The organism is Erwinia sp. LJJL01, from assembly GCF_047300805.2.
Taxonomy (GTDB): Bacteria; Pseudomonadota; Gammaproteobacteria; order Enterobacterales; family Enterobacteriaceae; genus Erwinia; species Erwinia aphidicola.
The window spans coordinates 805984-920602 of the sequence record NZ_CP178576.1; the positions used below are offsets into that span (position 1 = coordinate 805984).

Below are 114619 nucleotides of genomic sequence, written 5' to 3' on the forward strand. Positions count from 1 at the left end.
CAAGCTCTCTGTGCTACCGTTCGACTTGCATGTGTTAGGCCTGCCGCCAGCGTTCAATCTGAGCCATGATCAAACTCTTCAATTAAAAGTTCGATTTGCTGAAACAAGTTCAGCGGTGCTCATCTGTAAAACGTCATAATGAATTTCATTATGTGTTCACTCGTGAGGCTTGATATTTTTTACGTCCGGAGACGCTGATATCAATCCTGCGAGTGCCCACACAGATTGTCTGATAAATTGTTAAAGAGCGTTGCGAACAGTGCCGAAGCTTCCTGTCGCGAGGTGGCGTATATTACGCTTTCCTCCTTCGGAGTCAACTTCTTTTTGAGAAGTTTTTCCGGCGGTTCAGATACTTCCTGAACCTCTTAACACGCTGGCCTGTAAGCCGTTGTTCCGTGTCAGTGGAGGCGCAGTATAGGGATTTTCTGGAGAGTGGCAAGGGCAAATCGCAAAAAACTTTTCAAGCGCTCACTTTCCAGGCAAAAGACCCTTTAAGGCCCGTTTTTTGCCTCTTTAATAAACAAAAATGGGCCAGAGGCCCATTTTTGTCACTTACCGTTATTACTGATGTGCGACGATGATATCGTTTTCCACATCCATTTGGATGGTTTTGCCCGGCACTAACTCCCCGGACAAAATCTGCTGCGCCAGCGGATTCTCTATCTGCTGCTGAATCGCACGTTTGAGCGGCCTTGCCCCGTAAACCGGGTCGTAACCATTCTCCGCCAGTTTCTGCAATGCTGCTTCTGCGATATGCAGTTCATAACCGCGCTCTTCGAGGCGCTGATACAGACGCGTCAGCTGAATACGTGCAATAGAGGCAATATGCTGCTCGCCCAGCGGGTGGAACACCACCAGCTCATCAATACGGTTGATGAACTCAGGGCGGAAGCTTTGGCTAACTACGGCCATCACCATCTCTTTCATCGCATCGTAACTCAGCGCGCCGAAACGCTCCTGAATCAGGTCGGAACCGAGGTTCGAAGTCATGATTACCACGGTGTTACGGAAATCGACCGTTCTACCCTGGCCATCCGTCAGGCGACCGTCATCCAGTACCTGCAGCAGAATGTTAAACACATCCGGATGCGCCTTCTCGACTTCATCCAGCAGGATCACCGAGTAAGGACGACGACGAACCGCTTCTGTCAGGTAGCCACCCTCTTCATATCCGACATAGCCGGGAGGAGCACCAACCAGACGCGAGACAGAGTGTTTTTCCATAAACTCGGACATATCAATGCGCACCATGGCATCGTCACTGTCGAACATAAAATTCGCCAGCGCTTTGCAGAGCTCAGTTTTACCCACCCCGGTTGGACCGAGGAACAGGAATGAACCGATCGGGCGGTTAGGATCGGCCAGGCCTGCACGGCTGCGGCGAATCGCATTTGAAACCGCTTCAACCGCTTCATTCTGACCAATCACCCGCGTATGCAGCTGCTGTTCCATACGCAACAGCTTGTCGCGCTCACCTTCCATCATGCGGTCCACTGGGATGCCGGTCCAGCGCGCCAGTACGTCGGCAATTTCGACGTCGGTCACGCGGTTACGCAACAGGCGCATGGTTTTGCCTTCAGACTGAGTGGCGCTCTCCAGCTGTTTTTCCAACTCTGGAATTTTACCGTACTGCAGTTCTGACATCTGGGCCAGGTCGCCCTGACGGCGCGCCTGCTCCATCGCCAGCTTGGCATTTTCCAGCTCTGTCTTGATATGCTGAGTACCGGACAGAGAGGCTTTCTCCGCCTTCCACTCTTCTTCCAGCTCTGAATACTCGCGCTCTTTCTGGCTCAGCTCAGCTTCCAGCATATCCAGACGCTTGATGCTGGCATCGTCAGACTCTTTCTTCAGCGCCTGCTGCTCCAGCTTGAGCTGGATAATCCGGCGTTCCAAGCGGTCCAGTGATTCCGGCTTCGAGTCAATCTGCATACGGATGCTTGAAGCAGCTTCATCGATCAGGTCGATGGCTTTGTCCGGCAGCTGGCGGTCAGCAATATAGCGGTGCGATAAGGTCGCGGCCGCCACAATTGCCGGGTCGGTGATCTGCACATGGTGATGCAGCTCATAGCGCTCTTTCAGCCCGCGCAGAATAGCGATGGTGTCTTCCACGCTCGGCTCGGCAACAAACACTTTCTGGAAACGACGCTCCAGCGCGGCATCCTTCTCTATATACTGACGATACTCATCCAGCGTAGTGGCGCCCACGCAGTGCAGCTCACCGCGCGCCAATGCCGGTTTCAGCATATTACCGGCATCCATTGCGCCGTCGGCTTTACCGGCGCCGACCATGGTATGTAGCTCGTCAATAAACAGAATGACGTTCCCTTCCTGTTTCGCCAGGTCGCTCAATACTGCTTTAAGGCGCTCTTCGAACTCACCGCGGTACTTCGCCCCGGCAATCAATGCACCCATGTCCAGCGACAGAACGCGGCGGCCTTTCAGCCCTTCCGGCACTTCGCCATTGATAATGCGCTGCGCCAGCCCTTCCACGATCGCGGTTTTACCCACGCCTGGCTCACCGATCAGCACCGGGTTATTTTTGGTACGGCGCTGCAGAACCTGAATCGTACGGCGGATCTCCTCGTCACGGCCGATGACAGGGTCGAGTTTGCCCAGCTCAGCACGCTCGGTCAGATCGATGGTGTATTTCTTTAATGCCTGGCGCTGATCTTCAGCTCCCTGGTCGTTCACGCTGTCGCCTCCACGCATCTGGTCTATGGCTTTGGTTAGCTTGTCGCTGGTTGCTCCGGCAGATTTCAATAAATCAGCCAGCGAACCGCGCGAATCGAGCGCCGCCAGAACGAATAATTCTGATGAGATAAAGTTGTCGCCGCGCTTCTGCGCCAGCTTGTCGCACAGATTAAGTACCCGCACCAGGTCAGCAGACGGCTGAACATCACCCTCGGTACCTTCCACCTGCGGCAGACGGCTGAGTGCTTGTTCAATCGCGTTACGCAGGGACGAAACGTCCACGCTGGCTGAAGTCAGTAAAGGGCGAACGGACCCACCTTCCTGAGTGAGCAGTGCGCTCATCAGATGCAGAGGTTCAATGAATTGGTTGTCGTGGCCAAGAGCCAGTGACTGGGCGTCGGCGAGTGCCAGTTGGAATTTGTTAGTAAGACGATCCAGACGCATAATTTCCCCCTATCAGGTCAAGTTGCTACTGGAGATTAAATGAGGTCATCCCTCAAATTTTTCAAGGTTAATGACCTGACATTTTGGAGAAAAAAACATCAATCCGGACCGTCTTATCGCGCTAGGTTATATCAGCCAGATCAAACTTGCCATACGGCCGGTGACGCCATCGCGTCGGAAGGAGAAAAATTGCTCAGCCTGAGTATGGGTACATTGGCCGCCACCCCAGACCTGGCGCACTCCGCAGGCCTGTAGCCGCTGTTTTGCCAGCAGCCATAAATCCGCATAAAACTTTTCGCCTGCCGGGCGGAAAGCTGCTGAATCGCCTGGATTTTGCGCAATGAACGCCTCGCGCACCTCCGGGCCAACTTCAAATGCATCGGGGCCAATCGCCGGACCAAGCCAGACAGAAATCTCAGCAGGGGGCGCCGAAAAAGCGTTTAAGGTCTCCTCCAGCACGCCATTACACAGACCGCGCCAGCCAGCATGAGCAGCCGCCACTTCCTGACCATCCTGCGAACAAAACAGCACCGGAAGACAGTCAGCCGTCATCACCGCGCACACGACGCCCGGCGTACGGGTATAGGCCGCATCCGCACGCAGTGAAGCGGGAGTCTGCCAGCTGAGCGGCAAAACGTCCGTACCGTGAACCTGTTCCAGCCATTGCGGCATCGAAGGCAGATCGCCCAGCTCAAGCAGCCGCTGGCGATTCACCCGCACGTGCTCAGGGTCATCACCGACGCGATCGCCAAGATTAAGGCTGTTCCACGGCGCCTGACTGACTCCACCTTTGCGCGTACTGCTGCACGCGCGAACGTTAACGGGAACCGACCAGTTAGGTACGATCAGGCTCATTACCAGTCCATCTGCTCTTTGAATTCTTCGGTATCGGCCTTCAGGGCATTGATCAGGTCGACCATATCCTGCGGCAGCGGCGCATGCCATTCCATCTCAATCCCGGTGATCGGATGGTAAAGGCGCAGCATGGTGGCGTGCAGTGCCTGGCGGTCAAAGCCTCGCAGCGTACCGATAAAGGCTTCAGATGCACCTTTTGGCGGACGCGGGCGGCCACCGTATAACGGATCGCCCACCAGCGGATGATTAATATGTGACATATGCACACGGATCTGGTGCGTACGTCCGGTTTCAAGGCGCAGACGCAGACGCGTGTGCGCGCGGAAATGCTCCATAATACGATAGTGCGTAGTAGCCGGTTTACCCATCGGATGAACGGCCATATGGGTACGCTTGGTCGAATGGCGGCTGATCGGCTCGTTAACCGTTCCGCCCGCCGTCATGCGACCAATTGCCACGGCTTCATATTCACGGGTGAATTCACGCAGCTGCAGAGACTCCACCAGGTGAGTCTGGGCAGGAACCGTTTTCGCCACGACCATCAGACCGGTCGTGTCTTTATCAAGGCGGTGAACGATGCCCGCGCGCGGCACATCGGCAATCGCCGGGAAATGATGCAGCAAGGCATTTAGCACCGTGCCATCCGGATTACCGGCGCCAGGGTGCACCACCAGATCGCGTGGCTTGTTGATCACCAAAATGTCGTCATCTTCATAGACGATATTGAGTGGGATGTCCTGCGCCTCCCAGCGAGCTTCCTCTTCGATCTCTGCATCGATGACGATTTGCTCACCGCCGAGCACTTTTTCTTTGGGTTTGTCGATAATTGCACCGTTTACGGTGACGCGACGGTCCAGAATCCACTCTTTTATGCGAGAACGTGAATAATCAGGGAACAATTCGGCCAAAGCCTGATCTAACCGTTGTCCGAGTTGCGATTCGGATACCGTTGCGTTGAGTTTTACTTGTTGTGCCATAAATAAACAGCTTCTTCGTTAACGTTGGGTTTTCACGGCGATGCCGTTTAATATAATGTGCTATCGTACCTGGTCACTACCGGAGGCTTAACGGACAGCTTCCTGAATAACACTCTGAGGATAAGCAAATCGTCATGACGCGTATGAAATATCTGGTGGCTGCAGCCACGTTGAGCCTGGCATTAGCTGGATGTTCCGGCTCCAAGGATGTGGTGCCAGACAGCCCACCTTCCGAGATTTATGCCACTGCCCAGCAAAAACTGCAGGACGGTAACTTTAAAGGAGCAATAACGCAACTGGAAGCGCTCGATAACCGCTATCCTTTCGGCCCTTACTCCCAGCAAGTTCAGCTAGACCTGATCTACGCTTACTATAAAAATGCCGATTTGCCGCTGGCGCAGGCCGCTATCGACCGCTTTATGCGCCTGAACCCGACCCATCCGAACATTGATTACGTGATCTATATGCGTGGCCTGACGGACATGGCGCTGGATGACAGCGCATTGCAGGGCTTTTTTGGTATCGACCGCTCAGACCGCGATCCAACCCATGCGCGTGATGCATTCAAAGACTTCTCGCAGCTGCTGCGTGGCTATCCAAACAGCCAGTATGCGACGGATGCACGCAAGCGCCTGGTGTTCCTGAAAGATCGCCTGGCGAAATATGAGCTATCCGTGGCGGAATTCTACACTAAACGCGAGGCATATGTCGCTGTGGTTAACCGTGTAGAGCAAATGCTGAAAGATTATCCGGATACTCAGGCAACCCGAACAGCTCTGCCACTGATGGAAAATGCTTACCGTCAGCTGCAGTTGAACGCGGAAGCCGAGCGCGTAGCAAAAATCATTGCCGCTAATCAGGCCTGATTCTGACGCAATAAAAAAGGCAGCCTGCGGGCTGCCTTTTTTTTGACTAAAAACCCAGCTAAACGCCAAATTTCCTGTCCGGTTAACCCATCAACAATGCCAGTTAACATGCCCGCGTACAACCCCTGAAACGCCATTTACCTGCCCTGCTCGCAATTTTCGTGCACTTGACAAAAAGTGACAAAAAAACGTGATCTTTATCACACATTTATCGATTTTACGCGCTATGCTGGACCTACCAAGACGGAAATGACAGAGAGGTAAGCACTATGGTTCTGAACATTACCAGTAAACAAATGGAAATTACTCCGGCAATTCGCCAGCATGTCGAAGACCGTCTAGCCAAGCTTGAAAAGTGGCAAACCCACCTGATAAACCCGCACATTGTTCTTTCGAAGGAGCCGAAGGAGTTTGTTGCCGATGCGAACATCAACACGCCCAACGGTCCGCTGATTGCCAGTGCTAAACATGAAGATATGTATACCGCAATCAATGACCTGATCAACAAACTGGAGCGTCAGCTGAACAAGGTTCAGCATAAAGGCGAAGCGCGCCGCGCTAACGCCAGCGTGAAAGACCTCAGCGTGGTTGAGGCTGACGAAGAATAAATTCGTTAAAATGAGGATAACGCGCCTGCGGGCGCGTTTTTTATTGACAGAAGGAAATTGCAGCGGTTACTTTAACCTTTCAAGACACAGTGGATACCCCAATGAAATCAGCTCCGTTTTTCTTCGCATTCTTTTTTACCTTCCCCTGACTGGGAGGCAATTCGTCGTGTGAGAATGAATGCGAAGACGAACAATAAAGCCTCCCAACCGGGAGGCTTTTTTTTTTAGCGAAATCTGGACAGGTAGCACATATGAACTCCGAAAACCCTTTGCTTGCTCTGCGCGGTAAGATCAGCGCACTGGACGAACAACTGCTGTCGCTGCTGGCACAGCGCCGCGCGCTGGCGGTAGAAGTTGCCGAGGCCAAAATGGCCACGCACCGCCCGATCCGTGACATCGACCGCGAGCGCGATCTGCTCGAACATCTGATCACCCTGGGTAAAGGCCACAAGCTGGATGCGCATTACATCACGCGCCTGTTCCAGCAAATTATTGAAGACTCCGTTTTGACCCAGCAGGCGCTGCTGCAAAAACAGCTGAACAATACTAACCCGCATTCGGCACGCATCGCCTTCCTTGGGCCAAAAGGTTCATATTCTCACCTGGCGTCACGCCACTATGCCGCCCGCCATTTCGACAGCTTTATTGAGAGCGGCTGCCTGAAGTTCCACGATATCTTTAATCAGGTCGAAACCGGCCAGGCAGATTACGCGGTGCTGCCGGTGGAGAATACCACCTCGGGTTCCATTACCGATGTGTATGACCTGCTGCAGCAGACCAGCCTGTCTATCGTGGGTGAAATTACTATCCCTATCGACCACTGCGTGCTGGTATCCGGCAATACCACGCTGCAGGAAATCGAAACGGTTTACAGTCATCCACAGCCTTTCCAGCAGTGCAGCCAGTTTGTTAACCGCTATCCGCACTGGAAAATTGAGTACACCGAAAGCACCGCAGCCGCGATGGAAAAAGTGGCCGCGATGAACTCACCCAAAGTCGCCGCTCTGGGCAGTGAAGCCGGTGGCGAGCTTTACAGCCTTCAGGTGCTGGAGCGTAATCTGGCCAACCAGCGTCAAAACATCACCCGGTTTATTGTGCTGGCGCGCAAGCCGATTGAAGTGTCGCTCCAGGTTCCAGCCAAAACCACGCTGATTATGGCCACTGGCCAGCAGGCGGGTGCGCTGGTTGAAGCCCTGCTGGTATTGCGCAAGCACAATCTGACCATGAGCAAGCTGGAGTCGCGCCCGATTAACGGCAACCCGTGGCAGGAGATGTTTTACATCGACTTCCAGGGCAACCTGCGCAATGACGACGTGCAGGAAGCACTGCGCGAGCTGGCCCCAATCACCCGCTCGCTGAAAGTGCTTGGCTGCTATCCGGGCGAGAACGTGGTCGCCGTCGACCCGCAGTAAACCGCCAGCCTCAGGCAGCGGCGGCTTTCAGTCAGCGCCAGCAGGTAACCGAATGCCTGCAACCCGTGCCGCTGCCGCATCGTATCCGCGTTTATATGGTGAATCCTGACCTGACAACCTGACGGTTGCGGTAAATATACCGGGCTGATGATGGCGCATGACGGGGCGCTGAACGCCGCGGTTGCTACGGTTAAGGGCTATAAGCAGGTATCAACGCTTAAACTCACGGGACGACCGAAAAAGAGGGTCGTCCCCTACGGCATAGCCACGGTTAAACTAATGGGACGACCGGAAAAAAGGGTCGTCCCCACGGTTGGGCTACGCTCTGCTGTCGTTAGCCTGACGCAGCAGCGTGCGGCTTTCCGCCTGGAAGCGTTTAGCGTAGTCGCCAAACCAGTGTTCCACGCGGCGGAAGCTGTCAATAAATGCCTGCTTATCGCCATGCTCCAGCAGCTTAATCGCCTCGCCAAAGCGCTGATAATATCGCTTAATCAGCGCCAGGTTGCTTTCCGACGACATAATGATGTCAGCGTAAAGCTGCGGGTCCTGCGCAAACAGCCGCCCGACCATCGCCAGCTCCAGGCGGTAAATCGGTGACGAGAGCGCCAGTAACTGCTCCAGCTGCACGTTCTCTTCGGCCAGGTGCAGGCCATAAGCAAAGGTCGCAAAGTGGCGCAGCGCCTGAATAAACGCCATATTTTGATCGTGCTCCACCGCGCTGATGCGGTGCAGGCGTGCGCCCCAAACCTGAATCTGTTCGAGGAACCACTGGTAGGCTTCCGGCTGGCGGCCATCGCACCAGACCACAACCTGCTTAGCCAGGCTGCCGCTGTCCGGCCCAAACATCGGGTGCAAGCCCAATACCGGGCCAGAGTGTGCTGCCAGCATCGCCTGCAGCGGTTTATTCTTCACCGAAGCGAGATCAACCAGAATGCAGTCCGGCGCCAGCGGCGGCAGTTCGCCAATCACCTGCTCGGTGAGGTGGATAGGCACGCTGATAATCACCATCCCGGCATTCGCCAGCATCGCCGCAGCATTGTCCCAGTCCCCTTTGTCGAGGATCTGCACCTGGTAACCGGAGAGCGTGAGCATCTTTTCAAACAGCCGCCCCATCTGCCCTTTACCGCCGACGATCACCACCGGACGCAGCTCAGGACACAGGGTTTTAAAGCCCTTATCATTTTCACTGGTGTAGGATTCACGCATCACGCGGCGCAGCACATCTTCGATCAGGTCCGGCGGTACGCCAAGCTTTTCAGCCTCGGCGCGGCGCGAGGCCAGCATCGTGGCCTCACGTTCCGGGACATAAATCGGTAATCCGTAGCGGCTCTTCACCTCGCCCACTTCCGCTACCAGCTCCAGCCGTTTTGCCAGCAGGTCCAGCAGCGCTTTATCCACTTCGTCGATTTGATCGCGTAGCGCGGTCAGTTCAGCCACCATAACTCGTTAACCCTCTTGCGACAGACGCGCCGCCAGCACTCCGTTCAGATCCTGATGAATTTCACGCAGCAGGCTTTCGGTGGTTTCCCAGTTGATGCAGGCATCGGTGACGGAAACCCCGTAGCGCATATCACTGCGCGGCTGCTCGGAAGACTGATTGCCTTCGTGAATGTTACTTTCCAGCATCAGGCCGATAATTGAGCGGTTGCCATCTTTGATCTGCGCAACCGCAGACTCGGCAACGCCCGACTGGCGACGGAAATCTTTATTAGAATTGCCATGACTGCAATCTATCATCAAGGCGGGGCGGAGTCCCGCCTGCTGCATCTCTTTTTCACACTGCGCCACGTCTTCCGGGCCGTAGTTAGGCTTTTTACCACCGCGCAGGATCACATGCCCGTCCGGGTTGCCCTGAGTCTGTAACAGGCACACCTGCCCTGCCTGATTGATACCGACAAAGCGGTGTGGCATGGCCGCAGCGCGCATGGCGTTAATCGCGGTACCCAGGCTGCCGTCGGTGCCGTTTTTGAAGCCAACCGGCATTGACAGGCCAGAAGCCATTTCGCGGTGCGTCTGGGATTCAGTGGTACGGGCGCCAATCGCAGACCAACTGAACAGATCCCCCAGGTACTGTGGGCTGTTTGGATCCAGCGCTTCGGTTGCCAGCGGCAGGCCCATCTCCACCAGATTGAGCAGCAGCTGGCGCGCAATATGCAGGCCGGCTTCCATATCAAAAGTGTTATCCATATGAGGATCGTTGATCAGCCCTTTCCAGCCCACGGTGGTACGTGGCTTTTCAAAGTAGACGCGCATCACGATGTACAGCTGATCGCCAACCTGATCCGCCAGCGCTTTCAGGTCACGCGCATAGGCGAGAGCCGCTTCGGTATCGTGAATGGAACACGGACCGCACACCACCAGCAGGCGATGATCTTTCCCGCTGATGATGTCAGAAATAGTCTGGCGTGAAGCGGCAATCTGCCCCTCCAGCACGCTATTCAGCGGGAACTGCTTTTTCAGTTCTTCCGGGGTAATCAGCACCTGTTCGTTGGCAATATGTACATTATTCAGCGCATCTTTTTGCATGATCGTCATCCTGGCAATTCGTTAATAGGGATCCTCAGCGAGGTTGAAATCAACTGTACCAGAATGCGTACATAACACAACAGCCATATGTACACAATTATTACCACCTTTATTAAAAACACCCTAAAATCACCCACTTTAACTATATAAAACAATGACTTGAATAACGCAAATCATGAAAGCGGAATGTACATATAAGTTTACATTGCAGCATCAGCATTGAAAAATACCAATTATTTCCGTTACCTGCGCGACCCTCAGGATCTATACTCAGCCTCACTCAGGGAAAAGAACAGGAGCCGAGCGTGAATTTAGTCATTCGCCCCTTTGCAGAGCACGATGCAGCCGCTTTTGCGAGTGCGGTTAATCACTCTCTGGATACGCTGATCCCATGGATGGCGTGGGCACATGAGGATTATCGGGAGGAAGAGGCCCGTCAGTGGTTCCGCTATACCCATCTGCAACGTCAACAGGGCACTGCGGACGAGCTGGGCCTGTTTGCAGAAGATGGTCGCCTGCTGGGCGGCGCGGGGATACGCTATCCGGCTGGCGCGGAGAGCCCGGCGGCGCTCGGCTACTGGGTGCGCAGCAGCGAACAGCGTAAGGGAATTGCCCGCAGCGCCGTAAAATGGCTGGTTGAACGGGCGTTCTCCCAGCCGGATATCGACGTCATTGAGATCCTTGCCGCTGAAACCAATCTTGCCAGCCGTGCTGTCGCGGTAAGTGCCGGCGCGGAATTAGTCGCTGTGCGTTACGGGCTAATCGTGCTGAACAGCGGCCCGGTCAATACCGCCATCTACCACCTTCGCCGCCCGCATTAGCGCGCTGAGCGATTGTCGCTGCTGCCCCTGCGCATCGATGTTCTGCGGGGACAGCCAGTCAGTCAGCACCTTGTCGATCGCTGGCCATTCGCCATCAATAATGGAAAACCAGTCGGAGTCACGCGTACGCCCTTTACGTGCCATCATCTGGCGGAAAGTGCCCTCCCAGGTGAACCCTAAGCGTAGCGCCGCGTTGCGTGATGGCAGATTCAGCGCATCACACTTCCACTCACAGCGGCGATAGCCGAGGTCAAAAGTGTGCTTAATCATCAGCCACAGGGCTTCAGTGCCAATCACCGTGCGCTTCATAAATGGCGACCAGGTGACACCCCCGATCTCCAGCGATCCATTAACCGGGTCGATGCGCATATAGGAAACCAGTCCTACCGGAATTTCGCGCTGCGTACAGAAGATGGTAAAGGTGACAAAGGTTTTCTCCGCGGCGCGCTGCTCGAGCCAGATATGAAAATCAGCCAGGGTTTCCGGGCGTTCCTCCGTTAAATAGGTCCAGTCGCGGCCATCGGGAGCCGAAGCATAAGCGGCATAAAGGCCAGCCGCATCGCGGGCGGCATCAAGCGGTTCCAGGCGGCAAAAGCGGCCGGTTAGCGCCTGTGGAGCGGGAATAGCAACGGGCTGCCAGTCCGGCAGTGCTGCGCCAATGGGCTGTCCAAACTGATTGATACGCTGTGTCACATCTCTCTCCTTGCGTGCGGTAGACACCCAGCATACGAATAACCTGCGGTGCTTGCCAGCGTGAAACCGTTGCAGTAGCATCCTTTTTTACCTGCACAGGAAACGACAATGACCTACCTTCGTTTAGCTCTGGTTGGCGACTACCGTCCCGATGCCGTTGCGCATCAGGCCATCCCCCTGGCCATTTCCCTGGCTGCGCAAGCCCTTAATCTCGACGTTACCCCACAATGGCTACCCACTGAAACCCTGACCGACCGCAGCATGTTGCAGGATTTTGATGCCATCTGGCTGGTGCCGGGCAGCCCGTATCACAGCGATGATGCCGCGTTTATGACGATTACTTATGCGCGAGAGAACAACGTGCCGTTTCTCGGTTCCTGCGCCGGATTTCAGTACGCTATCGTGGAATATGCTCGCAATGTGATGGGCTGGACCGATGCCGGCCATGCCGAAACGGCCAGCGGGGGTCGACTGGTTATTGCGCCGCTGAGCTGTTCGCTGGTCGAGAAAAACGGGGATATTTTGATTAAGCCCGACACGCTGCTGGCGCGGGCCTATGGCAAATCTGAGATAACAGAGGGCTATCACTGTAATTTTGGCGTGAACCCGGATTTTGTTGTCGAGCTGAGCGGCTACCCACTACGCCTCAGCGCGCACGATCGCGATGGCGATGTGCGCGCGATGGAGCTCCCGGGGCATAAGTTTTTCGCCGCCACGCTGTTCCAGTCCGAGCGCGCCGCGCTGCGCCATGAGCTGTCACCACTGCTGGTTGAGCTGCTGCGCGCAGCAAGCCAGTAATCAATTGAGGCGGGCGCGGGTCCCGCCTCAGATTATCCGCCGACGTTGAGCGGCGTGATCCCCCGCCGACTGCGCCGTTCAAAATAGAGAGAGATCGCTCCCCCGCTGACCACCAGCCCCGCGCCAATCATTGTTGCCGACTGCGGTAATGTGTCCCAGAACAGATAGCCGATAAACACCGACCAGAGTAGCGTGGTGTAATCAAAGGGTGCCAGCAGCGAGGCATCGGCATATTTCAGGCTCAGCGTTAGCAGGATCTGCGTTATCCCGCCTAATAGTCCGCAGCCCAGCAGCAACATCAGCTGCCTGCCGTTGGGCAGTGACCAGCCAAAACCCAGGGTCAACAGCGAGGTCAGCGTGGTGGTAATGGCGAACCAGAAGGCAATTGCGCCAGGTTTTTCAATGCCGTTGAGGTAGCGGATCTGAATCGAGGCGCCGGCGATGCACACCGCCGCCAGCAGCGCCAGGATCATGCCCAGCGTAGACAGCCAGCTCAGCGTGCTGAATGCCCCTTCTCTTGCAAAGAACAGCTGCCCGGACATCATCACGATGATCCCGGCAAACCCGGCAATGACCGCGACCCAGCGATGAGACTTCACCTTCTCACGCAGGAAGAGTGCCGCCATGACCACCGTGATTAGCGGCGCGGCATAATTGATCGCGGTGACCTCAGTCAGCGAGATATACAGCAGTGCCAGATAGCTGAAATACAACCCCCCTGTACCGGCCAGCCCGCGCAGGAAGTGTCCTTTAACATTGCGCGTACGGATACCGTCAAGGATATTGCCCTGGCACCACAGCCAGATAAACAGCGGGATAAGCGCCACTGAAGAGCGAAAGAAGATCACCTCTCCAACCGGGATAGCGCCGTCTAATCCTTTCACGCAGGCCATCATCAGCGTAGAGGTCAGGGCACCGCCGATTTTCATCGACACGCCGGTTGAAGGGCTGGGCGTAAAACGCATAGCGAATATCGTTCCTGCAAAGGATAGGGTTCTATCAAACATACGCGCTAATTTTTACATATCCGGTTAAATATCAGCAGGGAACGGCTTTTTATTTCGTTTCGGCGGGCGCGACAGGCAGAAAATTTCGCGGGGATATTAGAGGAATTTTGCGGATAAAAAAAGGGCCAGCCCGCAGGCCAGCCCTTTGTTTGCTATTAACTATTAAGAGGCCGCTTTAGCGCCCAGACGTTCTTTGATACGTGCAGACTTACCAGTACGCTCGCGCAGGTAGTACAGTTTGGCTTTACGCACAGCACCACGACGTTTCACAGTGATCGAGTCGATTACTGGGGAGTGAGTCTGGAATACACGCTCAACACCTTCGCCGTTAGAAATTTTGCGAACAGTGAATGCAGAGTGCAGACCGCGGTTACGAATAGCGATAACCACGCCCTCGAATGCCTGCAGACGCTTTTTAGCACCTTCAACGACCCATACTTTCACTTCCACGGAATCACCCGGACGGAATGAAGGTACGTCCTGTTTCATCTGTTCTTGTTCGATCTGCTTAATAATGTTGCTCATAATTAAATCTCTTATCCTGGGTAAACTGATAGTTAAGGCGGATGGCGTTATGCCTTTCCAGCCGTATCATGTTTTGTTGCCTGGCGATGTTCCCGTTGGAACTCAGCCAGCAACTTTGCTTGCTCTTCAGTCAGAGCCAGGTTTTCCAGAAGTTCAGGTCTTCTAAGCCAGGTACGGCCCAGCGACTGTTTCAGGCGCCACCGGCGAATATCAGCATGGTTGCCCGACAGCAGAACTGGCGGTACTTCCATCCCTTCTAACACTTCAGGGCGGGTGTAGTGTGGGCAATCCAGCAAACCCTCCGAGAACGAATCCTCTTCGGCTGACGCCTGTTTCCCCAGCACTCCCGGAATAAACCGGGAAACCGAGTCAATCAGCGTCATCGCTGGCAGCTCGCCACCGCTGAGTACGTAATCCCCAATCGACCACTCTTCGTCAATCTCGGTTTTGATTACGCGCTCATCGATCCCTTCATAACGACCACACACCAGAATTAACTTATGGTTGGTCGCCAGCTCGCAAACCCCATCTTGATCGAGTTTACGCCCCTGAGGTGACAGATAAATCACCTTTGCGCCTTCTCCTGCCGCCGCTTTTGCTGCGTGGATGGCATCCCGTAAGGGTTGAACCATCATTAGCATTCCCGGTCCGCCGCCGTAAGGACGTTCATCCACGGTACGGTGCCGGTCATGAGCGAAGTCACGAGGACTCCAGCTCTGAATGCTGAGCAGGCCATTTTTTACTGCCCGGCCAGTTACTCCGTAATCGGTAATTGCGCGAAACATTTCAGGAAACAGGCTGATTACGCCAATCCACATACTTTGCGCCGGAGTATTACCGTTTTGTTCGGAGCTCAAAAACCAGGATCCCAATCTACTTTGATGGTGCGAGTAGTGAGATCGACATTCTTGATAACCTGTTCATCGAGGAACGGAATTAACCGCTCCTGCGCACCAAATGCATCCTTCAGGTTAGCCTTGACGACGAGAACGTCGTTTGAACCGGTTTCCATCATATCGATGACTTTACCCAGCTCGTATCCTTCAGTGGTGACTACCTGGCAGCCCATCAGGTCTTTCCAGTAATAGTCGCCGCTTTCCAGTTCCGGCAGTTGCTCTGAATCCACGACAATTTCGCAATTGGTCAGCAGACCCGCAGCATCACGATCGTCAATGCCTTTGACTTTGATGATCATGTCCTGATTGTGGCGCTTCCAGCCTTCCAGCTCGACAAGCTGCCATTGACCCGCACGTTGGATAAACCACGGCTGATAGTCAAAAATGCTTTCAGCGTCTTCGGTGGAGGAAAACACTTTGAGCCAACCACGAATACCGTAGGCCGAGCCCATCTTCCCCAGAATTAACGGGTTAGCGGGAGGCTGGGCGGTGAGTTGCTTGCTCATGTTGACCACCGTGACAGATTAAGCTGCTTTCTTAGCTTGTTTGATCAGCGCGTTAACGCGATCAGACAGAGTAGCGCCCTGGCCAACCCAGTGCTCAATGCGGTCCAGATCCAGACGCAGTGGCTCAGCCTGACCTGAAGCGATCGGGTTGAAGAAGCCAACGCGCTCGATGAAGCGACCGTTGCGAGCATTACGGCTGTCGGTTACGACTACCTGATAAAACGGACGCTTTTTAGCGCCGTGACGTGCCAAACGAATTGTTACCATAACATCCTCTTTAGTTAATAAAACAACCGGGCCCCATTGAGGGAACGGGGCCCGGGTGCAATATAAAAAGCCCGAAAATTTTACTCATTTTGGCGCAAAAAGCAATCTAATTCGCCTGAGCCATTTTCCAGCTTGCTTAACGGCCTGGGAAACCTGGCGGCATCATACCTTTCATGCCGCGCATCATTTTCGCCATGCCACCTTTCTTCATCTTCTTCATCATGCGTTGCATATCGTCAAACTGCTTTAATAAGCGGTTAACGTCCTGCACCTGCATGCCTGAACCTGTCGCGATACGGCGCTTGCGTGAGCCTTTGATAATCTCCGGCTTTTCACGCTCTTTGCGCGTCATGGAGTTGATCATCGCTTCCATACGCACCAGCACTTTATCGTCCATCTGCGATTTAACGTTGTCCGGCAGCTGTCCCATGCCCGGCAGTTTGCCCATCAGGCTGGCCATGCCGCCCATGTTACGCATCTGCTTCAGCTGGTCGAGGAAGTCGTTGAGGTCGAAACCGTCGCCCTTCTTCAGCTTGCTGGCCAGTTTCTCGGCCTGGGCGCGGTCTACCTTACTTTCGATATCTTCGATCAGCGACAGCATGTCGCCCATGCCGAGGATACGTGAGGCGATACGCTCCGGGTAGAACGGCTCAAGGGCTTCGGTTTTCTCACCGACACCCATAAATTTAATCGGTTTACCGGTGATATGACGAATCGACAGTGCAGCACCGCCGCGGGCATCACCGTCGACTTTAGTCAGAACCACGCCGGTCAGCGGCAGCGCTTCGTTAAACGCCTTCGCGGTGTTCGCGGCATCCTGACCGGTCATGGCATCGACCACAAACAGCGTTTCTACCGGATTAATCGCGGCATGAACCTGCTTGATTTCGTCCATCATCGCTTCATCGACGTGCAAACGACCGGCGGTGTCCACCAGCAGCACGTCGTAGAATTTCAGCTTAGCCTGCTGTAATGCATTTTTAACGATGTCGACCGGCTTCTGGCTGAGGTCTGACGGACAGAAGTCGACGCCCACCTGCTCGGCCAGGGTTTCCAGCTGTTTGATCGCTGCCGGGCGATAAACGTCGGCAGAGACCACCAGCACTTTCTTCTTGTGCTTTTCACGCAGGAACTTACCGAGCTTACCGACGCTGGTGGTTTTACCCGCACCCTGCAGGCCCGCCATCAGCACCACGGCCGGTGGCTGCGCCGCCAGGTTCAGAGTGTTGTTCTCCTCGCCCATGGCAGCAACCAGTTCGTTTTTAACGATCTTTACGAACTCCTGACCCGGTGTCAGGCTTTTGTTCACTTCGTGACCGACGGCGCGCTCTTTGACGCGTCCGATAAAGTCACGGACTACCGGCAGCGCAACGTCCGCTTCCAGCAACGCCATGCGCACTTCGCGCAGCGTGTCCTTGATATTGTCTTCTGTCAGCCGCCCGCGGCCACTGATATTGCGCAGGCTTTTCGACAGTCTGTCGGTTAAATTATCAAACATCGTCTCTCGCTCAACGTAATGAGAGGCCGCCTCGGCGACACAATGGCGCGGATTATAACATAGTGACGCAGCGATCTCAGCCATATGCGTTGAGATCGTTTGGAGCCAGCCGTCGCTGGCGCTATACTGGTTTTTTTCTCAGTCTTGTCGGTAACTAACGAGATCTATGTCCGTATTTGCGATTCTGGCGCTACTCGCCTACTCATTCAGCCTTGCCCTGATCGTTCCCAGCCTGCTGCGTAAGAACAGCACATGGCGCCGTCTGGCGGTGCTGTCCGCCGTGGCAGCGCTGGTGTTTCACGCTGTGGCGCTTGAGCAGCGCATATTTGGGCCTGATGGCGGGCAGAACCTCAGCCTGCTGAACATCGGTTCGCTGGTGAGTCTGCTGATCTGCGCGATTATGACCATTGTCGCCTCACGTAATCGTGGCTGGATCCTGCTACCGATAGTCTACAGCTTCGCGTTGATTAACCTGGCTTTTGCGACTTTCGTTCCCAATGCCTTTATCACTCACCTGGAAACCACCCCGGGAATGATGGTGCATATTGGCCTCGCCCTTTTCGCCTACGCCACCCTGATTATCGCCGCGCTGTACGCTCTGCAATTGGCGTGGATTGACTGGCTGCTGAAGAACAAGAAACTGGCTTTTAGCACCGACATTCCGCCGCTGATGACCATTGAGCGTAAGATGTTCCATATTACGCAGATTGGCGTGGTGCTGCTGACGCTGGTGCTCTGCACCGGTCTGTTCTACTTACCGGATCTGTTCAGTCGTGAGAACATTGATAAAGCCGTGCTGTCGATACTCGCCTGGTTTGTCTATATCGTACTGCTGTGGGGCCACTATCATGAAGGCTGGCGTGGGCGCCGCGTCGTCTGGTTCAACTGCGGCGGGGCATTTTTGCTCACTATGGCTTATTTTGGTAGCCGCATGCTGCAGCATTTATTAACCTCCTGAATTTCCAAAGCAAGGACCTCTCTTGGAACACGTTTCAACTACGACCCTGATTATTACGCTGGTCATCATGATTCTGGTGTCGGCGTACTTCTCCGGTTCCGAAACCGGCATGATGACGCTCAACCGCTACAAGCTGCGCCACCTCGCTAAAAACGGTAACCGCGCCGCGCGTCGGGTCGAAAAATTACTGCGCCGCCCGGACCGCCTGATAAGCCTGGTGCTGATTGGCAACAACCTGGTGAACATTCTGGCCTCAGCGCTGGCGACTATCGTCGGGATGCGCCTGTACGGTGATGCAGGGGTAGCTATTGCCACGGGTATTCTGACTTTCCTGGTGCTGGTGTTCTCAGAGGTGCTGCCAAAAACTGTCGCCGCGCTCTACCCGGAGAAAGTCGCCTTCCCGAGCAGCATCTTGCTGGGGCCGTTGCAGATCGTCATGATGCCGCTGGTGTGGCTGCTTAACACCATTACGCGCATTCTGATGCGCATGGTCGGTATCAAAAGCGACGGCGCTATCAGCGGCGCACTGAGTAAAGATGAGCTGCGTACCATCGTCCACGAATCGCGCTCGCTGATGTCGCGCCGTAATCAGGACATGCTGCTGTCCGTGCTTGACCTGGAAAAGGTCAACGTGGATGACATTATGGTGCCGCGCAATGAGATTGCCGGTATCAACATCAACGATGACTGGAAGTCGATTGTTCGCCAGCTGACGCATTCACCGCATGGCCGCATCGTGCTGTACCGCGACTCCCTGGATAATGCGATGAGCATGCTGCGCGTGCGCGAAGCCTATCGTTTGATGACCGAGAAGAAAGAGTTCACCAAAGAAGTGCTGCTGCGCGCCGCCGATGAGATCTACTTCGTGCCGGAAGGCACCCCGCTCAACGTGCAGCTGGTAAAATTCCAGCGCAACAAGAAGAAGGTCGGGCTGGTGGTGGACGAGTATGGTGATATCAAAGGGCTGGTGACCATCGAAGATATTCTCGAAGAGATTGTCGGGGACTTCACCACCTCCATGTCGCCAACGCTTGCCGAAGAAGTGGTGCCGCAGAACGATGGTTCGGTTCTGGTTGAGGGCAGCGCCAATATCCGCGAGCTGAACAAAGCCTTTAACTGGACGTTGCCGGAAGAGGAAGCGCGCACCGTGAACGGCATGATTCTGGAGGAGTTGCAGGATATCCCGCTGCCGGGAACCACGGTCCATATCGGGCATTACGCCGTTGATATTCTCGATGTGCAGGACAACATGATTAAGCAGGTACGCATCACGCCGAAGACATCATTGAAGGAATCGGTCGGGTCGTAAACGTAGGGGCCAGGCATGCCTGACCCTGGCGAGGCACGCCTCGCCACTACGATTTAGATGTGCAGCTCTTTCAACTTCTCTTTTGGCAGCGCCAGATCTTCATTGCGGTTCACACCAATCTCTTTAGAGATGACGTTACGCGCGATCTCCTGAGCCTGCTCCAGCGAGTGCAGCTCACAGCTTCCGCACTGGTAGATATTCAGTTCAGGAATATCACTCTGCTGCTTCACTTTCAGCACGTCTTCCATCGCCGCTTTCCACGCTGTCGCAACGCGCTTTTCGTCCGGCACGCCAATCAGGCTCATGTAGAAACCGGTGCGGCATCCCATTGGTGAAATATCGATGATTTCGACACCGTCACCGTTCAGGTGGTTACGCATAAAGCCGGCAAACAGGTGCTCCAGCGTATGGATCCCGCGCTCGGTCAAAATCTCAATGTTCGGACGGCAGAAACGCAGGTCGAATACGGTAATGGTATCGCCCTGTGGCGTTTTCATGGTCTTCGCAACGCGCACAGCAGGCGCATTCATGATGGTATGATCGACGGTAAAGCTATCCAGCAATGGCATACGGTTACCTCAACTAATGAATTTATTTTTGCAATGATGAAACTTTTACGCGTAGGGCGCGTCTGAATATATGAAAGACGCGCATTTGTTATCATCATCTCATCCCTGACAACAGAGATGTTAATTTGGCCACAGTGATTGTGGCCTTTTTCTTTTCTAACGCTAGCCTTTGTCTTTCAAAAAGGCATCCAGACTAAGCGTATCACTTTCTTCAATCTCCTGCTGACTTACCTTAGAGCGCAGAGCCTCATCGCTAAGCTGCTGTTCAGTCAGCACTTCCAGCGGCTCTTCGCTCAGCTGCTGGCGATACTGCTCGGCCAGCGCCAGTCCGGCACCGCCAATGCCATTGGCTTTCAGGTTTTGCAGGAAGCGCGCTGAGTAAGTCAGATCGGGGTCATCAAACGAGGCCACCAGGCGATCGCAGACTTCCTGATAGTGATGTTCGCCGCTCTGCCCGTCCAGCGTTTCCGCTACGCGCCGCAGGTCGCTAAACAGCGCTTTACCCACGTCTACCAGCGGATGCTGTGCTTCTTCACACCCCATTGCGATAGTCTGGCCAGGTTTACGCCCTTCAAGGATCACCCGATTCCAGTTTTTACGCGTGCAGGCCAATTCTGCGCTGCTCATCTCAGGCGCATCAGCCAGTGCACACCAGATCAGGAACAGATCCAGGAAACGCACCTGGTTGGCGTCTACGCCGATGGGCGAGAACGGGTTGATATCCAACGAGCGCACTTCGATATACTCGATACCGCCGCGCTGCAGTGCATCCGAAGGCGCTTCGCCCGATCGGGTGACGCGCTTCGGCCGGATTGGCGCATACAGCTCATTTTCAATCTGCAGCACGTTAGTATTTAGCTGCAGCCAGTCGCCGTTTTCATCCTTCACGCCCATGCTGGCAAACTCTTCAGACGGGGTTTTAATCGCCGCCTTCAGGCCCTTAATGTATTCCGCCAGGTTGTTGAAGGTAATGTTAAGGCTGCTTTGTGACTTGTTGGTGTAGCCCAGGTCACTCAGACGCAGTGAAGTGGCATAAGGCAGTGACAGCATGCCTTTATCGCTGCGTTCGAACGGCAGCGCGCTCTCTTTCCCCTGCATGAAAGAAGAGCAGATTGCTGGCGATGCGCCAAACAGGTAAGGGATCACCCAACCAAAGCGGTAGTAGTTACGGATCAGGCGCAGATAGCCATCGGAGATCGCCTCTTTACCGCTTTCCGCATCCTTCACCCCTGCCCACTCCTGCCAGAATGAGAGTGGCAGCGAGAAGTTATAGTGCACGCCAGAGATAATCTGCATCAGTGCGCCATAGCGGTTTTTCAGCCCCTGGCGATACAGCGTTTTCATCTGGCCGATATTCGAACTGCCGTACTGCGCCAGTTCAATATCCTGGCCGGGATCGATCATGCACGGCATGCTCATCGGCCACATGCGCTCTTCACCAAGCTCGCGCGCAACGTGACGATGGATATCGCGTAAAAACGCCAGCAGACGATCAATGTCCTGATCGACCGGCGTAATAAATTCTAACAGCGTTTCGGCAAAGTCAGTGGTGATCCACTTATGCGTCAAGGCTGAGCCAAGGGAAGCTGGGTGCCCGGTCGTGGCCAGATGACCATCCGGTTTAACGCGCAGAGTTTCGCGCTCAATACCGCGGCCAATACCTTTAAGTGCGTCAGGATGAGCTTCCAGCCAGGAAAGCGCCTGTGATACGTCCGGGATCAAATTGACCTCCCGCTCAGAGAAAAACTTATTATTGTTAAGCATAATGTTAACCGTAGCGCCGCCCTAAAGCGAATCAATGCCACCATTCCATGCCCTGAAGTGTTGCGGCTGCCAGTACTACGTAACGCAAGGTCTTGCCGATAGCGAGAAAAATCACCACCGGCAACCAGGCAAAACGTAACCACCCGGCAACAACGCACAGCAGATCACCAATCACTGGTAACCAGCTGAAAAGCAGCGCAGCAGGCCCCAAACGGTGCAGCCACGCCGTTGCTGTGTCATGCCATCGCCCCTGATTTTTCTGTGGAAGCAGGCGACCTATTACAATGTTGGTTAATCCGCCCAGGGTGTTTCCCAGTGCGGCAGTGAAAACCAGAGCGCCAACAGAAACTTTCCCTGCCAGCAAGAGCCCTACCAGTAGCGCCTCTGAGCTGCCCGGTAACAGCGTGGCGCTGAGAAAGCTACTGGCAAACATCGAACCATACGAAAGCCATTCACTCACAGCAGACGGACATCCACCGCATCCATGCCTGCTGCTTTTGCTGCCTGTATACCAAAATCAGCGTCTTCAAACACCACACAGCGCGCGGCCGGTACACCGATCAATTCGGCGCAGCGCAGAAATGTATCAGGTTCCGGCTTGTGGCGTTTAACATCATCTGCTCCGACAATGGCGTCGAAATGTGCCAGAAGGCCGAGATGCTGCAACAGCCCCACCGCCATCGCATGCTCGCTGCCGGTGCCTACCGCCATCGGGCGGCGCCCCTTGTACGATTTGACAACGTCAATCAGCGGCAGCGGCTGGACGGTATCAAACAGCATCGTTTTCAGTAAGGCGGTTTTCTCTGCGGCCAGTCGATGAGGATCGAGGTCGCTGTGATGATCGGCAATAATCACCTGTGCAATGCGCCAGGTCGGTGAGCCATTAAGGCCAATAATCGCCGTTTCGTCGAAGGTCATGCCGTACTGCGCCAGCACCTGGTGCCAGGCTTTACGGTGTGTCGGCTCGGTGTCGAGGATGGTGCCATCCATATCGAAAATCAAGCCATCATAAGCATCGTACATTCTCGTATCCATCCTGATAACGGAACGATTACTTTAGCGTAAAAGCACACTGGTTGTCGCTGCTAGCATGGATCCGCAAATGCCTTGAAAGATATAGGGATTTTGAGATTCAGATAAATACGTGGGATAAAGCTCAGGTAGAATTTGGCTTAAGACCATGAAGTTAAGGGGGAATTCGAGGATAGGTGGATCTGATAAGATATAATGATTAATGAAGTGATAGTGCATCCAGGAGGATTATTCGGCTTCGCCTCACCCTGACGGGCCGTCGCACGCGACGTTATCCTACTTTGGGATTGCTGGAACAACGCAACAACATACGGGTACAGCGGTGCGGTTAATTTGGAGAGATATGGTGCATCCAGGAGGATTCGAACCTCCGACCGCTCGGTTCGTAGCCGAGTACTCTATCCAGCTGAGCTATGGATGCATAGGTAAAACGTATGAAGAGGTTTACTGAAAATATGGTGCATCCAGGAGGATTCGAACCTCCGACCGCTCGGTTCGTAGCCGAGTACTCTATCCAGCTGAGCTATGGATGCATTTGATAAAACATTGGGGGAGATAATGCGACAAACCTGAGGAGATACTAAAGAATGGTGCATCCAGGAGGATTCGAACCTCCGACCGCTCGGTTCGTAGCCGAGTACTCTATCCAGCTGAGCTATGGATGCATTGTTAATTCTTGTATAACGCAGGGTGCTGACTACTCACCGTGATGAAGGCTGTAAGCATTCATCAATACTACCTGAAATTAAAGCCGCACTAAGCAACTTTAAAAGAGCTGGAACAGAGGTATTTCCAACTTCCTAAAATATGGTGCATCCAGGAGGATTCGAACCTCCGACCGCTCGGTTCGTAGCCGAGTACTCTATCCAGCTGAGCTATGGATGCAAAATGGCGGTGAGGCGGGGATTCGAACCCCGGATGCAGCTTTTGACCGCATACTCCCTTAGCAGGGGAGCGCCTTCAGCCTCTCGGCCACCTCACCACTAGCACTCTTTCGAGTTGTGCTTCAGAACGTTGTTTCTGCTCATCGGCACTGCGTGGCGCACATATTACTTTCTGGGCGTTGTAAGTCAAACAATTTCTCCCCCTTTTTTCGTCACTCGTGTTTGTTTGCACAAAAGCCACGCAATACGGCCAAATTGGCGACAAAAAGAGTGATTAATCAACAATGAAACTGCGAAAAGCAACGCTAAGTCTGTACGTTATAAATCTGTCAGAGGGATAAATTTTTGGCAAAAGAACAGCGTGAATGGGTAACAAAATGGGAAAAGTAGTGGGGAGGAAGGGAAAAAGGGAACTGAAAACCGGTAGCGCCTCGCTACAGGGAGCGAGGCGCTGGATCCGTTAGTAACTTGTCTGCTGAGTTTTTTCGGCCTGGATGCGCTGATAAATCTCTTCGCGATGCACCGAAACTTCTTTAGGGGCGTTCACACCAATACGTACCTGGTTACCTTTGACTCCCAGCACAGTTACAGTCACCTCATCACCGATCATGAGGGTTTCACCAACTCGACGAGTTAGAATAAGCATTCTTTGCTCCTTGAAAGATTAAAAGAGTCGGGCTAACTGCTTCCCGGCATTATCCATCATATAACGCTAAACGTAGATTATGACAAATACACTAAGAGTGCACCTGCTTACCAATACATTCTGCTGATAGTTAGTTTAGCCGAAAACCGGATTATCAACCTGACTTTATGATTACAGGGTTGTAGCGCGGAAGTAAAGCGCCCCGGATTTACGCCCGGTGCGCCTGCTCGCGACACGTTTTTTATAGTGTTACAGTTTTGCCGCTACCCATGACTCAACGCCAGACAGCGCAGCAGGCAGCGCCTGTGCATCTGTACCGCCTGCCTGAGCCATATCCGGGCGACCGCCACCCTTACCACCGACCCGCTGAGCCAGTTCGCCCACCAGTTCGCCCGCTTTCACGCGGTCGGTCAGGTCTTTGGTCACGCCAGCAATCAGAGAGACTTTGCCGTCGCTAACCGTTGCCAGCACGATAATTGCGGAGCCGAGCTGATTTTTCAGATCGTCTACCATCGTACGCAGCATCTTCGGTTCGACGTTGCTCAGCTCACTGACTAACAGTTTGGTGCCTTTCAGTGCAATCGCTTGACTACTTAACGATGCACTTTCTTGCGCAGCCTGCTGATCCTTCAACTGCTGCAACTCTTTTTCCAGCCCGCGCGCATGGTCGATCAGCGCACGCACTTTCTCATTCAGATTACTGTTATTGGCTTTGACCAGGTGTGCGATATCCAGCAGCTGCTCGTTCTGGCTGTAAACCTGTGCCAGCGCCCCTTCCCCGGTGACGGCTTCAATACGGCGCACGCCAGCGGCGGTGCCGGACTCAGAGGTAATACGGAACAGGCCGATATCACCGGTACGCACGGCGTGCACACCGCCACACAGCTCGGTTGAGAAGTCGCCCATGCCGACAACGCGAACGTGGTCATCATACTTCTCGCCAAACAGCGCCATGGCGCCGTGAGCTTTCGCCGCTTCGAGCTCCATGATGTTGGTTTCAATCGGCAGGTTGCGGCGGATCTGCGCATTGACAATCTCTTCAACCTGGCGGATTTCAACCGGCTTCATCGCCTCGAAATGCGAGAAGTCGAAACGCAGGTATTTGTCGTTCACCAGTGAGCCTTTCTGCGCCACGTGCTCGCCAAGTACCTGACGTAACGCCGCGTGCAGCAGGTGCGTTGCCGAGTGGTTTAGACGAATGCGCGCACGGCGTGCCTCATCCACCTGTGCCGCCACGCGATCGCCGACGCGCAGCTTGCCTGCCGACAGTTTGCCGATATGACCAATCGCCTGCGCGTACTTCTGCGTGTCGTTCACGCTGAAGCTGGCCTCGCTGGTTTTCAGCTCGCCGGTATCGCCAACCTGACCACCGGATTCACCATAGAATGGCGTTTCATCGAGAACGATCACCCCTTCCTGACCGGCATTGATCTCATCAGCTGCCTGCCCGTCAACGAAGATGGCCGTCACTGCTGCATTCAGCGCCAGCTCTTCATAGCCTTTGAAGGCAGAGGCCTGGTCAATGCGGATCACGTTGTTGTAGTCCGTTCCGAAACCGCTGGCGCTGCGGGCGCGCTGTCGCTGCTGCTCCATCGCCTGCTCGAAACCGGCTTCGTCAATTTTCAGGTTACGCTCGCGGCAGACGTCCGCCGTCAGGTCGACCGGGAAGCCAAAGGTGTCGTAGAGGCGGAAGACGGTTTCACCATCCAGCGTGTCGCCCTGCAGGTTTTCCAGCTCTTCATCCAGCAGCGCCAGACCGCGCTCCAGGGTTTTCGCAAACTGCTCTTCTTCGGTTTTCAGGATCTGCTCGACCTGCGCCTGCTGGCGTTGCAGATCTTCACCCGCTGCACCCATAACGGCAATCAGCGGAGCAACCAGTTTGTAGAAGAAGGTCCCTTCTGCCCCCAGCATGTTGCCATGGCGCACCGCACGGCGAATGATGCGGCGCAGCACGTAGCCACGGTTCTCATTCGACGGGATCACACCATCGGCAATCAGGAAGGCACAGGAACGAATATGGTCGGCGATCACGCGCAGCGATTTATTGCTGAGATCGGTCGCACCGGTAACCTGCGCCACTGACTGAATCAGTTTGGCAAACAGATCGATTTCGTAGTTGGAGTTCACATGCTGCAGGACCGCACTGATGCGCTCCAGGCCCATGCCGGTGTCCACGGATGGCTTCGGCAGGGGCAGCATGGTGCCGTCGGACTGGCGGTTGAACTGCATAAAGACGATGTTCCAGATCTCGATATAGCGGTCGCCATCCTCTTCCGGGCTGCCCGGAGGGCCGCCCCAGATGTGATCGCCGTGGTCGAAGAAGATCTCCGAGCACGGGCCGCACGGGCCGGTATCGCCCATCTGCCAGAAGTTATCGGAAGCGTAGGCGCCGCCTTTGTTGTCGCCGATACGGATGATGCGCTCACGCGGCACGCCGATCTCGTTTTCCCAGATGCCGTAAGCTTCGTCATCGGTCTCGTACACGGTGACCCACAGCTTCTCTTTTGGCAGGCCGAACCACTCAGGGCTGGTCAGCAGCTCCCAGGCAAAGCCAATGGCCTCTTTCTTGAAGTAGTCGCCGAAGCTGAAGTTGCCCAGCATCTCGAAGAAGGTGTGGTGACGCGCGGTGTAACCGACGTTTTCGAGGTCATTGTGCTTACCACCGGCGCGCACGCAGCGCTGCGACGTGGTGGCACGAGAATAATTACGCTTGTCCTGGCCGAGGAAAACGTCTTTAAACTGGTTCATCCCGGCGTTGGTGAATAATAGCGTCGGGTCATTGTTTGGGACGAGGGAGCTACTGGCTACAACCTGATGTCCCTTGCTCTGGAAAAAGTCGAGAAACGCTTGACGAATCTCCGCAGTGCTCTTGCTCATATTTGTCCTGGAATCACGCTAACGTACGTTTCGTGGGTCATGTTACGCCGGATCGGCTGCTGCCTGCGGCGACACACGAACAAAAAGTGGTGAATAAGATAAATTTTCTTCAGAGGGAAGTAAAATCCCATCGAAGGTCAATCATCAAAATTTGCAAAAATAGCCCGTATATCTTCGGTAAAGAAGCCCTTCGTCATCAGATAACGCTGTACCCTGGCTTTTTCCTTCCATTCGGTAGGAAATGGCAGGCCGAACTTCCTTTCCGCCAGATCAAACGCCTGCTTTGACCAGTCAATTTCGCTGGCGGCCAGCGTCTCATCAATCAGGTTTTTATCGATGCCTTTCTGGCCCAGCTCCATGCGAATGCGCTGCGGCCCATAACCCTTTCGGCTGCGGCTGGCCAGATAGCGCTCAGCAAAGCGCGTATCGTCCAGCCAGTTATGCTGATAGCACCACTCAACAACCTGGTCGATCTCCTCCGGGTGCAGCGGCTCTGGTGGCGTTTCCGCCTTTGAGAACTGGGCCGCACGCTCGCTGGAGACCACCAGCTTACGGCGAAATTCCGCCTCGCTGTGGTCGCGCATCGCGAGGATACGCGTTGCCCGCTCCAGCAGTTTTGCATGCCGGTTTCGTTCGGTGGTTTCTGACATAGTGCTCCACACCGTTTTCGGTTAGATGTACACGAGTTAAGGGTAACGTCTGTAGAGGTGCCGTGCGAGGAAAAAGCGTTGAGAATGGGCTGATTAAAGGGATAAAGCAGGTTCAGGCTGGGATAAAAAGGGGAATGTGAAGATAAAACCAGGGTCAGGCATGCCTGACCCCTGCAGAATATACCGCTATCAGAACTTTTCGTCTGCGTCGCTGGTTTCGTCCACTTCATGCGCAGCAGGGACAAAATCAGGCTTGTCATCCTGGTTACCCAGCAGCATTTCACGCAGCTTCGCGTCGATTTCGTTGGCAATCGCCGGGTTCTGCTTCAGGAAGCTACCCGCGTTGGATTTACCCTGACCAATTTTTTCGCCGTTGTAGCTGTACCATGCACCGGCTTTTTCAATCAGCTTGTGCTTAACGCCCAGGTCCACCAGCTCACCGAAGATGTTGATACCTTCGCCGTACATGATCTGGAACTCAGCCTGCTTGAACGGGGCAGCGATTTTGTTTTTCACCACTTTCACGCGGGTTTCGCTACCGACCACTTCGTCACCTTCTTTAATCGCACCGATACGGCGGATATCCAGACGGACAGAGGCGTAGAACTTCAGTGCGTTACCACCGGTCGTGGTTTCCGGGTTACCGAACATCACACCGATTTTCATACGGATCTGGTTGATGAAGATCAGCAGGGTGCTGGAGTTTTTCAGGTTACCGGCCAGCTTACGCATCGCCTGGCTCATCATACGTGCCGCAAGGCCCATGTGGGAGTCGCCGATTTCGCCTTCGATTTCCGCTTTTGGCGTCAGCGCCGCAACGGAGTCAACGATAATCACGTCAACCGCACCGGAACGCGCCAGCGCATCACAGATTTCCAGCGCCTGCTCACCGGTATCCGGCTGAGAACAGAGCAGGTTATCGATGTCTACGCCCAGCTTCTTGGCATAGACCGGGTCAAGGGCGTGCTCGGCATCGATAAACGCACAGGTTTTACCTTTGCGCTGTGCGGCAGCGATAACCTGCAGCGTCAGCGTGGTTTTACCGGAAGATTCCGGGCCATAAATTTCGACGATACGGCCCATAGGCAAACCGCCTGCACCCAGTGCGATATCCAGGGATAACGAACCGGTAGAGATAGTCTCCACATCCATGGTGCGGTCTTCACCCAGGCGCATGATGGAGCCTTTACCAAATTGCTTTTCAATCTGGCCCAGCGCTGCTGCCAGTGCTTTTTGCTTGTTTTCGTCAATAGCCATTTCTACTCCTAATCATGCGGGTAAAGCACACGCGGACGCTGCTTTGTCTCTAAAATATGCGCTGATTATACTGTATGGTCATACAGTATCAAGTTTAATTTTTGAGAAAATGATCGTGCAGGGTCTGAAGTGCCCAGGCGGTTGCCTGGCGACGAACGGCCTCGCGGTCACCGTGAAAACGCTCAACCAGCGCCAGGACTTCTCCCGTCGCGGCGGCAAAGCCAAACCACACGGTGCCCACCGGTTTCCCCTCACTGCCCCCATCCGGCCCGGCGATGCCGCTGACCGACAGCGCATACTGCGCCCCCGCCTCGCTGAGCGCGCCCTGCGCCATCTCACGCACCACCTGCTCACTCACCGCACCAAACTGCGCCAGCGTAGATTCACTGACGCCAACCATCTGCTGTTTTGCCTCATTGCTGTAGGTGACAAAGCCGCGCTCGAACCAGGCTGAGCTACCGGCAATGTCGGTCAGCACCTTGGCTATCCAACCGCCGGTACAGGACTCCGCCGTGGTGACGCTGGCATTGCGCGCCAGCAGCTGCTGCCCTACCCGGGTGCTCAACTGGCTTAATTCACGATCTGTCATAGCGCTCTCCCCCGCCCGATGTTTAAGAGCAAGAGAGTAGCACTTTTCTTTCAGGCAAGAGTAAGGGGACGCGCGTTTTGCGGCGCGTCTTCCAGCGTGGGGTCAGATTTTTCGCGCTACGATAAACAGGCGCGGGAAAGCCAGCAGCAGATTGCCATCGTGGCGAACGGGATAAGCCGCGCTGATTTCGGCCAGATAATCAGCGAGGAACTGCGCCTGCTGCGCATCGCTAAGCCCGGCCAGGAAGGGCCGTAAGCCGGTGGCACGCAGCCAGTCAACGATCGACTGCGGCGCAGGCATCACGTGATAGTAAGTGGTGCGCCAGATATCCACCCGGCAACCCGCCGCGCTCAGCAGGTCGTAATACTGCCCGGTGGTCAGCAGCCGTTTACGGTCCGCGGCCTGTGGCGATATCTTGTCCTGCCATTGCGGGCGTGCGGCCACTTCGCGCATCAGGCGATGGCTGGGCTGATCGAGATTATCCGGCATCTGCACGGCCAGCACGCCGTTGGCAGCCAGCTGGCTAATGAGATGGGGGAACAGCTGCGGATGATCGGTCAGCCACTGCAGTGAGGCATTCGCATAAATCACCTCCTGCGGCAGGCTGGCCTGCCAGCTGCGGATATCCGCCAGCTCAAACGCACAGCCCGGTAAGCGCTGCTGCGCCTGATCGAGCATTGCCTGCGAACTGTCCAGCCCGGTGATACGGGCAGCGGGCCACGCGCGATGCAGCAGTTCGGTACTGTTGCCGGGGCCACAGCCAAGGTCGGTCGCGCAAGAGACGTTGGATAAAGGGATGCGGTTAAGCAGTTCCTGCGCCGGGCGGGTGCGCTCCGCTTCGAACTGGCGGTAGAGATCGGGGTTCCACTCTTTCATTATTCCTCGCTAAAAGATCGGTGACAGCCAGGGCTACTGTAAGCCTGACTGCCAGCGCGATAAATAACAAAATTGCAACAGAATCGCGTTACGCCCTAGCGCGCATCGCGCACGGCTTCACCCAGCTGCCAAACCGCCATCGCGTAATGGTTGCTGTGGTTATAGCGGGTGATGGCATAGAAGTTCGGCAGCCCGTACCAGTACTGATAGCGGGTGCCCATATCAAACTTCAGCAGGCTGACCTGCTGGTTGTTATCCAGCGGGATGGTGGGTGACAGACCGGCAGAGGCCAGTTGCGCCACGGTGTAACGGGTTTTAAAGCCGCTCACCAGCCCGGGAGCCTGCCCGTTAGCCTGCACGGCCACCGTGCCGTTTGTCAGCCAGCCGTGCTGCTGGAAGTAGTGCGCCACGCTGCCAATCGCATCGACCGGATCCCACAGGTTGATATGGCCGTCGCCGTTAAAGTCGACCGCATACTGCTTAAATGCCGACGGCATAAACTGGCCATAGCCCATTGCACCGGCAAACGATCCGCGCAGGTCCAGCGGATCATCATCCTCTTCACGCGCCATTAGCAGGAAGGTTTCCAGCTCACCGCTGAAGTATTCGGCGCGGCGCGGATAGTTAAATGACAGCGTCGCCAGCGCATCCAGAATGCGGGTTTTACCCATCACGCGGCCCCAGCGCGTTTCCACACCGATAATGCCGACAATGATTTCTGGCGGCACGCCATAGGTTTTCTGCGCCCGCTCCAGCGCATCGCGATACTGGTTCCAGAACGCTACGCCATTCTGCACGTTGTCCGGCGTGATGAATTTGCTGCGGTAGCGGATCCACGCGCCGTTTGGCCCGGTTGGCCCCTGGGTGGTTGGCGTGGGTGCCTGGCGGTCCATCAGGCGGATCACCCAGTCGAGGTTCTTTGCCTGCGCCAGCACATCGTGCAGCTGCTGGCGCTCAAAACCGTGCTTGCGCACCATTTTGTCGATAAATGCGTTGGCCGCCTGATTATTGGAGAAATCGCCCCCCAGCACGGTGCCGCTGTGGGCAGGCTCAAGCAGGAAGCCGCCGTTGCCTTTAAACGGATTGCCGTGGGGTTCAGCCGGGGCCGTTTTCGGCTGGCTACTACAGGCGGAAAGTAAAGCGACGACAGGAAGAAGAGTTGCCAGATAACGCATCAGATATCCATATTGCAAGGCCGGGAGGTCAGAAATAGAGGATAAAGCATTGAGCGGGAGGAATTAAAGCGGATTTACTCAACGGCGCTTCGCGGTGGTGATGCAAAGCGCCGTTTAATAACAGGCTGGCTTAGTGCTTGTAGTAGATTTCACCGGATTCAGCTTTCAGGATCTTACCTTCGGCGTTGGTGATTAACACGTAGTTACCGCCCATATAGGTCCAGTGGCTGTCGGCTTCCGGCGCAGGCAGATGGCGCACGTTCCACTGGCTCACTTCATACTTTTTGCTGCGGTAAAGGTCCGGTGCGATATCACCAATGGAAAAACGCTTAAAGTCAGCAAAGAAGGTTTTTACTTCATACGGGTCGGCAGGATTAGGCTGATCTGCCTGCTGCGCATCGCCCGGTGCCTGTGACAGCGAGTTCTGGGATTCCGGTGTCTGAACCGGCGGGGTCTGGCTCTGCACTTCTGGCACGGCCGGAACCGCAGTTTCTGCCGGCTGTTCACCTTCCGCATAAGCGGTGGACATGCCGGACAACGCTGCAGCCGACAACACGGCTGAACACAACACCACTTTCAACTTACGCATAGTTTCTCCAAAATGACGCCATCCGGCAGTGAACGACTGCAAAACTGGCATAAAGAAAGACAATAAAGACATGATTAAAAGCATCAGATATCACTTAGATAACACAATCATACGATGGTTCCCGGTGGGATGCCCGCGATGATCGTGTGCTGGCTGCCTGAGCCAGGGGAATTTTTGTTAACAGTCATGACGCGTAATGCCTCTTACCGGGTGGATTGAGCGACTCGCGCCCGGTTTTTTCGCCGAATCTGCGAGCCGCCTTCCCGATCGCCATAACCCATGTCGAGCTGATACTTATCCATTCATTTAGAGAAGGATACTGACGCTAATCGCGACTATTAACCGAAGTGATGGCGGTTCAGGGGGTAAAAACGCCGAAGTATCATAGCTGGGAGCAAAACAAAACCCAATATGTCGGCTAGTCATGCAGGCATGCCTATGGGTTACGAGCCGATGAAATACTGGGTTAGTAAGGCTTTAAGAAGGGATTAAGCAAGGCGTAAATGGGAGAATTTTTTTCGCGTCGCTTCAAGGGAAGCTTCGATCTTCGCTGATGACTGCCCTGTTTCGACAGCTGTAGACGTCACCACTGAACGAACAATGTCAGCACGAGATGGCCTGGCGTAGCTTGCCTGAGTTTTTTTGTTGTTGCTCATATTTACTCCTGAAAGCAGAATCTGGGCGGAAATTCATCGCACAAAAATCATACTAAAATTTCCACGCGAATTCACTAAAGTCTCTCAGAGACTCACTCACTACCCCTGCCCCGGTAGACGATTCTGCATTATAACTTGCGCATAAGAGGAGCGTAATGGCGCACCACGATTTACACCTGAATTGAAGGGAGGAGCCGTCCGTCAGATAACGGAACGCGGTTATTCCGTCGCTGAGGTTTCTGACCGGCTGGGCTTTCCGCACACAATCTCTTCATAGGTTTTCTCCGACACCCGCTTTATCTCTATCACCAGATTCCATTGTTTCGAGCGCCCTCGAAGAAAGTCGCTTCCCCGCCGGTTTTCCTGTCAAACAGACTCCGTTATCATATTCACCACGTACTCGTGAAAAGAGATGTAGGTTGTGGCCAGTAAAGCTACATTTTACCCTGCTACAGTTTGGCAAATGACACCTAAGCCTGCCGTGGACTGTAGGATTTCATGAGATCCAGCGAGACTACGTGAGAACAAATGATAATCATAAAATCACTTAACTCTCTAATTTTTATGATAATGGACATCTCAAGACTATGAGTACATTAGAAAATTTCAGCTCGCACACCCCTATGATGCAGCAGTATCTGCGCCTCAAGGCTGACCATCCTGAGATCCTGCTGTTCTACCGCATGGGAGATTTCTACGAGCTGTTTTACGACGATGCGAAACGCGCCTCGCAGCTGCTGGAAATTTCACTGACCAAGCGCGGCGCGTCGGCCGGTGAACCCATTCCGATGGCGGGCGTGCCCTATCATGCGGTAGAAAACTACCTGGCGAAGCTGGTGCAGCTCGGCGAATCGGTGGCGATTTGCGAACAGATTGGCGACCCGGCACTCAGCAAAGGGCCAGTCGAGCGCAAAGTGGTGCGTATCGTTACCCCGGGCACCATTAGCGATGAAGCGCTGCTTAACGAGCGCCAGGATAACCTGCTGGCGGCTATCTGGCAGAGCCAGCGCGGGTTTGGCTACGCCACGCTGGATATCAGCTCCGGCCGCTTCCGCCTTGCCGAGCCAACCGACCTGGAAACCATGGCGGCTGAACTGCAGCGCACCAATCCGGCAGAGCTGCTTTATCCGGAAGATTTTGCCGCGATGGCGCTGATTGAAAACCGTCGTGGCCTGCGCCGCCGCCCGCTGTGGGAGTATGAGCTGGACACCGCGCGCCAGCAGCTGAACCTGCAGTTTGCCACGCGTGACCTGAGCGGGTTTGGCGTTGAGCAGGCGCACCACGCGCTGCGCGCCGCAGGCTGCCTGTTGCAGTATGTGAAAGACACCCAGCGCACCTCGCTGCCGCACATTCGCTCGCTCACCATGGAGCGCCAGCAGGACGGCATTATTATGGATGCCGCTACCCGCCGTAACCTGGAGATCACCCAAAATCTCGCCGGCGGCATAGAGAACACCCTCGCGTCGGTGCTGGATAAAACCGTCACGCCAATGGGCAGCCGCATGCTGAAACGCTGGCTGCATATGCCGGTGCGCAATTCGCAGACCATCGCTCAGCGCCAGCAGAGCATCAGCGCGCTGCAGGACCTGCATGAATCGGTAACGCCCCTGCTGCGTCAGGTCGGTGACCTGGAGCGTATTCTGGCGCGCCTGGCGCTGCGCACTGCCCGCCCGCGCGACCTGGCCCGCATGCGTCATGCCTTCCAGCAGCTGCCGTTGCTCAACGCCGAGCTGGAGCATAACGAAACTGCCCACCTGCAGACCCTGCGTGGGCAGATGGGCGAATTTACCGAGCTGCGCGAGCTGCTGGAGCGGGCGATTATTGAAACCCCGCCGGTACTGGTGCGCGACGGCGGAGTGATTGCCCCCGGCTACAACGCCGAGCTGGACGAATGGCGCGCGCTGGCGGATGGCGCCACTGACTATCTCGACCGCCTAGAGATCCGCGAGCGTGAAAAACTGGGGCTGGATACGCTGAAGGTCGGCTTCAACGCCGTGCACGGCTATTACATCCAGGTCAGCCGCGGGCAGAGCCATCTGGTGCCGATCCACTATGTGCGCCGCCAGACGCTGAAAAACGCCGAGCGCTACATTATTCCCGAGCTGAAAGAGTATGAGGACAAGGTTCTCACCTCAAAAGGCAAAGCGCTGTCACTGGAAAAAGGCCTGTACGACGAGCTGTTCGACCTGCTGCTGCCGCACCTGGAAGCGCTGCAGAACAGCGCCTCGGCGCTGGCGGAGCTGGACGTGCTGAGCAACCTCGCCGAACGCGCCTGGACGCTGAATTACAGCTGCCCGACGCTGAGCGATAAGCCGGGTATTAAGCTGACCGGCGGGCGTCACCCGGTCGTTGAACAGGTGCTAAAAGAGCCGTTTATCGCCAACCCGCTCTCACTGTCACCCCAGCGCCGCATGCTGGTGGTTACCGGCCCGAATATGGGCGGTAAAAGTACTTACATGCGCCAGGCAGCGCTGATTACGCTGATGGCCTATATCGGCAGCTTCGTGCCCGCCGAGCAGGCGGTGATAGGCCCGATTGACCGAATCTTTACCCGCGTGGGCGCGGCGGACGATCTCGCCTCAGGCCGCTCGACCTTTATGGTGGAGATGACCGAGACCGCCAATATCCTGCATAACGCCACCGAATACAGCCTGGTATTAATGGATGAGATCGGGCGCGGTACCTCGACCTATGACGGCCTGTCGCTGGCGTGGGCCTGTGCCGAGAGCCTGGCCAGCCGCATCAAAGCGATGACGCTGTTTGCCACGCACTACTTCGAGCTGACCACGCTGCCGGAACAGATTGAAGGCGTGGCTAACGTACACCTTGATGCGGTTGAGCACGGCGATACCATCGCCTTTATGCACAGCGTGCAGGACGGCGCCGCCAGCAAGAGCTATGGTCTGGCCGTTGCCGCGCTGGCAGGGGTGCCGAAAGAGGTGATCAAGCGCGCGCGCCAGAAGCTGAAGGAGCTCGAAGCCCTGTCCGGTAGCGCGGCCGCCACCAAAGCCGACGGTTCGCAGCTGCCGCTGCTGGTAGAAGAGACCTCCCCGGCGGTAGAAGCGCTTGAAGCGCTGGATCCGGATTCGCTGTCGCCACGCCAGGCGCTGGAGTGGATTTACCGCCTGAAGTCGCTGGTGTAGCACCGGTCTCAACGCGGGCGAGGCATGCCTCGCCCCTACTTCTTAAGAATCCTGACATGCCTCGCCGCGACCTCTCAAGAACCCGTAATCGCAGGCAATAAAAAAGCGGTGACCGAAGTCACCGCTTTTCGCATTACCCTGTTCAGTATTTATTGAAGCCGTTTATTCTCGCGTGTTATTCGCGGAACAGCGCTTCAATATTCAGACCCTGCGCCTGCAGAATTTCACGCAGACGACGCAGGCCTTCAACCTGAATCTGACGTACACGCTCGCGGGTCAAACCAATTTCACGACCCACATCTTCCAGCGTGGCCGCTTCGTAACCTAACAGGCCGAAACGACGTGCCAGCACTTCACGCTGCTTGGCGTTCAGTTCGAACAACCACTTGACGATGCTTTGCTTCATATCATCGTCCTGCGTGGTATCTTCCGGGCCGTTGTCTTTTTCATCGGCCAGGATATCCAGCAGCGCTTTCTCAGAATCTCCGCCCAGAGGCGTATCGACTGAAGTAATGCGTTCGTTGAGGCGCAGCATCCGGCTCACGTCATCAACAGGCTTATCTAACTTTTCTGCGATCTCTTCCGCACTTGGCTCATGGTCGAGCTTGTGGGAAAGTTCACGCGCAGTACGCAGATAAACATTCAGCTCTTTAACGATATGAATCGGCAGACGAATGGTACGGGTTTGATTCATGATCGCCCGTTCAATAGTCTGACGAATCCACCAGGTGGCGTAAGTAGAGAAACGGAACCCTCTTTCCGGGTCAAATTTTTCTACTGCACGGATCAGGCCGAGGTTACCTTCTTCAATCAGGTCCAGCAGCGCCAGACCACGATTGCTGTAACGACGGGCAATCTTCACCACCAGACGCAGGTTGCTTTCGATCATGCGGCGACGCGATGGCACGTCACCACGGAGTGCACGGCGGGCAAAGAAAACTTCTTCTTCTGCCGTGAGCAATGGAGAATAACCAATCTCTCCTAAGTAGAGCTGCGTAGCATCAAGAACGCGTTGTGTTGCGCCTTGCGACAGCAGCTCTTCTTCTGCTAAATCGTTATCACCAGGTTCATTTCCGACGAGAGCCTTCTCATCAAAAACCTCAGCTCCGTTTTCGTCGAATTCCGCGTCTTCATTTAAATCGTTAACTTTCAGCGTATTCTGGCTCATAAGCGGCTCCTACCCGTGATCCCAAGGGCAGAACACCAAGGTTCTGCCGGATTAACGTTGCGGTAAATAACGCAACGGATTTACGGATTTCCCCTTGTAACGAATTTCAAAGTGCAATCTAACCGAGCTTGTGCCGGTACTGCCCATGGTTGCAATCTTCTGGCCCGCTTTCACTTCTTGTTGTTCACGGACCAGCATCGTATCGTTATGGGCATAAGCACTCAGGTAGTCATCATTATGTTTGATGATAATCAAATTACCGTATCCGCGTAGCGCATTACCGGCGTACACCACGCGACCGGAGGCGGTGGAAACGACGGACTGACCACGAGATCCCGCGATATCGATACCTTTGTTGCCCCCTTCGGAAGCAGAGAAGTTATCAATGATCTTACCATCTGTTGGCCAACGCCAGCTTCCCACAGGGGTAGTGCTGTCCGTCGTGCTACTTACGGTCGGGGCGGTAACCGGCACTGTTGTCGTTGCAGCAGTTTTACCGGACGAAGGCAGCATTTTGCCTCCACTTTGTGTACCTGAATCCTCAGAATACGTAATTACCGGCTGGTGTGCAACCGTTGCGGTTGTCATTTGCGCACCGGACGGAGGCGTGCTGACACCGCCAGCGGTCGCATCGGCTGCCGTAACCGCATTGCCGCCGGTAATAGGCGTACCGGTACCGTTAGCGACCTGCAGCTGCTGGCCGACGTTGAGGCTGTAAGGCGCGGCGATATTGTTGCGCTGTGCAAGGTCGCGGAAATCGTTGCCGGTAATCCAGGCAATATAGAACAAAGTATCGCCACGTTTCACGGTATAGCTGTCGCCGCCGTAGCTACCTTTCGGAATATTCCCATAACTACGGTTGTAGACGATGTGGCCATTTTCGGTAGTTACGTTCTGCTCAGGGGCGGCAGAAGGGGTCACCATACCGCCAGTAGACGGAGGGCGAGCCGGGGGAATAAACCCGCCGTTGCTGCCGCCGGAACTGGCGCCTGATGCGCTGCTCATCGCGGAATTGCTGCTCATCATGCCGGAGTCATTTCCGCCAACGGAGCTGATGGGGGCCTGCGTGTTATCGCTGCTGGAACAACCTGCCAGCCAAAATCCAACCAATGAAACGGCCGCAATACGGCGCAATTTAAATACTGGGCTTCCCGTGCTCATTAATCCCCCACTTACGGCAATACTTTAACTTCAGAGACGCAACATAGCTGACGGCAGCAAGGCCCGCATGCGCAAATTTAATCAGATACTAACAATATCAATGATGGCGTGCCACGGAACAGTTGTATAGAAATGTCCTGGTTTAATCTGACTCAGGCCAGATCGCCTTTTACCAGCGGCACAAAGCGCACCGCTTCAACATTCTCAATCAGGAACTCATCGCCCTTACGGCGAATACGCTGCAGCACCTGCTGCTCTTCCCCTACCGGCAGCACCATGATGCCGCCCTCGTCGAGCTGTGACATCAGCTCCATAGGGATCTCCGGCGGCGCGGCGGTGACGATAATCGCATCGAACGGGCCGCGCGATGGCCAACCCAGCCAGCCATCGCCGTGGCGGGTAGAGACATTATGCAGATCGAGCTGCTTAAGGCGGCGCTTGGCCTGCCACTGCAAACCTTTAATGCGCTCAACCGAGCAGACATGCTCCACCAGATGCGCCAGAATCGCCGTTCTGATACCCCGAGCCGGTACCGATTTCCAGCACGCGGGATGCCGGCGTCAGTTCAAGCAGCGCGGTCATTCTCGCCACCGTATAGGGCTGGGAAATCGTCTGCCCGGAACCAATCGGCAGCGCGGTATTTTCCCAGGCTTTATGTTCGAAAGCCTCATCGACGAAACGCTCGCGCGGCACCTCTTCAATCGCCTTTAGCAACCGTTCGTCATCGATGCCCTGCAGGCGCAGTTGCGCCAGCAACGTCTCTATACGACCACTCACCATTGGCGGCTGACCTCAACGTTTTCCAGCCAGGAGGAGACCACTTCCTGCGCGGCATGCGCGGTGAGGTCAACGTGCAGCGCGGTCACGGAAACATAGCCTTCATCGACGGCGGCGAAATCGGTTCCCTGGCCGGCATCCAGTTTTTCACCCGGCGGGCCAATCCAGTACATCGTATTGCCGCGCGGGTCCTGCTGGGGGATCGCCCGATCGCTGGGATGGCGGCTGCCGCAGCGCGTGACGCGGATGCCTTTAATTTGATCCAACGGCAGGTCGGGCACGTTGATATTGAGGATGCGCCCGGTGCGCAGCGGCTCACGCTGTAGCGCTTTGAGGATCGAACAGGTTACCGCCGCCGCGGTGTCATAGTGCTGATGCCCGTCCAGCGACACGGCCAGCGCAGGCAGCCCGAGGTGGCGCCCTTCCATCGCGGCAGCGACCGTCCCGGAGTAAATCACGTCATCACCCAGATTAGGGCCAGCGTTGATGCCTGAAACGACGATGTCCGGCTTCGGCTGCATCAGGGTATTCACCCCGAGATAGACACAGTCCGTCGGCGTGCCCATCTGCACGGCAATATCGCCATTCGGATAGTTAAAGGTCCGCAGCGGCGTCTCCAGCGTCAGCGAATTGGAGGCACCGCTACGATTACGATCGGGTGCGACCACCTGCACCTCGGCAAATTCACGCAGGGCGCTCGCCAGTGTCTGGATGCCTGGCGCATGGATACCGTCATCATTACTCAGCAATATGCGCATTTAACACCTAATTTGTTGATTTTTATTCCTTATCGGCGGTGAAGCATCGTTAACAACATGATATCGAAGTATCATGAACGATCAATCCACGAAGTCGCCGGTGGGTCAGTTGATGCATTTTAGCTGGATGATTCAGCTTGTGGTAGGTGTAAGTTTCTGGTTTCAGTTGGGACAGGGGGCGGATAAGGGGTGAATCAGCTCGCCGCGCTGTAGGCGCTTCCTGCAGTGATATCCCGCCAGATAAAGGCGGGATATATCATTAAGGCTGATAGTCTTCATATTCCCAGGCAAAAAACCTTGATAGTTTTTGCGCTATCTCCATCCAGTCTTCGCCTTCGCACCGATCAATATGATCCGTAATGGTCTTTGTGATCTCATCCAGATCATATGTGCGCACCAGAAGCGTATGTCGCATCAGTTCCGGCAGCCACTGATGCTTGCAGAGCCATTCGGGGGTACAAACAAAAAGGTCAAATTTATCCGCCCCACTACTACTTTCCGTTCCAATACGAAGCAGCAAGCGAAGAGAAAATACATTCTCATCTTCTGGATAAAACTCATTCAGAAGATAATCATCGTTCGAAATACTCTTTAAAATAGCTTTCACGTTTATTACCTAATTTATATCCATATGGCCATTGCCAATCTTAGTTTTATCTCCTGTGGCAGGATCTATTTTGAAAGTCTCAAAATTGGCCTGAGTACCCGTTATAGCATGCGAACTGTTATCTTTAGATGCTGGAAAACGGTATACACGAGTTCCATCTGCACTCATTAAACCTTTTCCGTCACCTGTTAATCTTGCTCCATCCCCAGCCCATATTTTACCTAACCGATCCGCTTCAGCCACAGAGCCAGAACCAACCCCATAGTTCACTTTTCCATTATCGCCTTTAACAACTGCGCCTAGCCTCGGATCCTGCTTCGCAATATGACTCATAATCTCCTGCGACAGCGCGGGCAGGTTTGCCGATGCGGCATTGGCTAATAGCAGGCACATCACCGCTGCGGCTGAAAAGTATTTCATCCCTGAAATCATCCTTTATCCATTTATTGATGCGTGACGCTTAATTCCTGACGAAAATGAGACTACATCAACTGAAGATTAAATATAGGATTAAAAACAGACACCGCATTTTATGCCAGGATAAAATCATTCAGTAAAATAACAAACACCAGTGCTTACCTGATATTTAATTGGCTGAATTTAGTTATTAGATTCGTTATTAACAGCAGAAAAAAACAGAAGGGAAATATTGGGTTACCGCAGAAGCGGTAACCCGGCAGATTATTCGTCGGCGTCGTCGTGGGCGCTTTGCGTCTGCAGCAGTTCGCGCACCACGCTGGTGGCAAAACTGCCTGCCGGTAGCCAGAAATTCATCTCCAGCGTCACATCATCCTGCCACTCCCAGCGCAAATCACGCGGGATAACCAGCATTGCGCGGCGCGCCGCATCAACGCGCTCACGTTCCATCAGCGCGATGAGCGCCGCTTCACTCGCCAGGCTGTTCTGCTCAAAGGCCAGCGCATCCTCACGCGTGCCCCATTCGCCCGATCCCGGCAGCGGTGCAGTAACGCGCAGCTCGTTGTTATCCACGCGCTGCTGCAGGCTCTCCAGCTCTGCGGCTTCCGCCACGAACCAGCTACCGCGCCCGGTCAGCTGCAGCGCATCACCCGCTAACACTTTGCCCAGCGAGCCCTGCTGCGCCAGGCGGTCGCTGACCACCTGATTAAACATCGCACTGCGCGCTGCCGACAGAATAAAGCTGCGCTTATTACGCTCGCGCACTTTGATCTCATCCGCCGCCCAGCGTTGGGCCATCGTCAGGTTATTGCCTTCATGACCAAACCGCTGGCTGCCAAAGTAGTTTGGTACGCCGCCCGCAGCGATCTGTTGCAGGCGCTGCTCCACCGCAGCGCGGTCGGAGATCTGGCGCAGGATCAGCGTAAACGCATTGCCCTGCAGCGCACCGGTACGCAGCTTGCGGCGATGGCGGGCGCTTTCCAGCACCTGCACGCCGCTCAGTTCAAAGGTGCTGAGATCGGGCGTGACCTTGCCCGGAATACGCAGGCAGAACCACTGCTCGGTGACCGCATGGCGATCTTTCATTCCGGCAAAGCTGACGTCACGCGGGTGGATCCCGGCAAACTTTGCCAGCGCTTCCGCCACGAAACGGGTGTTGCAGCCGGTTTTACGAATGCGCACCAGCAGCTGTTCACCATCACCATCCGGCGCGTAGCCAAGGTCTTCAATCACCACGAAATCTTCGGCGTTGGCTTTCAGCACGCCGCTGGCGGTGGGTTGGCCGTACAGCCAGCCCTGAGTGGTTAAATCCATGGTTATGCCTTTATCAACAGCGCAACGGCTTCGCAGGCGATGCCCTCGCCGCGCCCGGTGAAGCCGAGCTTTTCCGTGGTCGTCGCCTTGACGTTGACCTCATCCATATGGATCCCGAGATCTTCAGCGATATTGATGCGCATCTGCGGCGAGTGCGGCAGCATTTTCGGCGCCTGAGCAATAATCGTCACGTCGACGTTACCCACGCGGTAGCCTTTTTTGGCGATCTGACGCATCGCTTCGCGCAGCAGCTCGCGGCTGTCGGCGCCTTTATAGGCGTCATCGGTGTCCGGGAACAGTTTGCCGATGTCGCCGAGTGCAGCGGCGCCCAGCAGCGCATCCGTCAGCGCGTGCAGCGCCACGTCGCCGTCGGAGTGCGCCAGTAAACCTTTTTCATAAGGGATACGCACGCCGCCAATAATCAGCGGGCCTTCGCCGCCAAAGGCATGTACATCAAAACCGTGTCCGATACGCATCACGCGCACTCCTTAATCTTTGTGTATTTGGGTGAGGTAAAATTGCGCCAGCGCGAGGTCTTCCGGGCGCGTTACCTTCAGGTTATCACTGCGGCCGCTGACCAGTTCGGGACGGTAGCCACAGTACTCCAGCGCCGAGGCTTCATCGGTAATGGTGGCGCCTTCCTCAATCGCTTTCAGCAGGCAGTCGCGCAGCAGGGTGAGCGGGAACAGCTGCGGCGTCAGTGCGTGCCACAGCGCCTCACGATCGACGGTGTGATCGATATCCGCGCGGCCGTGGCTGGCGCGCTTCATGGTATCACGCACCGGCGCGGCCAGAATGCCGCCAACCTGGCTGGTCGCGGTTAGCGCCAGCAGGCGGGTTAAGTCGGTGAGGTGCAGACAGGGGCGCGCTGCGTCGTGCACCAACACCCAATCCGCGCCATCAGCCGCCTGAAGCCCGGCCAGTACCGAATCCGCGCGCTGGCCACCGCCGATCACGCTAGTGATGCGGGGATCCCGCGCAGCCGGCAGCTGAGAAAAATGGCTGTCCAGCGGACTCAGGGCAACGATGACGCGCTTTACCGCCGGGTGCGCCAGTAGCGCATCCAGGCTGTGCTCGAGCAGGGTTTTTCCATCAATGGTGAGATACTGTTTCGGGCATTCTGACAGCATACGGCTGCCGATGCCTGCCGCAGGAACCACGGCAATCACATCCGGGAAGGAGACGACATTAGTCATGAGTATCGTTACTGGTTAGCGGTTCGACCTTGCTGCGCGTTTCTTCTGTTTTGATCCGGCACAAGGCGATAGAAAGTCTCGCCGGGTTTAATCATCCCCAGCTCATTGCGTGCGCGTTCCTCGATCGCTTCCGAACCGCCGTTAAGATCGTCGATTTCGGCAAACAGCTGATCGTTGCGCGCTTTTAGCTTCGCGTTATTCGCCTGTTGCACCGCAACATCCTCATTAACGCGCGTATAGTCATGAATGCCGTTCTTGCCCAGCCAGAGCGAATATTGCAACCAGCCAAGTAGTACAAGTAACAGCAGCGTAAGTTTTCCCATCCCCGCCCCCTGAAAAACGGCTCAATCATCCCATAACTTTTGGTACGACTCCACACTACAGGTGAAATAGAACCACTTTCTCAGAATACGGCATAAAAACGCGTTAAAAAGCACCAGAAATAACCCGGCAGCCGCAGGACGACGGCAAAATTTTGTAACGCAGCGATGCGTTTGTTCATCAACGAGGAGAGGTTACCAGCCGCTGAGCAGCGTGAACAGCAGCCAGAACAGGCAAATCACCAGCAGTGCGGTGATCAGCATCGTCCATAGCAGCTGACCGCGCAGCAGCACGCTGGTGGCAATGCCGACCAGCACCGAGACCGGAAGTAACGCCAGGAAGAAGGGCCAGGTGTAGAGGAAGAAGAACAGCGTGTTGGAACCATACAGCAGGAAAGGTATCGCCAGCGCGACCCACCAGGAAACAAAGCCCACGACACCGCCGGGAAAAGACCATGAGGGCTCTTCGCGTTCGCGTTCGTCTTTTCGTGCCAGCATGGGGGTAACGTTTTGCATAAATATCCCGTTGAAGCTGGGCGGCTTCGGCCTGTTGCGCTGTCGCCGCCCGATCACCGCCCCCGCAGGGGCGTTGGCCATAGCCATCTCAGGATTTGATGATATCTCGCTGACGCAGCAGATCTAACAACTGAGCGGTTAATTGTGTTACCAATTGTTCGCCATCAAGATGAATATCCGCAGGCTCTGGCGCTTCATACACCGCGTCAATTCCGGTGAAGTTACGCAGCTCTCCGGCACGGGCTTTTTTGTATAACCCCTTTGGATCGCGCGTTTCACAGATCGCCAGCGGCGTGTCGACGAACACCTCGATAAAACGCCCTTCCCCCAGCATTTGGCGCACCATCTGCCGCTCGGCGCGGTGCGGAGAGATAAACGCCGTCAGCACGACCAGTCCGGCATCCACCATCAGCTTTGCCACTTCACCGACGCGGCGGATATTCTCTTTGCGGTCATCATCGCTGAAGCCGAGGTCACGGCATAAACCGTGGCGTACGTTATCGCCGTCCAGCAGATAGGTGCTGACGCCAATCCGGTGCAGCGCCTGCTCCAGCGCCCCGGCCACGGTGGATTTACCGGAGCCTGACAGCCCGGTAAACCACAGCACCGCGCCCTGATGACCGTGCTGCGACTCGCGCTCCTCCCGGCTTACCGGATGGGCGTGCCACACCACATTCTCATCATGCTGCGCCATATTACTTACCGCCCAGCAGGTCGCGGGCATTCCAGTGCGGGAAGTGGCGGCGCACCAGCGCGTTCAGCTCCAGCTCAAAGGCGCTGAAATCGCCGCTGTGCTGCTGCATCTCCTCTGCCAGCGGCTGGCGGATCATGCCCGCGCCCACGGTGACGTTGCTCAGGCGATCGATAAAGATCATCCCGCCGGTTACCGGGTTCTGCTGATAAGCGTCGAGCACCATTGGCTCATCGAAAATGACATCGACCAGGCCAATGCCGTTCAGCGGCAGCTGTTGAGCAACGTGCTGCGTCAGGTTATTGATCTCCACCTGATGCTGAATATTTTCGATGCGCACGCGGGTCTTCTTGCCGGCGATTTTGACGTCAAAGCTCTGACCCGGTGTCAGCGGCTGTTCCGCCATCCACACCACGTCAACCGCTGCGCCGCGTACCGGCTTAAGATCGGCATCGGCCGCCACCAGCAGATCGCCACGGCTGATATCGATCTCGTCCTTCAGCACCAGGGTAATCGCCTGGCCAGCGGCTGCCTGCTCCAGATCGCCATCAAAGGTGACGATGCGCGCAATGGAAGACTCCACGCCGGACGGCAGCACTTTCACCCGCTGCCCTGGCTGCACCACGCCGGAAGCCAGCGTCCCGGCATAGCCGCGGAAGTCGAGGTTCGGGCGGTTGACGTACTGCACCGGGAAACGCATAGGCTGCTGTTCTACCACGCGCTGCACCTCAACGGTTTCCAGCACGTCCAGCAGCGTCGGGCCGCTGTACCAGTTCATCTGCGCACTGGCTGACGCCACGTTTTCGCCTTCCAGCGCCGACAGCGGAACAAAGCGGATATCAAGATTGGCCGGCAGCTGCGCCGCGAAATCAAGGTAGTCCTGTTTGATCTGCTCAAACGTCTCCTGGCTGTAGTTCACCAGGTCCATTTTGTTGACCGCCACCACCAGGTGTTTGATACCCAGCAGCGTCGAGATAAAGCTGTGGCGGCGCGTCTGATCCAGCACGCCTTTGCGCGCATCGATCAGCAGGATCGCTAGGTCGCAGGTTGAGGCACCCGTCGCCATGTTGCGCGTGTACTGCTCGTGCCCTGGGGTGTCGGCAATGATAAATTTGCGCTTCTCAGTGGAGAAGTAGCGGTACGCCACGTCGATGGTGATGCCCTGCTCGCGCTCGGCCTGCAGGCCATCCACCAGCAGCGCAAGGTCAAGTTTCTCCCCCTGGGTGCCGTGACGCTTACTGTCGTTATGCAGCGTGGAGAGCTGGTCTTCATAAATCTGGCGCGTGTCGTGCAGCAGGCGGCCAATCAGCGTGCTCTTGCCGTCGTCGACGCTGCCGCAGGTGAGGAATCGCAGCAGGCTTTTGTGCTGCTGTGCGTGCAGCCAGGCTTCCACCCCGCCCTGATCGGCAATCTGTTGTGCAATGATAGTGTTCATGACGGCTCCTTAGAAATAACCCTGACGTTTCTTCAGCTCCATGGAGCCTGCCTGATCGCGGTCAATCATGCGCCCCTGGCGCTCGCTGGTGGTGGAGACCAGCATCTCTTCAATGATCGAAGGCAGCGTTTGCGCTTCTGACTCCACCGCTCCGGTCAGCGGCCAGCAGCCAAGGGTACGGAAACGCACCATGCGCTGCTCGATCACTTCACCCGGCTGCAGGTCAATGCGATCGTCATCGATCATCATCAGCATACCGTCACGCTCCAGCACCGGGCGCTCGGCGGCCAGATAGAGCGGAACAATTTCAATGTTTTCCAGGAAGATGTACTGCCAGATATCCAGCTCGGTCCAGTTAGAGAGCGGGAACACGCGAATGCTTTCGCCTTTATTAATCTGGCCGTTGTAGTTGTGCCACAGCTCAGGACGCTGATTTTTTGGGTCCCAGCGGTGGAAGCGGTCGCGGAAGGAGTAAATACGCTCTTTGGCGCGTGACTTCTCTTCATCACGCCGTGCGCCGCCGAAGGCCGCATCAAAGCCGTACTTATCCAGCGCCTGCTTCAGCCCTTCGGTTTTCATGATGTCGGTATGCTTCGCGCTGCCGTGGACAAACGGGTTAATCCCCATCGCCACCCCTTCCGGGTTACGGTGCACCAGCAGCTCGGCGCCTATGTTTTTCACCATGCGGTCGCGGAACTCGTACATCTCGCGGAATTTCCAGCCGGTATCAACGTGCAGCAGGGGGAACGGCAGCGTACCCGGGTAGAAGGCTTTACGCGCCAGATGCAGCATCACCGATGAGTCTTTTCCGATGGAGTACATCATCACCGGGTTGCCGAACTCTGCCGCCACTTCGCGAATAATATGGATACTCTCCGCTTCCAGTTGACGCAGATGAGTGAGTCGTTTTTGATCCATAACTTTTCCTCAAGCCAAATTCACAACGGGGGACTCGCGTCCATCCTGCTGCGCTGAATGTTGAAACCACGCCAGCTGCTGATGCAGATTGACCACTTCGCCAATCACTATCAGCGCCGGAGTTGGGGCGTTGCGTGCCAGTTCTTCAAGCTGTTGTAAGGTGCCGGTCAGAACCTGCTGGTCCTGACGGGTGCCGCGGCTGATTACCGCCGCCGGCGTGTGCGGGTCGCGACCGTGAGCGATCAGCTGGCTGGAAATCTCACCGGCTTTCATTGTTCCCATATACACCGCCAGCGTCTGACTGGCGCGCGCCAGTGATGGCCAGTCCATATCCTCACCGTCTGCACGGCAGTGGCCGGTAATAAACAGGGCGCTCTGCGCGTAATCGCGGTGCGTCAGCGGGATCCCGGCATAAGCGGTGGCGCCCGCTGCGGCGGTGACGCCCGGTACCACCTGGAAGGGAATGCCCGCCGCCATTGCGGCCTGCAGCTCTTCGCCGCCGCGACCAAAGATAAACGGGTCACCGCCTTTGAGGCGAACCACGCGTTTACCCTGGCGAGCCAGCTCTACCAGCAGGCGATTGGTCTCTTCCTGCGATACGCTGTGCGCATTAGCACGTTTGCCCACGCAGATGCGATCGGCATCGCGGCGCACCAGGTCAAGCACCTCATCGCTGACCAGATGGTCATACAGCACCACGTCCGCCAGCTGCATCACCTGCAAGCCGCGCAGCGTCAGCAGACCGCTGTCGCCCGGGCCTGCACCCACCAGGATTATCTCGCCCTGGGACGCTTCCGGGTCCGTGAGCTGCTGGTCAAGGGTGCGCTTTGCCCCCTCGACGTTGCCGGAAGCCACCTGGTTGGCAAACAGGCCGTTAAACGCCTTTTCCCAGAAGCGGCGGCGATCCGACATCATGTTAAAACGTGCTTTGACCTTGTTGCGCCACTGCCCGGCGATTTCTGCCATCTGGCCGAGGTTGGCGGGCAGCAGAGATTCCAGCTTCTCGCGCAGCAGGCGTGCCAGCACGGGCGCCGTGCCGCTGGAGGAGATCGCCACCACCAGCGGGGAGCGGTCAACAATAGAAGGGAAAATAAATGAACACTTCGGCTGGTCATCCACCACGTTCGCCAGCAGATGGCGCTCGGTGGCATCGATGAAAACCTGGCCGTTCAAATCGCCGTCGTCGGTTGCGGCAATCACCAGGAATACCCGGTCGAGCTGCGCGGCCTGATACTCTGTCGCCAGCCATTCGATACTGCCGCTGGACTCCAGTGCCGTCAGCTCTTCACACAGCTGTTGTGAGACCACCTGCACGTGTGCTCCGGCGCGGCGCAATAGCTCAATCTTGCGCGCAGCAACATCGCCGCCGCCTACCACCAGCACCGGCTTATGCCTGATATCAGCAAATAAAGGGAGATAATCCACGTGAACCCTGTCTTAAACACGTTAAGTTAAAGGGACTATACGTCCCGGCCAGCAAGCTTATGAAATTACTAATTGGAATGAGTAGTTACTGAATGGAATAACGTCCTGGTAAAGCAGCGAACAAAATGTGCTTAACGGATGATATTTGGGGGCTTTCAGAGAGATTGAAATTGTGTAACCCGCTTCACAATTTCATACTAGCCCGGCAAATATTTTCGCACATTACGTCACAGGATGACGATTAAGGATCGCAAATGTTCACTCTACTGCGTCTGGGAGCGCTGGCAGCGCTGCTCGGCTGCGGCCTCAGTTTGCCAGCTCATGCAGCCAGCCTTAAGAGCGGCAGCATGGCAGAACAGCAGTTACGTCATATCGCCACCTATTTTCCCGGCCGCATGGCGGGCAGCCCGGCAGAGATGCTCACCGCCGACTATTTGCAGCATCAGTTCAGCCAGCTGGGTTACCACAGCGACCAGCGCCGTTTTAATACCCGCTATCAGTATCAATATCAGGACGGGCATCAGGCGTGGCGTAATGTGAATGCCACCTCGGTGATTGCCGCGCGCGAAGGCAAAGTGCCGCAGCAGATTGTGATTATCGCCCACAGCGACAGCTGGATGCCGCACAGCGACAAAGAGATGCAGCAAAATCTCGGGGGACTGAGCGATCAGGGCGTTGATGATAATGCCTCAGGCCTCGGCGTGATGCTGGAACTGGCCGCACGGCTTGCCAGCACGCCGCTGCACTACAGCCTGCGTTTCGTGGCGCTCAGCGGTGAAGAGATTGGCCAGCAGGGCAGCGAAGATTACCTGTCGCGCATGACGCCGGAAGAGAAACATAACACCCTGCTGGTGATTAACCTCGACAGCCTGATTATCGGTAATCAGCTGGCGTTCACCAGCGGCAGCAAAACCCCAAAAGCAGTGATCATGCAGACGCGCGACCGGGCAATAGCGCTGGCCCACCGCCACGGTATCAGCGCCATCAAACTCAATGCCGCGCAGGAGCAGGGGCCCTTCGATCGCGCAGGCTTCCCGCTGCTGCTGGTGAAGGCCAGCGATGGGGTCAACGGAAAGGCGCCACGGGCAGTCGCTGAGAAATTCCCCACCCTGCTGCGCCATCAGGCACAGCGTGATAATTTAACCTATATTGACCGCTGGCTGCCGGGCCGCATCACGCGCCGTACGCACGACAGCGTCACCGTGCTGCTGCCGCTGATCCGCGAACTTGCTAATCCTTAAACTCTGGAGTTGCCGATGTATATCGTATTTCTGACCTACACCCGCCCAATGGAAGAAGTTGAAGCGCTGTTAGAGCCGCACATTGACTGGCTCAATCGTTACTTCACCGCCGGGGCCTTTATCAGCGCTGGACGTAAAGATCCGCGCACCGGTGGCATGATCATGGTAAGGGAAATGGATCGGAAACAGCTGGATGTGATTCTGGAAGAAGACCCCTTCCAGCAGGTCGCCAGCTATGACGTCACCAAAGTGAATATTACCCGCTCCGCGAAGAAGTTTGCCGAGCTGACGGGGATTTGATTTACGCTGGCTGGATCAGCGGGTCGGGCGTGCCCGACCCCTGCAAAAAACCGAGTGCTCAGAATATCCCGACGGGGAGCACGCGTCAGTGCGCATGCGTGAGGCATGCCTCACCCGGCCGGCATATTACTCGTGCAGCCCACACTCGCGCTTCAGGCCGAAGAAACGGGTCTCTTCTTCTGCCATACCTGGCTCCCACTTGCGCGTGGTGTGGGTGTCGCCCACCGACAGGTAGCCCTGCTCCCACAGCGGGTGATAACCCAGGCCGTGCTGCTGCAGATACTGATAAACCTGGCGGTTATCCCAGTCGATAATCGGCAGCAGCTTAAATACCCCTTTTTTGATCGCCAGCACCGGCAGATGCGCACGGCTGCCGGACTGATCGCGGCGCAGGCCAGCAAACCACGTCTGCGCTTTCAGCGTTTCCAGCGCGCGGTTCATCGGCTCGACCTTGTTGATCTGGTTGTAGCGTTCGATGCCCTCAACGCCCTGCTCCCACAGCTTACCGTAGCGCGCTTCCTGCCATGCCGGGCTGTGCTCAGCACGGAACACCTGCAGGTTAAGATCCAGCTTCTCAGTCAGCTGGTCAATAAACTGGTAGGTCTCCGGAAACAGATAACCGGTATCGGTAAGGATAACCGGAATGCCGGGTTTCTGTTTGTTAACCAGGTGCAGGCTGACCGCCGCCTGAATACCAAAGCTGGAGGTCAGCACCGCTTCGCCCGGCAGATTCTCCAGGCCCCAGATCACCCGATCCTCGGCGGAGAGTTTGTCCAGCTGGTTGTTAATTTTGGCGAGCGCCATCACGCGCTCAACCTTCGGTAACTCGTTCAGTGCAGAGAGATCGAGAACTGCCATATCACGCCTCCATCATTCCCAAAAATCACGGGCCGGATCGAGTACCGGCTTAACCACACCGGCACGGATGGTGAAGTCACCAAAGCCTTCATCGGCTTCACGCTCCTGCGACCAGCGGCCAATCAGTTCATCAAGGGTAGCCAGGATCTGCTCTTCGTTGATGTTTTCGCGATACATCCGCGGAATACGCGTCCCGATGCGGTTACCGCCAAGGTGCAGGTTATAGCGGCCCGGCGCCTTGCCTACCAGCCCGATCTCGGCCAGCAGCGCACGGCCACAGCCGTTCGGGCAACCGGTGACGCGCAGCACAATGTGCTCATCGCCGACGCCGTGCTGAGTCAGGATCCCCTCAACGCGGGTGACAAACTCTGGCAGGAAACGTTCTGCTTCGGCCATCGCCAGCGGGCAGGTCGGAAACGCGACGCAGGCCATCGAGTTTTCACGCTGGTGGCTGACGTTCTCCATCAGGCTGTGCGATACCGCCAGCTGTTCAATTTTCTCTTTCTCCGACTCCGGCACGCCCGCGACAATCAGGTTCTGGTTAGCGGTTAAGCGGAAGTCGCCCTGATGGATCTTGGCGATCTCCGCCAGGCCGGTTTTCAGCGGCCGGCCAGGATAGTCAAGAATACGGCCGTTTTCGATAAACAGGGTCAGGTGCCATTTGTTATCGATGCCCTTCACCCAGCCGAAGCGGTCGCCACGCGTGGTAAACGCATAAGGACGGGTCGGCTCAAAGGTGATACCGGCACGGCGTTCAACTTCCGCTTTAAACACCTCAGGACCGACGCGCTCCAGAGTGTATTTGGTCTTGGCGTTTTTACGATCGGTGCGGTTGCCCCAGTCGCGCTGGGTGGTCACCACGGCAGCCGCCACATCGAGGATCTTCTCAACCGGCAGATAGCCGAACTCGGTTGCGGTGCGGGCGTAAGTTGCTTTGTTACCGTGATCGATAGATAAGCCCCCGCCCACCAGCAGGTTGAAGCCGATCAGCTTGCCGTTTTCAGCAATGGCAATAAAGTTCATGTCGTTGGCGTGCAGATCGACGTCGTTATGCGGCGGCACCACCACGGTGGTTTTGAACTTACGCGGCAGATAGGTTTCGCCGAGGATCGGCTCCACGTCGGTGGTCGCGACCTTCTCCTGATCCAGCCAGATCTCAGCGTAAGCACGGGTCTGCGGCAGCAGATGCTCGGAGAGCTTCTTCGCCCACTCGTAGGCTTCCTGATGCAGCTCAGACTGAATCGGGTTTGAGCTGCACAGCACGTTACGGTTCACGTCGTTGGCGGTCGCCAGGGCGTCGAGGCCCACTTCATGCAGCATCTGGTGCGCCGGTTTCACGTTGCCTTTCAGGATGCCGTGGAACTGGAAAGTCTGACGGTTGGTCAAACGGATGCTGCCATAAATGGTGTTGTCGGCGGCGAATTTATCAATCGCCAGCCACTGGGTTGGCGTCATAATGCCGCCCGGCAGGCGGCAGCGCAGCATCATGGCATGACGTGCGTCCAGCTTCTGCTCGGCGCGCTCGGCGCGGATATCGCGGTCATCCTGCTGGTACATACCGTGAAAACGGATCAGCAGGAAGTTATCGCCATTGAAGCCACCGGTCAGACCATCATTCAGGTCTTCTGCGATGCCGCCGCGCAGATAGTTGCTCTCTTTTTTCAGACGCTCGGCGTCAACCAGCTTGCCTTCGACAACCAGCGGTCCTGGATATTTTTCATCGCTCATTAGTACACATCTCGCTGATAACGGCGCTCAATGCGCAGCTCACTCAAAAATTCATCGGCCGATTCGATGTCCATTGCACCAAATTCAGCTACCACTTCCAGTAATGCCTGTTCTACATCTTTCGCCATGCGGTTAGCATCGCCACAGACGTAAATATGCGCGCCCTCTTCAATCCAGCGCCACACTTCCGCCCCTTTGGCGCGGATCTTGTCCTGAACGTAAACTTTATGCTGCTGGTCACGCGACCAGGCTAAATCAATGTGGGTCAGCAGGCCATCTTTGACGTAGCGCTGCCACTCAACCTGGTAGAGGAAGTCTTCAGTAAAGTGCGGATTGCCGAAGAACAGCCAGTTTTTACCGCTGGCGCCATCGTTGTCGCGCTGCTGCATAAAGGCGCGGAACGGGGCGATACCGGTGCCAGGACCAATCATAATCACCGGTGTTTCCGGGTTGGCGGGCAGGCGGAAATTGTCGTTATGCTCGATAAACACGCGGATTTCCGCGTCTTCTTCAAGGCGGTCAGCAAGATAGCTGGATGCCCCACCCGCACGGGCACGCCCTTCAATCTCATAGCGCACCGCGCCCACGGTGATATGCACTTCGCTCTCGCTTTCTGCCTGGGAAGAGGCAATCGAGTAGAGGCGCGGCGTCAGCGGACGCAGCAGGCTGGTCAGCTGTTCGGCATTCAGTTCGGTCGGGGCGAAACGCACCATATCGACAATCGGCGTGTTCTGCGCGAAGTGCTGCAGTCTGGATTTATCGCCGGCCGTTTCCAGCAGCGCTTCATGACGGGAAAGTTTGGCATACTCCGCAACAATCTGCGGGGTATTCACCGTCAGTTCATAATGTTTTTGCAGCGCTTCAGCAAGCGTCAGCGTGCTGCCATCAACGGTAACGCTCTCGTCACCTTTCAGCCACAGCAGCTCCAGCAGTTCCTGCACCAGCGCGGCATCGTTCTCAAACCAGACGCCAAGCGCATCGCCCGGCTGGTAGCGCAGGCCGGAATCGCCAAGGTCGATTTCAATGTGGCGCACGTCCTTATCGGAGTCGCGGCCGGTAATTTTCTGGTTCACCGCCAGGCTGGCGGTCAGCGGCGCTTCTTTACTGTACGGGCTGCTGTGAATTTCATTCACGCTGCCCGCCGCGGCTGCCGCTGACTGGGTGGCGCTGGCATCCGGCACGCGTGCCTTGAGGATCTCAACGATCTGTTTGCGCCAGGCTTCCGCCTGCGCCGCGTACTCCACGTCGGCATCCACGCGTTCTAACAGGCGCTCACCGCCTAGCTCAGCCAGCTTGCCGTCGAAATCCTTCCCGGCCTGGCTGAAGAACTCATATGAGGTATCGCCAAGGCCGAACACCGCAAAGGCGCTGCCGTCCATTTTTGGCGCTTTTTTCGACATCAGGAATTTATGCAGCGCCACCGCCTCTTCCGGCGGTTCGCCTTCCCCCTGAGTGGAGGTCACTACCACCAGCAGTTTTTCCTGGCCAATCTGCTTGAACTTATAGTCGCCGGCATTCACCAGGTTTACGTTGAGTTTGGCGGCCAGCAGGTCATCGCGCAGCTGTTCAGAGAGCCGGCGGGCATTGCCGGTCTGAGAAGCGGAAAGAATAGTGATGGTGGGTGCTTCAACCACAGCAGGCGCCGCCGCAACAGCACTACCCGGCGCCTGGTTAACCATGCCCCAGAAATAACCGGAAAGCCACGCCAGTTGGGTCGCTGAATAATCACCGGTGGCTGCCTGCAAGCGGGCGAGCTGGTCCGGGTTTAACGGAAGCAAGTTATTGGGAGCCTGAGTCGTCATTGCGTTGAAAATTCCACAGTCGAAGTTCTATAGCAACAGGGTAAGGGCAAGCATAATAACCCTTAAATAAGGGTTGGAAATAATTAATAACCAAAATGACTAAACGGTTTTTCGGGTAAGCGTTAGCAGCAAAACAGATTAATCATCGTGTTATTTTTCAACGAGTTGGAAGCGTCACCATTTGATAACACTTTCACTTACTGCCAATAGCTGTGAAACGGGTGCGAAAAAAGCTGTTTTCCGGTATCCTGCGGCGGTTTTTAAGACAAAGACTGAGACTGCAATTATGGCGACCACGCTATTTAAAGATTTTCAATTTGAAGCCGCGCACCACCTGCCAAACGTGCCAGCCGGGCACAAATGCGGCCGCCTGCACGGGCATTCGTTTATGGTCCGGCTGGAAATTACAGGCGAAGTGGACGCGCATACCGGTTGGGTGATGGATTTCTCAGAGATTAAAGCGGCCTTTAAGCCGGTCTACGATCGTCTGGATCACTACAATCTTAACGATATTCCGGGCCTTGAGAACCCGACCAGCGAAGTACTGGCTGCCTGGATCTGGCAGCAGATGAAACCGGTGCTGCCGCTGCTTAGCGCGGTGATGGTGAAAGAAACCTGCACGGCTGGCTGCGTGTATCGCGGTTAAATGGTGGGCGAGGCATGCCTCGCCCCTGGGAACCCTCGTTGTCATCTTCTGCTATCTCTGCACCTGTTCCCCACGAAACCACTCTGCCAGAAAATCCAGCAGCGCCCGCAGCCGCGGTGGCTGATGCTGGCGTGAGGTATAAATCGCATACAGCCCCAGCTCCTCTAACTGATACTGCGGCAGCAGCGCGACCAGCTGACCGCTGGCGAGCAAGGGAGTTACGCTGTAGGTGGGCTGCATGGAGATCCCCACGCCTGCCAGCGTCGCTGACAGCAGCATCACCGAGTCATTGGCACTCACATTACCACTGACGGCCACCGCCTGCTTTTCCCTCCCCTGGCTGAAATGCCACAGGCTCTTGCCGAAGTGCGAATAGCACAGGCAGTTGTGCTGCGCCAGCTGCGCCGGAAGCTGCGGAGTTCCCGCCTGCTCCAGATAAGCGGGTGACGCGCAAATCACCGAGCGGCAGGTATCCAGCCGGCGCGCGATCGCATTCGGGTCAAGCTGCGCCGTAATGCGAATCGCCAAATCGATACGCTCCTCGATCAGATTGACCCGCTCATTGCTGATGTGCAGATCGATATGCACCTGCGGGTGCCGCTGCTGGAACACCTCGATCGCCCTCATCAATACGCTCTGCCCGAGTGACAGCGAGCAGGAGATCCGCAGGCGGCCCGACAGCGCCTGGCCCTGCGGCGGGGGGCTGTGCTCTATCTCCTGCGCCAGCGCGATAATCTGCTCACAGCGAACCAGCGCATGTTCTCCGGCCGGGGTCAGACTCAGCCGGCGCGTGCTGCGGTGGAGCAGGCGCGCCCCTGACCAGCTTTCCATCTGGGTAAGATAGCGGGTGACCATCGCTCGCGACATATCAAGGGTGAGCGCCGCGGCGGACAGGCTGCCGCGTTGAACAATGGTAATAAAGACGTGGGCTGCAGTGAGGCGATCCATGATTTGTCCGTTTTATGCAACAATCTGTTGCCTGATAGTCGGTTTATCTGCTGATTTATGCAACTTAAACTGGTTCTTTTCAGGCTTAAGGTGCCCATTATGAAAGCTCGTCTTACTCTGTTGCTGGCTATTGCTGCCAGCGCTCCACTTTATGCGGCTGAATCACTGAAGCTGGAAGTTTATAACCCTGGCGAATCGAGTATCTTTGCGGTCTCCAGCGAAATTATCTCCGGCCCGCGTGAAGTGGTGCTGATTGACGCCCAGTTTCAGCGCAATGATGCCGAAGCACTGGTAAAACACATCAAAGCAACCGGCAAGCAGTTGACTACGGTGTTTATCAGCCAGTCCGATCCGGACTACTACTTCGGCCTTGAAACCATCCATAACGCTTTCCCGCAGGCAAAAATCCTCGCCACTGCCGCCACGGTCGATCTGATAAAACAGACTAAAGATGGCAAGCTGGCATTCTGGGGGCCGAAGATGGCGGAGAATGCCCCGCGGTCGCTGATTGTCCCGCAGGTACTGGAGGGTCACACGCTCAAGGTTGACGGCGAGGTGATTGAAGTGAAAGGGATCGATGGCCCGCAGCCGCAGAATAGCTGGCTGTGGATCCCAACGCTAAAAACCGCGCTGGGGGGCGTGCTGGTTTCAGGCAACAATATTCACGTCTGGCTGGCGGATGCGCAGACGCCCGAAGAGCGTGCCGTCTGGCAGCAGAAGCTGGAGGATATCAAAGCCCTGCGACCGCTGCGGGTGATCCCGGGCCATTTCCTGCCCGGCGCGGCAGAAACGATAACCTCGGTAAACTTTACTCAGCGCTATCTGCAGGCTGCGGAAAAGAACCTCGCCAACAGCAAGGACTCCCACGCCTTTATTGCCGCGATGAACGCGCAATATCCGCAGCTGAAGGATAGATCCAGCCTGGAATTAAGCGCTAAGGTACTGAAAGGCGAAATGAAGTGGCCGATGTAGGCCGCTGATAGCGGGCCGATCGTCTTAACGATCGGCCCGAAAGAGGGTTAATCAGGCAATATTCAGATACTTATGGGTCTGCATCGACAGGCGCCAGTTGCGCGCAATGCAGGTTTCGATGCACAACCTGGTCGCATCGTCTTTCTGGCTGATCGGCTGCAGCGCGATAATCCGCGTTTTCTCATCGCTGAGCGTTGCCAGCAACTCGTCTAACGCATCAACATCACGCTGGCGAGCCACCGGGTGCTTCACCTCGTCGGCGCGGATTAAAGCCTGGTTCAGCACATCGTAACCGCCGCGCATATTCACCTTCGGCGAGACCGTAACCCAGGTTTCCGGGGTACAGAGCACCTCGTGAGTGCCGCTGGTTTCAATCTGGCAGCTAAAGCCATTCTCCTGCAATGCGGCAGTCAACGGCGTCAGATCGTGAATACAGGGCTCACCGCCGGTAATCACGACGTGCTTAGCCGTCCAACCGTGCTGACGGATCACCCCAAGCAGGGCCGCCGCATCCGCCGCGCCCCAGGCATCGGTTTCTACGGTTTTCAGCAGAATATCCCCCAGCGAGGTTTCCCGATCGGCCAGCTTATCCCAGGTGTGTTTGGTATCACACCAGCTGCAGCCCACCGGGCATCCCTGCAGGCGGATAAAAATTGCCGGCACGCCGGTGTAAACACCTTCGCCCTGCAACGTCTGGAACATTTCATTTATCGGGTACTGCATGCACATCTCGACTGGCGGCTAAATTAAGGGCGCAGATTATGGCAGATTGACGGGATAAGGCCAATCACACTGTGCTTTTTTCCGCCATCAGACGTTAAAAGGTCTCCCAGCTGCCTTCATCGCTGGCCGTTACCTGGCGCGGAGCCGTCAGCTTTAGCGGCTTTTGCACCTTAACAGCGGGCGCCGTCAGGCTCTTTGCCTGATGCTGGCTGATTTTAAACACCGCCACCGCCTGCGACAAACGGCCCGCCTGCTCCTCCAGTGAGGCTGAAGCGGCTGCGGACTCCTGCACCAGCGCGGCGTTTTGCTGCGTCACGCGGTCCATCTCGGTAACTGCCTGACCAATCTGGTCGATACCGCGGCTCTGTTCGTCGCTGGCGGAGGAGATCTCCCCCATAATGTCGGTGACGCGCACCACCGCATTCACGATGTCGTTCATGGTCTCCCCGGCGGTGGTAACCTGCTGGGAACCGGCATCCACGCGGCTTGCGGAGGCTTCAATCAGCCCTTTAATCTCTTTCGCCGCCTGAGCGCTGCGCTGCGCCAGATTACGCACTTCCCCCGCCACCACGGCAAATCCACGCCCCTGCTCACCGGCACGCGCGGCTTCCACCGCGGCGTTAAGCGCCAGAATATTGGTCTGGAAGGCGATGCCGTCAATCACGCTGGTGATATCAGCAATCTTTTTGGAGCTGTCGGCAATTTCGCTCATGGTTTTCACCACGCCATTGACCACACGCCCGCCCTTTTCAGCCGTTTCTGACGCGCTTTTTGCCAGTGATGAGGCCTGACGCGCATTTTCGGCGTTCTGCTTCACGGTCGCCGTCAGCTCTTCCATGCTGGCTGCAGTCTGCTCCAGCGAGGCAGCCTGCTGCTCGGTGCGCGACGAGAGGTCGTTGTTGCCTTGGGAGATTTCGCTGGCGCCGGTGTAGATGGCGTTAGCGCTGTCGCGCACGTTGCTTACGGTGCCGATCAGCGACTGCTGCATCTGCGTCAGACCCTCAGCCAGCAGACCCATTTCACTGCGCCCTGCCACCACCAGCGTTTCTGACAGGTCACCGGAGGCGATGCGCTGAATATGTTCCAGCAGCTGTTTCAGCGGCGTCAGCAGCACGCGTTTAATCACCATCCAGACGGCAATAACCAGCAGCACCAGACTCAGTACCACCAGCGCCAGCGTCCACACCATATTACGATAACCTTGCTGGTTATCTTCGCTGCCGGTCTGCAGCAGTTTGCCATTCTGGACGCGCCAGGTATCGTAACTTTTTTCCAGATTATCCTGGGCTTCCTGCGCTTCCAGATTGCCGTAAGCCTGATAGTTATTGGCACCCAGATATTGCACTGACATTTTTAACGTTTCGGAAAATTGCTGATAGTGCTGCTCAACGGTGTTCGCAAGCTGTTCATTTTCGCCAACCTGCATCGGGAAGCTTTTATAACGGGCGAAGTGCTGGTTCGCATCATCCAGCGTCTCCTGTGCCTGGCTCAGCAGCTTACTGATGGCGGCCAGGGACTTCTCGTCCGTCTGATTTTTCAGCATGCGGATGGCCACACGGTTAATCGTGACGCGGGTCTTAACCAGCGTCTGCCACGCGTCGCTCAGCTGCCCCTGCTGCTGGGTCAGGATAGTGGCGCGGGTAAAATTATCCTTGTCCTTGCTGATGGCATTAAACGACAGCGCGCTGGAAACCAGCAGCAGCGTGCTGAAAATGAGCAGCATAATGATAATGCTGGTAACGACTTTGATATTTTTAAGCATGATGCCCACTCTGTAATAGGAAAACTCCTGGTACAGGTAGTATCGGCATAAGATGATTCTTACTTAAATTAATTACAAAAACCCCCGACGGCTGCCGGGGGTGGCGGGTTACATAAAGTTTTTGTCGTGCATCTGAATCATCGCCTGCTTTGCCACATCTTTCGCTCCGCTGAGGGTGAAATGGCCATAATCGTTAGAGAGCGGATGGCCGTCGGAGGCGATTCCCCGGCAGACGTTACCCGGGCAAACAATCGAGTAGACCGAGATATAGCGCGTCCCCTGCGCCAGCATTGCCGCGTTCATCTGCGCATCCGTTGCACGCACCTCTTTCTTGACGGAGGAGGCGACCAGATCTTTGCGACCGTCGGTCTGATAGGCCAGCAGGTCGGGCAGGGCTTCGGTGTACTCCACGGTCGGCCCCATCACGATGATGTTATCCGAACGCGTTTTCAAATGGTCGAGCGTGGCGCGCAGCGGCGCAATATCTTCCGCTGCCCAGCGCGCGGAAATAATCACGCCATCAATTTTATGCTCGGGTATCCACTGGTCATACACGTAATCCACCAGCTCGCTGCACGGATTGCGCAGAGACTGTCGGGAGAGCGGCTTACAGCCCGCCGAGGTCGCCTGGATAACATTGATGTCACTGCCTGCCGCCAGGCTGACAGCACGCCACAGGTGCGCCGCATGGCTGTCACCGATCATCACGTAGTTCTTCTTTTCCGGCACGGTTTGCAGGCAGAACTGGCGGTCAAACGGTTTGTCCTCATGGCTTTTGCCATCGACAAAGCACTGCCCGCGACGGTATTGATAGTCAAACTCCGGCATTTTGCTGTACTGCGCATACTGCGCCAGCGACAGCGCCTGCGCTGAGAACTGCCCGGAGCCGTTGCTGAGATGGCCCTTATAGATCGCCCCGGCAGACATCAGCGCCAGGCCAACCACCGATGCGGTCACAATACGCCCGGGGGAAACCCAGGCCAGTTTGTAGCGGAAGGGTATTTCAATCAGATAGCGTGAGGCAATCGCCAGGGCAAACGTCAGGCCAAGGATCGTCAGCTCGCGCACGCCCGGCTCGAAGTTAAAGAACATGCGCGCATAGACGATAATTGGCCAGTGCCAGAGGTACAGGCAGTAGGAGATCATGCCGATATAGACGATCGGCTTCAAGGCCAGCACGCGCGAGACCACTGACTGCTGGCCGGCAAGGATAATCAGGAAGCTACCGACGCAGGGCCACAGCGCATTCCACCCCGGGAAAGGCATATCGGTATTCAGCTGGAAGAAGCCGTAGAGGATCAGCGCCAGCCCGGTCAGACTGATGCCGTGCTTCAACCCGGCGGTTAAGCGCGCCGTTTTTGCTTCCAGCCCGGCAACCGCAATAATCCCCCCCAGTGCCAGTTCCCAGGCGCGGGTTGGCAGCATGTAAAAGGTAAATGTCGGCTTGCGGGTCACGCCATAGATACTCAGCAGCAGCGAGGCGACAATGACCAGCAGCATCACCTGCGTCGTGCGGCTGCGGAACAGGCGCACTACCAAAAGCAGTACGATAGGGAAGAGGATATAGAACTGCTCTTCTACCGCCAGCGACCAGGTGTGCAGCAGGGGTTTCAGATCGGCCGGGCCGTCAAAGTAACCGGTGGTTTTCCAGAAGAAGATGTTAGAGGCGGAGAGCAGCGCCGCCAGAGCACTGTTGCTCAGGTCGCTAAACTGCGCGGGCAGCAGATGGTAATAACCAAAGACAAGCGTAGCCAGCAGCACCACAAACAGCGGCGGCAGAATGCGCAGGCAGCGGCGCTTATAAAAGTCGAGGTAAGAGAAATTTCCCGCCATCGCGTTGTTATAGATAATCCCGCAGATCAGATAGCCTGAAATGACGAAGAAAATATCCACCCCGGTGAAGCCGCCGGGTATACCACCCATCCCCATGTGGTACGCAATAACGGGCAGTACGGCAAGTGCGCGTAGCCCGTCAACATCAGCACGGTATTTCATTTTCACGTTCCCGATTACAAATAGTACCAGGAATTTACACAAAATTACCGAAGAAAACGCCCCACCCGCCGTGAACCAGGACTTTTCCGCATCGGAAGAATTCTCATCTAACTCACTGAAAATAATATAATAAGCAAAAAAAAGCCCCGTCCGCAGACGAGGCTTTTCAGATAATCCTCAGCCCATCAGGCTTCAGATATCAGCAGCTTACTGGCCTTTAACTTCTTTCAGGCCGTTGAATGGCGCACGGTTGCCCAGCGCTTCTTCGATACGGATCAGCTGGTTGTACTTAGCGACACGGTCAGAACGGCTCATTGAACCGGTTTTGATCTGGCCTGCAGCTGTACCCACCGCCAGGTCAGCGATGGTGGCATCTTCAGTTTCACCTGAACGGTGAGAGATCACCGCAGTGTAACCGGCGTCTTTTGCCATTTTGATCGCAGCCAGGGTTTCGGTCAGTGAACCGATCTGGTTGAATTTGATCAGGATGGAGTTAGCGATACCTTTGTCGATACCTTCTTTCAGGATCTTGGTGTTGGTCACGAACAGATCGTCACCCACCAGCTGGATTTTGTCGCCCAGCACTTTGGTCTGGTAAGCGAAACCAGCCCAGTCAGATTCATCCAGACCGTCTTCGATAGAGACGATTGGGTACTGTTTAGTCAGGTCTTCCAGGAAGTGAGTAAACTCTTCAGAAGTGAAGGATTTGTTGCCTTCGCCTGCCAGCACGTACTTGCCGTCTTTGTAGAATTCAGACGCTGCGCAGTCCATCGCCAGGGTGATGTCTTTGCCCAGTTCGTAGCCTGCTGCTTTTACCGCTTCAGCGATAACAGCCAGTGCTTCGGCGTTAGAACCCAGGTTTGGCGCGTAGCCACCTTCGTCACCGACCGCAGTGCCCATGCCTTTCGACTTCAGCACTTTTGCCAGGGTATGGAAAACTTCAGAACCCATACGCACAGCTTCTTTCAGCGTTTTCGCGCCAACTGGCTGGATCATGAATTCCTGAATGTCGACGTTGTTGTCTGCGTGCTCGCCGCCGTTGATGATGTTCATCATTGGCAGTGGCATAGAGAACTTGCCTGGGGTGCCGTTCAGTTCAGCGATGTGCTCGTACAGTGGCATGCCTTTAGCAGCAGCTGCTGCTTTGGCCGCAGCCAGGGAAACGGCCAGGATGGCGTTAGCACCAAACTGAGATTTGTTCTCAGTACCGTCGAGATCGATCATGATCTTGTCGATGTTGGCCTGGTCTTTCGCATCTTTACCGGTTACCGCGTCAGCGATTGGACCGTTAACGGCGGCTACCGCTTTGGTTACGCCTTTACCCAGGAAACGAGATTTGTCACCGTCACGCAGTTCCAGCGCTTCGCGAGAACCAGTAGAAGCACCTGATGGCGCTGCTGCCAGACCGACAAAGCCGCCTTCCAGATGAACTTCAGCTTCAACGGTCGGGTTTCCGCGGGAGTCGATGATTTCGCGACCGATGACTTTAACGATTTTGGACATTAGTTTTTCCTCAGTACAAGTTAACTTAAACTTAGACACAAACAGCCTGAAACGTTCAAATTTTCAGGCTGTTATGAAAACACTTATTTTGCCAAACGCTTCTGGTACTCGCTGGCGGCTTTTACAAAGCCGCTGAACAGCGGGTGCCCGTCTCGAGGTGTTGAGGTGAATTCCGGGTGGAACTGACACGCAACATACCAGGGGTGGTCAGGAAGCTCAATGATCTCAACCAGCTGGTCATCCCCTGAGCGGCCTGCGACACGTAATCCAGCCGCCTCAATCTGCTTCAGTAGCATATTGTTGACTTCATAACGATGACGGTGACGCTCAACGATGGTGTCAGAGCCATACAGCTTCTGCACCAGGCTGTTTTCGGTCAGCTGACACTGCTGGCTGCCGAGGCGCATGGTGCCGCCCAGATCGCTCTGCTCAGTGCGCTGCTCGACGTTGCCGTCTTCGTCGCGCCATTCGGTAATCAGCGCCACCACCGGGTACTTACAGTCCGGGACGAATTCAGTCGAGTTCGCGCCTTCCATATGTGCCACGTTGCGGGCGAATTCCATCAGCGCAACCTGCATCCCCAGGCAGATGCCAAGGTAAGGGATGTTGTTTTCACGCGCGTACTGCGCCGTCATCAGTTTGCCTTCCACGCCGCGATAGCCAAAACCGCCAGGAATAAGGATAGCATCCAGATCCTTCAGCAGTTCCACGCCACGGGTTTCAACATCCTGTGAGTCGATCAGTTTGATATTCACGGTGACGCGATTTTTCAGGCCGCCGTGCTTCAGCGCTTCAATCACCGACTTGTAAGCATCCGGCAGCTCGACGTATTTGCCGACCATACCGATGTTCACTTCGCCGCCTGGATTGGCTTCTTCGTAAATCACCTGCTCCCACTCGGCCAGGTTGGCTTCCGGGGCATTCAGGTTGAAGCGCTTACAGATATAGTCATCCAGGCCCTGCGATTTCAGCATGCCAGGAATCTTGTAGATGGAGTCGACATCTTTCAGTGAGATAACCGCTTTTTCCGGCACGTTACAGAACAGCGCGATTTTCGCCCGCTCGTTAGCCGGTACAGCGCGGTCAGAACGGCAGATCAGCACGTCAGGCTGAATACCGATCGACAGCAGCTCTTTCACCGAGTGCTGGGTTGGCTTGGTTTTCACTTCGCCCGCAGCAGCCATATAAGGCACCAGCGTCAGGTGCATGTACATGGTGTGCTCACGACCTACATCAACCGCCATCTGGCGAATCGCTTCGAGGAACGGCAGTGATTCGATGTCACCCACGGTACCACCAATTTCAACCAGCACAACATCGTGGCCTTCGCCGCCTTCGATGATGCGCTCTTTGATCGCATTGGTAATATGTGGGATCACCTGAATGGTCGCGCCCAGATAGTCACCGCGGCGCTCTTTGCGCAGCACTTCTGAGTAGATACGGCCAGTGGTGAAGTTATTACGACGGCTCATTTTGGTACGGATGAAGCGCTCGTAGTGACCGAGGTCAAGATCGGTCTCTGCGCCGTCATCGGTCACGAAGACCTCACCGTGCTGAGTCGGGCTCATGGTGCCCGGATCCACGTTGATGTACGGGTCCAGCTTCATGATGGTCACATTAAGACCACGTGCTTCGAGAATGGCGGCCAGGGAGGCTGCGGCAATGCCTTTACCCAGAGAGGAAACGACCCCGCCGGTCACAAATATATAGTTCGTTGTCATGCTGAACCTGAGAATGTAGGTTTAAAGACGATGGAATGAATAACCAGGACGGGAAAATAGTATACCCGAATCCCCCGGGTGCGACAATTGATCGTTTCCGGTTGTGTGCCGTCCACCGCATTTACCGCCCTGACATTACCTGAATGGCGGAAAAATAAGGTTGATGCATGTCACATTTTTGTTGAATCGTGTCAGCCAATTATTCCTGAGATTTTACCACCTGCCACGCGTCTTCCATCTGGTCCAGGGTAGCCTGCGACATTTCCATCCCCTGACTGGCGATAATCTGTTCAACCTGGCGGAAGCGGCGTTCGAATTTGGTATTGGCTTTCTGCAGCGCGGTTTCCGCCTTACTGCCGAGGTGGCGTGAAAGGTTAACCGTGGCAAACAGCAGGTCGCCGATCTCCTCTTCCAGCTTGTCCTGGTCGATAACCGCCTGCTGCGCTTCGTGCATAACCTCATCAATTTCTTCGTGTACTTTGTCCAGCACCGGCCCGATGGTGGTCCAGTCAAAGCCCACGCTGCTACAGCGCTTCTGGATTTTATGGGCGCGCATCAGCGCTGGCAGCGCGGCAGGAATATCGTCAAGCGCCGAATGCTGTGCTTTCTCCGCACGCTCGTCGCTTTTGATTTTTTCCCAGTTAACCAGCACCTCAGCGCTGCCGCTCACCTGAGCATCGGCAAAGATGTGCGGATGGCGGCGCTCCAGCTTATCGCTGATAGCGTTGCAGATATCGTCGAAGTTAAAGCGCCCCTCTTCCTGCGCCATCTGCGCGTAAAACACCACCTGAAACAGCAGATCGCCCAGTTCACCGCGCAGATCGTCAAAGTCGGCGCGGTTGATCGCGTCGATCACTTCATAGGTTTCTTCAAGGGTATAAGGCGCGATGGTGGCAAAGGTCTGCTGGCGATCCCAGGGGCAGCCGTTTTCCGGATCGCGCAGGGTTTTCATGATGCCCAGCAGGCGATCGAGAGAAGTCATAATTTATTCCTGATTTGTAGGGGCCGACCTTCTTTTTCGGTCGGCCCTGTGCATCGCCATGACGGGGCGACCAGAAAAGCGGTCGCCCCCTACGATTCACTGATGATCAATGTAATCTCTTAGCGTCGATGATATCCGGCACCTGATTCAGCCGCGCAATCACCCGGCTCAGCACCTGCTGATTATAAATTTCAATATCCATATCAATAGTCGCCAGCTGCCTCTTGGTATCGCTGTGGCTGGAAACGCCCAGCACATTGACCTTTTCGTTAGCCAGAATGGTGGTGATGTCGCGCAGCAGGCCGCTGCGATCGTTGGCGGTGACGCGCACCACCAGCGAATAGCCGCTGGAATAAGACTCACCCCAGACGGCATCGACGATGCGTTCCGGCGCGTGCGACATCAGGTCCGTCAGCTGATCGCAGTCTGCGCGGTGAATCGAGATCCCGCGCCCCTGGGTGATAAAGCCGGTGATATCATCGCCGGGGATCGGCTGGCAGCAGCGCGCAATATGGTGCATCAGATTGCCGACACCTTCGACCACCACGCGCCCGCTCTCTTTACTGCGCGGTACGCTGTTGGAGGTTTTCTGCGTCAGCTTTTGCAGCGCCTCGCGGTCTTCCTCTTCCGCACTTGGCTTGTGCAGCTTCGACTGCAGGAAGTTGCTCATCTGATTGAGGCGCACATCGCCGCCGCCAATTGCCGCCAGCAGTTCATCCAGCGTATTGAAGTTGTAGCGCGGCAGCAGCAGCTTCTCGGCATCTTTCAGATTGATATCGAGGTGGTCCAGTTCGTTGTCGAGGATCTGGCGCCCGGCGATAATATTCTTGTCGCGATCCTGCTTGCGGAACCAGGCGTGCACCTTAGAGCGCCCGCGGCTGGTGGTCACGTAACCGAGGTTCGGGTTCAGCCAGTCGCGGCTCGGGTTCGGCTGCTTCTGGGTGATGATGTCAATCTGGTCGCCCATCTGCAGCTGATAGGTAAACGGCACGATGCGCCCACCAATCTTCGCGCCGATGCAGCGGTGGCCGATATCGCTGTGAATATGGTAGGCAAAGTCGAGCGGCGTGGAGCCGGCCGGCAGGTCCACCACATCCCCTTTCGGGGTAAACACATAGACCCGATCGTCAAACACCTGGCTGCGCACTTCGTCGAGCATCTCGCCGGAGTCCGCCATCTCTTCCTGCCAGGTAATCAGCTTGCGCAGCCAGGCAATACGCCCTTCATGGCCGGAGGCGCCGCGTGCGCTGCCGCCGGCTGCCGCGCCCTCTTTGTACTTCCAGTGCGCCGCCACGCCCAGCTCGGCATCTTCATGCATCTGGCGCGTGCGGATCTGAATCTCAACGGTTTTACCCTTCGGCCCCAGCACCACGGTGTGAATGGACTGATAGCCGTTCGGTTTTGGGTTCGCGACATAGTCGTCGAACTCGCTTGGCAGATGGCGATACAGGGTATGCACAATGCCCAGTGCGCCGTAGCAATCCTGCAGACGCTCCGCCACGATGCGCACGGCACGCACGTCGAACAGCTCATCAAAGGCCAGCGCTTTCTTCTGCATCTTGCGCCAGATGCTGTAGATATGTTTCGGGCGGCCATACACTTCCGCCTTCACGCCCTCTTTCACAATCTCGGTACGCAGCGACTGCACAAAGGTATCGATATAGTCTTCGCGATCGATACGGCGCTCGTGCAGCAGCTTGGCAATGCGCTTGTACTCTTCCGGATGCAGGTAGCGGAAGCAGAAATCTTCCAGCTCCCACTTCAGCTGGCCGATACCGAGGCGGTTAGCCAGCGGAGCATAGATATTGGTGCACTCTTTCGCCGCCAGCACGCGCTCATCTTCCGGCGCGTCTTTGACTTCGCGCAGGTGGGCGATACGCTCCGCCAGCTTGATGACCACACAGCGGAAATCTTCCACCATCGCCAGCAGCATGCGGCGCACGTTATCGACCTGCTCAGAGGCCATTGAGTCATTATGGGTGGCTTTTAACTGGCGAATAGCGTCCATATCGCGCACGCCGTGAACCAGCGAGACGATAGCTTTACCGTGCTGCTCCTCAAGCCGCTGCTCGGTAACCACCCCAGCGTCGGCCAGCGGGAACAGCAGCGAGGCACACAGCGTTTCGCAGTCCATGCTGAGCATCGAGAGGATTTCAACCATCTCAACGCCGCGCCACAGCAGCAGCGCGGCATCAGGATGGTCTTTAGTGGTCGCCTCACAATAGCGCCAGGTTTCGGCCAGTCGTTCACATGACTGCTGGTTGGAGATCCCCAGACTGGTGATCCATTGGTCGAGCGCAAACTCGCCAGCCGTATTCAAATGTGCACTTCTTACCGCAACCATATCCTCTCCTGGCGTAGCCCCCGTTCAGGGACCTATTTTCGGCTAAACAGCACCATGGATTCCAGATGCCCGGTATGTGGGAACATATCGAGCATTGTCACCCGTTCCAATTGGTAGCCGGACGTCAGTAATGCCTGACTATCCCGTGCCAGCGTCGTCGGGTTACAGGAAACATAGACCACCCGCTGCGGCGCAAGTTTAATGATATGCGCCATCACGCCGGCGGCACCGGCACGCGCCGGGTCCAGTAACACCTTGTTAAATCCCTGAGCAGCCCAGGGTTGGCGGCTGACATCCTCTTCGAGGTTATGCTGCCAGAACGACACGTTATGCAAATTATTCAATTCTGCATTATACGCACCCTTCGCCACTAATGCTGCAACACCCTCCACACCTGCGACATTTTCAGCCAGTTTACCCATTGGCAGGCTAAAATTTCCCATTCCGCAGAACAGGTCAAGCACCCTGTCGTCCGCTTTCAGCTCCAGCCACTCCAGCGCACGGGCCACCATCTGCTGATTGACCTCATCATTGACCTGAATAAAGTCGCGCGGGCTGAAGGTCAGCGTCAGGTCGTGAGAACGATAGTGTGGCATCTCTCCCGAAATCTGCACAAGCGTGTCACTGTCAGGGGCAAGATACAGTGCCAACTGATGCTCATGCGAAAACTGTTCCAGTTTTTGTCGGTCGCTGTCAGCAAGGGGGTCAAGATGGGGTAAAACCAGCAGCGGGCCGTTATCCGCCAGCACCAGTTCAACGTGCCCGAGGCGCCGCACCGCCTGCAGATCATTGAGCACGGCGCGAAGTGGCTGAATCAACGCATTAAGTTCGGGCTTCAAAATGGGGCATTGCGTGATATTGACCAGCTCGCTGGAGGCCTTTTCGCGAAACCCCATCTGCAGGGCTTGGGTTTTCGGCTGATAGTTGAGGCTGAGACGGGCGCGGCGGCGGTAGCCCCAGGGCTGCCCGGCAATCACGTCGTCGACGCTCACGGCAAAGCCGCTTTCCCGCGTCAGCAGATGCGCCAGCGCTTTTGCCTTACTCTGCTGCTGGAGTTCGCTGGATGCATGCTGCTGCTGGCAGCCACCGCAGCGGCTGAAATGCGGGCAGCGCGGCACCACTCGCTGCGGGCTGGCGCTAATAATGCGCTGCGCTACTCCGCGTGAATACTGGCGCTTATCCTCCTCGATCCTGACTTCGACCTGTTCGCCGGGCAGCGCGCCCTGCACAAACAGCGCCTTGCCATTGTGGCGTGCCACGCCCTGACCAAAAGCATCCAGATCATGAACCGTTACCGTTACCGTTATCGTCTGGCGGGTCGTCACGCGCCGTTTTGCAGAGTAGAATTGCGCCATTATTTCTTTGCTTCTCAAAAGTCAGGGTTATTGCCGGAAAAAATCGGGTGTAGCCTGGCATAGCGGCAGAAAAAATTCGACTGATTCAGGATAATACGCAACACGGACGGCAGAGCTGCACGCCGCGCACAGGGAATATTATGACCAAATACAGCCTGCGGGCACGCATGATGATCTTAATTCTGGCGCCGACGCTGATGATCGGGCTGCTGCTGTCGACGTTTTTTGTCGTCAATCGTTATAACGAGCTGCAAACCCAGCTGACCGATGCCGGGATAAATATTATCGAGCCGCTGGCCGTTTCCAGCGAATACGGTATGACCTTCCACAGCCGCGAATCGGTGCGCCAGCTGGTCAGCCTGCTGCACCGCCGCCATTCGGATATCGTGCGCGCTATCTCAGTGTTTGATGACCACAATCAGCTGTTCGTCACCTCGAATTATCATCAGTCCCCTGACCTGCTGCGCCTGCCGGATAACACGCCGCTGACGGCTAGATACCTGAAGCAGCGCCAGGGTAACTCCGTTATTCTGCGCACGCCGATCCTTTCTGAGAGTTACTACCCCGATGAGTCTCCGGGGCAGGACGCCAAACCGACCGGTAATCCGCTCGGCTATGTGGCGATAGAGCTCGACCTGCAGTCGGTGCGCCTGCAGCAGTATAAAGAAGTGTTTATCTCCACCCTGCTGCTGCTGCTGTGCCTGTGTATTGCGATGCTGTTTGCCTACCGCCTGATGCGCGACGTTACCGGGCCAATTCGGAATATGGTCAGTACCGTTGACCGCATTCGCCGTGGGCAGCTCGACAGCCGCGTTGAAGGCTATATGCTCGGCGAGCTGGACGTGCTGAAAAACGGCATTAACTCGATGGCGATGTCGCTGACGGCCTATCACGAAGAGATGCAGCAGAATATCGACCAGGCGACGTCCGATCTGCGCGAAACGCTGGAGCAGATGGAGATCCAGAACGTTGAGCTGGATCTGGCAAAAAAACGTGCGCAGGAGGCGGCGCGCATCAAGTCCGAGTTCCTCGCCAATATGTCGCACGAGCTGCGCACCCCGCTCAACGGCGTCATCGGCTTTACCCGCCAGACGCTGAAAACCACTCTCAACTCGACGCAGCGCGACTACCTGCACACTATCGAACGCTCGGCGAATAATCTGTTGAGCATCATCAATGACGTGCTCGACTTTTCCAAGCTGGAGGCGGGCAAGCTGATTCTGGAAACCATTCCGTTCCCGCTGCGCGCCACGCTGGACGAGGTGGTGGTGCTGCTGGCGCAGTCGGCGCACGATAAAGGGCTGGAGCTGACGCTGAATATTCAGAGCGACGTGCCGGATAATGCCATCGGCGATCCGCTGCGCATGCAGCAAATCATCGTCAACCTGCTGGGCAACGCGATTAAATTTACCGAGCGCGGCAATATTGATATTCGCGTGGAAAAACGGGCGCTGAGCAATAACCGCATGGAGCTGGAAGTACAGATTCACGATAGCGGCATCGGCATTTCCGAAAAGCAGCAGTCGCAGCTGTTCCAGGCATTCCGCCAGGCCGATGCCAGCATCTCACGGCGCCACGGCGGCACCGGGCTGGGGCTGGTGATCACCCAAAAGCTGGTCAACGAAATGGGCGGTGAGATCTCCTTCCACAGCCGCCTGAACCACGGCTCCACCTTCTGGTTCCACATTAATCTGGCGCTGAACCCCAACGCGGCAAGCGATCCGCGCCTGATGGACTGTATTGAGGGGCAAAGCCTGGCCTACGTTGAGCCTAACGCCGCCGCCGCCAAAGCGATGATGGAGATGCTCAGCATCACGCCGATGAAAATCCACTACAGCCCAACGCTGGCCGAGCTGCCGGACCCGCACTACGATGTGCTGCTGATGGGGCTGCCGGTAGCCGATCGCCATCATCTGGAAATGACCGGTGAGCAGCTGACGCCGATTCTGCAGCGCGCCGACAGCGTGATTATGGGCCTGCCGTTCCAGATGCAGGTGTACACCGAAGAGCTAAAAGCGCGCGGCGTGACCGCCTGCCTGATCAAACCGATTTCGATGACGCGCCTGCTGCCGATTCTGGTCGATCACCATGCCAGAGATGTTCAGCAGTTGATTGAGCGCCCGCGCCTGCCGCTGCGGGTGATGGCGGTTGACGATAACCCAGCCAACCTCAAGCTGATTGGCGCTCTTCTCGAAGAGCAGGTGGCGCACATTGTCCTGTGTGATAGCGGCGAAGCGGCGATCAAGCAGGCCCGGCTTCAGCATCTCGACATTATTCTGATGGATATTCAGATGCCGGAAATTGACGGCATCCGCGCCAGTGAAGAGATCCGCGCCCTGCCGCAGCACGCGAATACGCCGATTGTCGCCGTGACCGCGCACGCGCTGGATGGTGAACGCGAACAGCTGATTAAAGCGGGGATGAATGACTATCTTGCCAAGCCGATCGACGAGAAAAAACTCAGCCGCCTGCTGGCGCGCTATTCGCCGAGTGCGCGCCAGGCGCTGCCGCCGGTGATTGAGGTCCCGGCGTCCCTCGACTGGGCGCTGGCGCTGCGCCAGGCTGCTAATAAGCCCGACCTTGCCCGCGATCTGCTGCAGATGCTGGTGGATTTTCTGCCGGAAGTGCAGTCGCTGATCGACCAGTATATTGGCGAAAATAATATCCCGGCGCTGCGCGATATCATCCATAAGCTGCACGGCAGCGCCAGCTACAGCGGCGTGCCGCGCATGAAACAGCTCTGCCTGCAGCTGGAGCAAAATCTGCGGCACCATGAGGATATCAGCGCCGTTGAGCCTGAGCTGTTTGAGCTACTGGATGAGATGCAGAATGTGGCGAGACTGGCAACGGAACGCTTAAAACATTAGCCGCGGGTTGGTCATAGCGGGTCAGGCATACCTGACCCCAACGGAATTTCCCGCACGCCAGCGGGCGAGGTCACCATTAACCAATATGCATCCCAATAGCTAGCGTGGCGGCGATATTGCGCGCGGCGATACGCACATTTTCTGCCGCTTCGTCCAGCGCCTCCTGCAGGCTGCAGATGCGGTAGATCACGCTGAATACCGCGTCCAGCCCGTGCTGATGCACCACGCCCGCATCCTGCGTCAGGCTGCCAGCAATGGCGATCGTCGGTATGTGATAGCGCTTAGCCACCCGCGCCACGCCAATCGGGACTTTACCGTGAATAGTCTGGCTGTCGATACGCCCTTCGCCGGTGATCACCAGCGTGGCATCCTGCACCAGTGCATCCAGACCTAAGGCATCAGTAACAATCTCAATGCCCGGGCGCAGGGTGGCCTGACAGAACGCGAGCAGCCCTGCGCCCATCCCCCCTGCTGCGCCGCCGCCCGCCACGCTTAACACGTCACACTGCAGGTCACGCTGAATAATGCGGGCAAACTGCGCCAGCGCTTCATCCAGCTGTTTCACCTGCTGCGGCGATGCCCCTTTTTGCGGGCCAAATACCGCCGATGCCCCCGTCTCTCCAAGCAGCGGATTGGTCACATCACAGGCGACGTCGATACGGCAGCTTTTGATACGCGCATCGAATTCACTGAGGTTAATCGAATCCAGCTGCGCCAGCGCCGCGCCACCGTAAGCCACGGGCTTACCGCTGGCGTCGAGTAATTTAGCCCCCAGCGCCTGCACCATTCCCGCGCCGCCGTCATTGGTGGCGCTGCCGCCAATACCAATAATCAGGCGCTCGACCCCCTTATCCAGCGCATCGCGGATCAGCTCGCCGGTACCCCAGCTGGTGGCGTGCAGCGCATCACGCCGATCGGCAGGCACCTGCTCCAGCCCGCTGGCGGCGGCCATTTCGATAATCGCGCAGCAGCCGTCGCCGGACAGCCCGTAAAAGGCATCAACCGGCGTGCCCAGCGGACCGGTAACGCGCAGTGGAATAATACGGCCCCCCGTAGCAGCAACCATGGCGTCAACGGTGCCTTCACCACCATCGGCGACGGGCAGTTTGACGTAGTGTGCATCGGGAAAGATGTCGCGAAAACCCAGTTCGATTTGGGTGGCAACCTGTAACGCAGAGAGGCTTTCTTTATAGGAATCCGGGGCGATAACGATTTTCATAAGTTATCCATCAGGTTGGCGGTGGGGCACCATTGGCACGGGCCGACCGAAAAAGATGATCGGCCCCTACAGATACGGCATACTTTATCCGATCAGCTTAGCCCACTGCTCAACCCACGGGGAGGTGACCTCCTCCGGTTCCGGATTTTCGCAGGCATCCACCGTCAGCATCTCGCCGACGCGCTGCGCGCCGTGCTCCTGCAGCAGTTCAGCAAACTTTTTACCGCCGCCGCAGAAATCGTCGTAGCTGCTGTCGCCCAGCGCAATCACGCCGTAGCGCAGCCCTGGCTGGTGGCCGAGCTTATCTTTAATCGCGTGGAAGAGCGGCGCGATGCTGTCCGGCAGATCGCCCTGCCCGGTGGTCGAGGTGATCACCAGCACCACTTTATCCGCGTAGTGCTGCCACTCTTCCAGCGTTGCATCTTCATATATCTTGACCTGATGCCCGGCTTCAAGCAGCAGAGTTTCGGACTCTTCGGCGACCAACAGTGCGTTACCGTAAACCGTGCCAACAAAAATGCCTACCTCAGCCATACCCTCTCTCCTTATCAGAACTCAATTTTCTCACTATCCTGCGGGCTTTCAGCAGCAAACTCAACCCGGGGGATATGCGGGAGCGTGTTTTGCCAGCCGCAGTGCGTCATCGCGCGCTGCCATACTGCATCCAGCCCGGCTCGTAACAGCAGCGGCTCGCCGCTCACCGGATGGTTCAGGCGCAGCTCGCTGGCATGCAGCATCAGGCGATTCATAGCAAAGTTGGCTGCCGCTGAGCGGTTCTGCTTCAGGTCGCCATGGGCGCTGTCGCCGATAATCGGATGACGCAGATGCCTCATATGACGGCGTAGCTGATGCTTGCGCCCCGACTCCGGCAGCATTTCCACCAGCGAATAGCGCGTGGTGGCGTAAGGTCCGACCGCGACCGGCAGCTCTGCCGTTGCCACTCCGCGCCAGTGGGTTACCGCAGGCTGCGGGGCTTTTTCCGGCTGGCTAAACTTGTCGGCGATTTTATCCAGCTCTTCGGTCAGCGGATAGTCGAGCGTCTCTTCGCCCTCCAGCCAGCCGCGCACCACGGCATGATAGGTTTTTTGTATTTTATGCTGTTCAAACTGCTGCGACAGCAGGCGCGCCACCTCGCTGGACAGCGCCATCAGCAGCACGCCGGATGTTGGGCGATCGAGCCGGTGTACTGTGAAAACATGCTGGCCAATCTGGTCGCGCACGGTCTGCATCACAAACACGGTTTCATGGCGGTCGAGCCAGCTACGGTGCACCAGCCAGCCCGAGGGTTTGTTTACCGCAACCAGCCACTCATCCTGATAAATAATCTCCAGCATTAGTTGGGCGACTCGAACAGCTGATCAAAAGCGTTTAAGCGGTGCAGCAGCGCGGCGCGCTGCGGAATTTCGCCCTCCAGCCAGACTTCATAGTAGGGGGCGATGGCCAGCGCAACGGGCAGAGGTGCAGCCGCATCCAGCAGGGCCTGCATACGTGGCAGGAACACCCACTGCAGCCACTGCAGCGGCGTCATGGTGTCAAGGCAGAAAGGTTCAGTGCTGGTAAAAGCTTCGCTGTTAGGCGCAACGGATTGCCATAGCCCCGCCTGTTTAAGCAACGATTCAATTGCCAGTAATCGTTCCTGAATCTGTTGTTCACGGCTCATAGGGATCTCCCACTGTGGTTAAGGGCGCAGAGCATAGCATTCACACGCTGCTCAGTGAAAAGTATGCACGAAAAAAAGGGGCACTGTATTAACAGTGCCCCCGGTTCGTTCGCAGCTTTCCAGCTACCTTTATGCTCCCTGCTCTTCCTTGAAAACTGTTCCTGTGCTCTCCTGAGCAAACATCATCCTGATGTTATCCGTTCACTTCCCTGCTAGCCGTCTTCCTGTACGGTTCACGTTCTCCTTCCTGGAGGTGTCCATTACCTCATCCTGAGGTTTCCCTGCTTCAATCCCGAAGCCTGTCCCTGCGACATCATCCTGATGGGTCCAACTCATTCCATGAGTACGTCACTCCTTGACGTTAATCCTGTTCCTGAATGCCCTTCCGATGAGGTAATTCTGCCTGATTGTCATAAGCAAACAAGATACTTCTCACGGCTTTTTGTGGCATAAGCTTAAGATAATTCGCAACAATCTGGCTAACTTAATGATCTACAATATTTTTACATTTGAATGCTAGCAGACATTAAGTTCATTCGTAGCGATCTCTCACAACCTTTGTGAGAGATCTCGCACAGGACGGGCAGAGAAAAGCGCATTACAGGCCATTAAGCGGCTGTAAATGAATAAGAAAGTTCTGAAGAGATGGGGCGAGAATCTGACGTTTTTGCGTGCCCAACTGCTCAAGGATCACTTCGCCGCTCAAATTACACACCGACACCACTTCCAGCTCAGAGTCTGTTGTGGCGACAAATAAAGTCGGGGAGTGCTTCAGCCGACGCTTCATGACCAGATGACCAATCAGGTTCTCCTGCACGCGCTGAAAATCATCTTCACTCCAGACCTGTACCAAAGACACGCGCTGACCGGAAAAAGTTCCCGACATATCTGCGGCAAATTGTGCGGTATAAAAGCCGCTAACGGACGGCTGCAGCTGGATATCCAGCGCACGCTCTACCGACTCCAGATTTTTGGCCAGCGTAAATGGCTGCGGCTGCCACCAAACGGCATCGCCCTGCGTAGCCACGACACACGGCGAAGGGATGCCAAGCAGCTCCTCGCTGGCGGGAAGGTGGCCGCTCTCTTGCTGCCAGAGGTCACAGTAGCGTTGGCTAAAATCGCGTAGTGCCTGGGCGGTTTCTTCGATCATTCTTTTTTCACTCTTAGCTGGCTGGGTTACACTTACAGGCCATTGTAGCCTGAATGCTAATCAGGCTAACGAATTCGTCATCTCGCCTGTCCCGACGGGCGCAATAAGGTATCAGCATGTCTTCATACGACCATCATCAGGCACTGGAAGGCCTGACACTGGGGAAACCCACAGAATACCACGACAGCTATCAGCCTGCGCTGCTACAGGCAGTGCCGCGTAGCCTGAATCGTGAACCGCTGGGGCTCTATCCGGATACCCTGCCGTTCACCGGAGCCGATATCTGGACGCTGTACGAGCTCTCCTGGCTCAACAGCAAAGGGCTGCCGCAGGTGGCGGTGGGTGAAGTGGCGCTGGATGCCGACAGCGTGAACCTGATCGAGTCGAAAAGCTTTAAGCTCTACCTCAACAGCTTTAACCAGACAAAATTTGCCGACTGGGGCGAAGTGCGTCAGACGCTGGAGCGCGATCTCAGTGCCTGCGCCGCAGGCAAGGTCAGCGTGGCTCTGTTCCGCTTGCAGGAAATTGAAGGGCAGCCCATTGGCCATTTCGACGGCAGCTGTATTGATGAGCAGGACATCGTGATTGATGATTATCAGTTCAATGCTGACTACCTGCGCGACGCGGCCGCTGGGGAGATCGTGGAAGAGCAGCTGGTGAGCCACCTGCTAAAATCTAATTGCCTGATCACTAATCAACCCGACTGGGGTTCGGTGCAGATCAGCTATCGCGGCCCGCGCATTCAGCGCGAAGCCCTGCTGCGTTACCTGGTCTCATTCCGCCATCACAATGAGTTTCACGAGCAGTGCGTAGAGCGTATTTTCAGCGATATTCTGCGCTACTGCCAGCCGGAAAGCCTGAGCGTTTACGCGCGCTACACGCGCCGCGGCGGGCTGGATATCAACCCGTGGCGCACCAATGGCCAATTCAAGCCGGGACGCTCGCGCCTGGTTCGCCAGTAATCTCCGGTTTATCTCTGTTAATCTGTTGTTAAATCAAAGGCGAAAAGGCTAATCTGGACACGGGCAGCAGCAGCACGCTGCCCAGGGAAATTTTGCCCCGTTGACCGCCATATCACGGGGTTACTGCACACCCAGGCGGGTGTAAAGGAGTTCACTTGATTACACATATCAGCCCTCTTGGCTCGATGGACCTGCTTTCACAACTGGAAGTCGACATGCTGAAGCGCACGGCCAGCAGTGATCTCTACCAGCTGTTTCGTAACTGCTCACTCGCCGTGCTCAACTCCGGTAGCCAAACCGACAGCAGCCATGAGCTGCTCTCCCGCTTCGAAAGTTTTGATATCAACGTGTTGCGCCGTGAGCGCGGCGTCAAACTGGAGCTGATCAACCCGCCGGAAGAGGCGTTTGTTGATGGCCGGATTATCCGTGCGCTGCAGGCTAACCTGTTTGCCGTACTGCGCGACATCCTGTTCGTCAACGGCCAGATCGATCAAGCCGGTCGCTTCCAGCGGCTGAAAATTGAAGATCCGGTTCATCTCACCAACCTGGTATTCTCCATTCTGCGCAATGCGCGCGCGCTGCACGTCGGCGAAGAGCCGAACACCGTAGTGTGCTGGGGTGGTCACTCGATTAACGCCGTGGAATATCAGTACTGCCGCACCGTTGGTGCCCAGCTCGGCCTGCGCGAACTGAATATCTGCACCGGTTGCGGACCGGGCGTGATGGAAGCGCCGATGAAAGGGGCCGCCGTCGGCCACGCCCAGCAGCGCTACAGAGAGGGCCGCTTTATTGGCCTGACCGAGCCGTCAATTATCGCCGCCGAGCCGCCAAACCCGCTGGTTAACGAGCTGATCATCATGCCGGACATTGAAAAACGTCTGGAAGCCTTTGTACGCATGGCGCACGGCATCATTATCTTCCCGGGCGGCGTAGGTACGGCGGAAGAGCTGCTCTACCTGCTGGGTATATTGATGAACCCGCATAACCATGACCAGGTGCTGCCGCTGATCCTCACCGGGCCGAAAGAGAGCGCCGATTACTTTAAGGTGCTGGACGAATTTATCGCCAGCACCTTGGGTGATGAGGCGCGTAAACACTACACCATCATTATCGATGATGCGGCGGAAGTGGCGCGGCTGATGAAGAAAGCGATGCCGAAGGTGAAAGAGCATCGCCGCGAAACCGGCGACGCCTACAGCTTTAACTGGGCGTTGCGTATTGCTCCTGACCTGCAGATGCCGTTTATGCCGAGCCATGAAAATATGGCAAATCTTAACCTGTCGCCGGATCAGCCCGCCGAGGATCTGGCTGCGGCACTGCGTCGCGCGTTCTCCGGGATCGTCGCCGGTAACGTTAAGGATGTCGGCATTCGCGCAATCAAAGAGAAAGGGCCATACAAGCTGCACGGCGATCCGCAGATCATGCGCCGCATGGACGATCTGCTACAGGGCTTTGTGGCTCAGCACCGCATGAAGCTGCCGGGCAGTGCCTATATTCCCTGCTACGAAATCATCAAGTAACCGATGAGCGGCCTGCGGGCCGCTCAGGATTAACGATTTTGCACCATTTACTGATTATCGATGCGCTGAATCTGATTCGCCGCATACACGCCGTCCAGGGTTCTCCCTGCCAGGACGCCTGCCTGAATGCCATCCATCAGCTGCTGGTGCATACCCGCCCGACGCATGCTGTGGCGGTGTTTGACGATGACGACCGCGCTGACAGCTGGCGGCACCGGCTGCTGCCGGATTACAAAGCCGGGCGCTCGCCGATGCCGGATGCGCTGCACAATGAAATGCCGCTGCTGCGCGCGGCCTTTGCCGGCGTAGGGGTTAACTGCTGGCACTCTCCCGGCGATGAGGCTGACGACCTCGCCGCGACGCTTGCCAGTAAAGTGGCCGCCGCCGGGCATCAGGCTACCATTGTCTCCACCGATAAAGGCTATTGCCAGCTGCTGGCACCTAATGTGCAGATCCGCGACTATTTCCAGAAACGCTGGCTCGACGTGCCGTTTATTGCCGCCGAATTTGGCGTGGCGCCAGCCCAGCTCACCGACTACTGGGGGCTGGCAGGGATCAGCAGCAGTAAGATCCCGGGCGTGGCCGGTATCGGCGGCAAAAGCGCCACGCAGCTGCTGCAGCAGTTTGGTAGCCTGGCAGGAATTTATCAGCAGCTGGATCGGGTGCCGGAGAAGTGGCGCAATAAGCTGGAGCAGCATCGCCAGATGGCGGAAATCTGCCAGCGGGTCGCCACGCTGAGAACGGATTTGGTACTGGCGGGGAATTTAAAGGATTTGCGATTGCCGTAATTCGCGGGCGGACCAGAAAAGCGGTCCGCCCCTACAGTAGGGGCCGCTCATCTTTTTTGATCGGCCCGCGCGCGATTGACGATGGTAAAAATTAACGCTCGTCGCGGCGGCCCGGCGTGGCGGCCCAGATACGGCGAATATGCACCGTCACTTCTTCGCGATCGTGGTACAGCTGACGCGCCTGGATCTGCGCGTTAATGCCGTTTTCCACCAGCTTCTCGTGGATCATCTGCAGATTCTGCGACACTTCCTCATAACGCTTCTTCATCGGCAGTTTGAGGTTAAAGATCGCCTCACGGCACCAGCCGTTCACCAGCCAGTCCGCCATCAGATTCGCCACGCGCACCGGTTTTTCCACCATGTCGCACACCACCCAATAGTTATTGCTGCGCGTCGGGCGGTACTTAAAGCCGTCCTCACGCTGGTGGAATACCTGCCCGGTATCCATCAGGCTCGGCGCCATCGGGCCGTTATCCACGGCGTTCACCATCATGCTGCGCTGCACCAGCTGATAGGTCCAGCCGCCCGGGCAGGCCCCCAGGTCCACCGCCCACATCCCGCTTGCCAGGCGCTCATCCCACTCATCGGCAGGGATAAAGACGTGGAAAGCCTCTTCCAGCTTAAGCGTGGAGCGGCTTGGCGCATCGGAGGGAAACTTCAGGCGCGGGATGCCCATAAACAGCGGCGAGTTGTTGCCCGGCAGCGAGTAACCCACATAGCAGCAGCCCGAAGCGATAAAGAACACGTGGATCACCGGACGCTTGTTGGTCTCATAGTTCAGCAGAATATTCGCTTTACGCAGGCTGGCGCGCAGCGGCACGGTGAACTTGCGGCAGAATTTCAGCAGCTCTTTGCTGGCATTGGTGTCGGGCACCTCTACGCGCAGCTCGCCGCCCTTCTCTACTGCGCCGGTCAGCATCCCCACGACCGGCGTAATGCGGTCCTCGCTCGACAAATCGCGCAGCAGCTCGCCGACCACCATCATCTGGCGGGAGAAGATCAGCTCGCTAAACGGCAGTGAGGCCAGCAGCTTCTCGGCTTCCCCCTGCTGATAGCACTCAAACAGCACATAGGCAGAGTCATCTTTCACGCGGGCAAAACCGAAAATCTCGCGCTCGGCGGCCTTAGCGGTGATCTCCGCCGCGCACTCTTTCTCAAAACCCTGACGGCAATACAGTAAAATCTTATTCATGGCGATCTGCCCTTTTTTTCAGACGCAGCGCGCCAACCAACATCAAAATCCAACCGATCAGGAAGCAGGTGCCTCCGATCGGCGTAACATACACCCAAATTTTCAGGTGCGACAGCGCCAGACAGTAAAGACTGCCGCTGAATAACACCGTGCCCAGCGCCAGAAACGCGCTGCTCCAGTAGAACCAGATATCGGCGCGGCGCAGCATGGCCGCAGCCAAACCCAGTACCGCAAGAGTATGAAACGCCTGGTAATCCAGCCCGGTTTTCATCCAGGCCATTTCAGCGCTACCCAGCGACCGGCTCAATACGTGGGCGCCAAAAGCCCCCAGCGCCACATAGAAAAATCCACTGATGGCGACGAAAATCAGCATTGCACGACTGGACATAACAACATCCTCTGAGAACACGGAGCGCGCTCCGTGGTGCTTAATTACTGCCCGGCGGTATCGGCGCGCCAGGCGGGTTTATTGTTCATAACGAAAGCGGAATTTTTCCTGTTCGCTTGCGGCTTTCGCAAGGATCCACTGCCGGAAGGCGGCTATTTTACCCAGTTCTGCCTGACTGTCATGACAAACCAGATAAAAAGCATTTTTACTGACCAGCACATCGTTAAACGGGCAGACCAGACGCCCCGCTTCTATCTCACTCTGCGCCATCACGTTATTGGCCAGCGCCACGCCCTGGCCGTGGATCGCCGCCTGCAGCACCATCGCGCTGTGGCTGAATATCGGCCCCTGCTGCACATTGATACTGCCCAGCCCGAGCTGACGCGTATACGCCTGCCAGTCACGGCGTGAAGCATCGTGCAGCAGCGTATGATTGGCCAGCCCGGCCGGGGAGGTCAGCGGGCGCTCGCCGGTTAGCAGCAGTGGGGAACAGACCGGCAGCAGATATTCCGCATACAGTTTTTCCACCCGCAGCCCCGGCCAGTTACCGCGCCCGTAGAAAATCGCCACATCGACATCATCAGCCAGCTTCTCCTCATCGCGGTCGACGGCGGAGATACGCACGTCGATACCCGGATAAGCTGAGTTAAAGCTGGTTAGCCTCGGTACCAGCCACTGAATAGCAAAACTCGGCAGCAAACTGACGGTGAGCGCGCCTTTGGCACTGCGCGCCTGCAGTTTGCGCGTGGCGTCGTTCAGCGCGGTAAAAATCTCTTTGATATCGAGGTAATAGCTCTGCCCCTCTTCGGTCAGCAGCAGCGAGCGATTGCGTCGGCGAAACAGCTTCAGGCCGAGGAAATCCTCCAGCGACTTGATCTGGTGGCTGACGGCGGCCTGGGTGACAAACAGTTCCTCAGCCGCTTTCGTGAAGCTGAGGTGACGCGCTGCGGCATCAAAAACGCGCAGGGCATTCAGCGGTGGTAAACGTTTAGACATGGTAGATGGGTGCTTTTCGCTCAAGGCCGGGTACAGCTCTGACAGTCAGAGTGACGTATTAGTTTTTTTTATCCGAGCCATTATAATTTGTCCGTTGAGGAACTACCAGCAAATACCTATAGTTGCGCCACTTCCTGAGCCGGAACGAAAAGTGCATTGAAATTACGGGTTAACTCGCGGAATTTTGAGGGGCTTTTGGCTTGTGGTCGTGATGTTGTGTTTGCAATTGACCTGACGATTTTCGGGTCTGGTAGCTGAGCTACCTTTTATTCCTGTAGATTTACCCTGTCTGTCCAAGTGATTTTAATAGCACCGCTTAGCGCGGTGCTTTTTTTTGCCTGTCGCTATTACTGGTTGGTCTCAACCATCTCTTTCACGTCAGAACGGTTGATCTGCTGCTTGTTGCCGTTGGCATCTTTGTAGCTGATCATGCCCGTATCGTTGTCGACCACTGGCTTACCATCGGATACGATAGTGCGACCATCATTGGTATGCATAACATAGTTGCTTGAACACGCGGCCAGAGTAAAGGTCATGGCACAGGCTGCAATAACTGCGGCTAATTTTTTCATTTTTATATCTCCATGCTGAGAGTGAAACTACCTGCATACGTTGCTCTTAATGACAGGTAATCGTTTAAACTTTACTTGAATTAGCATAACGCGCTTTGCCGTCTTTGCCAGAAAAGTACATAAATTTCAGCCTGGTCCTAAATTACGAGAAACAGATGACGTCATTTAACCCGCTGCACTTTCGCCAGCAGTTTCCCGCGCTGGGCGATGCCGGATGTTACCTGGACAGTGCCGCTACCGCGCTAAAACCGCTGGCGGTGATCGAAGCCACCGAGCAGTTTTATCGCCTGAGCGCCGGGACGGTTCACCGCAGTCAGTTCGCGGCCGCGCAGCAGCTCACCGCGCGCTATGAAGACGCGCGCAGTCAGGTGGCAAGGCTGCTGAATGCCTGTGATAGCAGCAACATCGTCTGGACCAAAGGCACCACCGAGGCCATTAACCTGGTCGCGCAAAGCTATCTGCGTCCGCGCCTGCAGCCGGGGGATGAGATCCTGGTTAGCGAAGCCGAGCACCACGCCAATCTGGTGCCGTGGCTGATGGTGGCTGAGCAAACCGGGGCCAAAGTGGTGAAGTGGCCGATTGGCGCCGACCGCCTGCCGGATCTCAGCCTGCTACCCGCACTGCTCAATGACCGCACCCGCCTGCTGGCTGTCGGTCAGATGTCGAACGTGACCGGCGGCTGTCCGGACCTGCAGCAGATTATTGCACTGGCCCATGCGTGCGGTGCAAAAGTGATGGTCGACGGCGCCCAGGGCGTGGTGCACTGCCCGCCGGATGTACAGGCGCTCAATATTGATTTCTATGCGTTTTCTGGACATAAGCTGTATGGACCAATGGGCATCGGCGCGCTGTACGGCAGGGCGGACCTGCTGGCAGAGATGGCGCCGTGGCAGGGCGGCGGCAAGATGCTGAGCCGCGTCGACTTTAACGGTTTCACCCCGCAGGCAGTGCCGTGGTGCTTCGAGGCAGGCACGCCAAACGTTGCCGGCGTCATTGGCCTGAGCGCCGCGCTGGAGTGGCTGAGCGGCGTTGATATTGCCGCCGCCGAGCGCTGGAGCTGCGACCTTGCCGACCTTGCTGAAGCGCGGCTCGCTGCCCTGCCCGGCTTCCAAAGCTACCGCTGCGGCAACGCCAGCCTGCTGGCGTTTGATATCGCCGGTATTCATCACAGCGACGTTGTGACGCTGCTGGCGGAGAGCGGCATCGCCCTGCGCGCCGGTCAGCACTGTGCGCAACCGCTGCTGGCTGCGCTCGGCGTCAGCGGGACACTGCGCGCCTCCTTCGCCCCCTATAACACGCTGGAAGATGTGGACGCGCTGGCCGCGGCGATGACCACCGCTTTGGCGCTACTGGCTGATTAATGATGAATTCATCCCCGATCGCCCCGCACCCGTTTGGCACAGCGATAACTGCCGACTCGCTACTGACGCAGTTCGCCAGCTTTCGCCAGTGGGAGGATCGCTATCGCCAGCTGATCCTGCTGGGCAAGAAACTGCCGGCCCTGCCGGAGGCGCTGAAAACGGCGGACATTGAGCTGAGCGGCTGTGAAAACCGCGTCTGGCTTGGCTATCAGCAGCTAGAAAATGGGCAGATGCACTTTTACGGCGACAGCGAAGGGCGCATTGTGCGCGGGCTGTTAGCCGTACTGCTGTGTGCGGTAGAGGGAAAAACTGCCGCCGAGATCCGGGGATCGGACCCGCTGGCGCTGTTTGACGGGCTGGGATTGAAAGATCAGCTGAGCGCCTCGCGCAGCGCGGGGCTGCAGGCGCTGGCCGATGCGGTGCGGCGCGCAGTGGCCTGACGGGCCGACCGAAAAAGAGGGTCGGCCCCTACAAAAAGTGCCACTTGCTAACGGTAGGGGTCGGCCCCTACAAAAAGTGCCACATGCTAACGGTAGGGGTCGACCGCTTTTCTGGTCGACCCGAGCAAACAGAGGCCGACCTAACAAGCGGGTCGGCCAGTGCAGTTGCCCCGAATCCGCGTTACGCCTGGCGTGCCGCCTTCGCCATCATCTTCTTCAATACGTGCGACACCGCGACAAAGCCAAAGGTGGCGGTTACCATGGTTGCCGCACCAAAACCTGCGGCGCAGTCCATGCGTTTTGGCCCCTCAGCGGTGCTGCGTGACGCGCATACCGAGCCATCCGGCTGCGGGTACATCAGCGCCTCGGTTGAGAACACGCAGTCAATGCCCAGCTTACCCTTGCTGCTTTTGACGATGTTAAAATCGTTTTTCAGCCGCTCGCGCAGCTTCGCCGCCAGCGGATCCTGAATCGTTTTTGCCAGATCGGCGACCTGGATCTGCGTGGGATCAATCTGCCCGCCCGCCCCGCCGGTGGTCACCAGCGGCATCTTATTGCGACGGCACCACGCCAGCAGCGCCGCTTTCGGGCGCACGCTGTCGATAGCGTCGATCACATAGCTGTAGCCCTGGCTCATCAGCTCTGCGGTATTGTCCGGCGTAATAAAGTCATCAATGCAGGTGACGCGGCAATCCGGATTAATTTCGCGGATCCGCTGCGCCATCACCTCGGTTTTCGCCTGCCCGACGTTATCTTTCAGCGCATGGATCTGCCGGTTAGTATTAGTGACGCAGACATCATCCATGTCGATCAGGGTGATCGCCCCAATTCCGGTACGCGCCAGCGCTTCCGCCGCCCACGACCCCACGCCGCCAATCCCCACCACGCAGACATGCGCGTCGGCAAACAGCTGTAGCGCAGACTGACCATATAGACGCGCCGTACCGCCAAAGCGCTGCCGCCAGGCGTCTGAAAGAACCATCATGGATTAATTCCTTAAAAGCAGCGGGCCGCAGCAAGCGGCCCGTCGGGGTTTACTGACTGACCAGTAATGACCCCTGAGAAGAACTGTTCTGTGCCGATGAGAATAGCGGCTGGCCCGCGCCCGGTGCGGCTTTTAAAACCCACACGCGGCCGTAGTGATTAAACCATCCGGCCATATGACCGGCGTCCGGGCCGATGCCCTGGTAAATATCAAAATGCTGGCCCTTGATTGCGCCGCCGACGTCCAGCGACACCATCATGCGCATCTCATATTTTCCGGTAAATTTACCGTTGTTGTCCAGTAAAGGAACTTCTGCCAGCAGCGCCGTTCCCGGTGGGATCAGCGAACGGTCAGAAGCTACCGAGGCTTTTGCCACCAGCGGCACCGCACTTGCCCCACGTACTGGCGCAAACGTTTCGGGCTTGAAGAACACAAAGGATGGGTTCTGCTCCAGCAGTTCGCGCACCTCTTCCGGGCTGTGCGTTTCACCCCAGTGGCGAATCGCCTGCATCGACATATCTTCACGCTTCACTTCACCGCGGTCGATCAGCACTTTGCCGATGCTGCGATAGGCATGGCCGTTTTTCCCGCCGTAGCCGAAGAAGGTCAGCGGGCGCCCGTCGCCGTAGTCAACGTAGCCGCTGCCCTGCACATCCATGATAAAGTTATCCATCAGTGAGTTGCTGTAACCCACGATATAGCGTTCACCCAGCGCACCGCTGTAGATATCTGCACGGCTTGGCAGGCGGCCACGTTTTGGCGGCATGCGGTAAAGCGGATACTGGAACTCACCCTGGCGGGTATATCGTGCTTCAATCACCGGCGTGTAGTACCCGGTAAACTGCACGTTGCCATAGTTGTCGGTGCCTTCCATCTGATAAGCATCCAGTCCGAACTGGCGCAGCTGGCGCGTATCGCCCCCGGCCATCAGCCAGCTCTCAATCGCGCTGTAGGTGCCCGACTGGCGCGAATACATGCCCGATGAATATGAACGGATCTGCCCCACCTGGTCGGCAAAGTCTCTGCCATTAACCGGGCGGCCTTTAGCGTTAGGCTGGTTGACCAGCCCGAGCGGCTGATCCAGTTTCCCGTCTTTATACTGTTGCCCACGATCGGTGGGTTTTGACGAACAGCCCGCCAGCAGTGCCAGCAGCGTGCCGGTCACCAGATATTTCGCCCAACGTCCTTTCATGCCTTGTTTACCTTTATACGGGAACCCTGGGCGAAGATAGCAAAGGCGTGGTCAGATTTAAACGTGCCGCCGGAAAAAGTACGCATTTGTGCAACAATTCAGCAGCTGGGTTAAAAAATGAGTTATAAGCACGATTTTACCCACTTATCCGCAAAAAGGGGTTGCAACAAAACCCATCAGGCGTATAGTGCGCTTCCACGGACGCGGGATGGAGCAGCCTGGTAGCTCGTCGGGCTCATAACCCGAAGGTCGTCGGTTCAAATCCGGCTCCCGCAACCAATTCACTAGCAGCTTAGTGAAGCAGCAGTAAAAGATAGTGTCGTGATGGAAGCGACAAACCACGCGGACGCGGGATGGAGCAGCCTGGTAGCTCGTCGGGCTCATAACCCGAAGGTCGTCGGTTCAAATCCGGCTCCCGCAACCAATTTTGTCTCGTGGTGAGAAGTAGAGTTAAAGCGTCAATCGGACGCGGGATGGAGCAGCCTGGTAGCTCGTCGGGCTCATAACCCGAAGGTCGTCGGTTCAAATCCGGCTCCCGCAACCAATTAAGCACCCTTAAGGGTGTTTTTTTGTATCTGAAATTTGTCCCCTTACCCAATATCCCGGCAGAATCCTTTCCGCCCGCTGACTATTTATGCGGTGCCAGTGACGCGCCGTTGGCAAAGTAGGCTTTTATCCCCGCCAGAATCGAATCTGCCACCTGATGCTGAAAACGCGTGGTGCGCAGCTTGCGCTCCTCTTCAACATTGCTGATAAAAGCCGTCTCAACCAGAATTGACGGGATATCCGGCGCTTTCAATACCGCGAACCCAGCCTGATCAACGCTGCGCTTGTGCAGATGGTTAATCTTCCCCATGCGCGAAAGCACCTCTTTACCAAACTTCAGGCTGTCGTTGATGGTCAGGCTCTGCACCATATCAAACATGGTGTGGTCGAGATAACGGTCGCCGCTCATGCTGACGCCGCCGATCAGATCCGATTCATTCTGCGTCTGAGCGAGGAAACGCGCAGCGGTGCTGGTTGCCCCTTTAGTCGACAGGGCAAAGACCGAAGAGCCCCGCGCCGCGCGGCTGGTGAAGGCATCGGCATGAATCGACACAAACAGATCGGCGCGCTGCTTGCGTGCTTTGGCCACCCTCACCTTCAGCGGGATAAACACATCTTCATTACGCGTCATATAAGCGCGCATATTCGGCTGCTTGTCGATAAGCTGCTTCAGGCGGCGGCCGATTTTCAGCACCACATCTTTTTCCCGCGTCTTATGCTTACCAATCGCGCCGGAATCTTCCCCGCCGTGGCCAGGGTCGATCATTATCACAATCGGCCGGTCTCTCCCTGCTTTGCCCGGCAGCGCGGCCTCCGCTGGCTGGCTACGTTCCAGATCCCCCTGGTTGTAATCTTTCAGCAACGCGAGCAGCGGATCATCATCCTGCGGCCGGTCCCGCGCCGGGTAGAGATCGAGCACCAGACGGTTTTTAATCCCGGCGACCGGATCGAGGGTGAACACCCGCGGGCTGACGTTCTGTTTTAGCTCCAGCACCAGCCGCACGGTGTTGCGATCAAACTGACCCACGCGCGCATTTTTAATGTAGGGGTCATCCTGGCGTACCAGATTGGCGACGCCGTTAAGCACGTGGTTAAGATGAATATTTTCAATATCCACCACCACGCGGTCAGGGTTGCTCAGCGCAAACTGCTTATATTTCAGGGCGGTATTCGACTCAATGGTCAGGCGCGAATAGGTAGTGGAAGGCCAGATGCGGATGGCCACCACGTGACTGCTGGCTGCCCAGCCTACCCGGCTAACGCTGAGCAGACAGACGGCCCCGGCGCCCTGTAGAAATCGCCGCCGGTTAAGCGAAGTTGAATCGGTCATGCCACTCCAGATGCTGTAATTTGTCTAATAAAAAGCCAATAGAGAAAATTTTGCAAAAACTTTAACGAATCCACCAGGCAGTGTCACCCCGAAAAAGCGAATAAATGCAGCATATTAGACTGTTGGAAATGCGCGAGCGGGTGATAAGTAAGGATAAAAGTCACTTGCACCCAGGGCGAGAAAAGAATAAAAATACACTTTTACCGAATAATAATGCAGAGAGGGTTTGCCGTGAAGGAACGTAGTACCGAGCTGGTTCAGGGATTTCGTCATACCGTTCCCTACATCAATGCCCACCGTGGTAAAACGTTTGTCATTATGCTGGGTGGTGAAGCCATCGAGCACGAGAACTTCTCCGGCATCATTAATGATATCGGCCTGCTGCACAGCCTCGGCATCCGCCTGGTGGTGGTGTACGGCGCCCGCCCGCAGATCGACGCCAGCCTTGCCGAGCGCAATCTGGAACCGCTCTACCATAAACACACCCGCGTCACGGATGCTCAGTCGCTGGAGCTGGTGAAGCAGGCCGCTGGCCGTCTACAGCTGGATATTACCGCCCGCCTGTCGATGAGCCTCAACAATACGCCTTTGCAGGGTGCGCATATTAATGTCGTCAGCGGTAACTTTATTATCGCCCAGCCGCTCGGCGTCGATGACGGGGTGGATTACTGCCACAGCGGGCGCATTCGCCGCATTGATGAAGAGGCGATCCATCGTCAGCTCGACAGCGGCGCTATCGTGCTGATGGGCCCGGTAGCGGTCTCCGTGACCGGCGAAAGCTTTAACCTGACCTCAGAAGAGGTGGCGACGCAGCTGGCGATTAAGCTCAAGGCCGAGAAGATGATCGGCTTCTGCTCCGAGCAGGGCGTGACCAACCGCGATGGCATGATTGTCTCTGAGCTGTTCCCGAACGAGGCGCAAAAGCGCATCGAAGAGCTGGAGAGCGACGAGGATTATCACTCCGGCACGGTGCGCTTCCTGCGCGGTGCAGTGAAGGCCTGCCGCAGCGGCGTGCGCCGTAGCCACCTGATCAGCTATCAGGAGGATGGCGCCCTGTTGCAGGAGCTGTTCTCGCGCGACGGTATCGGTACCCAGATTGTCATGGAGAGCGCCGAGCAGATCCGTCGCGCCACCATTAACGATATCGGCGGCATTCTGGAGCTGATCCGCCCGCTGGAGCAGCAGGGTATTTTGGTGCGCCGCTCGCGTGAACAGCTGGAGATGGAGATCGACAAGTTCACCATCATTGAACGCGACAACCTGACCATCGGCTGTGCGGCACTCTATCCGTTCCCGGAAGAACAGATCGGCGAGATGGCCTGCGTGGCGGTTCACCCGGATTATCGCAGCTCTTCACGCGGCGAGGCGCTGCTGGAGCGCGTCGCGCTGCAGGCGCGGCAGATGGGGCTGAAAAAGCTGTTCGTGTTGACCACCCGCAGCATTCACTGGTTCCAGGAGCGCGGTTTTATGCCGGTGGACGTCGAGCTGCTGCCGGAGAGCAAAAAAGAGATGTATAACTATCAGCGCCGTTCAAAAGTGCTGATGGTCGACCTGCACGAAGCCAGCGTGCATACCCGGCAGAGTTAATCCCGCACCGCGCGATTAACCGTAGGGGGCGACCCTCGGGCGGCCCCAAACAGCGGTCCGCCCCTACAAAAAACCTGCAGCACCGAATATCCTGAAGTGAATCGTAGGGGTCGACCATTTTTTCCGGTCGACCCTCGGGCGGACCCAAACAGCGGTCCGCCCCTACAAAAAACCTGCAGCACTGAATATCCTGAAATGAATCCTAGGTGTCGACCATTCTTTCCGGTCGACCCTCGGGCGGACCCAAACAGCGGTCCGCCCCTAAAAAAAACCTGCAGCATCGAATATCCTGAAATGAATCCTAGGGGTCGACCATTCTTTCCGGTCGACCCTCGGGCGGACCCAAACAGCGGTCCGCCCCTAAAAAAAACCTGCAGCATCGAATATCCTGAAGTGAACTGTAGGGGTCGACCATTTTTTCCGGTCGACCCTCGGGCGGACCCAAACAGCGGTCCGCCCCTACAAAAAACCTGCAGCACCGAATATCCTGAAGTGAACTGTAGGGGTCGACCATTTTTTCCGGTCGACCCTCGGGCGGCCCCAAACAGCGGTCCGCCCCTACAAAAAACCTGCAGCACCGAATATCCTGAAGTGAATCGTAGGGGTCGACCATTTTTTCCGGTCGACCCTCGGGCGGACCCAAACAGCGCTCCGCCCCTACGCAATCGTCAGGCGCTCTACTAATCCACTCCGGCGCCGGGTGCGCATTTTCACCGCACTGCTAAATACCGCTTTATCGGCGTACAGCGTCAGCTGCTGTTTGGCGCGGGTAATCGCGGTGTAGACCAGCTCCCGCGTTAATACCGGCATTACCTGGTTTGGCAGCACCATCAGCGTGTGCTCAAACTCCGATCCCTGGGATTTATGCACCGTCATCGCAAAGGCCGTATCGTGCGGCGGCAGGCGACTGGGCTGCACCGCTTTAATCGTGCCGTCCGGCAGCGGGAAAAACACCTTTAGCTGCTGCTCGTCATCCAGCATCGCAATACCAATATCGCCATTAAACAGCCCCAGCGCGCGGTCGTTACGGGCGATCATCACCGGCCGCCCGGCATACCATTTGCCGTACAGCGCCACATTACGGCGGATAAGTCCGGCGGCACGCAGCACCTGCTCAATGCGCTCATTCAACCCCGCCACGCCAAATGGCCCCTCGCGCAGCGCGCACAGCAGCTGGAAGCGGCTGAAGGCCGACAGCACCTCCGCAGGTGATGCTCCGCTCTTCAGCCGCATCAGATAGTCACGATAGCCCGCCACGCACTCATTCAGCAGCTGCTGATAGTCTTCGCTGCTGCTGAGCGCGTGACGCTTGATATCGCTAAAGCCCTGGGCAAAGACCTGCTCCACCCGCTTCACCTCACCGGCATTCACCGCCAGTGCCAGCTGGCCAATCCCTGAAGACTCCGTGAAGCGGTAGCTTTTGCGCAGCAGGCAGAGAGCATCGCGCACCTGGGGCGCATCAGCATCGTCCCGCCCTGCCACTTCACAGCCGGTAAGGCGCGACAGTTCGGCGGCACGCTGCACGCTGTAGCCAGACTCGGCACAGCGGCAGATATCGCCCAGCACAGCACCGGCTTCCACCGAGGCCAGCTGGTCACGATCGCCGAGGAATATCACCCGGGCCTGCGGCGGCAGCGCGGCGATCAGGCTGGCCAGCATCGGCAGATCGACCATCGAGGCTTCATCCACCACCAGCACGTCGAGGTGCAGCGGGTTCGCCGCGTGATAGCGCATCCGCTGGCTGCCGGGCAGCGCGCCCAGCAGCCGGTGCAGCGTGGTCGCCTCCTGCGGAAAGCTTTTCAGCACCGCAGCATCCAGCTGCAGGCTCTGCAGAGTTTTGCCCAGCGACTCCGTCAGGCGCGCCGCCGCTTTACCGGTCGGTGCCGCCAGCTCAATGCGTGGCGTACCCGGCGACAGTTCGATCAGGCTGGCTAGCAGCTTCGCCACCGTCGTGGTTTTGCCCGTGCCAGGGCCACCGGAAATCACCGCCACCTGCCGCGTGAGCGCCACCGCCGCGGCTATCTTCTGCCAGTCATCAGGCTGCTGACCAAAGTAGCGGTCCAGCGTCAGACGAATAAGCGCCTCTTCCCGCACCTGCGGGATCGGCTGGCGCTGAATAAACTGCGCCACTTCGCCTTCGCTCTGCCACATGCGGTGCAGATAGAGACGCTGCTGGTGCAGCACCAGCGGCGTTGCCGCGCTGCCGTCGCTGACCGCCGGCTGCGCCAGCAGCAGCGTTGACCAGTCGTCCGGTGCGCCCGCCGCCTGCCACAGCGCCTGCGCCAGCTCAGGGTGACGCCCGGCGAAAAAGGCTTCCGGCTGCAGCTGGTCCAGCGGCAGGCAGACGTGCCCCTCTCCCGCATCGCGGCTGACCAGCGCCGCCGCCAGCATCAGCGCGGGCTGCTGCTCAGTTGCCACCATCCGGGCAAACTGCACGTCGAGCGCGCGCAGCAGGCGCAGGCTCTGCGCCTGTTTCAGTAATTCAGCCAGCGTCATACGCCGCTCTCCGCTTGTTTGGCAAACAGCTGGTCGAGCGCCTCGACAAACTCCGGCGCGGGCCGCGTGCTGTAAATGCCATTGCTGGCATCGGTGCCGTCCAGGCCGCGCAGAAACAGATAGATCACCCCTCCAAAGTGCTGCTGGTAGTCATAGTCCGCCAGGCGGTGGCGCAGATAACGGTGCAGCGCGAGGGTGTAGAGCTGATACTGCAGATCATAGCGGTGCGACTGCATCGCCTGCGCCATTGCCTGCTGGGTATAGGCGCTGCTGTCTTCACCCAGCCAGTTGGATTTGTAGTCCAGCAGGTAATATTTCCCCTGCCAGCAGAACACCAGGTCGATAAAGCCTTTCAGCATGCCCTGCACCTGATAGAAATCCAGCGGCGGGCAGCCCGCCGACAGCGGGTCCTGACGTACCAGCGCGTCGAGCGCTTCTGCTTTTAGCAGGCGTTCAATCGGCAGGTAGAATTGTAACTCCACCCGGCGCGCATCGGCGGGCAGCTGGTGAAGCGAGACACCGCTGTCGTTAAGCGGCGTCTGTAAAATGCGCGTAATCCACTCGCGCACCACCGGCAGCCAGGCTTCATCCAGCCCCTGCCCGCTCAGCTGCTGCATCAGCCACGCATCGTCAACGGCTTCAGTGAACTCCAGCGTTTCAAACAGGCCGTGCAGGAAGGTGCCAGGCGCGGCACCGCGCGGAAAGGTGTGCGGCGTCAGCTGCGGCAGCCGCTCGGCGCTGGCTTCGCCGGCGGCATCCACATCGAGCCGCGGCAGCAGGTCCAGTGCCGTCGGCTGCCCGTGCTGCTGCAGGCCGGAGTAGCTGGTGACGCGCCAGTCATCGCGCAGCGTCCGCGCCATCTGCAGGCTGCTGAGGCTTTGCTCCTCCTCCCGCTGCGGCTGCCACGGCGCGTCATCAGGCTCGCCCGGCTCCAGCAGTGACGTGGCTTCGCTTTGCAGCGCGAGCAGAGCAGTGCGCAAGCCCGCGGCATCAGCCGCTTCCCCCTGCTGCACCAGATAGCCCAGCGCGCTGCGGTGCAGATCGCTGTTGCCCTCTTTTTTACGGTTGCCTTTGATCAGCGGCGCAATGCCGACGCTGCAGTGATACACCGAACGGGTCAGCGCCACGTAAAGCAGGCGCAGATCCTCCGCCAGCCGCTCCTGCTCCGCCAGCTCCACACTCTCTTCACCCTGCTGCAGATCGAGCAGTGCTTCAAAGGTCTGACGGTCGTGATAGACGCCGTTATCCGCCTCGCGGTAGTTCGCCACAAACGGCAGCCACACCAGCGGATACTGCAGCCCTTTAGATTTATGGATGGTCACTATCTGCACCAGGTGGCGGTCGCTCTCCAGCCGCAGCTGCTGATTGGCCACCGCGCTGTCCGGCTGCTCAAGCTGTTGTGCCAGCCAGCGCACCAGCGCATGCTCGCTGTCCAGAGTGGCAGCAGCCTCCTGCAGCAGTTCACCAAGATGCAGCAGATCGGTCAGGCGACGCTCGCCGCCATCGGAGGCCAGCAGATTCTCTGCCATCTGACGCTGCACCATCAGCTCGCGCAGCATCGGCAGCACGCCACGTTTCAGCCAGCGCTGGCGATATCCGGCAAACTCATCCACCAGCGCATCCCAGGCGCGCTCGTCGCGACTCAGGGCATCCAGCGCCAGGGCATCAAGCCCAAACAAACTGCTGGCCAGCGCGCTGCGTAACACTCTCTCCTGCTCCGGTGCCAGCACCGCCTGCAGCAGCCACAGCATCTCGCGCGCTTCCGGGGTGGTAAACACGCTGTCGCGATTGGAGAGATATACCGACGGGATATTCAGGCCGTTTAACGCCTCGCGCATCACCGAAGCTTCGCTGCGGCTGCGCACCAGAATAGTGATATCCGAAGCCTGCACCGGGCGCTGCTTATCGGCTTTACCAATCAGCGCTTTACCCAGCTGGCCGGCGCTGAGCCAGCGACAGATCTGCGCTGCACACTGGCGGGCCATAAACTGTTGGTAATCACTTACCCCCACGCCTTCCCCCGGCTGCAGCCAGAACTGCAATGCGGGCTGCGGCTGGCCATCGAGCCTAAAGCTTAAGGTCTGGTTCGGCTGCGCCGCGGCGACGGTGATAAAGGGGATTTCGCTGAACAGGAACGGATTGTTCTGGCGTAAAAACAGCTGGTTAACGCCGTCCACCATTGCCGGTGAAGAGCGCCAGTTTGTTTCCAGCGTGTAGTGGGCGCTAACTTCGGCGCGCGCCTTCATATAGGTAAAAATGTCCGCACCGCGGAAGGCGTAGATCGCCTGCTTCGGGTCGCCAATCAGCAGCAGAGCGCTGTCGGGCTGGCGCACGTACAGCGTCTGGAAAATGCGGTACTGCTGCGGGTCGGTATCCTGGAACTCATCGATCAGCGCGACCGGATAGCGCTGCCGAATAGCCGCCGCCAGTGCCGCACCGCCCGGCTGCTGCAGGGCGGCATCAAAGCGCCCCAGCAGGTCGTCGAAGCCCAGCTGCGCATGCAGGCGTTTCTCCTGTTGGGTGACAAAACGCACCTCGTGCAGCGCGCGGGCAATCACCAGGTCACGCAGCGATAGCGGCTCGGCAAGGAAGGCATCGATCTGGTCAAACAGCGCATGGCGCGGCGGTTCACCCTTTTTCGTTTTATCCAGCAGCACGCGCTGGCCGAAGCGCTCAAGATCTTTCGGCACCTCGTAATCTTCCGTTGCCTGCTGCGCCCACTGGCTGATTTTTTCCAGCCAGTTAGGTAAGTGCTTACTGTTGTAGCTACGCCGGTCAACGCCGGAGGCTTCCAGCAGCGCCAGCAGATCGCCCGCCGCCAGCCACGCCTGTTTCAGCGCGTCGATCTGCGCAATGATTTTCGCGTGGCGCTGCTCCAGCGTCTCGTCAGGATGCGGCGCTGACTTCAGCGCGGGCGCTTCGCCCCCCAGCCACGGTGACAGGGTCTTCAGCAGCTGCTCCGGGCCCGCCCACAGCTGGCGCACCACTCTGGCCACCGCCAGCGGTAGCGGGTAGCAGTGGCGGCGCCAGAAGTCAGCAGTCGCCCGGCGGCGCAGCGGGGTTTCATCTTCTATCAGCTGCTGTTCGAACAGCATACCGGACTCGAACGCGTTGAGATTCAGCATGCGCTGGCAGAAGCCGTGAATGGTAAAAATCCCCGCTTCATCCATCTGTCGCTCCGCCGCCAGCAGCATGGAGGCCGCCCAGTCGCGATCGGGCAGTTCTGCCATCAGTGCGGAGAGCATCGGGTTGCGGCTCTCGCCGCGCACGCAGGCGATGCGCAACTCGTGAATATTGGCGCGAATACGCCCGCGCAGCTCGGCGGTAGCCGCTTCGGTAAAGGTCACCACCAGGATCTCTTCGACCGACAGCGGGCGGCTGAATGCCGCCTCGCCGCCCAGGCCGAGCAGCAGGCGCAGATAAAGCAGCCCGATGGTGAAGGTCTTACCGGTCCCTGCTGAGGCTTCAATCAGCCGCTCACCGTGCAGCGGCAGAGTTAACGGTTCAAGCCGCTCAGGCCTCCGTTGGCTCATGGCGTATCCTGGCTCACCGGCAGCGACTGTTGCAGCGTGGAGAGGTCTTTCCACGTGGTCCAGCCCTTCTCTTTGGCATAGTCGGCTTTACCATGGTGGCTGCCGGAAATCTGCGACAGCAGCGCCAGCCCGGTCGGTGCCATCACCGCCTGATGGAAGAAGTCAGCCACCGACTGCGGCGTCAGCGCCTGGATCTGAGCAATCACTTTCTCGCGGGTATCGAACTTGTAGTTCTCGCGGTCAAAGTCTTTGCTAAAGCGCCCTGCTTCTTCATCCAGCGTCTGCGGACGCTGCTTCAGTTCGTTGATCATCGCGGCCTGATACTGGGCAAAGTCCGCTTTGCTCATCTCACGCAGGCGTTTTTCCGCCGTGGGGTAGAAGGCTTTAAAGCGGCTCAGCAGGAAGGCAGGCTGCTTGACGTTGCTCTGCAGCAGGAAGCCAATGCCCCACTGGCGGCCGACCGGCATCTGGAAGGCAAACACCGCATAGCCCAGCTGCTCTTCAGTGCGCAGCTGATTGTAGAACCACGGCTGGATAATCTGGCTCAGCATCGCGCTGCTGGCCATGCTCTGATACTCCTCAAAGCCGACCGGGACGTAGACCGCTGCCAGCGCCGAGTCGGTGCTGCTGCCCGCCTCCTGCAGGTTAGCCAGCGTTGGCTTCGTGATGGTGACGTGCTCACTGTGCCACCACTCATGGCCTTCACAGTTGAGCTGGGTTTTCACCTCGGTGGCCAGACTGCGCACCGCATCCGGGGTCATATTGCCGACCACCATTAGCTCCGGCGCAGACTGCTCCAGCAGCATTTTGCGATAGTCCATCAGCTGTTGCAGGCTGATGGTTGCCACCAGCTTGCGGCGCTCGCTGCGCTGGGTGTAAGGCAGTTGGGAAAGCAGCTGCGCAGGCTGGATAGCCAGCTCAAAGGCTTTGCCTTTGTCTGCCGCATCCAGGCGTTCCAGATACCAGGATTTCGCCTGTTCCAGCTGCGCCTGAGTCGGCGTGAAGCTGGTGTAACCCTTCAGCAGCTGGCTCATCAGCTTCGGCAAGCGCTGGGTAAAGCCGGTAGCGCTGAAGGTCACGCCGTCGTCTTCGCTGGTGGAGAAGCTAATGCCGCCCACCGACGCCTGCGAGCTCAGTTCATCCAGCGCGACGCCCGCCAGGTAGTCATTCAGCGCAAACATCACCTGGTTCTGTGCCGTGCTCATCGCAGCCTTGTTACGCAGCGCAAGGGTGATATTGGCCTTCGGCTCGTCCGCGTAATACTGGCTTGGCATATAGAACACCCGCAGCCCCTGCTGATTCATCAGCTCTTGCGGACGCGCATAAGCCTTATCGGCCTTGATCAGGCTGAAATCATCGGGGATATACGGGTTAAGCACCGGCAGCGACAGTGTGATTTTATCGCTTTCCACCTGCCAGTCCTTAAAGCGCTGGGCGCTGATTTTGTCGACCTGATAGGGGGCATCAACAAAGTAGGCGGTTTTATTGTGCGGCTCTTTGGGGCTGATAAACCAGATGCGCGCGTTTTCCGGCGTCATGCCGTCCAGCCGGGCTCCGATCGCTTGCGCATCGTAGTCATCGGCGATATACGGGGCCACCAGCGTATCGGCGACCGGAACGCGCAGCATGGTGTCCACCAGCCATTCTATGTAGTCCATATCGCGGGTGATCGACGGGTAGCGGAAATCGAGATCCAGCACGTGCGCCACTTCATCAAAGTAGCGCTTATCAATCCCCTCGGTGCGCAGCTGGTTGAGGTAGCTGAATACCGCCGCAATCACCTCATCGCGATTCGCCTGGCCTTTATCGGTCAGCGAAATCGCAATCGAGAATACACCACCGTTACGGTCGATAACCGGATCGGCCCCGGCACTGATCGAATCGGCCAGGCCCTGGTTTTGCAGCCAGTCTGACAGCGTGTTTTTGCTGCGGTTGCCAATCAGATAGCCAATCAGCGTGTCGGTTTTACTGCGGAATTTATCGCTGTTGTTATCAATGCGGAATTCGATTTTCAGCTGCTTGCGCGGCTGGGCCGGCACGTAGTGAATGATGATGCCTTTTTGCTTATCGGTCACCACCGGCACGCTAATATCGGGTACCGTGGCATGGTGGTTGGCGACACGGCCAAAGGTCGCCGCAGCAATTTTTTGCAGCTCTGGCAGCGGCTGATTGCCGTAGATCACCGCCTTCATCAGGTTGGCGGAGTAGTAGCGATGATAAAACGCGGTCAGCGCATCGTGCAGCTTGCTGCCGGGCTTGTCGCGCAGGGTTTCCAGATTACCGCCGGAGAAGCGTGAACTCGGGTGCTCGGGGTTGAGCGTTTCCGCACCAACCTGCGCCATCCGCAGCCCGTCACGCGAACGCGCCATCGTTAGCTCGGCGTTAACCGCATGGCGTTCACGGTCGGCATTCACCGGGTCGAGCAGCGGTTCGGCGATGGCGTCGGCCAGGCGATCGACAGCGGGCTGCAGCGCATCGTTTTCCACTTCCAGGTAGAACGCGGTGCGGTAAGACGCGGTGCTGGCGTTGTGGCTGCCGCCATGTTTTTTGAGGAATTCAGCAAGGTTATCCGGCTGCGGATAGCGTTTTGACCCCATCAGCACCATATGTTCCAGATAGTGCGCCAGCCCAAGCTGGTCGGTGGGGTTTTCCAGCGAACCCACCGGCAGCGTCAGCGCCGCCAGCGATTTAGTGGCTTGCGCATCGGAAACCAGCAGCACGGTCATGCCATTGTCTAACTTGATGGCCTGGTACTGGCGAGGATCCTTCTCACTTTTGCGGATAGTTTCAGTAATCGGTTGCCAGCCATCCTGCGCCTGAACCAGCGGGGCGAACAACGTGACGGAAACAAAACAAGCTAACCAGACTGCATAACGACGCATTCAAACTCCTCAACGGGCTGTTATTCTCCGGCTTCCTGCCGGTTGAATATCGGCTTACAGATTTCAGCGCACGGCTGTGTCACGCACGCTAAGTCATCAGGCTGTGTCCCGCAATTTTGGCGCTACGACCGCACCACGACCCATTGCGGGACACAGCCTAAATCAAAAACACTACAGGATGTCAGCCTGAATGTCCTGAAAACATGCTTAATCCGGGCGATGATGCTGCAATAACGGTAACAGCCAGCGTTCGGCCTGTTGAGTCATCTCCTGCACGCCGGTCTCATCCAGCGAACGCAGCAGGCGTTGCAGATACGGATCGCTGCCCTCACCGTCAATTTGATAATTGCCCTGCCAGCACTGTAACAGCTTCGCCCGGGCTTTTTTCTGCGTGGCATCATCGCGCTGCACCACGCCGGTTTTATCATCAAAACACTCTTTGAGCCAGGCCCCACCGGAAGCGGTGAGCAGCAGCGGGGCACACATGCCCAGCCGGTAACCGTCAATATAGTGAGCCAGCTGCTGCAAAGCCTGCTCTGCTGGCAGCGGCGGGAAGCGCCACTCGCTCTCTTTGCGCCCCATCATTACGCTGCTGCCGCTGCCGCCCAGCGCGCAATACACCAGGTGTTCCAGCCAGAGCGTCAGGCCATCGTTAAAGTTGAGAATGCCGGGCCGCCAGCGCAGCAGGCCGTTATCCTGCACCTGCGTCAGCCAGCCGCTTAACGTCAGGCCGCCGATCTCCAGCGCAATTTCCCAGCTCTCCGCAGCGGCACGCTGTTCGCGTATGCGCCCGGCCAGTTCACTCATCTCCTGCTCCTGCTCCTGCCAGAACAGTTCACCAAATGCCCCGTAGGGCAGCGCCCCGGCGGCACGCTGGCGCGCGTACAGACGGTCACTCTCGCTGCCGTCGATCAGGCTGTTCAGCAGCTGTGCGTTGACCTGATAACGGCTGAGACCGTCGAGGGAGAACGGCTCCGCATCCGGTAGAGCGGTCTCTTCCAGCTGGAAGCTGACGCCGAGGCGCAGGCTGAAGAATGCCCGCACCGGGTGGCGCCAGAAGCGCACCAGCTTGTCAAAGCTCAGTATCTCTTCGCTTTCATCCGGCAATGCCTGCATAAACGGGGGATGTGCCGTACCGCGGGCGGCGGCGGCGGGCAGCCACTCGGCGGCAAAGCTGCGAAACTCCGCCTGCTCACGATAATTCTCTGCCGCAAACGGCATGCGGCTGTGCAGATGGTGCAGATGGTCGATCAGCGCCTCAGCGCTGCTATCAACATCTTTGTCACGATCGGCGGCCAGACAGAAGCTCTGACTGATGTACTCCACTAATTCACTGACCAGCACTGAAGGATATCGTTCGGTATTATCCTGAATCGAGCGGCCGATATAGCTGATGTACAGCTGCTGCTGCGCCGAGTTCAGCGCTTCAAGGAACAGGTAGCGGTCATCGTCGCGGCGGCTACGGTCGCCCTTCTGCGCCTGCTGGTTCATCAGGTCAAAACCGAGCGGCGGCAGCGTACGCGGGTAAACGCCGTCGTTCATGCCCAGCAGGCACACCACCTTAAAGGGAATGGAACGCATGGGCATCAGGGTGCAGAAGTTGACCGGCCCGGCGAGGAAGCGCTGGCTGATTTGCTGCTGATCGAGGCGCGCCGCCAGGTCGTCACGCAGGATGGTCAGCGGTACCGCCGGCTGATAGCCAGCCTGCACCCCGTTGGCGATCGCCTGCTGCCACTGCTCTTCAATCAGCGCCAGCGCCGCTTCGGTTTCGGCATCGCGGGTAAAGAAGTCGTCAAGCAGCTGACGGCACAGCGGCAGCCACTCCGGCAGCGGGCGCGCCTCGCTCAGCCACTGCCGCCAGCGGTGCAGTTGCGCGAGGAGTTCCGCCAGGTTGCCCGCCAGTTCAGCAATCAGCCCGCTCGACTCGTCATAGGGCAGGATGCCTTGCCAGTCCCCCGCTTCGCTGTTCATCGCGTAGCCGAGCAGCATGCGCGTCAGGCCGAAATGCCATGTGTGCTGGCCGGTGGCGGGCAGCTCCAGCTCGCGCACGTTGTCATCATCCAGCCCCCAGCGAATGCCGGATTCCCCTACCCAGTGACGCAGCAGGCGCAGCCCCTCTTCATCGACCGCAAATCGGGCGGCCACGGCCGGCACTTCCAGCAGCCCCAGCACCTCTTCGGCGGTAAAGCGGCTGTCCGGCAGGCTGAGCAGGGAGATAAACGCCTGCAGCGCCGGATGCGCCTGGCTGGCACTGCGGTCAGAAATTGCGAATGGCAGCGCGCGCTCTGGCGGGGCATTGCCAAATACCGCCTGGATAAACGGCGTGTAGGCGTCGATATCCGAAACCATCACGATGATATCGCGCGCGGTGAGGCTCGGGTCGGCGTCCATCATCGCCAACAGCCGGTCCTGTAACACTTCAACCTCGCGCTGCGGGCTGTGGCAGAGGTGAAGAGAGACTGAGCGGTCTTCCGCCGCCAGCACGCGCTTGCTGCTGCTGCTGGCCCACTCACTCTGCTTCAGGCCAATCGCCGCATGATCTTCCAGCTCCAGCAGGTCGCGCTTTAACGTTTGCAGCAGGTTTACCGGCTCGATGTCGACAAAGGCGAAAACTTCGTTTGGCTCCATTTGTGCCAGCAGATAGAGGTTGTCACGCCCGAGCTTCCCCCAGGAGGCCAGCAGCGGATTGCTCAGCTGCTGCTCGCCATCGGCATTGAACAGCGAAGAGGCGTTCTCGACGTCGCGGAACTGCGGAATTTCACGGTTGTCCTGATAGTGGCGGCGGTTACGGCTTTGCAGCTTCGCCAGGAAGCCGTAGTCCTGAATATCGCCCCAGTAGTGACGGCAGGGGTTAGTGAACAGCAGGTGGATATCAATGTGTTTGCCCAGCGCCTGCAGTGCCTGGAGATAGACGGGGGGCAGCGCGGAGATGCCGCAGATAAACACCCGGTCCGGCAGGTTGGGTGGGCGCGTGCTGTCGCTTTCCAGCCTGGCGATAAAGCGCTGATAAAGATTGGCACGGTGCCATTCCGGCTGGCCGAGCTGATGGGTATATTCCACCAGCGCCGCCCACAGCGGAGCCTGCCAGATCTGCGCCTCGCCCAGCCCGTCAACCAGCTGCCCCTGCTGCCAGCTGTTCAGCCACTGCGGGCGATAGACCAGATACTGGTCAAACAGGTCGGCAACGCGGGAGGAGAGCTGGAACAGCTTACGCTTGTCGTCATCGTCGCTAAGGTAGTGGCGCAGCATGGTGAACGCGTCGTCCGCCAGCATCGCGGGCAGGATCGCCATCAGCTTCCAGCTCATGCTGGATTTGTTAAATGCGCTCTCTTTCGGGATCTCCGGCAGGACGCGCACGAACATATCCCAGATAAAGCTGGCGGGCAGCGGGAAGTCAATGTTCGCCGCAATGCCAAACTGTTCGGCCAGCGACATCTGGAGCCACTGCGCCATACCCGGGCTCTGTACCAGTACCACCTCCGAACGGAGCGGATCGCGCAGCGGCTGGTTTTCAATCTGCCAGCAGGCCAGCGTTTTTAACAGATCCAGCTGATTGGAGTGGTAAACGGTAAACATGTCACGGTCCTTTAATTTGCGCCGACGGCTACTGTAACCCGTTCGGCACGGCTTGAAAAATAGCATCTGTTAACCCCTGTTCGCCGGGCACTGTAGCTGCGTCAGTTCTGCGCTGCGTCCGGCGGGGCCGGTCGCCCGCGCGCTGAGCAGCTGGCACCCTGACGGGCCGCTGCGCGCCTGCAGCGTGGAGCGCCAGCCGGGCATCTCCTGGCCCTCCAGCCTTTGCTGCGCGTTACGCCACGCTTCGCGCTGCTGCCACTGTTGCTGGAACCCCAGCCCGAGCGCCTGCTGATAGTGCATCAGTGCCGTAAAGCTCAGGCTGAACAGCAGCAGTGCAAACAGCGTTTCCACCAGGCTAAACCCCTGCTCATTGGTCAACATCACAGGCTCCTTTCTCTGCCAGCGGGCAGAAATCCAGCCAGCCGTGCGGCAGTGCGCGCACGCCGTTGCCAGCACGCTCTGCAACCCAGCGATACCACGCCAGCGTACCCGGCCCGCTATCCGCCCGCAGCAAGATAGCAGACGGCAGGCGCTGCAGGCAGGCGCGCCAGGCGTACGCGGTGAATTGCTGGCACTGCCAGCCCGCCTCCCTGCCCCAGCGCAGGCGCCCCCCCCACGCCAGCGCCGAGGCTGCCGCAGCCTGCTGCTGCAGATACAGGCGCTGGTCGGCGACCAGGCTAAGCGAGTCACTGAGCTGACGCCGGGTGGCGTTCAGCAACAGCGTGCCCATCAGCAGGATAATGATGACCATCAGCAGTGCGCCGCTACCGCGCTGCCGTTCAATCACTGCGCACATTAAAGATTTTCCGCCGTCAGCCAGTGCTCAACGCGCTGCGTCACGGTAGGTACGCGTTTGGCATAGCCGCCGAGGGTGATTTTTACCTGCCGCTCCGCACGCGCCACCTTAAAATCCCTAATGCCAATCAGGCGCGGGTCGTTGAGCCGCTCCCAGCCGCCGCCTTCACAACTGCTGACGCCACGCTGCATCTCCAGGCTGCCCGCCCGCAGCCGGTAGCCATACAACTCGCTGTCATCGCGCCCGGCCGCTTCCCATTTGCCATTACTGTTTTCATCCCAGCGCAGCAGCAGACAGCTGCCCGCCGACTGCAGGCTGAAGGCGGGGCCATGGCAGTCGCCGTGGCAGTAGCCGGCGCGCCTGATGGCTTTCTCCAGCGTCTGCACGATTTGCAGCAGTTCCTCATTGAGCTGCACCTGCATCATCAGACGCAGGTTCTGCCCCTGCAGCAGCGGCAGGAAGCGGGTTGCGCCGAGCATCAGCACGCTCCCCACCGCCAGCGCAATCAGAGTTTCCAGTAGCGTAAAGCCGTGCGCCTTCATCGACACTCCTCGCTGTCCTGCGCGCAGATGCGCACCCTGCCGCGCGCGGAGACGATAATCCGCCGCTCGCCGGCTTCCCCTGCGATGACGATCCTCCCCGGACGGGCGGCGTTTTTTTTGCCATAAAAACCCATCCCGTCGGTCAGCGTCTGTACCACGATCCCCGGGTACGGCGCCCGTAAGTGCAGAGGGCCCGGCGTAGAGCACGGCTGTGCGCCCTCTCCCGCACCGAGGCACCAGCCAGCGCCAGGTTTTAGCCACAGCAGCCGCGTGCGGTTGTGCCAGTTGGCATCGCTACGCAGCCGCTGCAGCAGGCGCTGGATCTGCAGCGCGCTGTCGTTGAGCTGTTGCCGCTGCTGAAAGCTGTTCCAGCCGTGCCAACCGCCGAGGCTAAGTAAGCTAACAAGGGTCACCACCACCATCATTTCCAGCAGGGTGAATCCGCTAAGGTTATGCGTTTTCATCTGCGGAATTCTGCGCTTCTGGGCAAAAGATACCAGCACGGGAAATGCGTTTTATGCGCTGTTATCCAGAGAGATCAGCGTGTTGCAGCGCGTGTCATTCGGCATGCGAGCAGGGTTCAGGAATGGAAGAAAGTTGCGGACGAAACGGGGGGAAAAGTGTGCCTCTCCGCCAACAGCGCGCGGAGAGGCAGCCGATCAGATGGCGACCGGGGCTTTAATGGCCGGATGCGGATCGTAACCTTCGATCTCGAAGTCATCAAAGCGATAGTCGAAGATAGACTCCGGCTTGCGCTTGATAATCAGCTTCGGCAGGGCGCGCGGTTCGCGCGTCAGCTGCAGGCGCGTCTGCTCCAGGTGGTTGCTGTACAGATGGGTATCGCCACCGGTCCAGACAAAATCACCCACTTCAAGGTCGCACTGCTGGGCCATCATATGCACCAGCAAAGCGTAGCTGGCGATATTGAACGGCAGGCCGAGGAAGATATCGCAGGAGCGCTGATACAGTTGGCAGGAGAGCTTGCCGTCCGCAACGTAGAACTGGAAGAACGCATGGCACGGGGCCAGCGCCATCTCATCCAGTTCGCCGACATTCCATGCAGAAACGATGATGCGGCGCGAGTCCGGGTCGCTTTTCAGCTGTTCGACCACCTTGCTCAGCTGGTCGATCTGGCGCCCATCCGCTGCCCCCCAGCTGCGCCACTGTTTGCCATAAACCGGCCCGAGGTCACCCTTTTCATCGGCCCACTCGTCCCAGATCGACACCTTATTTTCCTTCAGGTAGGCGATGTTGGTGTCACCGTTAAGGAACCACAGCAGCTCATGAATGATAGAGCGCAAATGGCACTTCTTGGTGGTGACCAGCGGAAAACCGTCCTGCAGATTGAAACGCATCTGATGACCAAAAATCGACAGCGTGCCGGTTCCGGTGCGGTCATTTTTGGGCGTGCCCTGCTCGAGCACGTGCTGCATTAACGCCAGATACTGTTTCATTTTTCCTCACGAACCTGTTGCGCAGGGCGACGACGATACGCCCAGATCATCATAATCACGCCAGCCAGAATCATGGGAACAGAGAGGATCTGCCCCATGCTGATGCCGCTGAACAGGCCCAGCTGCTGGTCCGGCTGACGGAAGAACTCAACAATAATACGGAACGCACCGTAGCCAATCAGGAACAGTCCGGAGACCGCGCCCATTGGGCGAGATTTACGAATAAACACGTTGAGGATGATAAACAGTACCACCCCTTCAAGGATCAGTTCGTACAGCTGCGATGGGTGGCGCGGCAGTACCCCGTAGGTCGACAGCAGCGATTGCCATTCCGGGTGAGTGGTGACCAGCGCGATATCTTCACTGCGAGAGCCTGGGAACAGCATTGCCCACGGCAGGTTCGGGTCGACGCGGCCCCACAGTTCGCCGTTGATAAAGTTACCCAGGCGGCCCGCACCGAGGCCAAAGGGGATCAGCGGAGCGATAAAGTCAGACACCTGGAAGAAGTTACGTTTGGTGCGGTGTGCAAACACCAGCATCACCACGATCACGCCAATCAGACCGCCGTGGAATGACATGCCGCCATCCCAGACTTTGAACAGATACAGCGGGTTATCGAGGAACAGTGGCAGGTTGTAGAACAGCACATAGCCGATACGCCCACCGAGGAATACGCCGAGGAAACCGGCGTACAGCAGGTTTTCCACTTCTTCTTTTTTCCAGCCGCTGCCCGGCTGATTAGCACGGCGCACCGCCAGCCACATCGCGAAAATGAAGCCCACGAGGTACATCAGACCGTACCAGTGCAGAGAGATTGGCCCGACGGAGAAGATCACCGGGTCAAATTGGGGGAAAGCCAGATAGCCGTTATTCATCTTTCACCATTGTTGAAGTCTGTCCAGACAGGCAGCCAATATTGCCAGAGCGTTGCAGGGACGGGCGTACCCCGCCTCTGCATCATTCAGCCTGGGGGCTGCATAAGGCGCGCATCATAGCATAATGCGAATTAGTGCGGCCCCGGCTAACTGTAAACTTTATTAATTGTAGGGTTCAGCAAATCGCGTTTTAGGCGTAATTGTTGCAGCCAGTTTGCCCGCGGACAGCGCACAGGAACCGGAGCGTACACGTAGTACGTGAGGATTCCGAGCACTGCCCAGGGGCAAAATGGCAAATAAAATAGCCTTAAACGTGATTTTAGCGGCCGCCGCGGATCAGACCGCCCAATCCCCTGCGCTCCATAAAGGCCGCCACCATATGGCGCACGTCGCTGGCATGCTGCGCATCCAGGCCACGCTGTGCCAGCGCCTGTGACTCTTCATGGTCGATATGGCGCAGCAGGTATTTCACTCGCGCCACGTTGCGCCCATTCATACTGAGATGGTGATAGCCCATCCCGACCAGCATCACCACGCACATCGGGTCACCGGCCATTTCACCGCACAGGCAGAGTTCAATCCCGGCACGGCGGGTTTCATCGGCAATGGCTTTGAGGGCGCGCAGCATGGCCGGGTGCAGGCTGTCATACAGGCTCGCGACCCGAGTGTTGTTGCGATCGACCGCCAGCAGATACTGGGTCAGATCGTTGGTGCCAACGGAGACAAAATCGACCCGCTGCTTGAGCTGGTCGATCATAAAGATCATCGACGGCACTTCGATCATAATCCCGATGCGCGGCTGTGGGATGGCATAGCCGAGCATCTCTTCCACTTCACGTGCCGCACGATCGATCAGGCGGCGCGCTTCGTCGATCTCATCCAGGCTGGTGATCATCGGCAGCAGTATACTGAGGTTGTCGCTGGCGACGTTTGCGCGCAGCATGGCGCGCAGCTGCACCAGGAAGATCTCGGGCTGATCGAGCGTCAGGCGGATGCCGCGCCAGCCCAGGCACGGGTTCTCTTCGCTGATTGGCATATACGGCAGCTGCTTATCGGCACCGATATCCAGCGTTCGCAGCGTCACCGGCTTGTCGAGGAACAGCTGCAGCATGCCCTGATATTGCGCCACCTGCTCTTCCTCAGACGGGAAGCCGCTCTGCAACATAAACGGGATTTCCGTGCGGTACAGGCCAACGCCGTCGACGCGGCTGCCGAGCTTCTGCTCATGCTCCGCGCTGAGGCCCGCATTGAGCATCACCTTCACCGGCTCGCCGCTTTTCAGCGCGCCCGGCAGAAATACATCATCCTCGGCCAGCTGGCTCAGCTCATTTTCCTGGCTGATCAGCTGCTGATACTCCTGCACCAGCACCGGTTCCGGGTCAACCAGCAGCTCGCCGCGATAGCCGTCGACGATCAGCAGGCGCCCTTTCATCAGCTCCGGCTGAATATCTGCGCCCATCACCGTCGGGATGCCCAGCGCCCGCACCATGATCGCTGCGTGCGAGTTGGCCGCGCCGTCGCGCACCACCACGCCCGCCAGGCGATCGTGCGGCAGCTCTGCCAGCGTGGTCGCCGTCAGCTCATCTGCCACCAGCACAAAACGCGGCGGCCAGCTGTTGGTGCCCTGCATGGTGTCATCGAGGTGAAACAGCAGGCGCTGCCCGAGCACGCGCAGGTCGCCGGAGCGCTCGCGCAGATAGCTGTCCTGCAGGCTGGCGAACTGGGCGGCAAACTTTTCAATCACGGTTTTCACCGCCCACTCCGCCACCGAGCCCGCATCGATCTCAGCCAGCAGATCTTTCTTCAGCCGCGCATCGCTCAGCAGGTGCGAGTAGAGATCGAAGATGGCCGCACTCTCTTTATGCATGCTGGCGGTGAAGCGTTTGCTGTAGCGGCGGAACTCACTGGAGGCTTCGCTGATTGCCATGGCAAGGCGTTCACGCTCGCGCACCGTGTCCAGCGTAGAGGCGGCAGAGACGTTTTCCAGCGAGGGCTGGCTGGAGTCGACCCAGCCTTCCGCCACGGCGACGCCAGGCGCGGCAGCCAGCGCACGAATGCGGGTTTGCCGATACTGCCCAAACAGAGCGTTAAGCTGGGAATGCGAGAGAATGCCCGCCATCTGCGTGGCGAGGGTGACGAGGAACGACTCCTCGCTTTCATCAAACTGGCGGTGCTCGCGCTGCTGAACCACCAGCACGCCAAGGAGCTGGCGGCGGCTGATAATCGGCACGCCAAGGAAGGAGCGGAAACGCTCTTCCTTCACGGAGGGAATATATTTAAAGCTGGGGTGACTCTGCGCATCAGCAAGGTTGATAGGCTCTGCCAGACGACCGACCAGCCCGACGATGCCTTCGTCAAATGCCAGGGCGACCGTGCGCCCACGCGGCTTTTTTAGCCCACGCGTAGCCATCAGGTAGTAGCAGCGGCGATCGTGGTCGGCAAGATAGACCGAGCAGACCTCGGTATCCATCGCCAGACAGATCTCATTAACCAGAATATCCAGCGCCTCGGTAAGCCGGGGCGCTGCCGCCACTTTCTCAACTATTTCGCGCAGCTGTGTGAGCATAATCTACGTGGCTTAACCTCTCTTCCGTCGAAAACCAGGCGTATTCCGCTGAACGGTCGTCTCCTGCAGGGGCATAACCACGCTGGCGAACTCTTTCATCACACGGCGGTAAACATCGCGTTTAAAAGAGACCACCTGGCGAACCGGATACCAGAAACTGACCCAGCGCCAGCCGTCGAACTCCGGCGTGCTGCTGGTCTGCATATTGATATCCGCGTCATTGCACATCAGCTGCAGAAGATACCACTTCTGTTTTTGGCCGATACAAACCGGCTTTGTGTCCCAACGCACCAAACGTTTTGGCAACTTATATCGTAACCAGTTACGGGTAGATGCAAGGATACGAACATCCTTGCGGTTCAAACCGACTTCCTCGAAAAGTTCGCGGTACATCGCCTGCTCCGCCGTCTCGCCAGGGTTAATCCCTCCCTGAGGAAACTGCCAGGAGTGCTGACCATAACGTCTGGCCCACAGCACCTGTCCCTGCCTGTTACAAATTACGATACCAACATTCGGGCGGTAGCCATCATCATCGATCACCGGACTACCTCAAACTAAAACTGGATGTTCTGATTGTTTCATACTCCTTACAGACGGTAAACCACTGCTTTCAGGCGATGTGTGGCGCTGCAGCTGGGATAACTCGTCCTTTAAAGCAAAGTTATAAACAGAAAGCGGGTTAAAAAGGCGATCTTATTCACGTTTTCTGTGGATAGCTTTGTGCAGAACTCTGTTAACAGGTGGGGAAAACTTTATTACCGGCAAAACTCACCCGCGATTCAACTCAGAATAAACCCATATTAATCATCATCTTTAGAGGTTAGTCACAGCTTTTACCTGGGTTGTCATGCTGCTGTCATCAGCGCAGGATCGCCAGCTGATGAAAGATCGCACACTTAGAACGTTATCCACAGAATATGCCGATTAGTTAGGCTGTATAACGGCTAAAGCGGGTAAAAAACCCTGCGTCAAGGCTGTAAATCGAAACAGTATTATCAAAAAGGGCAAGTTATCCCACTTTTCTGTGGATAACTACCCGGGGGAACCTGTTCATTGTCGGTGACAACCCGGGTAAAACCCCTGGGAGCTGCGATTTTTCCTGCGGGCGAGAGAATAAAAAAACACGATTTATCATGCTATTATTAGCGTTTTCCCCAGCCTGAAATCTTTCTCTGGCTGTGTGTGCAAATGGCGTCTATTTTTTGAACAAAATCCGGAAGTTATTATGACTGGCGATCTTAACCTTATCCCTCCCCCAGAAAATGAAGCCGAACTGTTGGCGCGCGCTTCTGCGCTGGCGGGCTATACGCTGGGAGAACTGGCGCTGCGGATTGCGCTACCGATCCCGCGCGATCTCAAGCGCGATAAGGGCTGGGTGGGGATGCTGCTGGAGCGCTATCTCGGCGCCAGCGCGGGCAGTAAGCCGCAGCAGGACTTCGCGGAGATTGGCGTGGAGCTGAAAACAATTCCCGTAGATGCCGCTGGTCGGCCGCTGGAAACCACCTTTGTCTGCGTGGCGCCGCTGACCGGCAACAGCGGCGTTACCTGGCTTAACAGCCACGTGCGCCACAAGCTGCATCGGGTGCTGTGGGTGCCGGTAGAGGGCGATCGGGCGATCCCGCTTGAGCATCGCCATGTCGGCGCACCGCTGCTGTGGAGCCCGAATGAGGAAGAAGAGCGCCAGCTGCAGCGCGACTGGGAGGAGCTGATGGATATGATCGTGCTGGGCCAGGTGGAGCAGATCACCGCGCGCCACGGCGAAGTGCTGCAGATCCGCCCAAAAGCCGCCAACAGTAAAGCGCTGACGGAAGGCATCGGTCAGCACGGGCAGCCGATTATGACCCTGCCGCGCGGCTTCTATTTAAAGAAAAGCTTTACCGCCCCGCTGCTTGCCCGCCATTTCCTGCTTTAAAAGTAGTTCCGCAATAGTCAACCTTGCGTATAATCGCCGTTTAGCTTTCGTTTAAGTTTAAGGGTTCACATTTTATGTTTGAATGGATTGCCGATCCTAATGCCTGGTTAGCGTTGGGTACGCTGACGATCCTCGAAATTGTCCTCGGGATCGATAACATTATTTTCCTCTCTCTGGTCGTCGCCAAACTACCTAAGCATCAGCAGAATGCCGCCCGCCGTATTGGCCTGGCCGGCGCAATGCTGATGCGCCTTGGCCTGCTGGCCTCTATTGCCTGGGTTATTCGCCTGACCGATCCGCTGTTCACGCTGATGGACCATGCCTTCTCAGCGCGTGACCTGATCCTGCTATTCGGCGGGCTGTTCCTGCTGTGGAAGTCGAGCATGGAGATCCACGAAAGTATCGAAGGCGGCGAAGGCGAGCATAAAACCAACGTGCACTCCTTTGCCGGGGCTATCGTACAGATTATGGTGCTGGATATTATCTTCAGCCTCGACTCGGTGATTACCGCCGTAGGCCTGTCCGATCACCTGATTATTATGATGGCTGCCGTCGTGATTGCTGTGCTGGTGATGATGTTTGCCGCCCGCGCAATTGGTGATTTTGTCGATCGCCACCCGTCGGTGAAAATGCTGGCGCTGGCGTTCTTAATCCTCGTTGGCTTCACGCTGATGCTGGAGAGCTTTAACATTCATATTCCTAAAGGCTACATCTATTTCGCCATGTTCTTCTCGATGTCGGTAGAGTGCCTCAATCTGTTACGCAATAAGAAGCAGCCCGCGTAAATCGCCATTATCCCGCAGGTAAACTCTGCGGGATAAGTCAATGGCCTGATGTGCGTCAGCTATACTTTCGGACTCATGCGATTATCGGCACCGGGAAAATAGTTTATTACTGGGCTAAAGTGAGAGAAATGAAAGCGTAACGGAGACGAATATGAAGGTTATTTTTGGCGCAGCGGTGCTGGGCCTGGCAGTTTTAGTCAGCGGTTGCAGCAGTGATTATGTGATGGCAACCAAAGACGGTACGATGATTATGACTGACGGTAAGCCGCAGATTGATAAAGAGACCGGGCTGGTGAAATACACTGATGGTTCTGGCCACGAGAAGCAGATCAACGGTGATGAAGTCTCCTCCATCGTTGAGCGTTAAGTTATGCAATGCCACCTGGTCCTGCGCGGTTAAAGGTGGCTCTCTGGCGCATTTCCCGATAAATCCCCTCTTCCCCCACCAGGCCTGCGCGGTTATAGTCAAAAACCGGGTTTCGGCGCGTCAGCGCTTACCTGAGGCAGAAAGCACTCTGTTGCGGACGAAGCTGATGTCCCTGACCATTTAATAATGAAAAAGGAAGCCGGCAATGCATTATCACCGTATCCCTCACAGCACCCTGGAAGTCAGTTCTCTGGGGTTGGGCACCATGACGTTTGGTGAGCAAAACAGCGAAGCCGACGCCCATGCACAACTGGATTTAGCACTCAGCCGCGGCATCAATCTGATCGATACCGCCGAAATGTACCCGGTGCCACCGCGCCCGGAAACGCAGGGCCTGACCGAGTCTTACATTGGCAGCTGGCTGAAAGCCCGCGGCAACCGCGACAAAGTGGTGCTGGCGTCGAAAGTGGCTGGCCCGGTGCGCGGCGCCGATGCGTCAATCCGCCCAAACCAGGCGCTGGACCGCAAAAATATTCGTGCCGCGCTGGACGCCAGCCTGAAGCGTCTGAACACCGATTATCTCGATCTCTATCAGCTGCACTGGCCGCAGCGCCAGACCAACTATTTTGGCAAGCTGAACTATCAGTACAGCGATAACGCCGCCACCGTCACGCTGCTGGAAACCCTGGAAGCACTGACCGAGCAGGTGCGCGCCGGTAAAATTCGTTACATCGGCGTGTCGAATGAAACACCGTGGGGCGTTATGCGCTACCTGCAGCTGGCAGAGAAACACGAGCTGCCGCGTATTGTCAGCATTCAGAACCCCTACAGCCTGCTGAACCGCAGTTTTGAAGTGGGCCTGGCGGAGATCAGCCATCACGAAGGCGTTGAGCTACTGGCCTATTCAAGCCTGGCGTTTGGGGTGCTGAGCGGAAAATATCTTAACGGGGCCAAACCGGCCGGGGCGCGCAATACGCTGTTCAGCCGCTTTACCCGCTACAGCGGCGAGCAGTCTGAGCAGGCCGTGGCGGAGTATGTCGCGCTGGCGCAAAAACACGGACTGGATCCGTCGCAGATGGCACTGGCCTTTGTGCGCCAGCAGCCGTTTGTTGCCAGTACGCTGCTGGGGGCCACCACGCTGGAGCAGTTGAAAATTAATATCGACAGCTATGACGTCACGCTGAATGAGGATGTGATGGAAGGGCTGGAAGCGATTCATCGCCGATACACTTACCCGGCGCCATAATTCCCCGTTCGTCAGTAACAAGGGCCGATCGAAAAAAATGATCGGCCCCTACAGAACCAGGTCAGATACTTTAGTATTGCTGAACGCGTTTAGCGCTCTGCTGCACGCGCTGCTTCCAGTCTGGCGTCTCCTCTTCGACCATCTGCCATATCATTTTACGGGCCTCTGCCGTCACGTTAGCCGGCGCGGTTTTTGGCGTGCCGCTGTTATAAGGCGGATGCGGATCGTACTGCACCAGCAGCTGGGCAAATTCGGCGCTCTCTCTGCCCATCAGCGTGTCGCTCAGGGTGAGGCCAAAATCGATACCCGCGGTGACGCCGCCGCCGGAAATACGGTTACGGTCAATCACCACCCGCTCATCTAGCGGGATGGCGCCAAACGGCTTGAGATCGTCAATCATCGACCAGTGCGTCGTCGCCTTGTAGCCCTTCATCAGCCCGGCAGCGGCCAGCAGAATCGACCCGGTGCAGACGCTGGTCACCCACTCCGCTTTACTGCCTACTTTGTGCATCCAGTCGAGCATCTTAGTGTCATGAAGATGGGCGTAAGGATTGCCGGTGCCGGTCACGCACAGAATATCGACCTGCTTCAGCCGATCAAAGGTGGTGGTGGGTAAAAACTGCAGAAAGGAGAGCTCAGTACTCAGCGGCTGTAAATCATGCGCGACAAATTCTACGTTCAGATGCGGGTTTCTCAGCACGGTGGCCGGGCCGACCAGATCCAGCGGCGTCATCCCCGGGTAGAGCACAAATGCCAGCGTTGGCTTACCCGACTTATCCTTCACCGGCAGAGCTGGCTGCGGTTGCGGAGTACTGGCTAACAGCGAGGTGCTGGCACCGGCCCCGATGCCTGAGGCAATCAGCGCCAGGGCAGATTTAGCAATAAAT

General features: G+C 57.0%; 100 protein-coding genes, 8 tRNA genes, 1 rRNA gene, 4 pseudogenes and 1 other annotated feature (2 of these 114 running past the window's edge). Of the genes and pseudogenes, 30 read left to right on the top strand and 83 right to left on the bottom strand.

Translation table 11 applies throughout. The features are described from left to right. The 4 genes from ACLI4M_RS04530 to rluD form a co-directional block, all read right to left on the bottom strand. Positions 1 to 85: ribosomal RNA gene (locus tag ACLI4M_RS04530) — 16S ribosomal RNA — on the bottom strand; it reaches 1456 nt to the left of the window's first position. Positions 86 to 561: 476 nt separating this feature from the next. Then, on the bottom strand, positions 562 to 3135 hold the full coding sequence (clpB, locus tag ACLI4M_RS04535; protein WP_133622908.1) for an ATP-dependent chaperone ClpB: 2574 nt from the start codon (positions 3133 to 3135) through the stop codon (positions 562 to 564). Between the two features lie 126 nt (positions 3136 to 3261). Further along, on the bottom strand, positions 3262 to 3990 hold the full coding sequence (gene yfiH / locus ACLI4M_RS04540) for a purine nucleoside phosphorylase YfiH (RefSeq protein ID WP_133622907.1): 729 nt from the start codon (positions 3988 to 3990) through the stop codon (positions 3262 to 3264). Then, a complete protein-coding gene (gene rluD, locus ACLI4M_RS04545; RefSeq protein ID WP_062818391.1) occupies positions 3990 to 4967 on the bottom strand; it encodes a 23S rRNA pseudouridine(1911/1915/1917) synthase RluD in 978 nt (325 codons plus the stop codon). The genes yfiH and rluD overlap by 1 nt, the downstream gene beginning before the upstream one ends. Before the next feature lie 134 nt (positions 4968 to 5101). On the opposite strand from rluD, the gene bamD reads away from it, so the two are divergent. The 5 genes and pseudogenes from bamD to ACLI4M_RS04570 form a co-directional block, all read left to right on the top strand. Then, the gene (gene bamD / locus ACLI4M_RS04550; protein ID WP_133622906.1) at positions 5102 to 5833 is read left to right on the top strand and encodes an outer membrane protein assembly factor BamD; all 732 of its coding nucleotides are present in this window, start codon (positions 5102 to 5104) and stop codon (positions 5831 to 5833) included. Positions 5834 to 6102: 269 nt separating this feature from the next. Continuing rightward, positions 6103 to 6441 carry a ribosome-associated translation inhibitor RaiA gene (gene raiA / locus ACLI4M_RS04555; protein WP_099753847.1) on the top strand — a complete coding sequence of 113 codons (339 nt, stop codon included), beginning with the start codon at positions 6103 to 6105 and terminating at the stop codon, positions 6439 to 6441. A gap of 100 nt (positions 6442 to 6541) precedes the next feature. Next, positions 6542 to 6666: a sequence feature (Phe leader region), on the top strand. Beyond that, positions 6543 to 6590, top strand: coding sequence for a pheA operon leader peptide PheL (gene pheL / locus ACLI4M_RS04560; RefSeq protein ID WP_133625021.1), 48 nt, complete (start codon positions 6543 to 6545; stop codon positions 6588 to 6590). (Overlaps the previous feature by 48 nt.) Positions 6667 to 6692: 26 nt before the next feature. Continuing rightward, positions 6693 to 7853, top strand: coding sequence for a bifunctional chorismate mutase/prephenate dehydratase (pheA, locus tag ACLI4M_RS04565; protein ID WP_099753848.1), 1161 nt, complete (start codon positions 6693 to 6695; stop codon positions 7851 to 7853). Next, positions 7850 to 8066 (top strand): annotated as a pseudogene (locus ACLI4M_RS04570) (hypothetical protein); the annotation flags it as partial. The gene pheA and the pseudogene ACLI4M_RS04570, both read left to right, overlap by 4 nt. A gap of 105 nt (positions 8067 to 8171) precedes the next feature. Here the strand turns inward: ACLI4M_RS04570 and tyrA are convergent. Both tyrA and ACLI4M_RS04580 read right to left on the bottom strand, forming a co-directional pair. Continuing rightward, on the bottom strand, positions 8172 to 9293 hold the full coding sequence (tyrA, locus tag ACLI4M_RS04575; protein ID WP_133622905.1) for a bifunctional chorismate mutase/prephenate dehydrogenase: 1122 nt from the start codon (positions 9291 to 9293) through the stop codon (positions 8172 to 8174). Between the two features lie 6 nt (positions 9294 to 9299). Further along, a complete protein-coding gene (locus tag ACLI4M_RS04580) occupies positions 9300 to 10379 on the bottom strand; it encodes a 3-deoxy-7-phosphoheptulonate synthase (protein WP_133622904.1) in 1080 nt (359 codons plus the stop codon). A gap of 305 nt (positions 10380 to 10684) precedes the next feature. Between ACLI4M_RS04580 and ACLI4M_RS04585 the strand changes: the two genes are divergently transcribed. Further along, complete coding sequence (locus ACLI4M_RS04585; RefSeq protein ID WP_048917092.1) at positions 10685 to 11200, top strand: GNAT family N-acetyltransferase; 516 nt, start codon at positions 10685 to 10687, stop codon at positions 11198 to 11200. Here the strand turns inward: ACLI4M_RS04585 and ACLI4M_RS04590 are convergent. Beyond that, on the bottom strand, positions 11138 to 11893 hold the full coding sequence (locus ACLI4M_RS04590) for a GNAT family N-acetyltransferase (RefSeq protein WP_133622903.1): 756 nt from the start codon (positions 11891 to 11893) through the stop codon (positions 11138 to 11140). The genes ACLI4M_RS04585 and ACLI4M_RS04590 overlap by 63 nt on opposite strands. Positions 11894 to 12001: 108 nt before the next feature. Here ACLI4M_RS04590 and ACLI4M_RS04595 point away from each other — a divergent pair, with 108 nt between their 5' ends. Next, entirely contained in the window at positions 12002 to 12691 is a 690-nt protein-coding gene (locus ACLI4M_RS04595) for a CTP synthase C-terminal region-related (seleno)protein (protein WP_048917094.1), read from the top strand. Positions 12692 to 12723: 32 nt separating this feature from the next. On the opposite strand, the gene ACLI4M_RS04600 is transcribed toward ACLI4M_RS04595, so the two are convergent. The 6 genes from ACLI4M_RS04600 to ffh form a co-directional block, all read right to left on the bottom strand. Then, on the bottom strand, positions 12724 to 13656 hold the full coding sequence (locus ACLI4M_RS04600; protein ID WP_133622902.1) for a DMT family transporter: 933 nt from the start codon (positions 13654 to 13656) through the stop codon (positions 12724 to 12726). Between the two features lie 204 nt (positions 13657 to 13860). Next, positions 13861 to 14223 carry a 50S ribosomal protein L19 gene (gene rplS / locus ACLI4M_RS04605; protein WP_048917096.1) on the bottom strand — a complete coding sequence of 121 codons (363 nt, stop codon included), beginning with the start codon at positions 14221 to 14223 and terminating at the stop codon, positions 13861 to 13863. Between the two features lie 47 nt (positions 14224 to 14270). Beyond that, a complete protein-coding gene (trmD, locus tag ACLI4M_RS04610) occupies positions 14271 to 15041 on the bottom strand; it encodes a tRNA (guanosine(37)-N1)-methyltransferase TrmD (RefSeq protein ID WP_133622901.1) in 771 nt (256 codons plus the stop codon). A 35-nt stretch (positions 15042 to 15076) separates the two neighbouring features. Then, the gene (gene rimM / locus ACLI4M_RS04615; protein ID WP_048917098.1) at positions 15077 to 15625 is read right to left on the bottom strand and encodes a ribosome maturation factor RimM; all 549 of its coding nucleotides are present in this window, start codon (positions 15623 to 15625) and stop codon (positions 15077 to 15079) included. An 18-nt stretch (positions 15626 to 15643) separates the two neighbouring features. Beyond that, the gene (gene rpsP, locus ACLI4M_RS04620) at positions 15644 to 15892 is read right to left on the bottom strand and encodes a 30S ribosomal protein S16 (protein ID WP_004155935.1); all 249 of its coding nucleotides are present in this window, start codon (positions 15890 to 15892) and stop codon (positions 15644 to 15646) included. A gap of 136 nt (positions 15893 to 16028) precedes the next feature. Beyond that, positions 16029 to 17390: a signal recognition particle protein gene (gene ffh / locus ACLI4M_RS04625; protein WP_133622900.1), complete on the bottom strand. Its 1362-nt coding sequence runs from the start codon at positions 17388 to 17390 to the stop codon at positions 16029 to 16031. Positions 17391 to 17556: 166 nt separating this feature from the next. On the opposite strand from ffh, the gene ACLI4M_RS04630 reads away from it, so the two are divergent. Then, the gene (locus tag ACLI4M_RS04630) at positions 17557 to 18348 is read left to right on the top strand and encodes a cytochrome C assembly family protein (RefSeq protein WP_048917100.1); all 792 of its coding nucleotides are present in this window, start codon (positions 17557 to 17559) and stop codon (positions 18346 to 18348) included. A 22-nt stretch (positions 18349 to 18370) separates the two neighbouring features. Beyond that, positions 18371 to 19657, top strand: coding sequence for an HlyC/CorC family transporter (locus ACLI4M_RS04635; RefSeq protein ID WP_133622899.1), 1287 nt, complete (start codon positions 18371 to 18373; stop codon positions 19655 to 19657). A 53-nt stretch (positions 19658 to 19710) separates the two neighbouring features. On the opposite strand, the gene luxS is transcribed toward ACLI4M_RS04635, so the two are convergent. The 17 genes from luxS to ACLI4M_RS04720 all read right to left on the bottom strand — a co-directional run bounded on the left by luxS (position 19711) and on the right by ACLI4M_RS04720 (position 32565). After that, a complete protein-coding gene (gene luxS / locus ACLI4M_RS04640; protein ID WP_048917102.1) occupies positions 19711 to 20226 on the bottom strand; it encodes an S-ribosylhomocysteine lyase in 516 nt (171 codons plus the stop codon). Positions 20227 to 20388: 162 nt separating this feature from the next. Further along, complete coding sequence (gene gshA, locus ACLI4M_RS04645; protein ID WP_208864871.1) at positions 20389 to 21990, bottom strand: glutamate--cysteine ligase; 1602 nt, start codon at positions 21988 to 21990, stop codon at positions 20389 to 20391. A 31-nt stretch (positions 21991 to 22021) separates the two neighbouring features. Continuing rightward, positions 22022 to 22450 carry a YqaA family protein gene (locus tag ACLI4M_RS04650; RefSeq protein WP_133622898.1) on the bottom strand — a complete coding sequence of 143 codons (429 nt, stop codon included), beginning with the start codon at positions 22448 to 22450 and terminating at the stop codon, positions 22022 to 22024. After that, positions 22447 to 23013 carry a fructose-1-phosphate/6-phosphogluconate phosphatase gene (yqaB, locus tag ACLI4M_RS04655; RefSeq protein ID WP_133622897.1) on the bottom strand — a complete coding sequence of 189 codons (567 nt, stop codon included), beginning with the start codon at positions 23011 to 23013 and terminating at the stop codon, positions 22447 to 22449. Before yqaB ends, ACLI4M_RS04650 begins: the two co-directional genes overlap by 4 nt. 353 nt (positions 23014 to 23366) lie before the next feature. Continuing rightward, positions 23367 to 23443 (bottom strand) — tRNA-Arg (locus tag ACLI4M_RS04660). A 35-nt stretch (positions 23444 to 23478) separates the two neighbouring features. Further along, positions 23479 to 23555 (bottom strand) — tRNA-Arg (locus tag ACLI4M_RS04665). Between the two features lie 55 nt (positions 23556 to 23610). Further along, positions 23611 to 23687, bottom strand: a tRNA-Arg gene (locus tag ACLI4M_RS04670). Positions 23688 to 23830: 143 nt separating this feature from the next. After that, a tRNA-Arg gene (locus ACLI4M_RS04675) sits at positions 23831 to 23907 on the bottom strand. 4 nt (positions 23908 to 23911) lie between these two features. Continuing rightward, positions 23912 to 24004, bottom strand: a tRNA-Ser gene (locus tag ACLI4M_RS04680). Positions 24005 to 24366: 362 nt separating this feature from the next. Then, positions 24367 to 24552 carry a carbon storage regulator CsrA gene (gene csrA, locus ACLI4M_RS04685; protein WP_004155916.1) on the bottom strand — a complete coding sequence of 62 codons (186 nt, stop codon included), beginning with the start codon at positions 24550 to 24552 and terminating at the stop codon, positions 24367 to 24369. Positions 24553 to 24801: 249 nt separating this feature from the next. Then, positions 24802 to 27429, bottom strand: a complete 2628-nt coding sequence (gene alaS / locus ACLI4M_RS04690) for an alanine--tRNA ligase (RefSeq protein ID WP_048917105.1) — start codon at positions 27427 to 27429, stop codon at positions 24802 to 24804. 137 nt (positions 27430 to 27566) lie between these two features. Further along, positions 27567 to 28079: a regulatory protein RecX gene (locus tag ACLI4M_RS04695; protein ID WP_133622896.1), complete on the bottom strand. Its 513-nt coding sequence runs from the start codon at positions 28077 to 28079 to the stop codon at positions 27567 to 27569. 189 nt (positions 28080 to 28268) lie between these two features. After that, positions 28269 to 29336 carry a recombinase RecA gene (recA, locus tag ACLI4M_RS04700; RefSeq protein ID WP_048917107.1) on the bottom strand — a complete coding sequence of 356 codons (1068 nt, stop codon included), beginning with the start codon at positions 29334 to 29336 and terminating at the stop codon, positions 28269 to 28271. A gap of 94 nt (positions 29337 to 29430) precedes the next feature. After that, positions 29431 to 29925 carry a nicotinamide-nucleotide amidase gene (gene pncC, locus ACLI4M_RS04705; RefSeq protein WP_133622895.1) on the bottom strand — a complete coding sequence of 165 codons (495 nt, stop codon included), beginning with the start codon at positions 29923 to 29925 and terminating at the stop codon, positions 29431 to 29433. A 102-nt stretch (positions 29926 to 30027) separates the two neighbouring features. After that, on the bottom strand, positions 30028 to 30801 hold the full coding sequence (gene tam, locus ACLI4M_RS04710) for a trans-aconitate 2-methyltransferase (RefSeq protein ID WP_133622894.1): 774 nt from the start codon (positions 30799 to 30801) through the stop codon (positions 30028 to 30030). Between the two features lie 95 nt (positions 30802 to 30896). Further along, the gene (gene mltB, locus ACLI4M_RS04715; protein ID WP_133622893.1) at positions 30897 to 31976 is read right to left on the bottom strand and encodes a lytic murein transglycosylase B; all 1080 of its coding nucleotides are present in this window, start codon (positions 31974 to 31976) and stop codon (positions 30897 to 30899) included. Between the two features lie 130 nt (positions 31977 to 32106). Then, a complete protein-coding gene (locus tag ACLI4M_RS04720) occupies positions 32107 to 32565 on the bottom strand; it encodes an RcnB family protein (protein WP_048917111.1) in 459 nt (152 codons plus the stop codon). Between the two features lie 266 nt (positions 32566 to 32831). Here ACLI4M_RS04720 and ACLI4M_RS04725 point away from each other — a divergent pair. Further along, positions 32832 to 33057: pseudogene (locus tag ACLI4M_RS04725) on the top strand (cell filamentation protein Fic); the annotation flags it as partial. On the opposite strand, the gene ACLI4M_RS04730 reads toward ACLI4M_RS04725, so the two are convergent. Next, positions 33054 to 33221 carry a hypothetical protein gene (locus tag ACLI4M_RS04730; protein ID WP_166643155.1) on the bottom strand — a complete coding sequence of 56 codons (168 nt, stop codon included), beginning with the start codon at positions 33219 to 33221 and terminating at the stop codon, positions 33054 to 33056. The pseudogene ACLI4M_RS04725 and the gene ACLI4M_RS04730 overlap by 4 nt on opposite strands. A gap of 181 nt (positions 33222 to 33402) precedes the next feature. On the opposite strand from ACLI4M_RS04730, the pseudogene ACLI4M_RS04735 reads away from it, so the two are divergent. Then, a pseudogene (locus tag ACLI4M_RS04735) lies at positions 33403 to 33494 on the top strand (hypothetical protein); the annotation flags it as partial. Between the two features lie 314 nt (positions 33495 to 33808). Continuing rightward, positions 33809 to 36364, top strand: coding sequence for a DNA mismatch repair protein MutS (gene mutS / locus ACLI4M_RS04740; protein WP_133622892.1), 2556 nt, complete (start codon positions 33809 to 33811; stop codon positions 36362 to 36364). A 175-nt stretch (positions 36365 to 36539) separates the two neighbouring features. Here mutS and rpoS read toward each other — a convergent pair whose 3' ends face one another. The 15 genes and pseudogenes from rpoS to cysG all read right to left on the bottom strand — a co-directional run bounded on the left by rpoS (position 36540) and on the right by cysG (position 49067). Continuing rightward, positions 36540 to 37532, bottom strand: a complete 993-nt coding sequence (gene rpoS / locus ACLI4M_RS04745) for an RNA polymerase sigma factor RpoS (RefSeq protein WP_048917113.1) — start codon at positions 37530 to 37532, stop codon at positions 36540 to 36542. Positions 37533 to 37583: 51 nt separating this feature from the next. After that, positions 37584 to 38693, bottom strand: a complete 1110-nt coding sequence (gene nlpD, locus ACLI4M_RS04750; RefSeq protein ID WP_133622891.1) for a murein hydrolase activator NlpD — start codon at positions 38691 to 38693, stop codon at positions 37584 to 37586. A 152-nt stretch (positions 38694 to 38845) separates the two neighbouring features. Next, a pseudogene (locus tag ACLI4M_RS04755) lies at positions 38846 to 39473 on the bottom strand (protein-L-isoaspartate(D-aspartate) O-methyltransferase). After that, the gene (gene surE / locus ACLI4M_RS04760) at positions 39467 to 40228 is read right to left on the bottom strand and encodes a 5'/3'-nucleotidase SurE (protein WP_133622889.1); all 762 of its coding nucleotides are present in this window, start codon (positions 40226 to 40228) and stop codon (positions 39467 to 39469) included. Before surE ends, ACLI4M_RS04755 begins: the two are co-directional and overlap by 7 nt. 259 nt (positions 40229 to 40487) lie before the next feature. After that, a complete protein-coding gene (locus ACLI4M_RS04765; protein ID WP_133622888.1) occupies positions 40488 to 40835 on the bottom strand; it encodes an immunity 8 family protein in 348 nt (115 codons plus the stop codon). A gap of 9 nt (positions 40836 to 40844) precedes the next feature. Beyond that, entirely contained in the window at positions 40845 to 41255 is a 411-nt protein-coding gene (locus ACLI4M_RS04770; RefSeq protein ID WP_253537250.1) for a filamentous hemagglutinin, read from the bottom strand. A gap of 261 nt (positions 41256 to 41516) precedes the next feature. Beyond that, the gene (truD, locus tag ACLI4M_RS04775) at positions 41517 to 42566 is read right to left on the bottom strand and encodes a tRNA pseudouridine(13) synthase TruD (protein WP_133622887.1); all 1050 of its coding nucleotides are present in this window, start codon (positions 42564 to 42566) and stop codon (positions 41517 to 41519) included. 2 nt (positions 42567 to 42568) lie between these two features. After that, entirely contained in the window at positions 42569 to 43042 is a 474-nt protein-coding gene (ispF, locus tag ACLI4M_RS04780) for a 2-C-methyl-D-erythritol 2,4-cyclodiphosphate synthase (protein WP_133625018.1), read from the bottom strand. Between the two features lie 12 nt (positions 43043 to 43054). Continuing rightward, complete coding sequence (gene ispD / locus ACLI4M_RS04785; protein WP_133622886.1) at positions 43055 to 43762, bottom strand: 2-C-methyl-D-erythritol 4-phosphate cytidylyltransferase; 708 nt, start codon at positions 43760 to 43762, stop codon at positions 43055 to 43057. Between the two features lie 8 nt (positions 43763 to 43770). Beyond that, positions 43771 to 44085 carry a cell division protein FtsB gene (gene ftsB / locus ACLI4M_RS04790; RefSeq protein WP_048917122.1) on the bottom strand — a complete coding sequence of 105 codons (315 nt, stop codon included), beginning with the start codon at positions 44083 to 44085 and terminating at the stop codon, positions 43771 to 43773. Positions 44086 to 44277: 192 nt separating this feature from the next. Next, on the bottom strand, positions 44278 to 44598 hold the full coding sequence (locus tag ACLI4M_RS04795) for a DUF3561 family protein (protein WP_048917123.1): 321 nt from the start codon (positions 44596 to 44598) through the stop codon (positions 44278 to 44280). An 88-nt stretch (positions 44599 to 44686) separates the two neighbouring features. Then, positions 44687 to 45292 (bottom strand): adenylyl-sulfate kinase, encoded by a 606-nt coding sequence (cysC, locus tag ACLI4M_RS04800; RefSeq protein ID WP_133622885.1) that lies wholly within the window; start codon positions 45290 to 45292, stop codon positions 44687 to 44689. A 1-nt stretch (position 45293) separates the two neighbouring features. After that, positions 45294 to 46724: a sulfate adenylyltransferase subunit CysN gene (cysN, locus tag ACLI4M_RS04805; RefSeq protein ID WP_133622884.1), complete on the bottom strand. Its 1431-nt coding sequence runs from the start codon at positions 46722 to 46724 to the stop codon at positions 45294 to 45296. A 9-nt stretch (positions 46725 to 46733) separates the two neighbouring features. Beyond that, positions 46734 to 47642 carry a sulfate adenylyltransferase subunit CysD gene (gene cysD / locus ACLI4M_RS04810; RefSeq protein ID WP_048917126.1) on the bottom strand — a complete coding sequence of 303 codons (909 nt, stop codon included), beginning with the start codon at positions 47640 to 47642 and terminating at the stop codon, positions 46734 to 46736. Positions 47643 to 47651: 9 nt separating this feature from the next. Further along, on the bottom strand, positions 47652 to 49067 hold the full coding sequence (gene cysG, locus ACLI4M_RS04815) for a siroheme synthase CysG (RefSeq protein ID WP_133622883.1): 1416 nt from the start codon (positions 49065 to 49067) through the stop codon (positions 47652 to 47654). 254 nt (positions 49068 to 49321) lie between these two features. Here cysG and ACLI4M_RS04820 point away from each other — a divergent pair, with 254 nt between their 5' ends. Both ACLI4M_RS04820 and ACLI4M_RS04825 read left to right on the top strand, forming a co-directional pair. Next, a complete protein-coding gene (locus ACLI4M_RS04820; RefSeq protein WP_133622882.1) occupies positions 49322 to 50308 on the top strand; it encodes an aminopeptidase in 987 nt (328 codons plus the stop codon). Between the two features lie 15 nt (positions 50309 to 50323). Beyond that, positions 50324 to 50608: a YciI family protein gene (locus ACLI4M_RS04825; RefSeq protein WP_133622881.1), complete on the top strand. Its 285-nt coding sequence runs from the start codon at positions 50324 to 50326 to the stop codon at positions 50606 to 50608. Between the two features lie 126 nt (positions 50609 to 50734). On the opposite strand, the gene ACLI4M_RS04830 is transcribed toward ACLI4M_RS04825, so the two are convergent. Genes ACLI4M_RS04830 through cysJ form a run of 3 tightly spaced genes read right to left on the bottom strand, consistent with a single transcriptional unit; the run spans position 50735 to position 54996 of the window. Beyond that, positions 50735 to 51466: a phosphoadenylyl-sulfate reductase gene (locus ACLI4M_RS04830; RefSeq protein WP_048917130.1), complete on the bottom strand. Its 732-nt coding sequence runs from the start codon at positions 51464 to 51466 to the stop codon at positions 50735 to 50737. Positions 51467 to 51478: 12 nt separating this feature from the next. Then, on the bottom strand, positions 51479 to 53194 hold the full coding sequence (gene cysI, locus ACLI4M_RS04835; RefSeq protein ID WP_133622880.1) for an assimilatory sulfite reductase (NADPH) hemoprotein subunit: 1716 nt from the start codon (positions 53192 to 53194) through the stop codon (positions 51479 to 51481). Then, positions 53194 to 54996: an NADPH-dependent assimilatory sulfite reductase flavoprotein subunit gene (gene cysJ, locus ACLI4M_RS04840; RefSeq protein WP_133622879.1), complete on the bottom strand. Its 1803-nt coding sequence runs from the start codon at positions 54994 to 54996 to the stop codon at positions 53194 to 53196. Before cysJ ends, cysI begins: the two co-directional genes overlap by 1 nt. A gap of 286 nt (positions 54997 to 55282) precedes the next feature. Between cysJ and queD the strand changes: the two genes are divergently transcribed. Then, positions 55283 to 55642, top strand: a complete 360-nt coding sequence (gene queD, locus ACLI4M_RS04845; protein ID WP_048917133.1) for a 6-carboxytetrahydropterin synthase QueD — start codon at positions 55283 to 55285, stop codon at positions 55640 to 55642. Between the two features lie 51 nt (positions 55643 to 55693). Here the strand turns inward: queD and ACLI4M_RS04850 are convergent, their stop codons facing one another. Next, complete coding sequence (locus ACLI4M_RS04850; RefSeq protein WP_133622878.1) at positions 55694 to 56590, bottom strand: LysR family transcriptional regulator; 897 nt, start codon at positions 56588 to 56590, stop codon at positions 55694 to 55696. A 99-nt stretch (positions 56591 to 56689) separates the two neighbouring features. Here ACLI4M_RS04850 and ACLI4M_RS04855 point away from each other — a divergent pair, with 99 nt between their 5' ends. Then, positions 56690 to 57562 (top strand): MBL fold metallo-hydrolase, encoded by an 873-nt coding sequence (locus ACLI4M_RS04855; RefSeq protein WP_133622877.1) that lies wholly within the window; start codon positions 56690 to 56692, stop codon positions 57560 to 57562. 51 nt (positions 57563 to 57613) lie between these two features. On the opposite strand, the gene queE is transcribed toward ACLI4M_RS04855, so the two are convergent. From queE to rlmD, 8 genes are all read right to left on the bottom strand, one after another. Beyond that, positions 57614 to 58285 carry a 7-carboxy-7-deazaguanine synthase QueE gene (gene queE / locus ACLI4M_RS04860; protein ID WP_133622876.1) on the bottom strand — a complete coding sequence of 224 codons (672 nt, stop codon included), beginning with the start codon at positions 58283 to 58285 and terminating at the stop codon, positions 57614 to 57616. A 94-nt stretch (positions 58286 to 58379) separates the two neighbouring features. Continuing rightward, entirely contained in the window at positions 58380 to 60047 is a 1668-nt protein-coding gene (locus tag ACLI4M_RS04865; protein ID WP_133622875.1) for a methyl-accepting chemotaxis protein, read from the bottom strand. A gap of 108 nt (positions 60048 to 60155) precedes the next feature. Further along, positions 60156 to 62042 (bottom strand): acyltransferase family protein, encoded by a 1887-nt coding sequence (locus tag ACLI4M_RS04870; protein ID WP_133622874.1) that lies wholly within the window; start codon positions 62040 to 62042, stop codon positions 60156 to 60158. Between the two features lie 207 nt (positions 62043 to 62249). Continuing rightward, complete coding sequence (gene eno / locus ACLI4M_RS04875; RefSeq protein ID WP_048917139.1) at positions 62250 to 63545, bottom strand: phosphopyruvate hydratase; 1296 nt, start codon at positions 63543 to 63545, stop codon at positions 62250 to 62252. 83 nt (positions 63546 to 63628) lie between these two features. Continuing rightward, positions 63629 to 65266, bottom strand: coding sequence for a glutamine hydrolyzing CTP synthase (gene pyrG, locus ACLI4M_RS04880; protein ID WP_048917140.1), 1638 nt, complete (start codon positions 65264 to 65266; stop codon positions 63629 to 63631). Positions 65267 to 65465: 199 nt separating this feature from the next. Then, the gene (gene mazG, locus ACLI4M_RS04885; protein ID WP_133622873.1) at positions 65466 to 66248 is read right to left on the bottom strand and encodes a nucleoside triphosphate pyrophosphohydrolase; all 783 of its coding nucleotides are present in this window, start codon (positions 66246 to 66248) and stop codon (positions 65466 to 65468) included. A gap of 106 nt (positions 66249 to 66354) precedes the next feature. Beyond that, entirely contained in the window at positions 66355 to 68592 is a 2238-nt protein-coding gene (gene relA / locus ACLI4M_RS04890; protein WP_048917142.1) for a GTP diphosphokinase, read from the bottom strand. A 32-nt stretch (positions 68593 to 68624) separates the two neighbouring features. Beyond that, positions 68625 to 69947 carry a 23S rRNA (uracil(1939)-C(5))-methyltransferase RlmD gene (rlmD, locus tag ACLI4M_RS04895; protein ID WP_133622872.1) on the bottom strand — a complete coding sequence of 441 codons (1323 nt, stop codon included), beginning with the start codon at positions 69945 to 69947 and terminating at the stop codon, positions 68625 to 68627. 140 nt (positions 69948 to 70087) lie between these two features. Here rlmD and barA point away from each other — a divergent pair, with 140 nt between their 5' ends. Continuing rightward, a complete protein-coding gene (gene barA / locus ACLI4M_RS04900) occupies positions 70088 to 72814 on the top strand; it encodes a two-component sensor histidine kinase BarA (RefSeq protein WP_133622871.1) in 2727 nt (908 codons plus the stop codon). A 76-nt stretch (positions 72815 to 72890) separates the two neighbouring features. Here the strand turns inward: barA and ACLI4M_RS04905 are convergent, their stop codons facing one another. The 5 genes from ACLI4M_RS04905 to syd all read right to left on the bottom strand — a co-directional run bounded on the left by ACLI4M_RS04905 (position 72891) and on the right by syd (position 76843). After that, positions 72891 to 74033 (bottom strand): glycerate kinase, encoded by a 1143-nt coding sequence (locus ACLI4M_RS04905; RefSeq protein WP_133622870.1) that lies wholly within the window; start codon positions 74031 to 74033, stop codon positions 72891 to 72893. 84 nt (positions 74034 to 74117) lie between these two features. Beyond that, entirely contained in the window at positions 74118 to 74567 is a 450-nt protein-coding gene (locus ACLI4M_RS04910; protein ID WP_048917146.1) for a flavodoxin, read from the bottom strand. A gap of 14 nt (positions 74568 to 74581) precedes the next feature. Further along, positions 74582 to 75367: a tRNA pseudouridine(65) synthase TruC gene (gene truC, locus ACLI4M_RS04915; RefSeq protein WP_048917147.1), complete on the bottom strand. Its 786-nt coding sequence runs from the start codon at positions 75365 to 75367 to the stop codon at positions 74582 to 74584. Further along, entirely contained in the window at positions 75367 to 75693 is a 327-nt protein-coding gene (locus ACLI4M_RS04920) for a YqcC family protein (protein WP_133622869.1), read from the bottom strand. Before ACLI4M_RS04920 ends, truC begins: the two co-directional genes overlap by 1 nt. Positions 75694 to 76291: 598 nt before the next feature. Continuing rightward, entirely contained in the window at positions 76292 to 76843 is a 552-nt protein-coding gene (gene syd / locus ACLI4M_RS04925; protein WP_133622868.1) for a SecY-interacting protein, read from the bottom strand. A gap of 116 nt (positions 76844 to 76959) precedes the next feature. On the opposite strand from syd, the gene queF reads away from it, so the two are divergent. From queF to xni, 3 genes are all read left to right on the top strand, one after another. Beyond that, entirely contained in the window at positions 76960 to 77805 is an 846-nt protein-coding gene (queF, locus tag ACLI4M_RS04930) for an NADPH-dependent 7-cyano-7-deazaguanine reductase QueF (RefSeq protein WP_048917150.1), read from the top strand. A gap of 155 nt (positions 77806 to 77960) precedes the next feature. Then, positions 77961 to 79325, top strand: a complete 1365-nt coding sequence (ppnN, locus tag ACLI4M_RS04935; protein WP_048917151.1) for a nucleotide 5'-monophosphate nucleosidase PpnN — start codon at positions 77961 to 77963, stop codon at positions 79323 to 79325. A gap of 38 nt (positions 79326 to 79363) precedes the next feature. After that, the gene (gene xni, locus ACLI4M_RS04940; RefSeq protein ID WP_133622867.1) at positions 79364 to 80113 is read left to right on the top strand and encodes a flap endonuclease Xni; all 750 of its coding nucleotides are present in this window, start codon (positions 79364 to 79366) and stop codon (positions 80111 to 80113) included. Between the two features lie 91 nt (positions 80114 to 80204). Here the strand turns inward: xni and rlmM are convergent, their stop codons facing one another. The 4 genes from rlmM to ACLI4M_RS04960 form a co-directional block, all read right to left on the bottom strand. Next, positions 80205 to 81305 carry a 23S rRNA (cytidine(2498)-2'-O)-methyltransferase RlmM gene (gene rlmM, locus ACLI4M_RS04945; RefSeq protein ID WP_133622866.1) on the bottom strand — a complete coding sequence of 367 codons (1101 nt, stop codon included), beginning with the start codon at positions 81303 to 81305 and terminating at the stop codon, positions 80205 to 80207. After that, complete coding sequence (locus ACLI4M_RS04950) at positions 81298 to 81693, bottom strand: DUF423 domain-containing protein (protein WP_048917154.1); 396 nt, start codon at positions 81691 to 81693, stop codon at positions 81298 to 81300. Before ACLI4M_RS04950 ends, rlmM begins: the two co-directional genes overlap by 8 nt. 78 nt (positions 81694 to 81771) lie before the next feature. Further along, a complete protein-coding gene (locus tag ACLI4M_RS04955) occupies positions 81772 to 82689 on the bottom strand; it encodes a transcriptional regulator GcvA (RefSeq protein ID WP_048917155.1) in 918 nt (305 codons plus the stop codon). Positions 82690 to 83036: 347 nt separating this feature from the next. Then, positions 83037 to 83261 (bottom strand): YgdI/YgdR family lipoprotein, encoded by a 225-nt coding sequence (locus tag ACLI4M_RS04960; RefSeq protein ID WP_048917156.1) that lies wholly within the window; start codon positions 83259 to 83261, stop codon positions 83037 to 83039. 155 nt (positions 83262 to 83416) lie between these two features. Here ACLI4M_RS04960 and csdA point away from each other — a divergent pair, with 155 nt between their 5' ends. Together csdA and csdE are read left to right on the top strand one after the other, a co-directional pair. Next, a complete protein-coding gene (gene csdA, locus ACLI4M_RS04965; RefSeq protein ID WP_048917157.1) occupies positions 83417 to 84622 on the top strand; it encodes a cysteine desulfurase CsdA in 1206 nt (401 codons plus the stop codon). A gap of 2 nt (positions 84623 to 84624) precedes the next feature. Continuing rightward, positions 84625 to 85062: a cysteine desulfurase sulfur acceptor subunit CsdE gene (gene csdE / locus ACLI4M_RS04970; RefSeq protein WP_133625017.1), complete on the top strand. Its 438-nt coding sequence runs from the start codon at positions 84625 to 84627 to the stop codon at positions 85060 to 85062. Between the two features lie 181 nt (positions 85063 to 85243). On the opposite strand, the gene tcdA is transcribed toward csdE, so the two are convergent. Continuing rightward, entirely contained in the window at positions 85244 to 86047 is an 804-nt protein-coding gene (gene tcdA / locus ACLI4M_RS04975) for a tRNA cyclic N6-threonylcarbamoyladenosine(37) synthase TcdA (RefSeq protein WP_133622865.1), read from the bottom strand. 49 nt (positions 86048 to 86096) lie between these two features. Continuing rightward, complete coding sequence (mltA, locus tag ACLI4M_RS04980) at positions 86097 to 87239, bottom strand: murein transglycosylase A (protein ID WP_133622864.1); 1143 nt, start codon at positions 87237 to 87239, stop codon at positions 86097 to 86099. A gap of 202 nt (positions 87240 to 87441) precedes the next feature. On the opposite strand from mltA, the gene ACLI4M_RS04985 reads away from it, so the two are divergent. From ACLI4M_RS04985 to ACLI4M_RS04995, 3 genes are all read left to right on the top strand, one after another. After that, positions 87442 to 87518 (top strand) — tRNA-Met (locus ACLI4M_RS04985). Positions 87519 to 87586: 68 nt separating this feature from the next. Next, positions 87587 to 87663, top strand: a tRNA-Met gene (locus tag ACLI4M_RS04990). 43 nt (positions 87664 to 87706) lie between these two features. Beyond that, positions 87707 to 87783 (top strand) — tRNA-Met (locus ACLI4M_RS04995). An 84-nt stretch (positions 87784 to 87867) separates the two neighbouring features. On the opposite strand, the gene amiC is transcribed toward ACLI4M_RS04995, so the two are convergent. Beyond that, on the bottom strand, positions 87868 to 89115 hold the full coding sequence (gene amiC / locus ACLI4M_RS05000) for an N-acetylmuramoyl-L-alanine amidase AmiC (protein ID WP_048917161.1): 1248 nt from the start codon (positions 89113 to 89115) through the stop codon (positions 87868 to 87870). Between the two features lie 213 nt (positions 89116 to 89328). Here amiC and argA point away from each other — a divergent pair, with 213 nt between their 5' ends. Then, positions 89329 to 90702, top strand: a complete 1374-nt coding sequence (gene argA / locus ACLI4M_RS05005) for an amino-acid N-acetyltransferase (protein WP_166643154.1) — start codon at positions 89329 to 89331, stop codon at positions 90700 to 90702. Positions 90703 to 91359: 657 nt separating this feature from the next. On the opposite strand, the gene recD is transcribed toward argA, so the two are convergent. From recD to rppH, 12 genes are all read right to left on the bottom strand, one after another. After that, entirely contained in the window at positions 91360 to 93198 is a 1839-nt protein-coding gene (gene recD / locus ACLI4M_RS05010) for an exodeoxyribonuclease V subunit alpha (protein WP_048917163.1), read from the bottom strand. After that, positions 93195 to 96731 carry an exodeoxyribonuclease V subunit beta gene (recB, locus tag ACLI4M_RS05015; protein ID WP_133622862.1) on the bottom strand — a complete coding sequence of 1179 codons (3537 nt, stop codon included), beginning with the start codon at positions 96729 to 96731 and terminating at the stop codon, positions 93195 to 93197. Before recB ends, recD begins: the two co-directional genes overlap by 4 nt. Next, positions 96728 to 99613 (bottom strand): pitrilysin, encoded by a 2886-nt coding sequence (gene ptrA / locus ACLI4M_RS05020; RefSeq protein WP_133622861.1) that lies wholly within the window; start codon positions 99611 to 99613, stop codon positions 96728 to 96730. The genes recB and ptrA overlap by 4 nt, the downstream gene beginning before the upstream one ends. A gap of 207 nt (positions 99614 to 99820) precedes the next feature. Beyond that, on the bottom strand, positions 99821 to 103189 hold the full coding sequence (gene recC / locus ACLI4M_RS05025; RefSeq protein WP_133622860.1) for an exodeoxyribonuclease V subunit gamma: 3369 nt from the start codon (positions 103187 to 103189) through the stop codon (positions 99821 to 99823). Between the two features lie 69 nt (positions 103190 to 103258). After that, positions 103259 to 103570 (bottom strand): prepilin-type N-terminal cleavage/methylation domain-containing protein, encoded by a 312-nt coding sequence (locus ACLI4M_RS05030; RefSeq protein WP_133622859.1) that lies wholly within the window; start codon positions 103568 to 103570, stop codon positions 103259 to 103261. Next, a complete protein-coding gene (locus ACLI4M_RS05035) occupies positions 103557 to 103985 on the bottom strand; it encodes a DUF2509 family protein (RefSeq protein ID WP_133622858.1) in 429 nt (142 codons plus the stop codon). The genes ACLI4M_RS05030 and ACLI4M_RS05035 overlap by 14 nt, the downstream gene beginning before the upstream one ends. After that, positions 103985 to 104533: a prepilin peptidase-dependent protein gene (locus ACLI4M_RS05040; RefSeq protein ID WP_133622857.1), complete on the bottom strand. Its 549-nt coding sequence runs from the start codon at positions 104531 to 104533 to the stop codon at positions 103985 to 103987. Before ACLI4M_RS05040 ends, ACLI4M_RS05035 begins: the two co-directional genes overlap by 1 nt. Then, positions 104524 to 104991 carry a prepilin peptidase-dependent protein gene (locus ACLI4M_RS05045; RefSeq protein ID WP_048917196.1) on the bottom strand — a complete coding sequence of 156 codons (468 nt, stop codon included), beginning with the start codon at positions 104989 to 104991 and terminating at the stop codon, positions 104524 to 104526. Before ACLI4M_RS05045 ends, ACLI4M_RS05040 begins: the two co-directional genes overlap by 10 nt. Positions 104992 to 105186: 195 nt before the next feature. Beyond that, entirely contained in the window at positions 105187 to 105981 is a 795-nt protein-coding gene (gene thyA / locus ACLI4M_RS05050) for a thymidylate synthase (protein WP_048917170.1), read from the bottom strand. Then, complete coding sequence (gene lgt, locus ACLI4M_RS05055; RefSeq protein WP_048917171.1) at positions 105978 to 106856, bottom strand: prolipoprotein diacylglyceryl transferase; 879 nt, start codon at positions 106854 to 106856, stop codon at positions 105978 to 105980. Before lgt ends, thyA begins: the two co-directional genes overlap by 4 nt. Positions 106857 to 107175: 319 nt before the next feature. Continuing rightward, a complete protein-coding gene (gene ptsP / locus ACLI4M_RS05060; RefSeq protein ID WP_133622856.1) occupies positions 107176 to 109422 on the bottom strand; it encodes a phosphoenolpyruvate--protein phosphotransferase in 2247 nt (748 codons plus the stop codon). A gap of 12 nt (positions 109423 to 109434) precedes the next feature. Beyond that, positions 109435 to 109962 carry an RNA pyrophosphohydrolase gene (rppH, locus tag ACLI4M_RS05065; protein WP_048917173.1) on the bottom strand — a complete coding sequence of 176 codons (528 nt, stop codon included), beginning with the start codon at positions 109960 to 109962 and terminating at the stop codon, positions 109435 to 109437. Positions 109963 to 110647: 685 nt separating this feature from the next. On the opposite strand from rppH, the gene mutH reads away from it, so the two are divergent. From mutH to ACLI4M_RS05085, 4 genes are all read left to right on the top strand, one after another. Continuing rightward, a complete protein-coding gene (mutH, locus tag ACLI4M_RS05070) occupies positions 110648 to 111334 on the top strand; it encodes a DNA mismatch repair endonuclease MutH (protein ID WP_133622855.1) in 687 nt (228 codons plus the stop codon). A 74-nt stretch (positions 111335 to 111408) separates the two neighbouring features. Next, on the top strand, positions 111409 to 112119 hold the full coding sequence (locus ACLI4M_RS05075) for a TerC family protein (protein WP_048917175.1): 711 nt from the start codon (positions 111409 to 111411) through the stop codon (positions 112117 to 112119). A gap of 151 nt (positions 112120 to 112270) precedes the next feature. Then, positions 112271 to 112486, top strand: a complete 216-nt coding sequence (locus ACLI4M_RS05080; protein ID WP_048917176.1) for a YgdI/YgdR family lipoprotein — start codon at positions 112271 to 112273, stop codon at positions 112484 to 112486. A 205-nt stretch (positions 112487 to 112691) separates the two neighbouring features. Then, positions 112692 to 113732, top strand: a complete 1041-nt coding sequence (locus ACLI4M_RS05085; protein WP_133622854.1) for an NADP(H)-dependent aldo-keto reductase — start codon at positions 112692 to 112694, stop codon at positions 113730 to 113732. A 70-nt stretch (positions 113733 to 113802) separates the two neighbouring features. Here ACLI4M_RS05085 and ACLI4M_RS05090 read toward each other — a convergent pair whose 3' ends face one another. Further along, on the bottom strand, positions 113803 to 114619 hold the 3' portion of the coding sequence (locus tag ACLI4M_RS05090) for a DJ-1/PfpI family protein (protein ID WP_133622853.1). 14 nt of this gene lie beyond the right edge of the window; the window shows 817 of its 831 coding nt (coding positions 15–831); its start codon lies beyond the right edge, outside the window — the gene reads right to left on this strand; it ends in the stop codon at positions 113803 to 113805.

What these genes read in the sequence shown, in the direction of transcription:
- ACLI4M_RS04850 (WP_133622878.1), bottom strand. Translation starts at nt 56,590, where the DNA reads ATGGATCGCCTCACTGCAGCCCACGTCTTTATTACCATTGTTCAACGC.
- pncC (WP_133622895.1), bottom strand. Translation starts at nt 29,925, where the DNA reads ATGACAGATCGTGAATTAAGCCAGTTGAGCACCCGGGTAGGGCAGCAG.
- ACLI4M_RS04950 (WP_048917154.1), bottom strand. Translation starts at nt 81,693, where the DNA reads ATGTCCAGTCGTGCAATGCTGATTTTCGTCGCCATCAGTGGATTTTTC.
- ACLI4M_RS05080 (WP_048917176.1), top strand. Translation starts at nt 112,271, where the DNA reads ATGAAGGTTATTTTTGGCGCAGCGGTGCTGGGCCTGGCAGTTTTAGTC.
- ACLI4M_RS05085 (WP_133622854.1), top strand. Translation starts at nt 112,692, where the DNA reads ATGCATTATCACCGTATCCCTCACAGCACCCTGGAAGTCAGTTCTCTG.
- barA (WP_133622871.1), top strand. Translation starts at nt 70,088, where the DNA reads ATGACCAAATACAGCCTGCGGGCACGCATGATGATCTTAATTCTGGCG.
- yfiH (WP_133622907.1), bottom strand. Translation starts at nt 3,990, where the DNA reads ATGAGCCTGATCGTACCTAACTGGTCGGTTCCCGTTAACGTTCGCGCG.
- queD (WP_048917133.1), top strand. Translation starts at nt 55,283, where the DNA reads ATGGCGACCACGCTATTTAAAGATTTTCAATTTGAAGCCGCGCACCAC.
- ACLI4M_RS04795 (WP_048917123.1), bottom strand. Translation starts at nt 44,598, where the DNA reads ATGCAAAACGTTACCCCCATGCTGGCACGAAAAGACGAACGCGAACGC.
- cysJ (WP_133622879.1), bottom strand. Translation starts at nt 54,996, where the DNA reads ATGACGACTCAGGCTCCCAATAACTTGCTTCCGTTAAACCCGGACCAG.
- cysI (WP_133622880.1), bottom strand. Translation starts at nt 53,194, where the DNA reads ATGAGCGATGAAAAATATCCAGGACCGCTGGTTGTCGAAGGCAAGCTG.
- relA (WP_048917142.1), bottom strand. Translation starts at nt 68,592, where the DNA reads ATGGTTGCGGTAAGAAGTGCACATTTGAATACGGCTGGCGAGTTTGCG.
- ACLI4M_RS04825 (WP_133622881.1), top strand. Translation starts at nt 50,324, where the DNA reads ATGTATATCGTATTTCTGACCTACACCCGCCCAATGGAAGAAGTTGAA.
- recA (WP_048917107.1), bottom strand. Translation starts at nt 29,336, where the DNA reads ATGGCTATTGACGAAAACAAGCAAAAAGCACTGGCAGCAGCGCTGGGC.
- ftsB (WP_048917122.1), bottom strand. Translation starts at nt 44,085, where the DNA reads ATGGGAAAACTTACGCTGCTGTTACTTGTACTACTTGGCTGGTTGCAA.
- mltB (WP_133622893.1), bottom strand. Translation starts at nt 31,976, where the DNA reads ATGCGTTATCTGGCAACTCTTCTTCCTGTCGTCGCTTTACTTTCCGCC.
- queF (WP_048917150.1), top strand. Translation starts at nt 76,960, where the DNA reads ATGTCTTCATACGACCATCATCAGGCACTGGAAGGCCTGACACTGGGG.
- ACLI4M_RS04770 (WP_253537250.1), bottom strand. Translation starts at nt 41,255, where the DNA reads ATGAAATACTTTTCAGCCGCAGCGGTGATGTGCCTGCTATTAGCCAAT.
- mazG (WP_133622873.1), bottom strand. Translation starts at nt 66,248, where the DNA reads ATGACTTCTCTCGATCGCCTGCTGGGCATCATGAAAACCCTGCGCGAT.
- rluD (WP_062818391.1), bottom strand. Translation starts at nt 4,967, where the DNA reads ATGGCACAACAAGTAAAACTCAACGCAACGGTATCCGAATCGCAACTC.
- ACLI4M_RS04600 (WP_133622902.1), bottom strand. Translation starts at nt 13,656, where the DNA reads ATGCGTTTTACGCCCAGCCCTTCAACCGGCGTGTCGATGAAAATCGGC.
- rplS (WP_048917096.1), bottom strand. Translation starts at nt 14,223, where the DNA reads ATGAGCAACATTATTAAGCAGATCGAACAAGAACAGATGAAACAGGAC.
- surE (WP_133622889.1), bottom strand. Translation starts at nt 40,228, where the DNA reads ATGCGCATATTGCTGAGTAATGATGACGGTATCCATGCGCCAGGCATC.
- ACLI4M_RS04720 (WP_048917111.1), bottom strand. Translation starts at nt 32,565, where the DNA reads ATGCGTAAGTTGAAAGTGGTGTTGTGTTCAGCCGTGTTGTCGGCTGCA.
- csdA (WP_048917157.1), top strand. Translation starts at nt 83,417, where the DNA reads ATGACGTCATTTAACCCGCTGCACTTTCGCCAGCAGTTTCCCGCGCTG.
- ACLI4M_RS04920 (WP_133622869.1), bottom strand. Translation starts at nt 75,693, where the DNA reads ATGAGCCGTGAACAACAGATTCAGGAACGATTACTGGCAATTGAATCG.
- ACLI4M_RS05075 (WP_048917175.1), top strand. Translation starts at nt 111,409, where the DNA reads ATGTTTGAATGGATTGCCGATCCTAATGCCTGGTTAGCGTTGGGTACG.
- argA (WP_166643154.1), top strand. Translation starts at nt 89,329, where the DNA reads ATGCAGAGAGGGTTTGCCGTGAAGGAACGTAGTACCGAGCTGGTTCAG.
- mltA (WP_133622864.1), bottom strand. Translation starts at nt 87,239, where the DNA reads ATGAAAGGACGTTGGGCGAAATATCTGGTGACCGGCACGCTGCTGGCA.
- cysC (WP_133622885.1), bottom strand. Translation starts at nt 45,292, where the DNA reads ATGGCGCAGCATGATGAGAATGTGGTGTGGCACGCCCATCCGGTAAGC.
- ptrA (WP_133622861.1), bottom strand. Translation starts at nt 99,613, where the DNA reads ATGCGTCGTTATGCAGTCTGGTTAGCTTGTTTTGTTTCCGTCACGTTG.
- rlmD (WP_133622872.1), bottom strand. Translation starts at nt 69,947, where the DNA reads ATGGCGCAATTCTACTCTGCAAAACGGCGCGTGACGACCCGCCAGACG.
- pheA (WP_099753848.1), top strand. Translation starts at nt 6,693, where the DNA reads ATGAACTCCGAAAACCCTTTGCTTGCTCTGCGCGGTAAGATCAGCGCA.
- ispD (WP_133622886.1), bottom strand. Translation starts at nt 43,762, where the DNA reads ATGACTAATGTCGTCTCCTTCCCGGATGTGATTGCCGTGGTTCCTGCG.
- recB (WP_133622862.1), bottom strand. Translation starts at nt 96,731, where the DNA reads ATGAGCCAACGGAGGCCTGAGCGGCTTGAACCGTTAACTCTGCCGCTG.
- ACLI4M_RS04820 (WP_133622882.1), top strand. Translation starts at nt 49,322, where the DNA reads ATGTTCACTCTACTGCGTCTGGGAGCGCTGGCAGCGCTGCTCGGCTGC.
- ACLI4M_RS04955 (WP_048917155.1), bottom strand. Translation starts at nt 82,689, where the DNA reads ATGTCTAAACGTTTACCACCGCTGAATGCCCTGCGCGTTTTTGATGCC.
- mutH (WP_133622855.1), top strand. Translation starts at nt 110,648, where the DNA reads ATGACTGGCGATCTTAACCTTATCCCTCCCCCAGAAAATGAAGCCGAA.
- ACLI4M_RS04910 (WP_048917146.1), bottom strand. Translation starts at nt 74,567, where the DNA reads ATGGCTGAGGTAGGCATTTTTGTTGGCACGGTTTACGGTAACGCACTG.
- amiC (WP_048917161.1), bottom strand. Translation starts at nt 89,115, where the DNA reads ATGACCGATTCAACTTCGCTTAACCGGCGGCGATTTCTACAGGGCGCC.
- ACLI4M_RS04960 (WP_048917156.1), bottom strand. Translation starts at nt 83,261, where the DNA reads ATGAAAAAATTAGCCGCAGTTATTGCAGCCTGTGCCATGACCTTTACT.
- cysN (WP_133622884.1), bottom strand. Translation starts at nt 46,724, where the DNA reads ATGAACACTATCATTGCACAACAGATTGCCGATCAGGGCGGGGTGGAA.
- tyrA (WP_133622905.1), bottom strand. Translation starts at nt 9,293, where the DNA reads ATGGTGGCTGAACTGACCGCGCTACGCGATCAAATCGACGAAGTGGAT.
- tcdA (WP_133622865.1), bottom strand. Translation starts at nt 86,047, where the DNA reads ATGATGGTTCTTTCAGACGCCTGGCGGCAGCGCTTTGGCGGTACGGCG.
- recD (WP_048917163.1), bottom strand. Translation starts at nt 93,198, where the DNA reads ATGACGCTGGCTGAATTACTGAAACAGGCGCAGAGCCTGCGCCTGCTG.
- ACLI4M_RS04855 (WP_133622877.1), top strand. Translation starts at nt 56,690, where the DNA reads ATGAAAGCTCGTCTTACTCTGTTGCTGGCTATTGCTGCCAGCGCTCCA.
- lgt (WP_048917171.1), bottom strand. Translation starts at nt 106,856, where the DNA reads ATGAATAACGGCTATCTGGCTTTCCCCCAATTTGACCCGGTGATCTTC.
- ACLI4M_RS04865 (WP_133622875.1), bottom strand. Translation starts at nt 60,047, where the DNA reads ATGCTTAAAAATATCAAAGTCGTTACCAGCATTATCATTATGCTGCTC.
- gshA (WP_208864871.1), bottom strand. Translation starts at nt 21,990, where the DNA reads ATGCTTAACAATAATAAGTTTTTCTCTGAGCGGGAGGTCAATTTGATC.
- ACLI4M_RS04905 (WP_133622870.1), bottom strand. Translation starts at nt 74,033, where the DNA reads ATGAAAATCGTTATCGCCCCGGATTCCTATAAAGAAAGCCTCTCTGCG.
- rpsP (WP_004155935.1), bottom strand. Translation starts at nt 15,892, where the DNA reads ATGGTAACAATTCGTTTGGCACGTCACGGCGCTAAAAAGCGTCCGTTT.
- alaS (WP_048917105.1), bottom strand. Translation starts at nt 27,429, where the DNA reads ATGAGCAAGAGCACTGCGGAGATTCGTCAAGCGTTTCTCGACTTTTTC.
- queE (WP_133622876.1), bottom strand. Translation starts at nt 58,285, where the DNA reads ATGCAGTACCCGATAAATGAAATGTTCCAGACGTTGCAGGGCGAAGGT.
- ispF (WP_133625018.1), bottom strand. Translation starts at nt 43,042, where the DNA reads ATGCGTATCGGACACGGTTTTGATGTACATGCCTTTGGCGGCGAAGGC.
- ACLI4M_RS04870 (WP_133622874.1), bottom strand. Translation starts at nt 62,042, where the DNA reads ATGAAATACCGTGCTGATGTTGACGGGCTACGCGCACTTGCCGTACTG.
- cysD (WP_048917126.1), bottom strand. Translation starts at nt 47,642, where the DNA reads ATGGATCAAAAACGACTCACTCATCTGCGTCAACTGGAAGCGGAGAGT.
- ACLI4M_RS05045 (WP_048917196.1), bottom strand. Translation starts at nt 104,991, where the DNA reads ATGAAAACGCATAACCTTAGCGGATTCACCCTGCTGGAAATGATGGTG.
- tam (WP_133622894.1), bottom strand. Translation starts at nt 30,801, where the DNA reads ATGAAAGAGTGGAACCCCGATCTCTACCGCCAGTTCGAAGCGGAGCGC.
- ACLI4M_RS05035 (WP_133622858.1), bottom strand. Translation starts at nt 103,985, where the DNA reads ATGTGCGCAGTGATTGAACGGCAGCGCGGTAGCGGCGCACTGCTGATG.
- rimM (WP_048917098.1), bottom strand. Translation starts at nt 15,625, where the DNA reads ATGAGCAAGCAACTCACCGCCCAGCCTCCCGCTAACCCGTTAATTCTG.
- eno (WP_048917139.1), bottom strand. Translation starts at nt 63,545, where the DNA reads ATGTCCAAAATCGTTAAAGTCATCGGTCGCGAAATCATCGACTCCCGC.
- trmD (WP_133622901.1), bottom strand. Translation starts at nt 15,041, where the DNA reads ATGTGGATTGGCGTAATCAGCCTGTTTCCTGAAATGTTTCGCGCAATT.
- ACLI4M_RS04630 (WP_048917100.1), top strand. Translation starts at nt 17,557, where the DNA reads ATGTCCGTATTTGCGATTCTGGCGCTACTCGCCTACTCATTCAGCCTT.
- truD (WP_133622887.1), bottom strand. Translation starts at nt 42,566, where the DNA reads ATGGATTTAACCACTCAGGGCTGGCTGTACGGCCAACCCACCGCCAGC.
- yqaB (WP_133622897.1), bottom strand. Translation starts at nt 23,013, where the DNA reads ATGTACGATGCTTATGATGGCTTGATTTTCGATATGGATGGCACCATC.
- truC (WP_048917147.1), bottom strand. Translation starts at nt 75,367, where the DNA reads ATGCTGGAGATTATTTATCAGGATGAGTGGCTGGTTGCGGTAAACAAA.
- luxS (WP_048917102.1), bottom strand. Translation starts at nt 20,226, where the DNA reads ATGCCATTGCTGGATAGCTTTACCGTCGATCATACCATCATGAATGCG.
- bamD (WP_133622906.1), top strand. Translation starts at nt 5,102, where the DNA reads ATGACGCGTATGAAATATCTGGTGGCTGCAGCCACGTTGAGCCTGGCA.
- ACLI4M_RS04595 (WP_048917094.1), top strand. Translation starts at nt 12,002, where the DNA reads ATGACCTACCTTCGTTTAGCTCTGGTTGGCGACTACCGTCCCGATGCC.
- ffh (WP_133622900.1), bottom strand. Translation starts at nt 17,390, where the DNA reads ATGTTTGATAATTTAACCGACAGACTGTCGAAAAGCCTGCGCAATATC.
- syd (WP_133622868.1), bottom strand. Translation starts at nt 76,843, where the DNA reads ATGATCGAAGAAACCGCCCAGGCACTACGCGATTTTAGCCAACGCTAC.
- ACLI4M_RS04830 (WP_048917130.1), bottom strand. Translation starts at nt 51,466, where the DNA reads ATGGCAGTTCTCGATCTCTCTGCACTGAACGAGTTACCGAAGGTTGAG.
- raiA (WP_099753847.1), top strand. Translation starts at nt 6,103, where the DNA reads ATGGTTCTGAACATTACCAGTAAACAAATGGAAATTACTCCGGCAATT.
- nlpD (WP_133622891.1), bottom strand. Translation starts at nt 38,693, where the DNA reads ATGAGCACGGGAAGCCCAGTATTTAAATTGCGCCGTATTGCGGCCGTT.
- rpoS (WP_048917113.1), bottom strand. Translation starts at nt 37,532, where the DNA reads ATGAGCCAGAATACGCTGAAAGTTAACGATTTAAATGAAGACGCGGAA.
- ACLI4M_RS04730 (WP_166643155.1), bottom strand. Translation starts at nt 33,221, where the DNA reads ATGAGCAACAACAAAAAAACTCAGGCAAGCTACGCCAGGCCATCTCGT.
- pyrG (WP_048917140.1), bottom strand. Translation starts at nt 65,266, where the DNA reads ATGACAACGAACTATATATTTGTGACCGGCGGGGTCGTTTCCTCTCTG.
- ACLI4M_RS05030 (WP_133622859.1), bottom strand. Translation starts at nt 103,570, where the DNA reads ATGTTGACCAATGAGCAGGGGTTTAGCCTGGTGGAAACGCTGTTTGCA.
- ACLI4M_RS04695 (WP_133622896.1), bottom strand. Translation starts at nt 28,079, where the DNA reads ATGTCAGAAACCACCGAACGAAACCGGCATGCAAAACTGCTGGAGCGG.
- csdE (WP_133625017.1), top strand. Translation starts at nt 84,625, where the DNA reads ATGAATTCATCCCCGATCGCCCCGCACCCGTTTGGCACAGCGATAACT.
- thyA (WP_048917170.1), bottom strand. Translation starts at nt 105,981, where the DNA reads ATGAAACAGTATCTGGCGTTAATGCAGCACGTGCTCGAGCAGGGCACG.
- rlmM (WP_133622866.1), bottom strand. Translation starts at nt 81,305, where the DNA reads ATGAATAAGATTTTACTGTATTGCCGTCAGGGTTTTGAGAAAGAGTGC.
- clpB (WP_133622908.1), bottom strand. Translation starts at nt 3,135, where the DNA reads ATGCGTCTGGATCGTCTTACTAACAAATTCCAACTGGCACTCGCCGAC.
- mutS (WP_133622892.1), top strand. Translation starts at nt 33,809, where the DNA reads ATGAGTACATTAGAAAATTTCAGCTCGCACACCCCTATGATGCAGCAG.
- ptsP (WP_133622856.1), bottom strand. Translation starts at nt 109,422, where the DNA reads ATGCTCACACAGCTGCGCGAAATAGTTGAGAAAGTGGCGGCAGCGCCC.
- recC (WP_133622860.1), bottom strand. Translation starts at nt 103,189, where the DNA reads ATGTTTACCGTTTACCACTCCAATCAGCTGGATCTGTTAAAAACGCTG.
- csrA (WP_004155916.1), bottom strand. Translation starts at nt 24,552, where the DNA reads ATGCTTATTCTAACTCGTCGAGTTGGTGAAACCCTCATGATCGGTGAT.
- ACLI4M_RS04580 (WP_133622904.1), bottom strand. Translation starts at nt 10,379, where the DNA reads ATGCAAAAAGATGCGCTGAATAATGTACATATTGCCAACGAACAGGTG.